The sequence below is a fragment of the Shewanella alkalitolerans genome, assembly GCF_019457575.1.
Taxonomy (GTDB): Bacteria; Pseudomonadota; Gammaproteobacteria; order Enterobacterales; family Shewanellaceae; genus Shewanella; species Shewanella loihica.
Window position 1 is genome coordinate 1,263,943 of sequence record NZ_CP080422.1, and the last position, 115,343, is coordinate 1,379,285.

A 115,343-nucleotide genomic window follows, 5' to 3' on the forward strand; every position below is an offset into this window, starting at 1 on the left:
GACAGCGTTGTCTTTTTTCTGTTTATGTTTTAACATCGATGAAACAAGGGGGCAACTTGCGCCCAAGCTGTAATGTACCAAGCCGATATCACTGAGCTGATATCCAAAGATTAATTACTATAAGAAAACAGGCTTATGGAAATGACATTAAATAGTGAAAGTAAGCGCAGCAGCGTGATCCCCATGGCGATCGTTGCCGGACTCTTCTTTATTCTGGGTTTTGCGACCTGGCTAAATGGGTCCTTGATGCCTTACCTCAAGCAGATCCTGCAACTCACCCCGCTTCAAGCCTCCCTCATTCTCTTCTCCTTCTATATCGCAGTGACCTTTACCGCATTGCCCTCGGCATGGGTGATCCGTAAGGTGGGTTACAAGACGGGCATGGCGATGGGCATGGGGATCATGATGATAGCCGGCCTGCTATTCATACCAGCGGCCAAGACGCAGGTATTTGCGCTATTTCTATTTGCGCAGCTGGTGATGGGCACGGGCCAGACCCTGCTACAGACGGCGGTGAATCCCTATGTGGTCAGAATCGGCCCCGAGGAGTCGGCCGCCGCTCGCGTGAGTGTCATGGGGATCCTCAACAAGGGCGCAGGGGTGATCGCGCCGCTGGTGTTTACTGCCCTGATCCTCGACAGCTTTAAGGACAGAGTCGGCGTTGAGCTGACCCAGGCGCAGATCGACGAGATGGCCAATGGTCTGGTGTTCCCATATCTGGGCATGGCTATCTTTATCGGTGTGCTGGCGCTGCTGGTGAAGAAATCGCCTCTGCCAGAGCTTGAAAATGAAGACGAGCAAGAGCAGGGCACCAAGGGCCATACCCGTGAGGCGCTGTCTCATCCTAATCTGGCATTAGGGGTAGTAGCACTGTTTTTCTATGTGGCGGTAGAAGTGATCGCCGGCGATACCATAGGCACCTTCGCCCTCTCTCTCGGGGTCGAGAACTATGGCGTGATGACCTCCTATACCATGATCTGCATGGTCATCGGCTACTCCCTGGGTATCCTGACCATTCCCCGTTTCATCTCTCAGCCTAAGGCGCTGATGATCTCGGCGATACTAGGCCTAATGCTGACGCTGGGGATCTTATTTGGTGACAACGAGTCCTATGCTATCGCCAACGCGTTACTGGTTCCCTTTGGCGGCGCCATGTTGCCAGATACCCTGTTGATGATCGCCTTCTTAGGCTTGGCCAATGCCATCGTCTGGCCAGCAGTATGGCCCCTGGCGCTATCAGGCATGGGCAAGCTGACCAGCACAGGCTCGGCGCTCTTGGTGATGGGCATTGCAGGCGGCGCCTTCGGTCCGCTGTTCTGGGGATTAACCAGCTCGGCCACATCGCTTGGCCAGCAGGGCGGCTATATGGTGATGCTGCCTTGTTACCTGTTTATCCTCTTCTATGCGGTGAAAGGCTATAAGATGCGTAGCTGGAAATAGCTGAGAGTGTTTATCGAATCAAAAGGAGCCGAGTGCTCCTTTTTTGTTGCCTAGTATCAAGGGGCAACTCGTTAATGACGGCTTTATTAAGAGAGGGGATGTTTGTATCAGGAGTGTAATGAATTCCATCAAGGGCGGTAAATTTCAGATATAAAAAAGCCCCGACATTGTCGAGGCTATTTTATATGGTGCCGGCACCAAGAGTCGAACTCGGGACCTACTGATTACAAGTCAGTTGCTCTACCAACTGAGCTATGCCGGCTAAATTGTGGTGCCCGAACCCGGAATCGAACCAGGGACACGAGGATTTTCAATCCTCTGCTCTACCGACTGAGCTATTCGGGCAACTAAACTAAGTGTCTAGTTAACTACTTCAAACCAGGTCTCTGTGACCCTTGCCGTTTGGAGTGCGCGTATAATATAGCGCTGATATTTATCCTGCAAGCGCTTTTTTGGAGAAATTTAACTGCATGGCTAGTTAATGTGCAAAGTGCTGGCTTTTTGGCATTTATGCCGTTTTTTAGCACGGTGGCTGTGGTTAAAACCCAGGTTTTAGCCACTATTTGTTCTTAAGGGGGCATTTTCAGGCCTCTTATTTTTCAATGCCCCACTTATCTCGTTTGTCTTAGCGCTACCTTTCTAAATATTAGAAATTTATTGGCGAAATTACGCGATATTCGTCGATCTTAATCGAAGTTAATATGCTGTTAAGTGATAAATGAGGATGAATCGTGTTTAAAAATACTCATAGCCGCTACGGCTTGGTGAGCATAGGCCTGCATTGGCTGACGGCGATTGCCGTATTAACGCTGTTCGCCCTGGGCGTGTGGATGGTCGAGCTGACCTATTACAGCGCCTGGTATAAGCGAGCGCCGGATCTGCATAAGAGCATAGGCGTGCTGCTGATGGTGTTAACCCTGTGCCGTCTGCTGTGGCGTTGGTTAAACCCGGCGCCTAAGGCGCTCGGCGGGCATCAAAGGTGGGAGAAGCTTGCTGCGGGCCTGGTGCATCGTCTGCTGTATCTGATGCTGCTTGGCATCTTGATCTCTGGGTATCTTATCTCTACCGCCGACGGCAGGGCCATTGGTGTTTTCTCACTCATCGAGCTACCAAGCCTGGGGCTATTGTTTGAGGGGCAGGCGGATATTGCCGGCAAAGTGCACCAATATCTGGCCTATGGCTTTATTGCACTGGTAACTCTGCATGGCCTTGGGGCACTTAAACACCATTTCATCGACAAAGACGCAAGCTTGAAACGCATGTTAAACATTAAGGAGACACAATGAAGAAGGCTATATTGAGCGCCGCACTTATTAGCACACTTGGCGCGGGTGCATTCATGTTACCGGCTACCGCCAACGCCGCCGATTATGTGATAGATACCCAAGGTGCCCACGCCTCGGTGCAGTTTAAGGTGAGCCACTTAGGTTATAGCTTCGTGGTGGGACGCTTTAACGAGTTTGCTGGCGACTTTAGTTTCGATAGCAAGCATATCGCTGATGCCAAGGTAAATGTAACGATCAACACGGCGAGCCTCGACTCTAACCACGCCGAGCGTGACAAGCACCTGAGAAGCGAAGACTTCCTTAATGTGGCTAAGCATCCAGAGGCTAGCTTTAAATCGACCTCAGTCAAAGAGCTGGGTGACGGCAAGTTTGTGCTCAATGGCATGCTGACCCTTAACGGGGTGACTAAGCCTGTAGCAATCGATGCCAAATTTATTGGTGAAGGGCAAGACCCTTGGGGGGGGTACCGCGCCGGTTTTGTCGGCCAGACAGAATTTGCCCTGAAGGACTATGATATCAAGATGGACCTAGGCCCTGCGTCCAGCCATGTGACCTTAGATCTCGTGGTCGAAGGTATTCGTCAGTAGTGACTGCTTAAACAAACCCCTATTATAGAAAAAGCGCCTATTGGCGCTTTTTATTTTTATAGAGTGAGTAATTTATTACTCGTCATCTTTTTGCGGCACATAGCCTTCGATCTCGACCTCTTTGCCCTCAAACAGGAAGTTAACCATCTGCTCTTCGAGGAACTTGCGATCGTCAACATTCATCATGTTGAGTTTCTTCTCATTGATCAGCATGGTCTGCTTGGCCTGCCAGAGCGACCAGGCTTCCTGGCTGATGTTGTCAAAAATTCGCTTACCGAGTTCACCCGGGTAGAGCTGAAAGGCTAGGCCGTCTGCCTCTTTCTTAAGATACTGGCAGTTCACTGTACGCGCCATGATTACTCCTTATTTGATACTGAACCTAAGCTGGCGAGGATCCGCTCGGTGGCGGCGGCCAGACCAACCTTGGGTGGCTTGGCTATGTTATACCAGAGAGAGCCGCTCTCTTCCATGATCTCATGTGCGCTTGTGGCCTGGTGTGCAACAAAGGCGCTGATATCCAGATGAAAATGGCTGAAGGTGTGACGAAAACTGTCTATGGGCTCCTCACTAATAAGAGTTACCCCGTTTGTTTTGGCAAACTCCTCGAGCGCCTCCTGGCTGTCAAACTGCGGGAAGCACCAAAGGCCGCCCCAGATCCCCGCAGGTGGGCGTTTGCTCATCAGCACTCTATCGTCATCTTTAATCACTAGCATATAGCCGAGCTTTTCCGGAATCGTCTTCTTCGGCTTCTTGCCGGGAAACTCAGTCTGGCGACCCATCAGCTGCGCCTTACAGTCGATGGCGACGGGGCACAGCTCGCACTTGGGCTTAGAGCGGGTGCAGATACTGGCGCCAATGTCCATCATCGCCTGATTATATTGGGTTACGCCTGTCTTAGGGGTCAGGCTGTTGGTGAGCTGCCATAGCTGCTCCTCCACCTCGCGCTTGCCGGGCCAGCCGGCGATGGCGCCGTGCCTGGCAAGCACTCGCTTGACGTTGCCATCTAATATGGGGTGATGCTGCCCAAGAGAGAGTGAGAGTACCGCCCCTGCGGTCGAGCGGCCAATGCCCGGTAGGACGAGTGCCTGCTCGAACTGGGTTGGGAACACACCATCATAGTCGCTGGCGATCAGCTGGGCGCTCTTATGTAGGTTACGCGCCCTGGCGTAATAGCCAAGGCCGGTCCAGTGGTGCAGCACCTCATCCTGATCGGCATTTGCCAAGTCCAAGATAGTGGGGAAACGCGCCATAAAGGCTTCGAAGTAGGGGATAACTGTGGCGACTTGAGTCTGCTGCAACATGATCTCGGACACCCAAACCTTATAGGGGGTCTTATCTTGTTGCCAGGGAAGATGCTTGCGTCCGTGTTTGTCGTACCAGGTGACGATGCGCTGGTGAAATTGCTCTGTTTTCATGGCGCTCAGTCTATAGAGGGGCAAGGTTTTTCTCAACCAAAATGGCATCTCAAGGGCGCCATGGCTCGCGCGCCGTGGGATAATTGGTATACTTTGGCAACATAGGGCTTGCCTTAGCGCAGTAACTTTGGATAATGCCCTTCTTTTTATAATTTTCCAATCATATAAGTGTCAGGATCCTGTGGGATCATATGAGTTTGTGAGTCGAGCCTAGAGTCGCTTGACGCTGACTTTTTCTCGGCGCTATATGGCCAACCAATGGCAGATCTGAGGCTGAAAAATAATGAGCGAAGTGACCACCGCAGAGTTTAACGAAGAGGGTAAATACCTTCGCAAAGTGAGAAGCTTTGTTTTACGTGAAGGACGTTTGACCAAGGGCCAGGCGCAGGCGATGGAGCAGCAATGGCCTGTGATGGGACTGGACTACTCGCCCGAGCCGCTGGATCTGGTCAAGGTGTTTGGCCGCGAGGCCGATACCGTGCTGGAAATTGGGTTCGGCATGGGCGCCTCACTGGTGGAGATGGCTAAGGCGGCTCCCGAGCTTAACTTTATCGGTATCGAAGTTCACAAGCCTGGCGTGGGTGCCTGTCTTGCTGATGCCGCTGAGGCCGGCGTCACTAACCTGCGTGTGTTCCACCACGACGCCATCGAGGTGTTGGAAAACAGCATCCAAAGCGGCAGCCTGGCCAGAGTACAGCTATTCTTCCCAGATCCTTGGCACAAGAAGCGTCATCATAAGCGCCGCATCGTGCAGCCGGAATTTGCCGAGCTTATCCGTCGCTGCCTTAAGATAGGTGGTGTGTTTCACCTGGCGACCGATTGGGAAAACTATAGCGAGCACATGTTAGAGGTGATGAGCGCGGCGCCTGGCTATAAGAACCAGGCGCAGGATGGCGACTTCGTGCCCCGTCCCGATCATCGACCGCTGACCAAGTTTGAGGCCAGGGGCCATCGTCTGGGACATGGCGTCTGGGATCTGATGTTCGAGCGTACCGAGTAAGCTTAATTTCTATAAACAGAGGGAATACACATGGCAACACGTAGTCGTCGTTTACGTAAAAAATTACGCATTGATGAGTTTCAAGAGTTCGGCTTCGATGTGAATTGGACCTTCGATGATTCGGTAAGCGAAGAGCAGATCGATGCTATCGTCGATCAGTTTATCGACCAAGTGATCGAAGAGAGAAAGCTGGGTTTCCACGGTGGCGGCCATAAAGAGTGGGAAGGCATCATCGCCACTCAAACTATCGGCAAGTGCACCGAAGAAGACAGGCAAGCCGTGAGTGACTTCTGGAAGAGTCAGCCGGTTAAAGACGTCGTGGTTAGCGAGCTGTACGACATCTGGTGGAACTAATGCCACAGAAGGACCTGCTCGAGACCATTATCGAGCAGGTGCGTCCTCTGCTGGGAAAGGGCAAGGTCGCCGACTATATTCCCGCCCTGGCCGAGGTGGATCCTACCAAGCTTGGGATCGCCGTGACCACAATCGATGGTCAAACCATAGGGGCTGGAGACTATCTCGAGCCCTTTTCGATCCAGAGTATCTCTAAGGTCTTTAGCCTCACGGTCGCTTTGACCCTGTATGAGGAGGCTGAGATCTGGTCTCGCGTCGGCAAGGAGCCCTCGGGGCAGTCCTTTAACTCCCTGGTGCAGATAGAGCTCGAGCGCGGAGTGCCGAGAAATCCCTTCATCAACGCCGGCGCACTCATCATCGCCGATCTGCTGCAAAGCCGTCTCGGCGCGCCTAAGCATCGTATGCTTGAGGTGGTCAGAAAGCTCAGCGCCAACCCCCATGTGATTTATGATAAGCGTGTCGCGGCCTCTGAATATGAGCACAGCTCCCGTAACGCGGCCATCGCTTACCTGATGAAGTCCTTCGGTAACTTTAATAACGATGTCGATAGGGTGCTGAGAAACTATTTTCACTACTGCGCCCTGAAGATGAGCTGCGCCGATCTATCCAAAGCCATGCTCTATCTGGCCAACCGAGGCCTGAGCCTCTCGGCAGAGCAGGTGGTCTCGCCCATACAGACACGTAAGCTTAACGCCCTGCTGGCGACATCTGGTCTGTACGACGGTGCGGGGGAGTTTGCCTATCGCGTCGGCATGCCGGGTAAGAGCGGCGTGGGCGGCGGTATCATAGCCGTGATCCCGGGCGATATGAGCATCTGTGTCTGGTCGCCCGAGCTGGATAAGAACGGTAACTCACTGGCGGGCACCGCCGCACTCGAGAAGCTCTCCCAAGCCCTGGGCCGTTCTATCTTCTAAAAGAGCGCCTGATTAGGCGTTCTTTTATTTTACTCTTTGCTCTGTCTTAATCTTTCTCTGCATTCTACTTTTCATCTCTTAGCTGTATTCGCCTCGATGGTGAAATTGACTAAAAACTGGTTGAAGGCTTTACTTTTGTTATCTCATAGCCGTCTTGCAGCCTTGGTTTATATCGTTAATTTTTGCTAATTCATTGATTATATTTAATTAGTTAAAATTGGCACGGTACCTGTATCGTTAGTCACCAACGACACATGGTGCACCTTAAGCTTCTCATCATGTGATTTTCGATGACTTAAGGAATAAGAATATGAAGAAATTGACCGCATCTCTTGGACTGACAGCTTTCGTACTTGCCACCACCAGCGCCGCCTGGGCCGGTGAAGATAAAGATAACCACATCTCCTTTGGACGGGATGACAAACAGTGCGAGGTGAGCCTCAACTATGATGTTTCCGTCGAACCTAGCAAGTTAGTGGTCAGTGAGGCGAAGAAAGAAGTGTATCGCATCGAGCTTGGCCGTCTCTATGTTAACGGTGACAAGGTTGAGCTAAACGACAAGCAGCAGGCGCTGGTTAATCAGTATGCCGGCGAGGTATCTAAGCAGCTTCCAGAGGTGATCGACGTGGTGCATGACGCCGTCGATATCGCGTCTACCGCCGTGAGCATGGCGCTCACGCCGCTGCTGGGCGATGCCGCCGGTGCCAAGATTGATGAGATGATGGACGGCCTGTCGAAGCGTATCGACACGGTTGCCTACCAAAATGGCGACAAGTTCTACCTGGGCGCCACCGAATCTTCTATCGAAGACACCTTCGGCAAAGAGTTCGAACAAGAGATGGAGCAGCTGGTGCAGAGTTCTATCGGTAGCATGATGATGACCCTGGGCAGCGAGATGATGAAGGGCGACGGTGAGAGCTTCGAAGAGAAGATGAACGCCTTCTCGGCCAAGATGGACAAGGTGGGCGACGATATCGAAGCCCAGATTGAACAGCAGGCCACAGATCTCGAGGCGCGCGCCGACAAGCTGTGTGACAACTTCCAGCAGCTGGTGGCCCTAGAGTCCCAGATGCGTAGCGAAGTACCGGCTCTACGTGACTACCCACTGGTGAGCGCTAAGCAACAAACCCTGCGGGAATAGCCCGTAAACGATTTCCTCTGGCATAGCAAGATCCACATTTCCCTGCACTTACCTTGGGTGCAGGGCTTTTTTTATTCTGGGCCTGCCATTGTTATGACTTTTCCTCCACTCCTAACTGGGTGTATAGTGGCTAGAAAATAGGTATTAGAATCAAAGAGCAAATCTTTGGTATACTTGTAAAAAATAATAACAATGCTGGCGAAATTTCGATAACGAAATGGCTAACAGTCTGACTCTACTCTTAAAATAATCTGCATAGTCAAGGGGATAACTTCGCACTTAGGAGGTATCTCTATGATTTATAATTGGTATTTATAGGGTCGCAAACACCTTAAGGCTATTTAAATGTTAGAACTTTTAGAACCTATTGCAATTTTTACTCATGTTGCTCGCGCCGGGAGCTTTAGCTCTGCCGCGCGAAAATTGGGGATTTCTAAATCAAAGGTCAGTACTCAGGTTGCCGACCTTGAGCATAAATTAGGTGTTCAGCTGATACAGCGTACCACTCGTAGCTTGAGTCTAACCGAGGCGGGACAGCTGCTTTATGCCCAGGGTGAAGAGTTGCTTCGCGACGCCGATCAGGCGGTCGCCAGCGTACACAATCTCAACGACGCCACGCGTGGTGTACTCAAGGTGGGGATCTCCCAATCCTTCGGTACCATGCACATCATTCCTGCCTTGCCTGATTTTATGGCCAGACACCCTGAGCTGGAGCTACAGGTTAGCCTGTTGGACCATAAGGTTGACGTGGTCAGCGAGGGCTTAGATCTCCTGTTGACCATGTCTGAGCAGCTGCCGCTTGGCATGGTGGCCAGACCCCTGATGAAGTGTCAGTTTCTATTGGCAGCATCTCCCGAGTATGTGGCCAAGCACGGTTACCCTGAGCGTCCAGAGCAGCTGGTGGACCATAACTGCCTCGTGTATCACGGCGAGTGGCATGAGCACAGCGTGTGGCAGTTTAAGAAGGGTGACGATTACTGTGAAATTGGCGTATCGGGTAACTTCAGGGTCGACAATGCACCTGCGCTTAAGTCTGCCGCGGTGAGCGGCCTGGGTGTGGTGTATCTTGCCAGTTACCTGCTTGAGAATGAGATAGAGAAGGGCACCCTGGTTCCCTTATTGCCAGAATGGCAGTTGACTCACCATCTGCCATTGCAGGCTGTTTACCCAAGACGTAAACACCTGGCACCTAAGGTGAGCGCCTTTATCGACTTCATTAAGGATCATATCGGTTCACCACCATATTGGGATGAGCCATACGCCGCCCTGTACGCCCAGCGTAAATAGCAGGATGCGGCTGAAAAAACAGCATTTTATCCATGTTGCTGTTAAGGTCTTTACGATTTTCAGTTATCAATAACTTAAAAACATTGTTCTGATAACAAGACGATAACCCCCGGTATTTTTGATACTGGGGGTTATCTTTTTATAATCATATAGTTGCACTGGTATTACCTCTCTGTTTTGCGATGGCTTATTTAGCTTGAGCTAAAGCTTGAGAGGAATTCACGTTGCAGTCTGTTCTTAATTTAATACAATGGTGGCAGTTGATATCTGGATGACCTGAATCAGTTAGCCGAGCCAGAGAATGACCCCTCTCTCGTTTGGTTACACAGGTCGGCGTTACTGCAATCTTGAATCAATGCTGGCAGCGGTTTAAGAACTAAAACAATGCTAGCCTTAAAACCATCATCCTAGTTTTGGTTTACCCCAGCAAAGATTGCTGGGGTATTTTTCTTTTAGTGCCTTGGATTATTAAGCGCCCAGATCTCCACCCAATCTTTTCCTGTAGCTTCCTCCTTCTGTCATTGCGCTCTGGCTTTGACCAAGCATCTTCATCTTTTAGTTTCTTATGACTGAAAAATAAAGATAGTTTAATGCGCTGTGCATGGTATCTGAGTGTTACTCAGAGTATCGTGCTGATATTGTTTATTTCAGCTCGTTTCGTGTACGACGCATTGCTTAAAGGGCATCGTTTAAAGGCCATTGCATAAAGGGCATGGCGCGATGAGTGCGAAGCGAGATAAAGGGAAGTCTATGGCGCGTAAGATCTTGTTGTTGATTGTGGGCTTGCTGGTTCTAGTGCTGCTGGCGGGTGTCTATCGTTTTAATTTTACAAATGACGATCTCTATGTGGTTAAGGAGGATGGCAGTGTCATTCCCTTAGATGAGGATGTCGATAAGGTGATGCTTACCCTCTTTAGCATCAAGACCCATAAGGCTTGGTCTATCAAGCTGCCCGAGTCTCAGGCTGAGGCGAGACTCACCAGTATCAGCCTGAGCGGCGACAGACGCTTTGCCAGCGGCGACTACCAGAATGGCCCAGAGCGGGGCAGTGTGCACCTGGACTATATGAAGATAGTGACGCTAAACCATGTCGCCGATGGGGAAGAAGAGCGCGTGTCGGATACAAACAAAGACGAGATGCTATTTGTGGCGCCCTTCTTCGTCTCCAATCAGGGTAGCGGCGTGTTCGCCTATCTGGGGCTGTTTAGCATCAATCATAAGCTTGGTGATATCGAGCAGTTAGACAGCTACTTTATCGGAGACAGGGTCGAGATAAGCGCCCTGCAGACCGAGGAGGCGTTTGATCTGACCTCGAGTGTGTCGCTGAGCTATCTCACCCATGGCGATCAGCAGGCGATGGCCGAGGCGCCCACCAACAAGGTGACTAAGCTTATCAAGGTTACCCGTGAGGGCTTTAGCGAGTAAGCCTTAATCCTCAGCTAAGAGGCGTTAGCCTTGATTGAGAACAGAATTAGCCGATAAAACTAAAAAGGCCGCTCTGGTTGAGAGCGGCCTTTCTTATGGCTAACTATGTCTTAAATACTGGCTCTAGTGATGAGTTAGGCCTTATGAGCCCAGTTCATCACCTTAGCTTCCAGTACATCCAGCGGCAGCGGTCCGTTCTTGAGCACCAGGGTGTGGAACTCGCGAATATCGAACTTATCGCCCATGATCGCCTTGGCCTTCTCGCGAATATCGACAATCTTGAGCATGCCTATCTTGTAGGCGGTCGCCTGTGATGGCATCACGATATGACGTTCCACCATCTTGATGGCGTCCGACTCGGCATTTGGCGTGTTATTGACATAGTATTGGATCCCTTGCTCGCGGGTCCAACGCTTGGCATGGATGCCGGTATCAACCACCAGACGGCATGAGCGCCATAGCTCCATGGCCAGGCGGCCAAAATCTGAGTAGGGGTCTTTATACAGGCCCATCTCCTTAGGGAAGAACTCGCTGTACAGGCCCCAGCCCTCTATGTAGGCGGTGTAGCCGCCAAACTTTCTGAACTTAGGGATCCCCTGCAGCTCCTGGGCGATGGCGATCTGCATATGATGGCCAGGAGTACCCTCGTGGTAGGCCAGCGCTTCCATCTGATACTTGGGCATGGCCTCCATGTCATAGAGGTTGGCGTAGTAGGTGCCTGGGCGGCTGCCATCCGGGGTCGGCTGATTATAGAAAGCCTTACCGGCGGATTTTTCTCTGAACGCCTCGACCCGTTTTACTATCATGGGCGCCTTAGGCTTAACAAAAAACACCTCATCCAGACGAGAGGAGATGTTATCTATCAATGCCTTGGCATCGTCTAGATAGGCGGTGCGGCCTTCCTCTGTGTCGGGATAGTAGAACTGCTTATCTTCACGCATAAACTTGAAGAAGGCCTTAAGATCGCCCACGAAGCCGACCTTCTTCATGATGGCGCGCATCTCCTGATGGATGCGATCCACCTCGGCGAGCCCCAGCTGGTGGATCTCATCGGCCGTCATGTGGGTAGTCGTGGTGCGTGCCAGGGCGTTGTTGTAGAACGCCTCGCCGTCTCTAAACTTCCATACACCATCTTTGGTGTCGGCGCGCTTCTCCAGGGTTTCGATATAGGCGATTAGCTTGTCATAGGCGGGCTTGACCTGAGCTGTCAGCGCTTGTTTGGCCTCATCGAGCAGCTTATTGCGCTGGGCATCATCTATCGCCAGCTTAGCCACCTTGCGCTGAAAATCTGCCCAGATGGCGCTGTCATCAGTTTTATCGAAGGGGGCGCCACTGATGATGTTGCGGCTGTCTGACAGCACATAGGCAAACACAAACTTAGGCGCTATGATGCCCGCCTTGGCGCGCTCTTCTAGGGCTTCTTCCAACTGCTGCATGTAGTGGGGCACACCCTTGAGGCGGCTGATATAGGCCTCGGCGTCCGAGACGCTGTCTATCTGATGTTGGTTGATCAGGAATGATGCCACCATGGAGTGGCCGCCATACATCTGGTTAACCGGGTAGGTATACAGGCGCCACTTGTAGTCGCTGATGCTCTGCTCGAGTTTCTGAGTCAGCAGGTCGTAGCTAAGCAGGGTCTGGGTATCTAACTTGCTTTTATCTATCTGCTTAAGCTGGGCCAGATGCTGCTTATCTCTGGCAAGGCTCTTCTTGTCGGCGACTTCGCCGCGCTCATCCCACTTGTCATAGTCTGCCTTGATCCCAAGATGGGTCTGGCTGATGGGGCTAGCCATCACATTTTCCATGAAGATGGCTTCGAACAGTTGGTTGGCCTTCTCCGATTCCTGGGCGCTAATCTTCTGTATCGGTTCGCTGGCGCTAAGTAGGGGGAGTGAAACTGGCGCGGCGTGCACTGCGCCAGAAAGGAGTGTCGCCAGTGAGATGGCGAGCATAGTTGTTTTTGTTTTTATTGGCATGACTTTATTGGCTTAACTCTATTGGCCAAACTTGGCGTTTGTTGATTAGTGCCTGTTATCCTAATAAAGCCCACGATTAAATATGCAAACTAAGTGTTAGAAAATGTTTCTGTTCCCCTCGAACGAGGGGAAAGATTATTCGCAAAATAGCCCAAGTAGCTCGTTGACAAACATCTGTCCCTTGGCCGTGAGCTGCCAATGTTCATCTTGTATGATGACCAGCCCCTTGGCCGCGCCCCGCGCCATGCCTTCATCCAGCACCTCTGCCGAGAGGCCGGTGCGGCTCTCAAACTCGTGCTTAGGAATGGGCGACATCAGTCTCAGGCGGTTCATCAGGTATTCCAGCGCTCTGTCTTCCGCTAGCACCTCGCTCTTATCGAATAGATAGTCACCGGCGCCCAGATAACCCTTGGGATGCTTTATCTTCACCGTGCGGTAGATGCGCTGATCTTCTGCCATGGTGATCTTGCCGTGGGCACCACAGCCGATCCCCAGATAGTCACCAAACTGCCAGTAGTTGAGGTTGTGACGACACTGGTAGCCGGGCTTGGCGTAGGCGGAGATCTCATACTGCTCATAGCCGAGCGCCGTCAGGCGCTGCTGGCCCTGCTCATAGATCTGCCACAGTGCCTCATCATCCGGCAGTTGGGGCGGTTTTGAGTGAAACAGGGTATTGGGCTCTATGGTGAGCTGATACCAGGAAAGATGGGGCGGATTGAGGGCCGCTGCTTTGTCGATATCCCGCATCGCCTCCTCGAAGCTTTGATTGGGCAGGCCGTGCATGAGATCCAGGTTAAAACTCTGGTAACCGGCCTGGGCCGCCTTGGTGGCCGCCACTTCCGCCTCATGCTTGTCGTGAATTCGCCCTAACAGATTCAGCTTGTCGCTGGAAAAACTCTGCACGCCGATGGAGAGGCGAGTCACCCCGGCGGCGCAGTAGGCGCTAAAGTCATCGTGCTCTAGTGTGCCAGGGTTGGCCTCCATGGTGATCTCTATATCCGGCGCAAAAGGGATCTGCGCCCTTACGCCATCGAGCAGACGCTTAATCTGGCTTGCATCGAACAGGGAGGGCGTGCCGCCACCGATAAAGATGGAGTGCAGGCTGCGCCCTTGTACATAGGCAGCATCGTTTTTCAGATCATTGAGCAGGTCGTCTACATATCCCTGCTGCGGCAGTTCACCATGTTGTCCATGGGAGTTGAAGTCGCAGTAGGGGCATTTCTGCACGCACCAAGGAATGTGAATATAGAGACTGAGCGGAGGAAGCTTAAGCATTAGCCGAGTACACCCTTGGCCTTGAGTTCGCTTAGCAGCAGCTGCATCGCCTTGCCCCTGTGGCTGAGGGCATTCTTCTCATCGCTGCTCAGCTCGGCGGCGCTGCACTCATGCTCCATCGGAATAAAGACTGGATCGTAGCCATGGCCGTTGTCGCCCTTAGGCTCGAAGCCTATGCTGCCCTCCCAGGAGGCCTGGCAGATGATGGGAGTCGGGTCTTTGGCGTGGCGCATATAGACCAGGATGCACTGAAAACGCGCGCTGCGCTTGTCGTTGTCAGTCAGGGCGCCGAGCAGCTTAGTGTAATTGTCGCTATCGCTCGCGCCTTCGCCGCCGTAGCGGGCCGAGTAGATGCCCGGGGCACCCTCTAAGGCGTCTACTTCCAGGCCGGAATCGTCGGCGATGGCCGCAAGGCCGGTCACCTGTGCGGCGTGGCGAGCCTTGATGATGGCGTTCTCGACGAAGGTGGTACCGGTCTCCGGGACCTCTTCGACATTAAATTGGCTCTGTGGCAGAACCTCTATGCCAAATTCGGCAAGGATCTCGGCAAACTCTTTCAGTTTTCCCTTGTTGCCGCTGGCTAATACGATTTGATTCATTTTCGCTGACTCATGGTGGCAGGTTTCAATGGCCGCAATCATACCCAAGCTGGCGGGGAAACGATAGGGCATCTGCTTAAATAACAACAAGCCGCGCAGGGCGCGGCTTCAACTGGGTTTGAAGTGGCTTAATGGGGCCGTTTAATCGACGTAAAACTTCTGCTTAAACTTCAGCTGGGTGTTGAGCTTGTTGCCATACTTGATGGCAATCTGAAAGTTGATCTCCTGATCGTCCCGGTAGGGCACCTCGGCGATGTAATAGATGGCCTCGCCTTCGCGGATCTCCTTGAAGGTCAGCTCTACCCTGGCATCGAGCAGGTTGTTGGCGATCCCCGAGATCTCTACCGGAATGGCCGGCGTGCCTTCGGCGCTGGTGTCGAGCACAGAAATATTGATAAGGCCGGTATAGCTGCTGCGCTTGATGCCATAAGTCTTGGCGATAGAGGGGGTGATAAAGGTGCTGCCCAGGGCAACATAGTGGATATCGAAATTGCCGACGCTCTGCTTCTGCTCCGCCGCGGCATTGCCCATGCTAAGCAGGGTAAGCGCCAGGGCACAAAAAAGGGTACGTATCATGGTGAACTCCTGTCACGGGATAATTGATTCTAGTATAGCTATTAAAGTCTTAGGCTGCGGCGCCTTAGTTTATTTGCTTACACATTTCATGGGATTAAGACAGATATAGCCTCGGGGATCTCCTTTGGCATCACCACGCGGATCTGCTTGTGGCGCCCAAGTTCCCCCTTCTCGATAAGGATATTGCCCTTGGCCGTCTTAAACTGCTTCGCCAGAAACTTACACAGGTGGGCATTGGCCTTGCCGTCGATGGGCGGGGCGGTAATGGCCACCTTAAGCTCGTCGCCGTGGGGACCAACAATCTGGTCCCGGCTGGCTTTAGGCTGGATATAGAGCCTGATGACGAGGTCGTCCTCTTCTTTGGTGACAACCGCCATCTAGACGTTGGCCCAGAAGGGAACGTACTGAGACAAAAGCTTGTTGATGAAGATCAGGCCGAACATGAAGATCATCACAGAGAAATCCAGGCCACCCATGGGAGGGATGATCCGGCGGATAGGGGCGACCAGCGGCTCGGTCAGCTGTGCCATCACCATCTCGATCGGGTTGTGGCCCTGGCTGACCCAGCTGAGGATGGCGCGCAGGATAAGCATCCAGAATAGCAACACGCCCGCCTGTTTCACCACAGAGACCAGCGCCACCAAGAGTATGATAGGCAGGTTAATGGCGGCGCCCGCCATCAGGCTGAGGATCACAAACTTGATCACCACCACCGCCAGGGCGAGTACCACTGAGGCGGTATCAAGCCCGCCCAGTGGCGGCAAGAAGCGGCGCATGGGGCCGACCACGGGATGGGTCGCCTTCACTACAAACTGGCTGAAGGGGTTGTAAAAATCGGCGCGGGCCAGTTGCAACCAGATACGAATGATGACCACCATGAGGTACAGGTCAAACAGGGTGTTCACTAAAAAACTTAATGCATCCATTGTATTTCTCTACTGTGCTGTATCGAATAAAACTAGGGTTAAACCTATTTAAGGCCAGCCCTAAAACTGCTTCGCCATCTCCTGAGCCCTGTCCATGCAGTCGTGCATGGCGGTGCGCACTATCTCCCTCAGGCCGGCGCGCTCGAACGCCGCTAGGGCCTGAGCCGTGGTGCCGCCCTTAGAGGTGACATTTTCCCTTAATTGCGCTGGCGAAAGCTGTGGATTCTGCTTCACCATAGCGGCCGCGCCTAATGCTGCCTGCTGCACCATCTCTCGGGCGGTCTGCTCGTCGACGCCATCTTGTTTGGCACTGTCAATCATAGCCTCCATCATAAGGAAAAAATAGGCCGGAGAGCTGCCCGCCAGGGCGATCACTTGGTTGAGATCCTCTTCCTTTTCGACCCATACGGTTTCGCCGCCGGTCTTCATCAGCTGCTCACACAGCTCGCGGTCTTGCGCGCTCACGCCCTGCTCGGCGTAGAGCCCTGTCATGCCAAGGCCTATCTGTGTCGGGGTATTGGGCATGGTGCGGATAAGCTGAATCGGCTGCTTGAAGTAGGCGTGGTAGCGCTCGGCGGTGACCCCGGCGGCGATTGTAACAATAAGCTTGTCTTTCAGGTTGAGTCCGCTCATCGCTTCGCACACCTGCTGCATCAGCTGAGGTTTCACCGCCAGCACGATAACGTCTGCCTCATCGGCGGCCTGTAGGTTGTCGTGGGAGACTTGGATGCCTAAATCCTGTTTCAGGGCGATGAGTTTGCCTTCGCTGGGGTTAGTGGCGTGAATAAGCTCAGGTGCATAGCCACCCTTGACCAGGCCGCTGGTGATGCTGCGGGTCATGTTGCCCGCGCCGATAAAGCAAATCTTCTTCTGTGTCATAAGGGTCTCTATTTATTCGTCTAACTATCTATATTTGGGCATTCAGGGCAATTACAAGGCCTTAGCCTCTTAGCACTTAAGCCTTTAAGCTTTAGCGTAATCCCGGGCGCCGAAAATGGCGCTGCCGATACGTACCATGGTCGAGCCCGCGGCGATCGCCTGCTCAAGATCTTGGCTCATCCCCATGGAGAGAGTATCCAGGCTCGGGTGTTGCTGTTTCAGCGCCTCGAACAGGGCCTGCATCTGGCTAAACTCGGCCTGCTGCAGCGCAACATCGTCTGTGGCGGTGGGAATGGCCATAAGCCCTCTCAGGGTCAGCTTGGGCAGGGAGGCGATGATTTCGGCCAGGTGAGCAACTTCGTCTGGATTGACGCCCGACTTGCTCTCCTCCTGGCTGACATTCACCTGGATGCAGACCTGCAGCGGCGCAAGATGGCTGGGGCGCTGCTCGCTCAGGCGTTTGGCGATCTTCTCTCGGCTGAGTGTGTGCATCCAGTCGAAGTGCTCGGCGATGCTTTTGGTTTTGTTCGACTGTAGCGGGCCGATGAAGTGCCATTCGATGTCGCCATGGCTTTCGCGCAGGGCATTTATCTTCTCTTCACTTTCCTGAACATAGTTTTCACCAAAAAGCCGCTGCCCGGCATCATATGCCGCTACTATCTGATCTATCGGCTTGGTTTTACTGACCGCCAGCAGCTGTATCTCCCTGCTATCACGTGATGAATTTTGCGCCGCTTGAGCGATTCTTTGGTGGGCGTCGGCCAGTCTGTCTGCTATTGTTGTCATGTTGTAAGTTTTTGGTTGAATGGATATCCCATACTATGGAAATCACAGAGTTACTTGCCTTTAGTGTAAAACACAACGCGTCGGATCTACACCTTTCTGCGGGAGTCTCTCCCATGATACGTGTTGATGGTGAGGTCAGAAAGATTAATCTGCCGGCCCTGGATCATCAAGGCGTACACAGCCTCGTTTATGACATCATGAACGACAAACAGCGTAAAGATTATGAAGAGCATTTAGAGATAGATTTCTCGTTCGAAGTGCCCAACTTAGCCCGTTTCCGTGTGAACGCCTTTAATCAGTCCCGCGGCGCCGCGGCGGTGTTCCGTACCATTCCCAGCGAGATCTTAAGCCTGGAGAAACTGGGCGCCCCTGAGATTTTCAAGAAGATTGCCAGCTTTCCCCGTGGTCTGGTGTTGGTAACCGGCCCGACAGGTTCGGGTAAGAGTACCACCCTGGCGGGCATGATAGATTATGTAAACGAGAACCGTCACGACCATATCCTGACCATCGAAGACCCTATCGAATTCGTGCACCAGAACAAGCAGTGTCTGATCAACCAACGTGAGGTGCACAGACACACCCACAGCTTCAACGCCGCGCTGCGTAGCGCACTGCGTGAAGACCCGGACGTGATCCTGGTCGGCGAGATGCGTGACCTCGAAACCATACGTCTGGCGATGACGGCGGCGGAAACCGGTCACTTGGTATTTGGTACCCTGCACACCACCTCGGCGGCGAAAACCATCGACCGTGTGGTCGACGTATTCCCCGAGGGCGAGAAGAGTATGGTGCGTACCATGTTGTCTGAGTCCCTGCAGGCGGTGATCTCCCAGACCCTGATCAAGAAGGTTGGCGGCGGTCGTGTGGCGGCTCACGAGATCATGATGGGCACCCCGGCGATTCGTAACCTTATTCGTGAAGATAAGGTGGCACAGATGTACTCGGCCATTCAAACGGGTATGGCCCACGGCATGCAGACCCTAGATCAGTGTCTGCAAAATCTGGTCAACCGTGGCCTGATCACCCGTGAAGATGCGATGGCCAAGAGTTCTAATAAAAACGCTAGTTTCTAGTAAGGTTTGAGTATGGAAGTTCGTCCATTTTTAAAGGTGATGGTAGAGCGCAAGGCGTCGGATCTCTTCATCACCGCCGGCTTTCCCCCCAGCGCTAAGGTTGATGGCGAGGTGCGCCCCTTAGCCGAGAACCCTTTTACCCCGGCTCAGTCGCTGGAGTTTGTCGAGGCCCTGATGACAGAGGCCCAGCGCAAAGAGTTTCATGAGACCCGCGAATGTAACTTCGCCTATGGCGAGAAGGGCCTGGGACGTTTTCGTGTCAGCGCCTTCTGGCAGCGCGAGTCGCCGGGCTGCGTGATGCGTCGCATCGAGACCAAGATCCCGCTGGTGGAAGATCTAAAGCTGCCCCCAATTCTGAAAGACCTGGTGATGAGCAAGCGTGGCCTTATCATCATGGTGGGTGGTACAGGTACAGGTAAGTCGACCTCGTTAGCGGCACTGGTGGGTTACCGCAACTCCCACGCCCGCGGCCATATCCTCACCATCGAAGATCCGGTGGAATTTGTCCACGACCATCGCAAGAGCATCATCACCCAGCGTGAGGTGGGCATAGATACCGACTCTTTCGATGCCGCGCTCAAGAGTTCGCTGCGTCAGGCGCCGGACGTGATCCTGATCGGTGAGATCCGTACTCAGGAGACCATGGAGTTTGCCCTGTCGTTCGCCGAGACAGGTCACCTCTGTATGGCTACCCTGCACGCCAACAACGCCAACCAGGCGCTGGACCGCATCATGCACCTGGTGCCCGAGAGTAAGCACCAGCAGCTGCTGTTCGACTTGTCGCTGAACCTTCGCGGCATCGTGGCGCAGCAACTTGTGCCCAAGGCCGATGGCTCGGGTCGCCGTGCGGCCATCGAGGTGTTGATCAACACCCCAAGGGTTGCCAGCATTATCCAGAAGAACGAGCTGCATCTGCTTAAGGAAACCATGGCCAAATCCAACGAGCAGGGGATGCAGACCTTCGACCAGGCGCTGCTCAAGCTCTATGTGGAAGGTGAGATCAGCTACTCGGATGCGCTGCACCACGCCGACTCGCCAAACGATCTGCGCTTGATGATTAAGCTGCAAAGCTCAGAGTCTGCTAGCTCAGGCTTCATGGAAGGTGTGACGCTGGATCTCGACTAGCCTCTGAAAGCATTTAGAAAAAACCGATAATCCTTTTATCGGTTTTTTTATGTGTGGCGATTGATCTCTAAGGGGCCGAACCGCGTACTGATGCCCATGCATCATTAGCCTCGGCCAGGCGCCCTGGTGCAAAGAAAAAAAAGCGCGTTGGGCAACACAGATAAAAACAAGGAACCACTTTGGCAAAATACTTTGGATTGAATAAACAGCAGGGCCATGGCGGCCGTGGCAAGACCACAGTGCTGCTGATGAATCTGGGCACCCCGGATGCGCCAACAACGGGCGCCGTGCGTCGTTATCTGGCGGAGTTTCTCTCAGACCCCCGCGTGGTGGAGATCCCTAAGCTGGTGTGGATGCTGATACTGCACGGCATCATTTTACGCGTCCGCCCGGCAAAATCTGCCGCCCTGTATCAGTCTATTTGGACGGAGCAGGGCTCACCCCTGATGGCGATCACTCAGGCGCAGCGGGACAAGCTAGCACAAAGGCTGAGTGAAAACGGCAGTGACGTTAATGTGGATTTCTGTATGCGTTACGGCAAGCCGAGCGTCAAGGAGACGCTGAGACGTCTTCATAGCCAGGGAACCAATAAGCTCGTCGTCTTGCCCCTCTATCCTCAGTACGCCGCGCCCACCACTGCCTCGGCCTTCGACGCCCTGACTAAGGAGCTGACTTCGTGGCGCTACCTGCCGTCGCTGCACTTTATCAACAGCTATCATGACCATCCCGATTATATCGCGGCCTTGGCCGACTCTATCGCCAAGGACTTCGAGCAACATGGCAAGCCTAAGAAGTTAGTGCTCTCTTACCATGGCATGCCCGAGCGCAACCTGAATCTCGGCGATCCCTATTACTGCCTGTGTCAGAAGACCACCCGCCTGGTGGTCGAGCGTCTGGGACTTCATGAGAATGATTATATCACCACCTTCCAGTCGCGCTTTGGTAAGGCCAAGTGGCTCGGCCCCTACACGGATGCCAGCCTGGAGGCCTTAGCGAAAGAGGGCATGGATGATGTGGCCATCGTCTGCCCGGCCTTCAGCGCCGACTGTCTGGAGACACTCGAGGAGATAGAGCATGAGAACCGGGATGTGTTCACCCAGGCCGGTGGCAGCAAGTATCGTTATATTGCCTGTCTCAATGACCAGGAACTGCATATTCAGATGATGGTGAATTTGGTGAGGACTTATCTTTAACTGAGTTAGGTTAAAGGGGGGATTATTGGTTGTCTCAAGGTGGCCATTGGTGAAAATACCGAGTCTTTAGAAGGGCTCGGCATTTTTGTTTTTGAAGATTGAGTCTTCACTTTTCTCTCGTTTCGAGAGTCATTGTTATAGGAAGTTTCGCTGCCTTTCTTCGAGGGAGTGGCTGCAATTTTTTGAAGCTTTCGGCTTCATTTCAATTTATGGCAGTGATTGCAACACTGAGCGTTAATGTCATCAATAGCCTGCGGCTCGCTCTTGTGCAAATACATCTGCTACACGCCGTGAATCCATCCGTGGAGGCTCGACGATGGCATCCCTGCCATCGACGTCCGCAGATGCATCTACACCGGGTTATATGTCTCTTCGATTTGACGTATTTGGATATGAGTAGTGAATTAAAAGCAGGATTGGCTTTGGTCCGAAACAAGTTAGTGGGTATTAGTTTTCGGGCGAAGTTGACCTGCTGTAGATGAAAAAATAAGTGAACATTAAAGTTTAGCTATGGGTGTAGAAAGCAGTCAACGCGATGGTCGAAACTGTTTTTATATGATAGCTTGAAGGTACTGGTTAAGGCTCGTAAAGCTGAGCTTTGAAGATACAAACATTAGACTTCAAGTAATGAAGCAATGACCCCCTCACTGCGTAGGGGCTTCAAAGTAGCCCCATAGGCAAGGAATATGAACTCACGGATTGAGTAGCGAAAAACTCCTCTCTCCAAATTAAAGAACAATCTGTTTTGCGAGACCTACGGTTCGTGAACATCGGTTGTTAGACAATATTCACGGATGTGTATGAAAAACTTAATCTTAGGTAGTTTTATTTTATTTTCTATTATTGGTTGTACAACAAACCCGAATCAAATGCGGAGTGGTACTCCAGAGTCTGTTAATTCGAGCTATAAATCTCCAAAAGACGTAGCAATATGTATTTCTAATAATTGGGAAAGTCATGGTGTTGTTAATCAACGTGAGTTAGCTAATGGCTATTCTGTTTCATTAAGTTTTGGAGGGAATTTGCACTATTTAGCCGATATAGCCAAAAATTCAACGGGTAGCATTACTAAGTCTTACAAGTTTATGTCTATTGCAATAGGTGGAGATCCTTATTTAAGTGCAGTTACTGAATGCCAGACATAGTGCTAATAAGAGCTTCAAAAGGACAAGCACTCGTTGGTTTTTGTCGTTGTGTCCTAAACTTTAGCCAACAAATATTAGCTTGTTAAGTCGGGCATTAAGCATAAGGAGAGCATATTGTGGTAAGAACTTTAACTGAACAAGAAAAGAAACAATATGCAAAAGACGTTGGAAAGATTCTCGTTAAAAAATATGGCAAGCAGAAATATTACAGCCCTCATCGTGTAAAGCAGGCATCGAAAGCAACCAATTGGGATGTTGATTGGTACTGTTGGGCTATGTGCCTGTACACATCTCCAGGAGATTTCAATAGATATCACGAGTCAATTGGTGAGGTGTGTGATTACGCATCCATGAAAGGCCAAATGGCCCACGCCATAACAGATGGCGCCTCAGACTCTTGGTTCGATTTTGATCTATCATGGTTGGATTGGCCTGATTTCGATTTACCATCCATTTTTGATATTTTCGACTAATGCCGAACAAGTCAGTCAACTAGGCGCCTGAGGTGCTGGACAATCAAACCTGCGTTTTTGCCAGCTAGTTATTGAGGTGTTGAATCATAAAAATTTAATCTGAATCTAGTGAATTAAAGCTAAGAATTCTACCCGCTGTTGTCCTGAGTTTTCCCATGTCCTCCAATCGAAGAGATGAAAAACTGGGTGTAGGTACGGCTGAGGCCTTCGATTTCAGGGATGAAATCGTAGAGCGCCCAGGGAAGGGTTTACAGCGTGCCGCAGCTGTACCTGCACATAAAGCCTGCTGCCAAGCAATTCAAAACAGTAACGGTCGGCCATCAAATGACATCGAAACTGTTAGAAAGGTACGGGCTACAATTAGAGAAAAACTCAGAGAGCGAGTTTACGCACAATAAAAAGCGGCCTTGTTTGGTCGCCATCGAATGTTCAAATTTTAGTAGAGATTCTCGAAATAACTCTCGATGATGAGTACCGCCGACATGGAGTCGACCTGGCCCTTGGAGAGGGCCTTGTAGCCGCCCATCTCGAACAGTCTAGCCTTGGCGTCGGCCGTGGTGAGGCGTTCGTCCTGGGTGGCGGTCTTGACGCCGAAGCGGCCGCTGATGCGGTTGGCGAACTTGCGGGCTCTCTGGGTCATCTCCTGCTCTGTGCCATCCATGTTGAGGGGCAGGCCGACGACGATGAGGTCGGGCTTCCACTCCTTGATAAGCGCCTCTATCTCTTCCCATCTGGGGATGCCGTCGTTGGCCTTGATGGAGGCGAGGGGAGTGGCGCTGCCGGTGATCTGTTGGCCGATGGCGACGCCTATGCTCTTGGTGCCGAAGTCGAAGCCCAAGACCAAGACGCTTGCTGAACTCATAGTGAATTTTATCCTTAACTGTTAGGCGTGACCGGCCTGGGAGGAGAGCTGCCAGATGTCGAAGCCCAGTGATTCTGTGGCCTTCTGCCAGCGGCTCTCATGGTCTGTGTTGAACATGAGGTCGATATTGGCCGGGATGGAGAGCCAGGTGTTGTCGGCCAGTTCCTGTTCCAGCTGATGACGACCCCAGCCTGCGTAGCCGAGGGCGACGATAAACTGCTCGGGCGCCTCTTTGCTGCCCAGGGAGGTGAGCACGTCTCTTGAGGTGGTAAGCATGAGCTCTTCACTGATCTGCTGGCTGTTGCTCCACTGTGGCTGCGGCGTATGTAATACGAAGCCCTTCTCTTGCCCCACGGGGCCGCCCACCAAGACTTTGCTGTTGATGCTCTCTATGGTGTGAAAATCATCCAGCTCCATCTGTCTGAGCAGCTCATTGACATCGACCCCTATGGGGCGATTGATCATCAGCCCCATGGCGCCTTGTTCGTTATGCTCACACAGGTAGATCACGCTGCGCTCGAAGAAGGTGTCCTTAAGCGAGGGCATGGCAATGAGTAAATGATTTTGCAAACTATCCATCTAGCGCTCCAATGGGTTAACCACCCGCCAGTTTCACCTGATAATTCAGTTTTTCTAGCAGTGTCTTCAGCTGCTCTCTGTTGTCTGTTTGGATCTCTATGTTGAACTCTTTCACCGTGCCGCCGCAGCCGCACTGTTTCTTCAACTTCTGCGCCAGTGCCTTGAGCTCTTTCTCGTCCAGGCCAAGGCCCTTGATCACTGAGACGCCTTTGCCTTTACGGCCCTTGCTGTCTTTATGAATGCGCACTATGCCGTCACCTTCTGGGATGGCCTTGGTTTCCTTGGGCTGGTCGATTTTGCCGCCATCAGTGCTGTACACCAGGGCAATATTGGGATCGATTCTCATCATCTGTCACATGCTTAACTAAGATACCCTGAGTTTATCAAATTGAAACTCCCTTGTGGGAGGAGTAATTCTTAGATACGAAAAAAAGACCACCCTAGGGTGGTCATGGATAAGCATAGATACCAAATGCAGGGAGGTATCGATGTTTTAATATCCCAAGGCGCTAGGCGAGCTGGCGCAATCAGTGAGCAAAACTCTTTAAGCAAAAGCCCTTTGAGCGAAACCTAGAGGCTAGAGGTACTGCAGCGCCAGCATCAGCAGTGACAGGCCTGTGTAGGCGGCGCAGGGGAGAATGAATCGGTGAAAACGGCTGATGGCCACGCTGCAGGCGGTGAGGGCGAAGCCGATGGCGATGCTGGCATGACTCGAGCTATAGCCCTTCGCCATGGCGATCATCATGATGACCAAGGCCAGTAGGGGCAGGGTAAAGAGCACCCACTGGGAGGTCTTTACCTTGGGGCCGTCCGCCATGGGCGTGGCCAAAGATTTAGGGGCGAACATGAAGATGGCGCTGGCGATAACAAATGCTGTGATAAACCAAGTCATGGGACAGATCTCATATAACACTAATTGATAATCATTATCATTTGTGCTTTTGCTGAAGTCAAGCTGAACGAAACGCTATTTACAATAAAGAAGAGTTGTAGAACAGAGGTTTGCTATGTAAGCTTTAGAATAAATTCCTGTTTAAGTCATGCCTGAAACATGCTGGAGAGTCTATGAAAAAGGTGATTATCTTAGCCGCTGCACTTGCCCTGTCGGCCTGTAGCACACTGAAAACCAGCTCTGATTATGATCCCAAGGTCAACTTCGATGATGTGAAGAGCTATGCATGGGTGGTGAAGAAGACTGAAGATACCACCTACAACTTAGATGGGCTGATGGATCAGCGCGTTCGCGAGGCGGTAGACCGTGAACTGCAGATGAAGGGGATCAGCAAGGTGGAGGCGGACAACGCCGACGTGCTGGTGAACTACTTCACTAAGGTCGACAAGAAGATCAATGTCGATACCTTTAATACCAACTTTGGTTACGACCCTTACTACTATGGCCCGGGTTGGGGCTGGGGCGGTAGCGTTCACACCCAGACCACGGTACGTGAGTATGAGGTGGGCACCCTGGTGCTGGACATGATCAACAAAGAGACGGGTAAGCTTATCTGGCGTGGCTCTGTGGCCGATACCATTCGTGACAAGAGCACCCCAGAGGAGCGCGTCGAGGTGGTCAACAAGGCGGTAGCGGCCATGATGCTCAACTACCCACCACAGAAAGAGGCGAAATAGCCTCTCTCTATGAGCTGAAATTTAAGATGAAAGCGGCTAACAGGCCGCTTTTTTAATGTCCCGCTCTCTTTATCATTTCTCTCTAATGGTTCTAGCCTGGCATCTGTCCCATCACTAAGAAGTGTGATCCGGGTGACGCGGCCAGGGGCGCATTTGCACCTTCCTTCGACCAAAGTCCTAGTTATTCCACCGCTGGCCTGGTGTTATGCTGCCTCGACCAGGATTTTTTAAACTCATGATTTAATCGTATCTAGGGGGCAGCGTGGAACAGTTTTTACAGCAGTGGTTTCACCACTACGAGAAGGGCGAAGGCGTCGAGGCTAAGGAGCTTAGCCAGGAGACCTTGAGTCATTGGCAGCAGCTGCTGGGCGGCGCCAAATCGGGTGACCTGGAGCATTGGCAGAAGAATCCGCCGGGGCGTCTGGCACTAATTCTTCTCATGGGGCCGGTGGCGCATCTGCTGGAAGACGAGGCGGCGCTGGCGCTGCAGCTTAAGGCGCGGGATCTCTGTGTCTCCGGCGTGGACCGCGGCTTCGATACCCAACTCGAGCCCCTGCAGCGTCGCTGCTTCTACGATCCTCTGTTCTATTCCAGCAAGAGTGAAGACAGGGCGCTGCTGATCCGCCTGTTAGAGGGGATGCAGTCTCAGCTGGCAATCCATGCCAGACCTGCCTGGAGCCACTGGTATCAGCAGGCCTCGCTCGCTAATTAGATTGCGACTCGAGCGCAGCTGCAAATAGCTAGCCCATCGCTGGCGAGTCATCCGGCTCGCCACGACTATCTTTTAACTCGGCTCTCTTATCTCAGCTCTCCTATCTACTTTCTTCAATCTCGCTCTCCTACCTTAGCTGCACCGCTAATCGCTTGTCTGAATCCGATTATGCGATGGCGGCGCTTAAGATTCGCCGGAATACCTGACTCACCTCCTGGTTGACGCTGCTGTGCTGGATCAGATCCACGTTGGCAATCCAGCCCATCTGCTCCATATTCAACGGAATAGGGCACAGCTGCCCCTGGGCCAAGGCGTCCTGTACCAGGTGCTCCGGCAGTAGTGTCCAGCCGAAGCCTGACTTAGCCAGATCCAGCAGGGCGTAGTAGCTGTCGGCCAGCCAGAGCTGAGGCGAGTGCTCTGCCTGAAAGCTCGATTGCTGCGTCTGCTTGCTGCCTATGGTGAGCTGACGGTGAAGCTTCAATTGGTCGAGGTTGTTGGTCTCCGCCTTGGCCAGTGGGTGATTAGGGCTGACCACAGGCTCAAACTTCACCGACCCCAAGGATTCGAAGTCTATCTGCTGGGGATAGAGCTCCTCGCTGAAGATCACCCCCATGTCGACGTTCTGCTGCCTCACCTGTTCGATGATCTCCTTGCTGGGCAGCATGCGCAGCTCGAGCTGCATCAGGGGGTATTTGTCGGCAAATAGGTTGAGGTGCTGGCTGAGCTCGGAGAAGGGGACCCCTTCATCGATCGCCAGACGAAATTGTTGCGGCAGGCCGGCGTCCAGCGAGCTTATGAGGGATTGCAGCCTTAGGTGCTGGGCGATCACCGCCTTGGCCTGGGGCAGCAGGGTCTGACCGGCATGGGTGAGCACAGGATAGCGGCCGCTGCGGTCGAACAGCTGCTTGTCGCAATCTATCTCCATGTTGATGATCTGCTGGCTCACCGCAGATTGCACCTTGTTGAGGCGCCTAGCGGCTGCCGAGAAGGAACCGGTTTCCACCGTCGCCAGAAAGAGTTGTAGCTGCTCGAGTGTTGGCATATCGCAAAATGAGATGGTATCTAACTTTTATGTATCATAAATATGGATAAAAATGGTCGCAAGTTAATTTTGCGGAGCGACGACCATGTCTACTACAGAGAGAATCCTACATTCGGTGCTTTTTGAGATCTTTGCCCTGGCCTTAGTGGTGCCCATCGCCATCTGGTTCACCGGCCACGGTGTGGGTGAGATGGCCGCCGTCGGTATTGGTCTTAGCCTCTATACTGTCACCTGGAACTACTTCTACAACCTGGGGTTCGACAACTATTTCGGTGAAGATCGCACCAAGCGCTCGCTTAAACTGCGGGTGGTGCATGCCCTGGGCTTCGAAGGTGGATTAGTCTTTGTGACCGTGCCTGTGGTGGCCTGGTTTCTGGGGATCACCATCTGGCAATCTTTGATGCTGGAGGCGGTTTTCTTAGTGGTGTTTTTCTTCTATGCCATTATCTTTAACTGGCTTTTTGACTGGGCAAGATCTAAGTTTTATGGGCAGCGTGCGAAGGCTTAACGAGGTGAGTGCACGCGGCGGCTAGGTGACGGCCAAAATGAGAATTAATTTCACTAGATAGATATTCTTATATTGGAGATGCAGGCAGAAGGATATAAAATGTATCCCTGTCTGCATCTTTATATTTGATTGTTTTTCATGCGTTTTGAGATAGCTCTGTTTGAGATAGCTCTGTTTGAGATAGCTCTGTTTGAGATAGCTCTGTTTGAGATAGCTCTGTTTGAGATAGCTCTGCTTGAGTTAGTTGTTTGAGAGAGTTGCATGAGTGCTTTATATGACAGATATGAGTGATCCAAGGGCCTATGCCCGCAAAATGCCGATTAGAAGCAGTTCGTTTGCCGCTAAGCTGAGCCTAGGCTTAATCTGTGTTGTCTGCGGCCTCTGCATTAGTGGCGCCGCGCTGGCTCTTGGCTGGGTCGATAGCGATTTAGATGGCGTGCCAGACAGTAAAGATGCCTGCCCGCACTCTCGCCCCAATGCCGTGGTCGATGCCAAGGGCTGCGAGATATGGCGAGGTGAAATAGCTTGCATCGCGCCCGAGGGAGAGCTGCTGAGCTTTTGTGAATCTGCCGCACAGGCAGCTCAAAAAGAGCACGCTAAGCCGGATAAGCAGAATAAGCCGACTAAGCAAGGCGAGCAGGTTAAGACATTGGCAAGTGAGTCTAATATCGTTCGCGTCTACTTTGCCTTCGCCAGTGCCGAGGTGAGTATCGACCAGTGGCCGCAACTGGCCAAGGTGCGCGACTTTCTTAGCGCGAGTGATGCAAGGCTCACCCTGGTCGGGCACACGGATAATATAGGCAGCGAGGCGGTGAATCTTAGTTTGTCACGCCAGCGCGCCGAGCGGGTGAAACAGATTTTTGTACAAGATTATGGTGTTAAGGCGGAGCGACTGTCGATAGTCGCTAAAGGTGCCAGCCAGCCCGTGACCGATAACATGGGTCCTGGCGAGCGGGCCTTGAATCGTAGAGTCGAGTTTATAGTTGAGGCCAGGTAATACTGGTCCATTTTATTAGGGAGCGTTACATGGAAAATTTGGATAAATATATCGAGCAAGCGCCTGAGCTGATCGTGACCTATGGTCTGCAGGTGGTCTTCGCCATTATCATCTTTATTATTGGTAAGTACCTGGCCAATGTGGCTAAGAAGCTTACCACTAAGTTGATGAATAAGCGTAAGATCGACAAGACAGTGGTCTCTTTCGTGGCTAACATGGCCTGGGCCTTGGTGTTTGTCTTCACTGTGATCGCCACGCTTGGGCAGATCGGTGTTCAGACGGCTTCTCTGGTTGCCGTTATCGGTGCCGCCGGTTTGGCGGTTGGTCTGGCGCTGCAGGGCTCGCTGTCTAATTTCGCCTCTGGCGTGCTTATGGTGCTCTTCCGTCCTTGTCGCGTTGGTGACTACATCGAGGCGGCAGGTATCGCGGGTACGGTCGATGAGATCACCATCTTCTCCACTAAGCTGCGCACCCCTGATAACAAGGTGATCGTGGCGCCTAACTCATCAATCATGAATGGCACCATCACTAACTATTCGGCCATGGAAACCCGTCGTATCGACTTGGTTATCGGCGTGTCTTACGATGCCGACCTTAAGCAGACCAAGGAAGTACTTAAGCAGGTATTGGACAACAACGCCTACATTCTGAAAGATCCTGCCTACACAGTGGCACTGACCGAGCTGGCGGACTCTTCGGTTAACTTCGTGGTACGTCCTTGGGTTAAGGGTAGCGACTACTGGCCGGCCCGTTTCGAGATCCTAGAGCAGATCAAGCTGGCGCTGGACGAGAACAATATCGGTATCCCATATCCACAGATGGATATCTATGTCAAAGAGACGCCAGCGGCTTAAGCCTTGGCTCGATTGACAGTAAAAAGGTCGGCATTTGCCGACCTTTTTTGTGTCTGAATTCAGGGCTGAGCGCCAACTTTCTTAGTGGGCCTGGCTGTCCTGGTTACCGTGATCGCCATGCTGATAGTCGAACTTGGGCATGCCCCAGTGATAGCGAATGGCCAGCATGCGGAAGCTAAAGCCAACACTCAGGCTGATGGCCAGGTTGACCCACTCGGTCACCTTGAATTCAGGGCTGAGCGCCAACTTTCTTAGTGGGCCTGACTGTCCTGGTTGCCGTGATCGCCATGCTGATAGTCGAACTTGGGCATGCCCCAGTGATAGCGAATGGCCAGCATGCGGAAGCTAAAGCCGACACTCAGGCTGATGGCCAGGTTGACCCACTCGGTCACCTCAAAGCTGCGCAGCAGCATGTAGAGGCTGGCGGTAGTCAGCGAGACCAGGGCGTAGAGTTCCTTCTTGAAGATTAACGGCACCTGATTACAGAGGATGTCGCGGATCACTCCGCCGAAGACGCCGGTTACTACGCCCATGACGATGGCCAGAGCCGGGCTAAAACCCAAGAGCAGGGTCTTCTGGGCGCCGACAATGGAAAATACCGCCAGGCCCAATGCGTCTATGGCCAGAAACAGCTTGGAGAGATAGCGCATCACGGGCGAGATGATAACCGTCAGCAGCGAGGCGAAGGCGATGGCCAGCAGGTAGTGGATATTCTCTACCCAGATGAGGGGATAGTTGCCCAGGAGGATGTCGCGTAGGGTACCGCCGCCTATGGCGGTGGCACAGCCTATGATGACCACGCCAAACAGATCCATCTGTTTTCTGCCGGCGCACAGCGCACCTGTCATGGCCTCGGCCAGTATGCCGATGAGCCAGAGTAGGGTGATAAATTCAGCTTCTTGCATTGTCGATTCAGTCGGGAAAAAAGAGAGCGCATATTGCCAGTCTCTCACGGGAAATGACAGCGAGATTTTTTGAAAAATTCGGATTAGATTTTTTAATTCTATCTGTTGGTGAATTTTGGCTTGTTAGCAGTTTGTTGCCTTAAATATAGCTCATTGGAGTTTTCATACTATTAGTTTATTCAGGTTAAAGCTAAGAGTGAGTGGCGCCTGGTAATAATTTTCTCGGCTGGCGTTAGGGCAGGCTCTAGCGAGGGCGGGCGACGAGGAGTACTATTTGCGCTCGGTGTATCATTTTAAGATGAGTAGGATGGGGAAGATGATTGATTTTCGCAGTGACACAGTAACTCAGCCCACGGCGGCGATGCGCCGCGCCATGGCAGATGCCCAGGTTGGCGACGATGTGTATGGAGACGATCCCAGTGTTAACCGACTGGAGGCGATGGCGGCAGAGCGTTTTGGATTCGACAGTGCCCTGTTTACCTCCTCGGGCACCCAGGCCAACCTGCTGGCGCTGATGTCCCATTGTGAGCGTGGCGACGAGTATCTCTGTGGTCAGCAGGCCCATAACTATAAGTTCGAAGGGGGCGGAGCCGCTGTGCTGGGCAGCATTCAACCTCAGCCGCTTACCAACCAGGCGGATGGCAGCATCTTGCTGTCTGATATCGAGGCGGCCATCAAGCCGGACGATTTCCATTTTGCCCGCACTCGTCTATTGAGTCTGGAAAACACCATAGGCGGCAAGGTGTTGCCTCAGTCCTATCTGGCCGAGGCGCAGGCGCTGGCCTTCAATAAGCGGCTCAAGATCCACTTAGATGGCGCCCGCATCGCCAATGCGGCGGTGGCCCAGAACCTGGACATCGCCGATATCACCCAGTATTTCGACTCTGTCTCTATCTGTCTCTCTAAGGGACTGTGCGCCCCCGTGGGCTCGCTGCTACTCGGTGATGAGCGGCTGATCAACAAGGCCCGCCGCTGGCGTAAGATGCTTGGTGGCGGCATGCGTCAGGCGGGGATTTTGGCGGTGGCTGGTGAAATCGCCCTGAACGATCAAGTTGCCCGCCTGGCAATCGACCATGAAAACGCCCGTTATCTGGCGGAGCAGTTGAGCAGCCTGGATGAGTTTGAGGTAGATCTTGGCGAAGTGCAGACCAACATGTTGTTTGCCCGTGTGGCCGAGGGTGTGGCGATAGACAAGCTGGCCGCGTCACTGAAGGCATCTGGTATCCTCATCAGCCCGGGCAAGACGCTGCGGCTGGTCACTCACGCCGATATCCGCCGCGAAGATATCGATCTCTTTATCGATAAGCTCAAGGCGTTGCTCTGAGCGATTAGCCTAGCGAGACAGCCATAGTGAAAGCAAAAAGCCATCCTCAGGATGGCTTTTTTACTTTTACACTATTTCAAGAAAACGCTTTTGAAGAAAAAGTTAGCTCTCTAAGTGCTTGGCACCACTAGTGATGATGGTCGTGGCCGCCTTCAAGTAGCTTGCCGTCTGCCGAGTAGAAGCCTGAACTGCCGTGCTGAATGAAGCCCTGGGTGATCATCTTGGCGATGAAAGGGTCAGACTCGCTGTCGCCCACATCGGCAAAATCAAGATCTTGGTAACCCGAGGTCAAGAGGTCGAAACCTTGCTGATTGATAGGGGTCAGCTTGGTGAGTTGATAGTGAAGCTGCTGCTCGCCCTGGGTAATGGTCAGGCTGGCTGGAAGCTGGAGTTCGTTTATCCAGTCAAGTTCCAGAGACTGCTGCTTGCCTTGGGCGTGTGCTTTGCCCTTATGGGAGCCGCTGTTGTGAGTGTAGCTTTGCTGAGTAAAACAGGCATCTTGATGCTGCTCGCCCTTATCGAATTGGCTCAAGGCGGCGGGGGCGATAAGATGAAACTGCTTGTCGATATCCGTATGAATATTAAGGGCCAGCAGATCGCTTCGGCGATAGCTGATAGAGCGTTTCTGCTCGGGGAAGTAGCGTACATACTCGCCATTCTTCTGCCAGGCCTCATAGCTTACCGGGCCGCGCTGATAGATGATGGTGTCGTCGAAGCGGGTCAGGATCAGCTGGTGGGCTTGCGCCTTATCATCATTTCCAGCGGTTATCTGATAGCTGGCTTGAAAGCGCGTCGGCTGAGCGGCGCTGTCGCAGATCAGCGTACTGACGGCATGCTGATGTCCTTGGCTGTCTGACTGAGCGTGAGCCATGGCTAGTTTTCCAACGAGCAGGTTGCCCATTAGCAGGCTGCCGGTGACGCCTAAAAAGAGAGAGACTGACTTGAATGTTGAGCGAGACATAATAGACCTACTGATATTTCTCTTTAACCAAATAAGCAGCCTGACACCCTAGTTTAATAGGTATCAGGCTGCGGGTCGCTGCGCCTTATTGCGCCGCGGCGGCTTCTGCCTTCTTGACCAGATCACCGGCATAGTTCATCACATGGAAGATGTGATTCTGCTCTACGGTACCCTCAACCAGGCTTGCACCTGGGCCACGGGCGAAGATGGCCACATCTTCACCGGCATGGGTTTCGCTTTCCAGCGGTACCAGGGCTTCCTGGTGGAAACCGGCACTCTGGGTGTCGATGTAGTTCAGATCCACACGACCAGGCTCTGCAGCGTAGTTGTAACGCTCGTCACCACCGGTTTCCAGCGAGCCAAAGCCCAGACCGTTGGCATAGCCGACAGTGGTGTATGGCATGCCGTTAGCATCGGTAGAGTTAGTCACAGACGGCTGACCGTTTGCATCGTTGCTCTTAACCAGACCCAGGATTGGGTTACCACGGGTTGGATAACCTGCGATGGTGAACACATGGCTGTGGTCGGCGGTGACCATCAACAGGGTGTCGTTAGCCGAAGTTTTTTCCATGGCCACACGTACTGCCTCAGACAGGGCGATGGTATCGTGCAAGGCACGGGCCGCGTTACCGGCATGGTGAGCGTGGTCGATACGACCGGCTTCGACGATCAGCACGAAGCCTTTGTCGTTCTTGCTCAGAATGTCGATACTCTTAGCCGTCATCTCTGCCAGTGAAGGCTCGCCGTTTACGCCATCTTCGACTCTGTCATAGTCATATTCCATGTGAGACGAGTTGAACAGACCCAGGGCGTGCTCTGTGGTGCTTGTGTCCATGGCCAGGAAGCTGTCACGGTCGGTCACATAGGCGGCGTTAGGGTACTGCGCCATCCACTCGGCGGTCAGGTCGCGACCATCTTTACGCTTACCCGCCTTGCCTTCTGGATCGACAGTGGTGTTAGGGATGAAGGCGCGACGACCGCCACCCATGACCACGTTGATCCCTTTGCCGTCGTTGAAGTCCAGCATCTGGGCGGCAATGTCTTTACAGCCATTGGTAACGGCTTCGGCCGGCAGGTTGCTGTCTGCTTCCCAATCACGCTCTGGCACATGGGCATAGGTCGCCGCAGGGGTAGCGTGAGTGATACGGGCGGTAGAGACCACACCGGTAGACATGCCCGCCATGGCGGCCAGTTCCAGTGAGGTGACCAGGTCTTGGCCTGTAGTTGATGAACAGACACCGCGCTCGACGCCTTCACCCTGAGAGATCACACCTACGTCTGTCTTCACACCTGTGACCATGGCGGTCATGGTGCCGGCAGAGTCCGGCGTTTGGCCATCGACGTTATAGGTCTTGGCCAGGCCTAGGTGAGGCAGGGTCTCGAAAGAGAGTGAGTTCTCTTCACCTGTCTGACCTTTTAGCTGACCGTCGAGGATGCGCGCCGCGGTCACGGTTGACACGCCCATGCCGTCGCCCACAAACAGAATGATGTTCTTGGCGGCGCCTGCCTCGTTGTTGTTGGTCATGCCCGACGCCTTAGTGACGCGGTTTTGGCCATCGATATACCATTGGTTAACGCCGGTCCAGTCTTTGCCGTTAGTGCCGTTGCTACCGTCGGTACCTGGCGTACCTGCGGTGCCATCTTTACCGTTATCACCGTCGCTACCACAAGCCGCTAGGCCGAGAATGGCTGCTAGAGACAGTACTAGTAGTTTCTTATTCATTTTGTTGCTCCCAATTAATACTTAGTACCGCCAAGCGCTTGGGCTTGGTTGATGATGTGGAAAATGACGTTCTGTTCCATCACGCCCTGTACCAGATTTGAGCCTGGGCCTGTGGCGTGCAGGCTGATATCTTCACCGGCGTGCGTCTCGCTACCCATAGGGATAAGTGACTGCTGCATAAAGTCTTTGTCTTGCGTATCGACTGAAGATAGGTCGTCACGATTACCCACAACGGCGCCAGGACCATTGGTGTAACCTAGGGTGGTGTATGGCTTGCCATCCAGAGCGGTTGAAACAGTGCCGTCTACGCCATGTACCAGACCAAGGATAGGGTTACCACGCTTTGGATAACCTGCGATGGTGAACACGTGGCTGTGGTCGGCGGTAACCAGGATCAGTGTCTCATCTGGGTTGGTGTTTTCTACCGCGGCCTTAACGGCGTTAGAGAGTTCGACGGCGTCAGCCAGGGCGCGCTTGGCGTTGCCCGCGTGGTGACCGTGGTCGATACGGCCCGATTCGACGATCAGCAGGTAGCCGTTGTCGTTCTTCTTCAGCATCTCGATAGACTTCTCAGTCATCTCGGTCAGTGAAGGCTCGCCACCAACGTCGTCGGCGCGATCGGCTTCATATTCCATGTGAGACGAGTTGAACAGACCCAGCAGGTGGTCTGTGGTGGCAACATCGATGGCGTCGAACTCTTCGCTGTTCCACACATAGGCGGCGTTGTCGAAGTTTTCGACCCAAGCTTTGGTCAGATCCATGCCATCCTTACGCTGACCCTTCTTGTTTTCACCATCGGTAACTGTGTTAGGGATGAAGGCGCGTCGACCGCCACCCAGGGCGACCGTCAGGGCATTGTCTTTATCGCGCATGACCATCTGGTAGGCGATATCTTTACACTCGTTAGCCACAGCCTCGGCAGGCAGGTTGGCGTCTGATTCCCAGTCGCGCTCAGGGCTGTTGGCATAGGTAGCTGCTGGCGTGGCGTGGGTGATACGGGCGGTAGAAACTACGCCGGTAGACAGGCCCTTGGCGTTGGCCAGGTCAACCAGGGTGACCAGCTCGTTGCCTTTAGATGACAAACAGTTGCCACGCAGTGACTGGTCAGAAACAGAGATAACACCCGCCTTAGACTTAACACCCGTGGCGATAGCTGTCATGGTGCCAGCGCTGTCTGGAGTCTGTTGGTTGGTGTTGTAGGTCTTGATCAGGGCGGTATGGTCGAACTTCTCGAAGCTTAGGAAGTTCTCTTCACCACCTTGGTTACCGGCCATCTGTTGGCCTTGGTAGATACGCGCGGCGGTCAGGGTAGAGATCCCCATACCATCGCCCACAAATAGAATGACGTTTTTGGCCTTTGCTTTGGTTTCTAGTGTGGCCTTGTCTGACACCCGTTGGGCACTTTCCTTATACCAATGGCTGTCTGTCTGAACACTGGGTAACACGGCGCTGTTGGCGGCCATGGTTACTAGGCTGCAAGAGATCAACGCAGCTAATCTTTTTATCATCATCACTTTCATCATCCGTATTGGGTTGAAGTAAATTGTTCGCTATTTGAGATAAAGCGGCCTGATTGTCAGGTATCCAGATGACAGAATTGATGAATTAAGATTGCAGTTATGTGAAGCTAAGATGTCGAAACCCTTTTTATGCCTGAGTTAACTTGGTGCAAAGGGCACTAAAACGGTGAGATAAGTGTCGAAGGTGTGATTTTAAGTTATTGTTTTTATGTGTTTTTAATTCTTGGTCTGTTTCTTGTAACGCTTTCGTCTGAGTCTATCAGGGAGAGCCCAAATGAAATATTACAGTCGACGCTTTATTAAACCCGAACATTTAAATCCGGCTAATGCATTGTTCGGCGGACAGTTATTAAGCTGGATAGATGAGGAGGCGGCCATCTTCGCGGCCTGTCAGATGAATAGCCAGAGCATAGTCACCAAGATCATCTCAGAGATCAACTTCATGACCCCGGCGCGTCAGGGCGATGTGATCGAGTTCGGCTTAGCGCTCATCAGTGCCGGGGTCAGTTCCATCACCGTCTGCTGCGAGGTGCGTAACAAGGCGACCCGTCTGCCTGTGGTGACCATAGATAAGATGATCTTCGTTAACGTGGATGAAAATGGCTTGCCCAAGCCCCATGGGATGCGGGCTAATGCTGCCTAATGGCTGCTTAGTCGATGCGTAATAGCTGCTTAGCCGCTGCTTAAGAGCTGCTAAATAGAGTCTAAAGCTGTGCCAGAGATAGCCAATAAAAAAAGAGGGCGGATATGCCCTCTTTATCTTTATCTTCAGATCAAGGCCACTAGGCCGGTCCGATTTAATTTTCTTTGCTCAGGTCTTCTTTGACCGATTTGACCGCATCGCGGGACGCATGACCAATCGCCTTGGTGGTGTCACGGGTGGCGTGGCCGATATCTGTGGTCACCTCTTTGGTGGTGTTACCTATTGAGCGACCTGCATGCTTAAGGTCGGCGCAGGCGCTAAGGGCGCCAAGGATCATAACCGCGCTAATAATTTTTTTCATAATGATCTCTTGTTGACAAAAGTTGTCACATTTTAACCCGTTAGCCCATCGAGCGAAAGCCTCCCCAAAAGGGAGGCTCATAATGGCTAGGGCTGTGCACTCGATTAGCGCCTCGACTGTTACTTGGTGAACGTCTTAGTGCAGCTTGAGGTGAGGGTGGATGATGCGGCTGATCCCCTTGGCAAACATCAACAGGGTACCTTTAAAGATCCCATGTAGTTCAATTAGATGGCGCCGATAGAGCGAGGTATAGACGAACCTGGCTATCTTGCCCTCCACCAATACGCCACCGCCGATGAAGGACATCAGGTTGCCCACGGTATGGAACTTGGACAGGTTTACCAGGGAGCCGAGATCTTTATAGAGGTACTCCTTGCTGGGGGGGTGCCCGACTAGCATCAGGCTGATGTTGTCCGCCGTCATCAGTGCCATCTGCCGCGCCGACTGGCCCCTCGGCGGCACCCAGGAGCCGTCTGGCTGTGGGCAGGCGGCGCAGTCGCCGATGGCGAAAATGTGGGGATCCCGGGTGGTCTGCATGTTGGGCTTAACCATCACCTGATTGATCTGATTGCTCTCCAGGCCGCCAATCTCACGCATAAAGTCGGGCGCCTTCACCCCGGTGGACCAGATGGTCATGTCGCTGGCGATGGTCTGGCCGTCACAGGTATGCAGCGCATTTTCATCCACCCGGTCGATACGAGTATTGGTCATGACCCGAACGCCAATCTGATTAAGCTGGTTCGTTACCGCCTGGGAGATCTCCTGCTTCTCCACCTTGGGCAGGATGCGTGAGTCAGCCTCGATCAACGTGACCTCTAACAGGCTGGTGTCTATCTTGTAGCCGAAGCCGCTGAGTTGCTCGACCGCATGGTGCATCTCGGCAGACATCTCGACGCCGGTCGCCCCGGCGCCGACCACGGCGATCTTGATCTTGTCGTCTAGCTGATGATGGCTGGCATAACGCATAAATTTATTGAGCAGCATGGTGCGGATCTGCATCGCCTGTTGGGTGTTGTCGAGGAAGACGCAGTGCTCCCTGACCCCAGGGATCTTAAAATCGTTGGCGATACTGCCGATGGCCAGCACCAGATAGTCGTAGTCTATGCGCCTGGCGGGCAGGAGCTCATTACCTTTATCATCTAAGATGGGGGCCAGGATCACTTGCTTGTGCTCGCGGTCGATATCTGTCATCGCCCCCTGCTGAAAATGGTAGCCGTGGGCGGCTGCATGACCTCGGTAGCTGATGGCATCTATGCCGATATCCAGCGCCCCGGTGGCGACCTCGTGCAGCAGGGGTTTCCAGATATGGCTGTCGGCGCAGTCGATAAGGGTGATCTTGGCCTTGCCCTTACGTCCCAGTTTACGACCTAGCTTGGTCGCTATCTCCATTCCACCCGCACCACCGCCAACGATGACGATATTGGCCACTGCACCCATGAGGCTATTGCTCCTATATTCAGCTTAAGTTGATGATTGCCCGGCATTGTTCTGCCAGCAAAACTGTCTTGAATCGAGAAAAGTGTAAGCTTGAGGTGATATTTTGGCAATTAGCCTAAATTGGCGTGATTAAGCGGGTAAAAATAGCGGTTTTATACATAACCAATTGTTTTGTAAGTGGTGTCGTTTGTGGTTTCTGCGGTTTTATTCTGTATTTGTCACATTTTGGTGCAACGTAAATGTGATCTAGATTGTTTTGTGAGCAGAAAAGTGTGAGCCAGATCGAGTGTGTGATCTGGCTCCTGGAGAGGTGGTTTAGCGACGATTAGGAGAGTTTGGCGAGGCGCTGACGGTAGTCCTCAATAAGGTGAGCCATGATCTCCTGTACCGAGCTGTCTTTGGTGGCATCGTCCATGAAGATCTTAAAGGTCACTAATACATGGCCATCATTTTTCAGGCGGTCGCTTTGCATCGAGAAATAGGCGCTCTCGCCATCGGCTTCTCTGATGGTAAAGCCGTCATGTTCGAAGATGCGGTGACCGGATCTGTCGTGCCACTTGGTGATGCGACTCAGGCCTATTTCGCATGACTGATTGAATTCGATATGGTTTTGCCAGGTGGTTGGGTGAGCGGGATCCTTAATATGCGGGCATCTGACTGTATAGTTATAGACATGAGAAATGGCTGTCATAAATTACCTTCCTGATTATGGATACAAGGGCCATCATAGGCACTGCATTTCTTTAGGGTCAACAACTATTCGTCCAGTATTTGCCGATTTACCCGGCCATGGGAGAAGACCCTTAACCTGTTGTAGCACGATAGGATTGGCCATAACCTTGTGCTGTGTCTCATTTTTAAGCCCATTTTGCCATCTGCTTAATAAAGCATCAGCTAATAGACGTTTTTTTCCCGAATCGGCCTATTTTGTCAAAACTTGCGCTCAGAAAAATCCACTGACCCGCGCCGTTAATCCAAGATGAAAAATTTAAAAAATGCCAAATGAGTCAGTTAATTGCCCTTGCTATTCCTGGTGAAAGTATTAGCTTGTTACTAATATGATAAGCAGTTGTAAATGACACTGCCCGTCATTCACATCTGTCTGCCGTCTGATGAAAGTTATCCATGAATTGTCGCTTGGCGCTCTGGAGGCCCTAATGCTTGGTAGAAACGCTTCACCTCTCTCTCGACTCACCCTGTTTAGCGCGGCGCTGCTGCTCGCGGCTTGCGGCAAGGCGCCAGCCCCCGGGCCCGCCGTTATGCCCAGCGTGATAGTTAACACCGCCCAGGTTAAGGAGATCCGCGCCAAGACGGAGATCGTTGGTCGCACCCGGGCATCGGAAGATGTGGTGATCAAGTCGCAGATCCAGGGACAGCTGCTGAAGCGCACCTTTGTCGAGGGGGAAGACATAGATGCCGGCGAGCTGCTGTTTGAGATAGACCCCTCCACCTTTGAGGCCGAGCTGGCGCAGCAACAGGCGGTGCTCAAGCAGGCCATCGCCTCTCGCGATGTGGCGGTGATGAACTGGGAGCGTGGCCGTCGCCTGCTACCCGATGGCATGATCAGCGCCCAGGACATGGATGAGCTTACCAGTCGTAAGCTGACCACGGCGGCGGGTGTGGTGCAGGCCGAAGCGGCGGTGAAGGCCGCCGAGTTGCAGCTCAGCTATACCAAGGTTTACGCCCCCATCTCGGGCCGCATCAGCGGCGCCAAGGTGAGTCAGGGGGATATCATCACGCCTCAGTCTGAGCTGGCCAGCCTGGTGCAGTTGCAGCCCATGTGGGTCAACTTCCAGGTTGCCGAGAAGACCATCATCTCCGCCAAACAGAACTTTTCCAAGGCCGCCAAACATGAGGTGAAGATCTCGGATATCGTGATCCGCCTGCGCCTGCCCAACGGCACCATGTTCGACGAGACTGGGTATATCGACTTTATCAGCAATAGGGTCGATGCCGCCACCGGCACCCTGGAGCTCAGGGCCACCTTCAATAATGAGAGTAAGCTGATGCTGCCCGGGCTGTTTGTGACTCTGGTTATCGAGTCCCCCATTAGTGAGCAGGCCATTTTAATTCCACAGGCGGCGGTGCAGGAAGATCAGCAGGGACGTTTCGTCATGGTGCTGGATGGTGACAACAAGGTGCAGAAGCGGGTGGTCGAACTGGGTGACAGATTCGGCGTCGACTGGCGCGTGCTCAGTGGCCTTAACGAGGGCGAACGTATCGTGGTGGATGGTCTGCAGAAGATCCGTCCGGGTATCGAGGTGAAGGCCGTCGAGCAGCAAGCGGTGCCTTTCCAAGAAGCTAACGATGCCTAATCGGGGGTCATTATGATCAGTGAGTTTTTTATTCATAGGCCGAAATTTGCCTTCGTGATCTCAACCGTGCTGACCCTGGTGGGCTTGATCTCCATCCCCATCTTGTCGGTGGCCGAGTTTCCCGAAATTGCGCCGCCTCAGGTGAGCGTCAGCACCAGCTATTCCGGGGCCAGCGCCGACATAGTCAAAGACACCATAGCCCAGCCCATAGAGGCGGAGGTCAACGGCGTCGAGGGGATGCTCTACATGCAGTCCAAGAGCGCCAACGACGGCAGCTACTCCCTCAACGTCACCTTCGATGTGGGCACAGACGCCGACATGGCCCAGGTGAAGGTGCAAAACCGGGTGCAGCAGGCGATGCCCAGACTGCCCGAGGAGGTGAAACGCCAAGGGGTGAAGGTTGAGAAGCAGAGCCCCAACATCCTCATGGTGGTAAACCTGGTTAGCCCCAACGAGACCTTCGATTCGCTGTTTATTACCAACTATGCCGGCCTAAACGTCAAAGACGCCCTGGCGCGGCAGAATGGGGTATCTAAGGTGCAGGTGATCGGCGCCCTGGATTACGCCATTCGTATCTGGCTAGATCCCAATCAGATGGCCAGCTTTGGCGTGACCGCCAGCGATGTGATCGCCGCCCTGAGAGAGCAGAATATTCAGGTGGCCGCCGGTCGTATCGGCGCCGCGCCCGTGGATCCCCAGCAGCAATTTCAATATACCCTGCAGACCAAGGGACGTCTGAAAGACCCCGAGGAATTTGGCCGGGTGATGATCCGTGCCAATCCCGATGGCTCTAAGGTGATCGTCTCAGATGTCGCCCGGGTCGAGCTGGGCTCTCAGACCTATGACGCCCAGGGTAAGCTGAACAACAAACCCTCAGCCATCATCGCCATCTATCAGGCGCCGGACGCCAACGCCCTGGAGGTCGCCAAGGCGATCAAGGCCGAGATGGATACCCTCGCCAGCCGCTTCCCGGACGACCTCGAGTACAAGGTGCTCTATGACACCACAGAATTTGTCGAGACCTCGATAACCGAGGTGGTGCAGACCCTGTTTATTTCGGTCGCCCTAGTGGTGTTTGTGGTCTACATCTTCCTGCAGGATGCGCGCTCGACCTTAGTGCCGGGGATCGCCATTCCCGTCTCGCTAATAGGTACCTTCGCTTTCCTGTTGGCCTTCGGCATGAGCATCAACACAGTCTCTCTGTTCGCGCTTATTTTGGCGATCGGTATCGTGGTGGATGATGCCATTGTGGTGGTGGAGAACGTCACCCGCCTGATGGAAGATGAGGGGCTGTCGCCCACCGAGGCGACCTCCAAGGCGATGAAGGAGGTGACGGGCCCCGTTATCGCCACCACCCTGGTGCTGCTGGCGGTGTTTGCCCCCACGGCGGTGATGCCGGGGATCACAGGGCAGATGTATGCCCAGTTCTCTGTGACTATCTGTATCTCAGTGCTTATCTCCTCGGTCAACGCCCTGACCCTGAGTCCGGCCCTGTGCGCCTCCCTGTTAAAGCCGCCCAAGAAACATACCCATGGCTTCCACTACCTGTTTAACACCTACTTCGAGCGCTTTACCGGCGGCTATATGAAGCTGGTCTCCTCACTGGTGCGTAAGCTGGTGCTGGTGGGCGTGGCCTATGCCTGTCTGATCGGCGTCACTGGCGGCATCGCCAAGGTGTTGCCATCGGGCTTCGTGCCCATGGAGGATAAGAAGGCCTTCATGGTGGATATTCAGCTGCCAGATGGTGCCTCGCTTAACCGCACCGAAGAGGTGATGCGTAACCTGGTCAAGCTGACGCTGGAAGAGCCTGGGGTGGAGAATGTGATCCATGCCAGTGGCTTCAGTATCCTGACCGGCTCGGTCTCCTCTAACGGCGGCCTGATGATCGTGACCCTGTCGACCTGGGAGGAGCGCGACTCGCCCGACATGGTGGAGGCGGCGATCGTCGCCAAGTTGCAGGCCAAGTATGCCGCCAATCCGTCGGTGAAGGCGATGGCCTTCTCGCTGCCACCTATCCCGGGGGTGGGGAGCGTCGGCGGTTTCGAGTTTGTGCTGCAGGACACCCAAGGGCGTTCGCCCCAGGAGCTGGCCTCTGTGATGCGGGCGCTTATCATGAAGGCCAACGGACAGCCTGAGATCGCCATGGCCTTTAGTAACTTCCGCGCCGACGTGCCGCAGATGTATGTGGATGTGGACAGAGACAAGGCTAAGGCGTTGGGGATCTCCTTAAATGAGATCTTCTCTACCATGCAGACCATGCTCGGCTCTATGTATGTCAACGATTTCAACCGCTTCGGTAAGGTGTTCCGGGTGATACTCCAGGCCGAAGGCGAGTTTCGAAATTCCGACAAGGATATCGCCAGCTTCTATGTGCGCTCGGCTAGTGGCGAGATGGTGCCCCTGAGCACACTGGTGAAGGTGACGCCTATCCTGGGGCCGGACGTGATGAACGCTTATAACATGTTTAGCTCGACCACCATCAACGGCTTCCCGGCCCCTGGCTTTAGCTCGGGCGACGCCATCGCCGCCATGGAAAGGGCGGCTCAGGAGACGTTGCCGGCGGGCTACAAGTTTGAGTGGACGGGGCAGACCTATCAAGAGATCAAGGCGGGTAACTTAGCGCCGCTGATCTTCGCCCTGGCCCTGGTGTTTACCTATCTGTTCCTGGTGGCCCAGTATGAGAGTTGGAGCATTCCCTTCGCCGTCATGCTTGCGGTGCCTATCGCCATCCTGGGGGCCTTCCTCAACATCTTGCTGGTGGGAAGCGAGCTCAACCTCTATGCCCAGATAGGCCTAGTACTCTTGATCGGTTTGGCCTGTAAGAATGCCATCCTGATCGTCGAGTTTGCCAAACAGCTCAGGGAAGAGGGTAAGAGTGTTCTGGATGCGGCAGAAACCGCGGCGCGCCTGCGTTTTCGCGCCGTACTCATGACCGCCTTCTCTTTCCTGCTGGGGGTATTACCCTTGGTGATTGCCACCGGCGCCGGCGCAGGAAGTCGTCGCGCCCTGGGGTATTCTGTATTCGGCGGCATGATGGCGGCGACTCTGGTGGGTACCCTGTTGGTGCCTGTGTTTTACGTCATCATGCAGAAGCTGCGTGAGCGCATGAAGGGTGAAGGCGCGACGAGCCAATAGTTAAAACTTGAGCTAAAGCTTAAAATCTGGGCACAAAAAAGGCGACTTCAAGTCGCCTTTTTTTATCGAACCGTTCGATTAAGCCGGAACTACGTTCGCTGCTTGCAAGCCTTTTTGACCTTGCTCGATATCGAAGGTGACCTTTTGGCCTTCGGCTAGCGTCTTGTATCCATCGGATACTATAGCGCGGAAATGCACGAACACATCAGCGCCGCCATTTGCCTGCTCGATGAAACCAAAACCTTTATCTTCGTTAAACCACTTAACGGTACCAGTTGTATTAGACATATTTGTCCCTTATTTAATTCATATAAAAATCCGCGACATTGCGGTATGCCGAGCCGTTGAATTATTGAGTATTACGATGAAGCTAAGGGAAAACTGAGGACAAAAATGGTGAAGATTTGACTAAGGTTTTGACTTTTACTTGATACTTTAAACTAATAACCCTGAACAACAGAGCCCGGCTAAGATAACACACTTTAGCTGTTTACCTAGGGGTTATTTTCGCCATCATGGAGGATATCTGTTGGGCAAAATTTATATGGCAGTGCTTTCATGGGCTTATGGGAATAAAAAAGTTACTGCCTCTTGAACACTTTTGTTTTTTCATTGGTCATTGTCACGGCTGAGTGGTCGAAGTCAAGTGATAGTGCGGAACATCAGGGAGAAGAAAAAGGCTCGTCGGCAATAGTTGCCGACGAGCCTTTTAGCTAGCTGAATCTTTGCAGGGAAAAAGCGAGCTGACACCATTTTATAACACATGTATCCGAAGGGACTAGTCCAAAAGTGTGGCGTGAAAAGAGTATTTAGCTATTAGTGCTGGATTTTTATGATAAAAACTTCGAAAAGCCGGGTGTTTCTCCATTAGATGAGTGATTTTGTTTGTATCACGGCCGTTTGCCGAGGCTTTGACTCGGGAAGCTCGATAAAAGTGGCCTTGCTCGAGTGGGTGTTAGTCTCGACCAGCCCGCATGTCGAATGGCTAATCGCTAGCCAATAACAAGCGAACTAATAGCAAGCCAACTAGTAACAAGCGACGAATAAAAAGCGTATGAATCCAGAGCTGGCTGATAAAAACTGTGTGGGCTTAAGGAGCTGCTCGAGCCGAGCGGTGACAATGCACGCTCAACACCTCGACAGGAGAGGGTTAAGATTGCCATTAAAAAGGCCCACCAGAGGTGGGCCTTGGAATTTCTACTTGCAGGGAGAAATTCGAAACTTGCTAGGCTAGCCTATAGCGCGTTGGTGAAGATCTGGCAGATCTCTTCGTGGGTCGCCTGTTTAGGGTTGGTCAGGCCGCAGGCATCTTTCAATGCGTTGTCGGCAAGCGTTGGAATATCTTCCGCCTTCACGCCCAGCTTGGTGAGGTTCTCTGGGATCTTCACCGCGACAGATAGCGCCTTGATCGCTTCGATTGCGGCCGTTGCGCCTTGCTCGTCAGTCATGGCGCTGACATCGACACCCATCGCCTTGGCAACATCTTTAAGACGCGGCGCGGCAACCTGCGCGTTGTAGGCCTGAACGTGTGGCAGTAGCAGGGCGTTACAGACGCCGTGTGGCAGGTCATAGAAACCGCCTAACTGGTGCGCCATGGCGTGTACATAACCCAGGCTGGCGTTGTTAAAGGCCATACCCGCCAGGAACTGAGCGTAAGCCATCTGATCGCGGGCCTCCAGGCTCTGACCGTTCTCAACCGCTTCCACCAGGTTACCCTTGATAAGCTCGATCGCCTTGATGGCGCAGGCATCTGTGATAGGGTTGGCGGCGATAGAGACATAGGCTTCGATGGCGTGTGTCAGGGCGTCCATACCGGTCGCGGCAGTCAGACCGGCAGGCTTGAGCAGCATCAGCTCGGGATCGTTCACCGACAGGATAGGCGTGGTGTGCTTGTCGACGATCGCCATCTTGATGTGACGGGCTTCGTCTGTGATGATGCAGAAACGTGTCATCTCACTGGCAGTACCGGCTGTGGTGTTGATGGCGACCAGCGGCAGTTGTGGCTTAGCCGACATATCCAGGCCTTCATAGTCCTTGATGTTGCCGCCGTTGGTGGCAACCAGGGCGATACCCTTGGCGCAGTCGTGTGGTGAGCCGCCGCCCAGAGATACCACGAAGTCACAATCATTCGCCTTGAGCAGCGCCAGACCCGCCTCGACATTGCCTACAGTTGGGTTAGGTTGCACGCCATCGAAGATAGTCGATGTGATGCCCGCCGCGCCAAACTTCTCGACGATCTGACCAACCAGGCCGATCTCGACCAGTGGCTTGTCGGTGACGATCAGTGCGCGCTGAAAGCCTAAGGTTTTAATATCACCAATTGCGTCGTCAACAGCATTTTGTCCCAATACGTTGACTGATGGGATAAAAAATTTAGCAGCCATAAAATCACCTTTTTTATGCTTAAAGTTAAAAGTTGTTATCTTTTCTGGTAACTAAAGTACCAACGCGGTTATCGCAAAGGTGTGATCTTCCTCATAATTAGCGGTTATCCAGTCGAAAGCATGGCAAAAACTTAGATCAATACGACTAAATTTGTAAATTTATGACAAATACGAAATTTGACTGATTTTCAATTTCGAAAATCTATCACGGCAACTTTCATAAGTTGAAATTGACTCGTTGAGGCCAAATCACCCGATAATCAGCTGTTTATTTTCTGTGCATCGAATTAGGTCGTCTGCACAATATTTGTGCAGGCTGATTTTCGTCAAACGCCTGAGCGTCCAGTCACCTAGTCTGTCTTATTCGAAAAGATGATTTCATAAGCTGTTGATTATTAGGCTTAAAAAGAGTTCATCTGATTGACATAAATCTGTCGTCAAGCTGTTACCTGTGCTTGGCATGTTTACTGCTCAAGGAAATAGGGCAGTTTGACTGACTAGCAGGGAAATGGGCGATGGGCTTAGAAAAGTTACTCTATTTGCAGGGCGTCGGCGCCAGCTATAGCGATTACTCGGGCCGCCTGGTGCACCATAGCCAGGCCGAGCGCTTAGGGCTTCTCGCCTGTCTGCTGGCTAACTGCACTCAGCCTAAGTTTCATCTGGATGATCTCAGCCCAGATGGTTTCGTCGCCGCCAATGGTGAGGCGATTGAAAAGCGTAATTTCGACCTAGATGTCGCGCCCTGGCAACGCCCGTTGGCAACCTTTCAATTTGCTTGTCTGACTGAGCCAAGTTTTATCTTATCGCTGCCAGCCGAGATGCAGCCCGACCTTAGGGTGCGCATCCTCACCGAAGGTGGTACGCAACTCGAGATGAGTATACCTTTTACGGCGCTGGAGCGGGTGGGCGACTATTATTGTGAGCCCCACCTCTATTACCGCTATAAGGTATCCATCGCGCCTTACCTGACGCAGGGCCAATCCCTCCCCATGGGCTATCACAAGCTGTCGGTGGGTTTCTGTAAAGGGACCCTTGATGGCAAGACTAAGCTCAATACCGTGGCCATCGACTGGCAAACCGAGGGTCATCACGGCACCTGGTTGCTGGCGCCGCCCAAGGCCAAACAACTACGGGAGACGGATAAACCCTGGGGGGTGAGTATCGCCCTCTATAGCCTGCGCAGCGACAGTCAGTGGGGCATAGGGGACTTTGGCGATCTGGGGGCTTTGATCGCCTGGCTCGGAGGTTATGGCTGCGACTTTATTCAGCTCAATCCGCTCCATGCCCTGGGGGATTCCTTCAATCTGGAAGAGGCCTATATCAGCCCCTACAGTCCGAGCGACAGACGCAGGCTCAATCCCCTCTATATTCATATCGAGCAAGTCCCCGAGGCCAATGAGATAGCGCCGCTGCTGCAAACTCTTGCTCTGGATCGTGAGCGTCTTAACCGCGATAACTGGCTCGATTATCCCAAGCTCACCCAGCTCAAGTATCGCCTCTTTATCGCCCTCTATCAGGTGTTTAGCCGTGACGTGCTGGGTAGCGGTGGTGCGCGCGATCAGGCCTTCATGCAGTTTGTGGCCCAGGAAGGGGAGGCGCTGAGCAGTTTCTGCCAGCTGGAGGCAGACAAGGCCCAAGCTCAGGGAGAGCAAATGGCCGCAGATCCCCAGTTACATAGTTACTTGCAGTTTGTTGCCCACGAGCAGCTGATCGCCTGTCAGCATCAGGCGCTCGTGGCAGGCATGAGCATTGGCCTTATCGGCGACATGGCGGTTGGCGTGCGCGGCGATGGTGCCGAGGTGCATCACAATCGAGACGCCTATTGCCAGCAGGCGAGCATAGGCGCACCGCCGGACGATTTTGCCCCCAAGGGGCAGAACTGGGGGCTGACGCCGCCGGATCCTATCGCCATGGCCCAGTCGGGCTTTAGCCATTTTATTGCCCTTATCCGCAGCAACATGCGTTACTACGGCGCCCTCAGGTTAGATCATGTGATGGCGCTGCTGCGTCTCTGGTGGTGGCCGAGTGAGTCCCAGGAGGCTCCCGGGGCCTATGTGTACTACCCCATAGATACTCTGCTAGCGATCGTGCGCCTTGAGAGCATGCGCAGCAACTGTGTGGTGATAGGCGAAGATCTCGGCATAGTGCCGGATGAGGTGCGCGCCAAGCTGAGCGATGGCGGTATCTATGCCAACGAACTCTTCTATTTTTGCAAGCAGGGCGAATCCTTTAAGTCGCCACAAGAGCACAGGGCCGACAGCCTGATGATGCTGGCCAATCATGACGTGCCCACACTACTGGCCTGGTGGTCTCAGAGTGACCTGCATCTTAAGCGTCAGCTGGAACTTCTCGAAAGTGACCAGGCGCTAGAGCAAGCCCTGGAGCGACGCGACAGCGAGCGCCAGCAGTTGCTGGCCTGGCTCGAAGCCAACGGCGAAACCGCCTCGCTGGAGGAAGATTATCTGCTCCTGCTCAGCGCCTGGGTGACGGTGGCGGCACGTTCCCACTCGCGCCTGTTTAGCGTGCAACTGGCGGATCTCTGCTGCGAGCGACACGGGGTCAACATTCCCGGCACCTGGCAGGAATATGCCAACTGGCAGCGACGACTGCCCTATAGCCTGACCAGTCTGAGACAGTCGCCCTCGATAAAGCGCCTGCTACGAAGCATCGTCGAGGGACGCAGCTCGGCCGAGGCCAGCGAGCAATTTTGCCGGGCAGGCGAGCATCTTCGTCAGCCTGTTTTCAGCCGATGACATAGCTATGACACTCCTATGAAACAGACAAGCAAAGGGATAACCAGATGACTAAGCAGATACCAGTGCAGACTCCTGTGCAGACACCAGTGATTGCGCCGACACCACTGATAGCGCCAAGTGAAATTGAAGCCCTGCTGGCTGCCGACTACGTGGATATCTTCGCCTTGTTGGGGATGCACGCCATAGAGATGGCTCCGGCCACTAAGTCTAGTAAGGGCATCAAGGAGGCTAAGGCGGTAAGCCTGGTCAAACGCCTGGTGGTGCGCTGTTTTCTGCCGGGGGCCGAGCGTGTCGAGCTGATCGCCAAGCAAGATGGCCGCAAGGTGGCCGAGCTGGAGAAGTACCATGATGAGGGGATCTTCGCCGGGCTCGCCGGGCGGCGCATCAACCCCTTCGAGTATCGCCTGCGGGTGCATTATCCCTTTAGCGTCGAGGAGCTGAACGATCCTTACCAATATGCCAGCCTGCTGAGTGATGAGGCGTTGTACCTCTTCAGCGAGGGGCGTCAGGAGCAGGCCTATCGTTTCATGGGGGCCAACTGGCGTGAGGTCGATGGGGTGAGCGGCGTGCAGTTTTGTGTCTGGGCGCCCAATGCCAAGCGGGTCTCTCTGGTGCACGATGCCATCGACTGGGACGGTCGCCGTCAGGTGATGCGCCACCATCCGGCCAACGGCGTGTGGGAGATCTTCATTCCCTCGATGAAGGCGTTGACCCACTATAAATATGAGATTGTCACCCAGGAGGGAGAACGAGTCCTTAAGGCCGACCCCTTCGGCCGCGCCATGCAGGGCGCTCCGGGTAACGCCTCAATCGTACCGCCTCAACTTGACTATGCCTGGCAGGATAAGCGCTGGCTGGCGAAACGGGCCAAGCAGAGCTGGCACGATCAGCCCATCTCCATCTATGAGGTGCATCTTGGATCCTGGCGTCGCCAAGGGGAAAACGGCGAGCAGTATCTCAGCTATAGCCAGCTCATCGATCAGCTGATCCCCTATGTGGTCGAGATGGGCTACACCCATCTGCAACTGATGCCCCTGTGCGAATTTCCCTTCGACGGCTCCTGGGGCTATCAACCTGTGGGCCTGTTTGCGCCGACCCACAGATTCGGCCAGCCTCACGAGCTCAAGGCCTTCGTCGATGCCTGTCATCAGGCGGGCATAGGGGTGATCCTCGACTGGGTCGCGGCGCACTTCCCCAAGGATCCCCATGGGCTGACCCGCTTCGACGGTTCCTGCCTCTATGAGCATGAGGATCCCCGACAGGGAGAGCATCCAGATTGGGATACCCTTATCTACAACTATGGCCGCGGCGAGGTGCAGAGCTATCTGCTCAGTAACGCCCACTACTGGTTGCAGGAGTTTCATTTAGATGGCCTGCGCCTGGACGCCGTCTCTTCCATGCTCTATCTCGACTACAGCCGCGAGCCCCATCAGTGGTTGCCTAACGCCCATGGCGGGCGCGAGAATCTGGATGCCATCGCCTTCTTGCAGGACCTTAACACGCGTCTCTACCAAGGCTTTCCCGGCATCATGATGATCGCCGAAGAGTCCACCGCCTGGCCCGGTGTCACCAAGCGGGTCGATGAGGGCGGCCTGGGCTTCGGCTTCAAATGGAACATGGGCTGGATGAACGACAGCCTGAGCTATATCGGCCGGGACCCCATCCATCGCAGCCATCATCATAACGAGCTGACCTTCAGCCTGATGTATTGCTTCACCGAGCAGTTCATCCTGTCGCTGAGCCATGATGAGGTGGTGCACGGCAAGGGCTCCTTGCTGCATAAGATCCCCGGCGACGACTGGCAGAAGTTTGCCACCCTGCGGGCCTATCTGGGCTTCATGTGGGGCCATCCGGGCAAGAAACTGCTCTTCATGGGCGCGGATTTTGCCCAGCGCGACGAGTGGGACCATCAGCATAGCCTCGACTGGCACCTGCTGGCGTTCGAGCCCCACCAGGGGATGCAGCGCTGGGTGAAAGATCTCAACAGCCTCTATCGTCAGAGCGTTGCCCTCTATGGCGACGATCACCACGGCGAGGGCTTTAGTTGGCTCGACTGCGACAACGCCAGCGCCGGTGTGTTGAGTTTTATCCGCCAGAGCGGCGACAAGCAGCTGATCTTTATCGTCAATATGACCCCAGAGGTCTACCGTGAGTTTCGCATCGGCCTGCCGCAGTCCGGCCGCTACCATGAGCGCCTCAACAGCGACAGCCACTACTATGGCGGCAGCGACGTGGGCAATCAGGGGGTTATCCACACCGAGCCAGAGGCCTATCAGGGCCAGGCTCAGAGTGCCTGCATTAGCGTGCCGCCGCTGGCCTGTCTGGTGTTGGAACTGGACGAGAGTGTGTCATGCGACTGACCCACGGTAAGCCTTATCCCTTGGGGGCCTGCTTAGATAGCGAGGGGGTGAACTTCGCGCTGTTTTCCGCCCACGCCACTGCCGTCTACCTCTGTCTGTTTGACGAGGAGGATAGGGAGGTGGCCAGGCTGCGTCTCGAGCGTCAGTCTCAGCAGATCTGGCATGGCCATGTGTCTGGGATCAGGGCGGGGTGTCGCTACGGCTATCGGGTCGATGGCCCCTATCAGCCCTTGATTGGCCACAGATTTAATGTCAACAAGCTGCTGCTCGACCCCTATGCCAAGCGCCTGAGTGGCGCGATTAAAGATCATAAATCCCACTACGGCTATCAGTTTGGTCATGAGCAGGAAGACTTAAGCTTCTGCGAGCTGGATAACGCCGAACTGATGCCCAAGTGTGTGGTGGTGGATCTCAAAAACCTTAGGCCCATAACGCCCCTGGTGAACCCTTTCGATCAGAGTGACAGCCCGCTGTCGCTGCGCCGCAGTGTGATCTACGAGCTGCATGTGAAGGGTTTTAGCCAGCAAAATCCCGAGGTGGTCAGTGAGCGTCGCGGACGTTTCGCCGGCCTCGGTGACCCTGCTAGCCTGCAGCACCTGAAAAGCCTTGGGGTCACAGCTGTCGAGCTACTGCCCGTGCAGCAGTTTGTCACCGAGGCCTTCCTGCAGCAGAAGGGGCTGACTAACTACTGGGGTTACAACACCATAGGCTATTTCGCGCCCCATCAGGCCTACCTAAGCGAGTCAATAAGCGAGTCTGAGGGCGATGGAGCAATAGAGGAGTTTCGCGACATGGTCAGCGCCCTGCACGGCGCCGGCATAGAGGTGATCCTGGATGTGGTCTATAACCATAGCGCCGAGGGCAATCGTCTCGGGCCTACCTACTGCTTTAAGGGGATAGATAACCTCAGCTACTACCGTCTCCACCCCAGCGAGCCGCGCTACTACATCAATGACACAGGCTGTGGCAATACCCTCAACCTGTCACACCCCAGGGTGTTGCAGCTGGTGATGGATTCGCTGCGTTACTGGGTCGAGGTAATGGGGGTCGACGGCTTCAGGTTCGATCTGGCCAGCACCTTGGGGCGTGAGGATCACGGCTTCGATGTGGGCTCCGGCTTCTTCGATGCCATCAGCCAAGATCCTGTGCTTAGCCAGGTGCGTCTCATCGCCGAGCCTTGGGACATAGGTCCAGGCGGCTATCAGCTGGGGCAGTTCCCCATCGGCTGGAGCGAGTGGAACGACAGGTATCGCGATACGGTGCGCCGTTTCTGGCGCGGCGATGCCGGCATGTTGCCCGAGTTCGCCACCCGCTTTCATGGCTCCAGCGATCTGTTCGAACACGCCGGGCGTAAACCCGCTGCCAGCATCAATTTCATCACCAGCCACGACGGCTTTACTTTGATGGATCTGGTGAGCTATCGCCACAAGCATAATCAGGCCAACGGTGAGCAGAATCGCGACGGCCACAATGAGAACTACAGCGACAACTATGGCCACGAGGGCCAGAGCGACGAGCTGGCGCTCACCGCACTGCGTGCCCGCCAGTGCCGCAACATGCTCACCACACTGTTTATGTCTCAGGGGGTGCCCATGTTGCTGGCCGGCGATGAGGTGGGTCATAGCCAGCTGGGCAACAACAACGCCTATTGCCAGGACAACCCCGCCAGCTGGCTCGATTGGCGCAAGGATATCGACAGCGACGAACTACTGAGTTTCACCGCTAACCTCATCAAGCTGCGCCGCCGTTTCCCCATGCTGTGCCACAGAGACTATATCCACGAGAGTGCCAACCAGGCCTCCCCAGGCCTCGACTGGTTCTGTCGACAGGGTGAGCCCATGACCAAGGCCCACTGGGGCGAGGCGCAGACCCGCACCCTGAGCCTAGTGATCAGCGGCGAGTTGGAGGCCCAGGCCGGGTGCCGTCAGGCGCTGCTGCTGATGTTTAATGCCGACAACAGGTCTCAGCAGTTCACCCTGCCGAGCCTCGAGGGGATAGTGCAGTGGCAGTGTCTGCTCAGTACCCAGGACAGTCCCCAGTATGGCGAGTCCGCCAGCTATCAGGCCCTGCTGCAGGGTGCCAGTCTGGTGCTGCAGGACCGTAGCCTGATGATCTATTACGCCCAATTTACCTCGTTCGCAGTAGAGCCCTCAGCGGTAAAAGAGCCTTCAGCGAAAGAAGAGCCCTCAGCGAGAGAAATGCCCTCGGCCAAAGGAGAGTCTAGATGAGTTCGACAGCTAAGCCGGTGAAGTCCACTAAAACGAGTAAGACTAGCAGCAAGCCTGTGGTAAAGGTCGAAGCCAAGGCCGACAGCCTTATCTGCGATCCCTGTGAGACCCTGGGGGCCTGTTTCGAGCGTCATATCGACAAGAGCCTGACCCCCAAGGAGCGTGACGAGCAGGCGCTATTCTACGCCTTCGCCATGAGTGTGAAAGATCAGATGCTGCCAAAGTGGCGCGCCACCCGCCAACTGGATCGGGAGACGGGCAACAAGAAGGTCGCCTATCTGTCGCTGGAGTTCCTCATGGGGCGGGCCCTTGGCAATGCGCTGCTGAATCTGGATATGAACGACGAGAGCGCCCAAGTATTGAAAGACTATGCCGTGGCGCTGGAGACTCTGGAGGCCCAGGAGCATGACGCCGGACTGGGCAACGGCGGCCTGGGACGCTTGGCGGCCTGTTTCCTCGACAGCTGCGCCAGCCTGGATCTCAATGTCACTGGCTACGGCATAAGGTATGAGTACGGCATGTTCGCCCAGAAGCTGTGCGACGGCTATCAGGTGGAACGCCCCGACCGCTGGCTCAGGGACGGTAATCCCTGGGAGGTGAGGGTGCCAAGCCACAACGTGACTGTGCCTTTCTTCGGCCATACCGAGTCCTATATCGACCGCGACGGTAAGCGTCAATACACCTGGGTTGAGACTCAGGATGTGCTGGCGGTGGCCTATGACATCCCTGTGCCCGGCTATCGGAACGAGCGGATAAACACCCTCAGACTGTGGAAGTCTGAGGCCACCGACGATTTCGATCTCGAGGAGTTTAACCAGGGGGATTACACGGAGGCAGTGGCCCGCAAGAACCTGGCGGAGCAGATCACCATGGTGCTCTATCCCAATGACGCCAGCGAGAACGGCAAGGAGTTGAGGCTGCGCCAGCAATATTTTCTTTCCTCTGCCAGCCTGCAGGATCTGCTCAATACCTGGGTGAGCCAGCGCGGCCCCGACTTTAGGGATTTTGCCCGCCAGCATGTGATGCAGCTTAACGACACTCACCCCAGCGTGGCGATCCCCGAGTTGATGCGCCTCTTGATGGACAAGTATGGTCTGTCCTGGGATCAGGCCTGGGATATCACCAGCCAGACCATGGCCTACACCAACCACACCCTGCTGCCCGAGGCGCTGGAGCGTTGGCCGGTGCGAATGTTCGCCCACATGCTGCCCAGGCTGCTGGATATCATCTATGAGATCAACGCCCGCTACCTAGACATGGTGGCTCACCATTGGCCGGGGGATGGCGACAAGTTGCGAGCCATGTCGATCATCGAAGAGGGCGATGAGCCCCATATCCGCATGGCTTACCTGGCGATCGTCGCCAGCTTCTCGGTGAACGGCGTCGCCGGGCTGCATACTCAGCTGTTAACCTCTGGCCTGTTTAAGGACTTCTATGCCTTGTGGCCCGAGAAGTTCAACAACAAGACCAACGGCGTGACCCCGAGACGCTGGCTGGCTCAGAGTAACCCGGCGCTGGCCGAGCTGCTGGGCAAGCGGTTAGGCGAAGGCTGGGTGAAAGATCTTAGCCGTCTCAGCGCGCTCAATGCCTTCACCGATGACGAGGGGCTGCTCAAGGCCTGGCAGGAGGTCAAGCATGGCAACAAGCAACAGCTGGCCAAGCTGGTGGAGCAGGAGTGCGACGTTCGCTTCGACCCTAAGATGATGTTCGATGTGCAGGTGAAACGCATTCACGAATATAAGCGTCAGCTGCTCAATATCCTGCATGTGATCCACCTTTATCACCAGATCCAGCAGGGTAAGTTGACGGATATCACCCCTAGGTGCGTGCTGATCGGCGGCAAGGCGGCCCCTGGCTATGCCATGGCCAAACTATTGATAAAACTGGCCAATAATGTCGCCCACATGGTCAACTCGGATCCCCTGGTGACGCCTTATCTGCGTTTCGCCTTCTACCCCAACTATAACGTCAGCGCCATGGAACGGATCTGCCCGGCGACGGATCTCTCCGAGCAGATCTCTACCGCCGGCAAGGAGGCCTCGGGCACGGGCAACATGAAGTTTATGATGAACGGCGCCCTCACCATAGGCACCCTGGATGGCGCCAATATCGAGATGCTCGAAGAGGTGGGCGAAGATAACTTCTTCCTTTTCGGCCTGAGGGCCGACGAGGTGGAGGCTTTGAGGCCCCACTACGATCCCCAGCACTTTATCGCCAAGTCACAGGCGCTGACCGAGGTGATGAACCTGCTGGAGAGTGGCCACTTTAACCTGCTGGAGCCGGGGATCTTCGATCCCATCATCAACAGCATACGTTGTCCTCGGGACCCTTGGATGACCGCCGCCGATTTCGAGTCTTACCGACTCGCTCAGGTGCAGGCGGCCAAGGCCTACCGGGATCCCCACCATTGGACACAGATGAGCATACGCAATACCGCCGCCAGTGGTCGCTTCTCCAGCGATGTCACCATTGGTCAATATCGAGACGAGATCTGGGGGATAGCCTAATGACGTTTATCGAGCTAAGTCGGGTCGCCGCGGCGCCCAAGCAACTGGTGTGTTTTTTATCTCAAGGAGTGAGTACCTATGCCTAACATGAATCCTAGCCCACGTTATATCAGTAATTTAACCCGAGAAACCTATGCATTAATCTTGGCCGGGGGGCGAGGTTCACGTCTGCATGAATTGACCGATTGGCGCGCCAAGCCGTCGCTCTATTTCGGTGGCAAGTTCCGCATCATCGACTTCCCGCTGTCGAACTGCATCAACTCGGGCATTCGCCGCATCGGCGTGGTGACCCAGTACAAGTCGCACTCGTTGATCCGCCACGTGATGCGCGGCTGGGGCCACTTCAAGAAAGAGCTGGGTGAGTCGGTAGAGATCCTGCCCGCCTCTCAGCGTTATTCCGAGAGCTGGTATAAGGGCACCGCCGATGCGGTATTTCAGAATATCGACATCATACGCCATGAGCTGCCCAAGTATGTGATGATCCTCTCTGGCGATCACGTCTATCGCATGGACTATGCGGGCCTGCTGGCCGCCCATGCCGAGTCGGGCGCCGACATGACGGTCTCCTGCCTCGAGGTGCCGGTGGCCGAGGCGGCGGGTGCCTTTGGGGTGGTCGAGGTGGATGAGCGCAACAAGATCCTCGGTTTCGAAGAGAAACCTGAGCTGCCCAAGCACCTGCCGGAAAATCCCGAGATGTGTCTGGCGTCTATGGGCAACTATGTGTTTAACACAGAGTTTTTGTTCGAGCAGCTCAAGAAAGATGCCATGAACGAGAACTCGGATCGCGATTTTGGCAAGGATATCATCCCGTCGATCATCGAGGGGCACGAGGTCTACGCCCACCCCTTCAGAAGCGGCTTCACCGATGAAGAGGCCTACTGGCGTGATGTGGGCACTTTGGATTCCTTCTGGCAGGCCAACATGGAGCTGCTATCGCCCACCCCAGCGCTCAACCTCTATGATGCCAAGTGGCCCATCTGGACCTTCCAGGAGCAGCTGCCGCCGGCCAAGTTTGTCTTCGATGACGACGAGCGTCGCGGCATGGCGGTGGACTCCATCGTCTCCGGTGGCTGTATCATCTCTGGCTCGACCGTGAGACGCAGCGTGCTGTTTAACGAGGTGCAGGTCTGCTCCTACTCCACGGTGGAAAATTCTGTGGTACTGCCCGATGTGGTGGTGCTGCGTCACTGCCAGATCAAGAATGCCATCTTAGACAGAGGCTGCATCATCCCAGAAGGCACGGTGATAGGCCACGACCATGATCACGACAGGGCGCGGGGCTTTAGGGTCTCGGAAGGCGGGATCACCCTGGTGACCCGTGACATGTTGGGGCTACCGGTGGGTTATGAGTAAGACGCAGGGGGAGAGCGCCATGAAGCGCGTGTTGATGGTCGCCGCCGAGAACGGCGCGCTCAAGGGCGCCAAGGTGGGCGGCATGGCCGATGTGATCCGTGACCTGCCGGGTGCCCTTTATCCGCTGGGCGTATGCAGCGATGTGATCATGCCAAGCTATGGTTTTCTGCATCGTCAGCAGGGGGCCGAGCCCCTGGGCGAGCTGGTGGTCGACTTCTATGGCCAGCCCCACTGGTTGACCCTCTACCGCGCGGCGCATCCCAGTCTGCCGGAGGTGAACCTTTTCTTGTTGGATCACCCGCTGTTCGATCAGGGGGGGAAGATCTACACCCCGGGGGCGAGCGATCGCCCTTTCGCCGAGGATGCCAACAAGTTCGCCCTGTTTTGCCTCGGGGTCGCCAAGGCGGTGTTGTCCGGCTTGATGCCAAGGCCGGATCATCTACATCTGCATGACTGGCACTGCGGCGTGCTGGCGCTGCTGCGGGCCTTTGCCCCCGAGTATGCCGCGCTGCAGGCGATCCCCTGTGTGCTGTCTATCCACAACCTGGCGATTCAGGGGGCGCGGCCCTTAACTCAGGAGCACTCCTCCTTGCAGGCCTGGTTGCCGAGTCTGTTTGCCTCGCTTGAGCGTGACGCGCTCAATCAGGTGATCGACCCCAGATACCCACAGTGTTTCAATCCGCTGCGCGCAGCCATAGTGCTGAGCGATCGCGTGCATCTGGTGTCCCCCAGCTATGCCCAGGAGGTGCTGCGTCCCTCATCGCCCGACAAGGGGTTTATTGGCGGCGAAGGCTTAGAGGCGGACCTTCAGCAGAAACAGCAAGCGGGCGCTCTGCATGGCATCTTAAACGGCTGCGAGTATCCGAGTAAGTTGAAACGCTCGGGTCAGCTCACTAAGCGTCAGGCGCTGCTCAGGGGCAACACAGACAAGCTGTTGCCGCTCATCGATAGCGCCGAGCGGGCGATACAAGGTTGGTTATGTCAGACGCCTTGGGTGCGCAGCGTCGATCAGCTGGCGCTGATGTCTCTTGCTCGGCTGAGGCGACAGTCGGAGTTTCAGGATGCCCCCCGGCTGCTGCTGACCTCGGTGGGGCGCCTGACGGATCAGAAGATGGCGATCCTCTGCTATCGCGACCAGCAAGGTATCAGCACACTAGAACATCTGCTAAAGCTCTTGGCTGAGCATGCGCCTAACGGCCTGATGGCTATCCTGGGTAGCGGCGATCAGGTGATAGAGGCGCAGCTTGCAGAGCTCGCCGGGCGCTATCAGAACCTGCTCTTTATCAACGGCTTCGACTTGCCTCTGTCTGACACCCTGTACGAGTGCGGTAACCTGTTTATCATGCCCAGCTCCTTCGAGCCCTGCGGCATCAGTCAGATGCTGGCGATGCGGGCCGCTCAGCCCTGCCTGGTTCATGGCGTTGGGGGGCTGAAAGATACGGTGAGTCATGGCGAAGACGGGTTTGTCTTCTATGGCGACAGTCTGGCGGAGCAGTCGGCGGCCTTGCTAGAGACCTTGGCGCAGACGCTGCCGCTCATCGGTAAGGAGGCCTGGCACGTTATCTGCGACAATGCCAGTCAGAAGCGTTTCAGCTGGGGCGCCTCGGCAAAGCGTTACTGTCAGCACCTCTACTGCCTTTAAGCCTCTGGCGAAAGAGACTAACCTGAGTGGCGAACTTGTAGGGCTAGCGCAGCAGTTCACCTTCTATGGGATGAAACTGGGTGGCTGCGTCCATCAGCGTCTTGGCACTGAGCTCAGGCACGCCGTAAACTTCAGTTTCTAGGGAATACTTGCGGCCAATATGTTCGAGCAGCAACGCGAAGTCGCCATCGCCCGAGAGTAAGACAACAGTATCCACCTCTGGGGCATGCTCCATGATATCTATGGTGATCCCCACGTCCCAGTCGCCCTTGGCGCTGCCGTCGCTGCGCTGGATATAAGGCTTCAACTTGACCTCGAAGCCGATATGTTTCAGCGCATCCTGAAACTTTATCTGGCCATCATCACCCCGGTCGATGGCATAGGCTAGCGCCGTAACTATCTCCCCCTGCTCATTAAGTCTCTGCCACAGCGCGTGGTAGTTAAACTGACGTCCATAGGCCTGGCGGCAGGTGTAATAAATGTTTTGTACATCGACAAAGAGGGCGATCCGTTTCACGCGAGCTCATCTTTTGGTTGGCTGTTAGCTAGACCATACCCGACTGCATGCGCGGAGGAAAGTGTGCTTAGAGTGCTTTGCGACATTGGCTCATCCTGAAGGCATGGTAGAAGCTAAATACCAGGCCTTGCTTGTTTGTATCGAGCCGGTGAAGTGTCAGGCTTGCTCCTATTTCTATTACTCCTGATTAGCCTTCAATCATTGGTCAGCAGCGAGTGTGGCTATCGTTTAGGCGGGCCGACACATCTGCTTGCACTCTTACGCTTCAATGAATGTGACGCTTTGCGCAGCTTTACATTGCTTTACCCTCCAAAGGGCGGCGCCATTTTACAATAGGGGCAGTTGAAAAGCCCATGGATAAGATACCGCCCCAATGGATAAAAAATACCTGTACATTCCCCTTGGCGTGCTGGCGATAGCCGCCTTGCTCACCTTTGCCGTTGCTGCCAATCAGGCCAAGAATCAGTCGTCAACATCTCAGCCCCAAGTTGTAAATGGCAAAGCTGCTAACGCCAACACAGCTAATGTCAAAGCAGCTAATGCCAACACAGCTAATGTCAAAGCTGGGGCCAGAGCCGTGCCGATTGCCAGTGCCCGGGTCGAGGCCCATGAAGTGGCTCAGCATCTCTCTTTGGTGGGCAAGCTTGCCGCCAATCGCTCGGTGCAGATAGCTGCCGAGGTATCGGGTAAGGTGCAGGCGATCAACTTAAGCGACAATCAGGCGGTGTCTCAGGGGCAGGTATTGGTGCATCTCGAAGATGCCAAGGCCAAGGCAAATCTTGCAGAGGCCAAGGCCTATCTGAACGATGAGCGGCGCAAGTTAGGCGAGTACAAGCGGCTCATAGAACAACACGCCATTACCCAGACCGAGATAGATGCTCAGCTGGCCAGCGTCGATATCGCCGAGGCCAGGCTCCAGGCCGCTCAGGCGGATCTGGATTATCACACCCTCAAGGCCCCCTTCGACGGGGTGATCGGGCTGGTGGACTTTAGTCTGGGCAAGCTGGTGAGTGTGGGCAGCGAGCTGGTCAGCCTGGACGATCTCTCCAGCATGCGTCTGGATCTGCAGATCCCCGAGCGTTATCTGTCGCAGATCTATCTAGGCATGCCAGTGGTGGCCAGCAGCAGCGCCTGGCCCGGCGCCCAGTTTCATGGTCAGGTGGTGGCCATGGCGCCGCGGATCAATCCCGAGACCCTTAATCTTAAGGTGAGGGTGAATTTTGACAATCCCAGCCTTCAGCTCAGGCCCGGCATGTTGATCTCGGCGCGGCTTAATTTTGCCCCTGTGACTCAGGCGGTGGTGCCGGTGCAGGCGCTGGAATATTCAGGCACCAAACGTTTCGTCTATGTGATCGATGGCGACAATATTGCTCGCCGCACTCAGGTGACCCTGGGGGCGCGTATCGACGATCAGGTGTTGATCGATGATGGCTTATCCTTGGGCGACAGAATCGTGGTCAAGGGGCTGGTCAACATGCGTGATGGCATCAAGGTGGAAGACGTTGAAACTGGCCAGTTCGCCGAGGGGCTGGGAGGCAGGCGTTTGACTCAGACCCAGACACAGGCCCAGACTCAGAAACAGGCTCAGACGGGCGAGACTGACACCGCACGGGGGCAGAGCTAATGTTGCTATCGGATGTGTCGGTAAAACGCCCCGTGGTGGCGATCGTCTTAAGCTTGCTGCTGTGTGTATTTGGTCTGGTGAGTTTCTCCAAGCTGGCGGTGCGAGAGATGCCGGACGTTGAGAGCCCCGTGGTGACTGTGATGACCAGTTACAGCGGCGCCTCCGCCAGCATCATGGAGAGTCAGATCACCACAGTGCTCGAGGATGAGCTGACGGGGATCAGCGGCATCGACGAGATCACCTCTGTGACCCGCAACGGCATGTCACGCATCACCATCAGCTTCGATCTGGACTGGAACCTAACCGAAGGGGTGAGCGATGTGCGCGACGCCGTGGCCCGCGCCCAGCGTCGTCTGCCCGACGAGGCCGATGAGCCCATCGTCTCCAAGGATAATGGATCGGGCGAGCCTTCCGTTTACATCAACCTCAGCTCCAGCACCATGGATAGGACTCAGCTGACCGATTATGCCCAGCGAGTGCTTGAGGACAGATTTAGCCAGATCACCGGGGTGAGCTCGGTAAACATCTCCGGCGGTCTCTATAAGGTAATGTATGTGCAGCTGGATCCTAAGTTGATGGCCGGGCGTGGGGTGACCACCACAGATATTACCGATGCGCTGCGCAGCGAAAACGTGGAGAGCCCGGGCGGTGAGGTACGCAACGACACGACTGTGATGACGGTGCGCACCGCCAGGCTCTACCTGCATCCCGAAGATTTCGATTACCTGGCGGTGCGAACTGCCAGCGACGGCAGCCCCATTTATCTTAAGGACGTGGCGCGGGTGTTTATCGGCGCCGAGAATGAAAACTCCACCTTCAAGAGTGACGGCGTGCCTAACCTCAGCCTGGGGATCGTGGCCCAGTCGGATGCCAATCCTCTGCTGGTGGCGCAGCGGGTGCGCGAGGAGGTGGATAAGCTCCAGAAATTCCTGCCCGAGGGCACTCAGCTGTCGGTGGATTATGACTCGACCGTCTTTATCGACCAGTCTATCGGCGAGGTGTACAACACCCTCTATATCACCGGGGCCCTGGTGGTCTTGGTGCTTTATCTGTTTATCGGTCAGGCGAGAGCGACGCTGATCCCCGCGGTGACTGTGCCTGTGTCGCTGATCTCGGCCTTCATCGCCGCCAACTACCTGGGTTACTCCATTAATCTCCTGACCCTGATGGCGCTTATCTTAGCCATAGGCCTGGTGGTGGATGATGCCATCGTGGTGGTCGAAAACATCTTCCATCATATCGAGCGGGGTGAACCTGCGATTCTGGCGGCCTATAAGGGGGCCAGAGAGGTAGGATTTGCCGTGGTGGCGACTACCGCCGTGTTGGTGATGGTGTTTTTGCCTATCTCCTTCATGGATGGCATGGTGGGGCGCCTCTTTACCGAATTTGCCGTGATGCTGGCCATGGCGGTGATCTTCTCATCGGTTATCGCCCTAACACTGACCCCAGTCCTTGGCAGCAAGCTCCTCAAGCGTAAACACAGGCCCAATGCCCTTAACCGCCTGATGGACAGCGGCTTTGCTCGACTCGAAGCTTGGTATCGCCGAGCTGTGGCCTGGGCGGTGCGTTACCGCCTGGCGGCGCCTGTGGTGATTGTCGCCTGTGTCATAGGTAGCGGTCTGCTGATGAACCAGGTGCCGGCGCAGCTGGCGCCCCAGGAAGACAGAGGCGTGATCTTCGCCTTCGTCAAGGGCGCGGAGGGCACCAGCTACAACCGTATGACGGCCAATATGGATATCGTCGAGCAGCGCCTGATGCCGCTGCTCAGCCAGGGGGTGATCAAATCCTTTAGCGTACAGGCGCCGGCGTTCGGGGGGCGGGCCGGGGATCAAACCGGCTTTGTGATCATGCAGCTAGAGGATTGGCAGGCCCGTGATATCAACGCGCAGCAGGCACTGGCCGTGGTGGCTAAGGCGCTCAAGGGGATCCCCGATGTAATGGTGCGGCCCATGTTGCCTGGCTTTAGGGGCAAGTCCAGCGAGCCGGTGCAATTTGTGCTGGGTGGCAGTGACTATGATGAGCTGTTCAAGTGGGCGAGCGAGCTTAAGGCGATCGCCGATGCCTCGCCAATCGTCACGGGGGCCGATCTTGACTATGCCGAGACCACCCCAGAGCTGGTGGTGAGCGTGGACAGGCAGCGCGCTGCGGAACTGGGGATCAGCGTGGCTCAGGTGTCTCAGACTCTGGAGGTGATGCTAGGTGGACGCAGCGAGACTAGCTTTATCGAGCGCGGCGAAGAGTATGACGTATATCTGCGGGGCAAGGAGGAGAGCTTTAACAGCATGGCGGACCTGAGTCAGATCTATATGCGCGCCGCCAACGGTGAGCTGATCACCCTAGATGCCATCACCCACATCGAAGAGGTCGCCTCGGCCCATAAGCTAAGCCATACCAATAAGCAGAAGTCGATAACTCTCAAGGCCAACCTCGGTGAGGGCTTTACCTTAGGCGAGGCGTTGGACTTCCTCGATGCCAAGGCTATCGAGATCTTACCCGGCGATATCAGCATCAGCTACACGGGGGAGTCGAAAGAGTTTAAGGAAAATCAAAGCAGCGTCATGCTGGTCTTCGGCTTAGCGCTGCTGGTGGCCTACCTGGTGCTGGCGGCCCAGTTCGAGAGTTTTATCAATCCGCTGGTGGTAATGCTGACGGTTCCCATGGGGATCTTCGGTGGATTCATCGGTCTTTATCTGATGGGGCTTGGGCTCAACATCTATAGCCAGATCGGGATGATCATGCTGATCGGCATGGTAACCAAAAATGGCATACTGATTGTCGAGTTTGCCAATCAGCTCAGGGATAGGGGCGCCTCGCTGGACCAGGCGATACTGGACGCCTCCGCGCGTCGCCTGCGCCCCATCCTGATGACAGCCTTCACCACCTTGGTCGGTGCCGTGCCCTTGATTCTATCGAGTGGCGCCGGTTCTGAGAGCCGGATCGCCGTGGGCACTGTGGTGTTCTTCGGCATGGCGTTCGCCACCCTGGTGACCCTGTTGGTGATCCCTGCCATGTATCGGCTGATCTCGGGTCGCACCCGCTCACCTGGCTTCGTCGCCGCCCAGCTTGAGACCGCCATCGCCAAACAGCAGGCAAGCGGAGCCTGAGTGGCTGGATGTTCGACTAGATGACTCGATGCAAGAGTGACGCTCCTGTCTTGCCTCTGTGTGAGATAGGGGCAAGACAGAGAAAAGACAGAGACAAGACCTTCACAGTGCTTCATCTGATCCTTAGCGCGTAATCGTAAAATGCCTTTCACCGAGAACTTGTCTCAGTGCCAATGCTGTCGAGGTCGATGTTGAGCCGGTTGACCCTGTAAGTTGCCAACTCTTGGCTGGTTAACTTGTTTCCCTCAAGTGCTATGAGTTTTCTTAAAACGTATTAGTTAGGAAGAGCAAATTTAAAAATGGGGCTGAATAATTGCCGACAAAATTGGGGGGCGCTCGATTATCTTTTACTTATGATTTCACATTGATAATTGTCTCTAGATTTGTTGTCTTAAAGATGATTGTCATAAAAGGTGATTGTCATAAAAGAAGATTACCTCAAATAATTTATTAGATTAATTTCATATTTCTATGTTTGGCCTAAATAGCCATTAAGTTGAAAAATTTACATCTTAAAGAAAAAGTGAATATTTCACAGGCTTTGGTGATTAAATATTCATCAAGATGGCTGAGATGACGCAAGTGTCATTAATACGACGGCTGACTCAATCTTGTTTTCATCTGACTAGTTGTTTAATTAACGCCTCTTCATTTCAAATAAATCCTTTTTATTCAGGATTTTAATTTATGCTTGAGTTTTTGCTTTAGTCTAAGTTTGTTTGTTTATTAAACTGGTCATTCCAGTGTCAATAAAATAGCACTCTTGCTGGCTAAGTTCGCTATTCATTCAAAATTCGATGTTCCTCCTGTTTGCATGATTCAATTTGGTTAAAAATGTTGCATTTTGTATCAATGGCGTGTTAAATCCGCTTTCTATCGCACTTTTGTCTCATCTTGTATTGCCAAATTCATGCTTCCGGCTAGTTTTCTCTTGTCTGAAAGTCTGTCTTTGGATGATAACCTTTGTCATCTAGGATTGAGAGTTGAGCCGTGGGAGTGGGGTAGGGGGTCATTTAAAAAATTAAAAAAATTTGAAGTAATAGGTTTAGTGAAATGGATATTTTGCGCGCTGGTCAGTCTGCTCTGGCAAATATCATAATGCAGCGAAAGGGAGCGCTTGTGAAAAGCTTTGTTGCTCTGTTGACTGCCATCATGAGTCTTCTATCGGCTTCTTCGTGGGCCGATGATACCGAGTTATATGTCTATGAGGCGAGCGCCCGTACTGGGGCCAGGCCACAAATCCTGATCATCTTCGATAACTCAGGCAGTATGGGCACCACAGTCTATGATGTGGATGTGCCTTATAAGCCAGGGGCTGGTGGTAGTTCCAGTGTTAATAATGGCCAGCAAGGGATGCTCTATTATGTTAAGGGTGATCAGGGTAAGAATAAGTTGCCCAATCCAGATGATCCTAACGAGCGGCGTAAATTTTCAGCGTCGATTAACGGCTGTGAGAGCTCATGGGAGTTGCTCAACGACTATGGCATCTTTACCGGTTTCTTCCGTAAGTATACCTACAGCGGCGCCAATGGTGCCTGGCGTGAGTTTGGCGACAACAACGGTCTGAATGCCAAGGCGGTGGATTGCTATGAAGACATTCAAGATGGCAAGTATCTCAACGCCAGTGGGCTAACTAAGGGGCTGCCGATCGACAGTCAAGGCTCTCTCACCACGCCAATCATGTATAACAATGTCAGCAGTAGTTCGAGTGATAGCATCAAGAAGACCGCCAAGGAGCAGGCGCAGCTTACCGGCTTTGGCACCGGGCGGGTGCTCACAGTGTATACCGAGGATTACCTTCGTTGGTATCACAGTAAGAAGGCAACGGAAAATATAACTCGAATGGATTTGGCCAAAAATGCAATAAAAAACGTTATCTTAACCACGCCTGGAGTGGATTTTGGTCTGGCGATTTTTAACATGAATGGCCCGGACGATACCGAGAAGAATGGCCGTAACGGTGGCCGTATCATCAAGGCGATTAAGACCCTCTCGTCAGATGAAAAAGTGAAGCTTCTCGAAGGGGTGCAGAAAATCGAGGGGGCGTGGAATACTCCTCTTTGCGAGACCCTCTACGAGGCATATCTCTACTTCGCCGGAAAGCCTATGCGCTTTGGTGATGATGATAAAAACTATCGAGGTAGAGGATGGTCGTATAACGCCAAACTGAACCCTGGCTTTGACGCCAATGCGCTCAAAGAGAACACGAATACCTATCAAAGTCCTTTCAAGAAGTGTCAGAACAATGCTTATATCGTCTATATTACAGATGGTGAACCGACCCTAGATAGCGCAGCAGACAAGTATGTAAAGCCGTTGACCCAAGGTGTCGATAAGCACAGCACCAGTTACATGAGTTCGCTCTCAAGCTGGATGTATCGCAACGATGTGAATGATAAAGTGGATGGTGATCAACATGTGATCACCCACACCATTGGCTTCAGTGAGGGCGCGAAAAAGGCCGAAGATCTGCTCAAGAAGGTGGCGAGCAAAGGGGGCGGAAGCTATTTCGATGCCACCGACGCGACTAAGCTGCAGGGCTCGATTCAACAGGCGGTGAATGAGGTGTTGGCCAATAGCGCCAGCTTCACCTCTCCCTCTGTGGCCAGTAACAACTTTAACCGTACTCAGACCTTTAACTATGCCTATTACTCCATGTTCCTGCCGGACAGGGGCCCGCGTTGGACGGGGAATATTAAGAAGTTCAGAGTCGACTCCGAAGGCAAGGTACTAGACGCCGAGGGTAACCTGGCGATCGGCGAAGACGGCAATATTAAAGACAGCGCTTGCTCCTATTGGACGCCCAAGAAGCTCTGCGGTGATGGCAACGATGTGCGCAAGGGCGGCGTGCTGTCGGCCATGCAGAGTGCAGATAGTCGAACCCTCTACAGTAATCTGGGGGGCGGCATGGACAAGCTCAGTCTGTCGGCGGCGGCCAGTAAGGCAGGTGGTAAGGATGACCTGGCCAATTTCATGGGGGTGGATAAGAGTCAGCTCAAGGAACTTTTCGACTGGGCCAAGGGGCTGGATGTGGACAACGAGAAGAACCTGTCTAGCATTGCCAATCCCGCCAAGAACTGGCGCAGCGACATCATGGGCGATGCACTGCACTCAAAGCCTCTGGCATTGAACTTTGGCAGTAAGTCCAGCCCAGATATCCGTATTTTGGTTGGCACCAACCATGGTTTCATGCATATGTTCAAGGATGACACCACTGCCAATGAAGTTAGCGAGAGTTGGGCCTTCATGCCTTACGAACTGCTGCCTAATATTCAGGCCCTGAGAAACAATGTGCCGACGGGCGTGCACTCAGTCTATGGTGTCGATGGTTCTCCGGCTGCATATGTGAAAAATGGCGCCTCAGGCATAGAAAAAGCCTGGCTCTTTTTCGGCATGCGCCGCGGTGGTGGTAGTTACTATGCCCTGGATATCAGTAACCCTGATTCGCCAAGTTTCAAGTGGCGTATCGATGCCAGCTCGCCGGGCTTGAGTGAGCTTGGACAATCCTGGTCGACGCCAGTGGTCACCACGATTCGTAGCGCCAGCGGCACGGATAAGCCTGTGCTCATCTTCGGTGCCGGTTACTCGCCGGCAGGTAAGGATAGCACGAGTGTCGGAACCACGGACAGTAAGGGGCGCGGTGTGTTTATCGTCGATGCCGATACCGGCAAACTTATCCATCAGTTTGGCGCCGGTGGTGACACGGCATTGCCAGGGATACAGGACAGCATTCCCAGCGGTGTTGCGGTACTCGATGCCGACGGAGATGGCAATACCGACCGCATTTATGCGGTCGATACCGCCGGTAGCGTCTGGCGCATGGATATGCCAAGGGCGGATAAGGCCAGCTGGTCAGCCTTTAAGTTTGCCGATCTAGGTGGCAAGTCGCTGCTGCAGAATCGTCGTTTCTACTCGGCGCCTGCTGTGGCACAGACCTTGATTAATAACGTCTCTGTGGTTGATCATACGGTCAATGGCAAGACCACAAAGGTGACCACCAGTCAGAATGTGCCTTACGATGCCGTGGTGGTGGGGAGTGGTCACAGGGCGGCGCCGTCGGATACTTCCCGAGAGGATATCCTCTTCGTTCTGCAAGACAGAAACGTGGTGTCTCAGACCTTTGGTGGTACAGGCAGGCCTAAGGCGCCAGCGGCTTTGACTATCGGCGATCTCTATGAAAATACCAAGTCAGCTGCGGAGATCACGCCCGATAAGCTGGCTATCGGTAAGAAACTGGGTTGGTATTTCAAATTTCCCGAGGATGGTGAGAAGAACCTGTCACCGGCGACCATTATCAAGGGTAAGGTGTTGTTTACCACTTTCGTTCCTGGAAATTCCAAGAATACTAATCAGTGTTTGAGCTCAGGTAAAGGATATTTAAGAAGCTTTAATCTTCAATATGGTACCAGTACCTACACCTCAACTAAGCTCGAAGCGGGTAACTTGGTATTAGACACTCCTCAGTTGGTGATCCCTGCCGACAACAAGGGGGGGCAAGGAAAGGATGGTGATGCCTACATGTATCTGATCGGCATAGGTAACGCCGCCGAGAAGATGGAGAAGGTTGCACCCGATGACGATTGTCCAGCCGGGGATAACCGCTGCATAGGTGGTCGTCTGCGAGCCAAAAAGCTCTACTACTATAGCGAGTAGTTGATGCAGTTGGTGAGTAAGGGATGCAGTTCGAGTAGGTGATGCTGTTCGAGCAAGAGATGCCGAGGCGTGAGATGATAAAGAGAATGATTGAGAGAATTAGCGTGAATAAATTAACTTTGCTGGCGTTAGTTGCTGGTTTTGCAATGGCCGGGCCGCTCAAGGCCGAGACTAGAGAAGACTACAAGTGTTTCATTGAGACCAATGAGGGGCAGGTGCTGGTGCGTTTCTCCTGGCAGCCCAGCAAGGCGCCACAATACAAAAAGCAGCTCGTCGGTAGTCAGCTGCCTGCGTTGCCGCACACGGACGGCAAGCCCATGACGGTGAAGCGCGTCTATGAGTGTGCTAAGAAAGAAGAGGCGTTTAGTACCAGTCAGGGCCGTATGTTAGAGCACAATTGGCCCATGGAAGGTTAGTTGCCACTAAGAGTGTAATCGAGAGTGCCGTCAAGAGTGTCATTGAGAGCGCTATCGAGGCGTCATAAAAAAAGCCGGGTTATTACCCGGCTTTTTACTTCTATCAAGTGCGAATTATCAAATATCAGGCCTTGGCCAAACCTTCTTTAGCGTCTCGTTTGCTAGGACTCTCGATCGTTTGTTTTACGCGGCGCCGTGTTTGCGGTTTACGCCGCGCTCGCCACATCAGGTAACCGGAAAGGGCCATCAGGCTAGGTAAGAAGCCTACTACACACCAGATGATTTTGCTGACCAGTCCGCCGAAGTTGCCGTAATGCAGCGGACGGAAACTATCGACAAACTGATAAAGCCCGCCGGCCTTGGTGGCATCGACACTGGCACTGAGCTGACCAGATTTATCATCGAAACTGACGATAGAGCCATAGTCGCTGCGAAGCGCGCCGCGATCTTGGGCGGCGCCAAACAGGTGGATGCCGGCATAGCTCTTGTCGGGGAAGCGCACATAGTGGGTCTGAAAGCCTGGGATCACCTGAGTCGCCTGTGTCAGCAGTGCTTCCACATCCAGCTGCTTGTTGTAATAACTCTGGGTGATGACTAGGGTCTTGGGGTCGGGTTCGTGCCACTCCTCGATGATGTGCTCTATGTTCCACCAGGCACCGGTGAAACCCAGGATCAGGAAGAGTGGTGCACCTATGATCCCCAGCATCTTGTGGCTATCGCTGAGAAACAGGCGCAGGCTCTTGCCCCATCTAAGGGTGAAGAAGGTTCGCCAAAACTGACGGTGTAGTATAAATCCAGATAAGGAGAGCAAGATCAGCAAGATAGATACTAATGCGGTAACCGCTAGCCCCAGATGATCCGCAAGCAGGGTGTAGTGCAGCTCCAGCAGCCAGTCCAGCAGGTAGTGACTCAGGCCGACCGGTTGGCTCAGTAGGCTGCCTTGGCTTGGGTCGACAAACAGGAGTTGCCAGTCATAGGTCCCCTGTTTGGCGACATAGAGCTTATCTGCCTCGCCGGCGTTAGTCGCAAACTGCCAGCCAAGAATTTCATGTTGCGGCAACGCCTCGTCAGCCGACCTCAGTAGCTGGGTGAAACTCAGGCGAGTCTCGCTGGCGGCGAGCACCTTTTCGGGCATCAATAGGTGTTCGAGCTCGCTCTTAAACACCAGCACACTACCGGTTAGGGCGATGATAAAAAGCGGTAGGGCGGCGAAGAGTCCGAGCCAGCCATGCCATTTCCATAGGAGACGACGCATTAGATTGTTACCTTTCGTTATGGCGCCATTGCCATGCTCACACGCTGTGTGAGCGGCAGGGCAGAAGAATAAAAATCGCAGCTTAACACTAATGAGAATTAATTTCATTCTCAACTTGTCACATGTGGAAATGGGTCACACTTTGGCTAAAAACAGTTGGCTAAAAACAGTTGGCTAAAAACAGTGGGTGAAAGCATCTGGTGAAAGGCGAAAGAGGTGACAGTAGAACAGGTGGAAAAGGAAGTATGCCACGGCGCTAGCCTTTGATTTAAACCTCAGCTTTTGGACTCTGTTTTTAGGCGCTGTCTTTAGGGGGAGTGTAAGGTTTGGTGAAAGGCGAGAGCCTAGCCAAGTCTCTGCAAAGCTAAGTTAAGAAGTCGCCTAGCTAGTCAAAGCTGTAGACTGGCTAGGCAGCGGATATCATAGCGGTGTTTGACTGCCGTCATACTGACCGCGGATCAGCTGGTCTTTCTCTATGAGGAGCAGTTCACCAGACAGGCCTTTTTTGATGCTGCTGTCGATGGCGATAACCCGGTTGTCGAACAGGCCTAGTACCCGAGTCTGTGAGGTATGGCCCACGACGATGCGCTTGACCTTGAAGTAGTCCAGGATGTTGGCCAGCTCCTGGGTATCGAAGTCTGGCTTAAAGTAGCCGCGATACCAGGTGGGGCCGTTGCCGAAGAAGAGAAAGTTGAGCAGCTCATCTTGCTTTAGCTCGGCCTTACTCTTGTCGATATTTTCCCGGTAGAGGCTGTTGGCCCTGGCCAGTGTCAGGCCGCGGTCGACCCACTCCTGACTGATGCCGCCATGGAGGAAGAGGGTGTCGTTGATCTTAACGATAGTGTGCTTACTTCTCAGCCATTGGCCTAATTCGCTGTCCTGACCGTACAACTCATCATAGCTGCGATCAAGCAGCTTGCTGGCGGTCTGGTACTTGTCGTTGACGTAGCGCAGGTCACCGCGCATTACCATCTGCTCGTGGTTGCCCATCAAGAGGTGCAGCTGGCCGCCGGCGGCCTTGGCCTGCTTGTCGAGCTTGTACATGAACCAGAGCACCTCGTTAACCTGAGGGCCGCGGTCGAACATATCGCCCGTTATCACCATATGGCCCTTGCCGAAGGCCCAGTTGTCATTCTGGTCGATGATCTTATGGCGGCGCAGCAGCTGCAGCAGCACCTCATATTGACCATGAACGTCGCTGAGCGCCACTATCTTATCCACCCCTTGATAGCTGTCGGCCAGCACCTCTTTAGCCTGCGGATTCAGGCTGGGCTCAGGGAGCTGACCGCAATGTTCGGGGCGGCTCAGCTGTCCCTGGTTGACGCGGGTCTGTTTATGCTCGCCTTCGCAGATCCAATCGGCCATATCGGCCTTGGGGTTGAGAAATAGATAGGGGCCGTCACTAATGCCTGAATTCGTGCTGGCTTGAGTCACTGCCTTAGTATCTTGCTGAGTTTGCGCCTGAACGGCTAAAGCCTGTAGGGCCAGTAGACCGGCCAGGCATAAGCTGGCTGCCTTTAGCGCTGAGTCTAGGGGCATTAGCCAGAGTGATCTATTCAAGACAAATCCTTTTATTATTCTGATGTTGTTGGCGGATAGGCGTTCAATCCTAGCACGCTTTTGTTTCCATGTTAGCCCCTTTTAAAAAGGGGAGGCTTTGGGAAGAGAAGATAAAAAAACGGAGACTACTGCCTCCGTTTGTATGTGTTTTGCGCTACTGAAATTACTCGAGAGTGCGAGATGCGCGCGTTAGCTCATGCGCTTGTACTTGAGACGATGCGGCTCAATCACATCCGTACCCAGAGTCTCTTTCAGCCAGGTCGAGTATTCTGTGTAGTTACCCTCGTAGAAGTTCACCTGACCCTCGTCGCGGTAATCCAGGATGTGGGTGGCGATTCTGTCGAGGAACCAACGGTCATGCGAGATCACCATGGCACAGCCAGGGAATTCAAGCAGGGCTTCTTCCAGGGCGCGCAGGGTTTCGACGTCGAGATCGTTGGTGGGCTCATCGAGAAGCAGCACGTTGCCGCCCGCTTGGAGCAGCTTGGCAAGGTGCACACGGTTGCGCTCACCACCGGACAGGGTGCCGATGATCTTCTGCTGATCGCCACCACGGAAGTTGAAGCGGCCCACGTAGGCGCGGCTCGGGATCTCTGTGTTATTGATACGCATGATATCCTGACCGCCGGAGATCTCCTCCCATACGGTCGCCTTGTCGTTCATGGCATCACGGAACTGTTCCACCGAGGCGATCTGAACCGTGTCACCCACTTCGATGCTGCCGCTGTCTGGCCGCTCGGCGCCGCTGATCATCTTAAACAGGGTCGACTTACCGGCACCGTTTGCACCGATAATACCGACGATGGCGCCTTTAGGTACGCTGAAGCTCAGGTTGTCGATCAGCACGCGGTCACCATAGGACTTGGTCAGGTTGTTGACCTCGATAACCTTGTCGCCCAGACGTGGTCCTGGCGGAATAAACAGCTCGTTGGTCTCGTTACGTTTCTGGTAATCGTTGGTGTTCAGCTCTTCGAAGCGTGCCATACGTGCCTTGCCCTTAGACTGGCGACCCTTAGCGCCCTGGCGAACCCACTCGAGTTCCTTGGCGATGGTCTTCTGACGGGCACTTTCGGCAGCCGATTCCTGCTTCAGACGGGCCTCTTTCTGTTCTAGCCAGGAAGAGTAGTTGCCTTCCCATGGGATACCCTCGCCACGGTCGAGTTCTAGGATCCAGCCGGCGGCGTTGTCGAGGAAGTATCTATCGTGGGTAATGGCCACAACGGTACCTGTGTATTCCTGCAGGAAGCGCTCTAACCAGGCCACAGACTCGGCGTCCAAGTGGTTGGTCGGTTCGTCCAGCAGCAACATATCTGGCTTTTCAAGCAGCAGACGACAGATAGCCACACGGCGACGCTCACCACCAGACAGCACCTCAATCTTCTCGTCCCAGTCCGGCAGACGCAGGGCGTTGGCGGCGCGCTCGAGAATGTTGTCCAGGTTGTGGGCATCCTGAGCCTGGATGATGGCTTCCAGCTCACCCTGCTCCTTGGCAAGGGCGTCGAAATCGGCATCTGGCTCGGCGTACAGGGCGTAAACCTCATCGAGACGGGTCAGGGCGTTCTTGGCCTCACTTACCGCTTCTTCGATCGCTTCGCGCACTGTCTGCTGAGGATCTAGTTTAGGCTCCTGGGGCAGGTAACCTATTTTTAGGTCCTGCATTGGACGTGCTTCACCCTCGATCTCGGTATCGATACCGGCCATGATGCGCAGCAGGGTAGACTTACCCGAACCGTTAAGACCTAATACACCAATCTTGGCGCCGGGGAAAAAGCTTAGGGAAATATCTTTAAGGATCTGCTTCTTCGGCGGGACTATCTTGCCCACGCGTAGCATGCTGTATACAAACTGAGCCATAAAAAAGTTTACTCACTGACGAAACAATGGGGGCAATTCTACTGTAATCGCCTTAGAACTTAAATCGGATTTTCGGTGGCTTTACTACTGTAATGGCTAACGGGAAGCTTTGGCTTAGGGACTCTATGTTGCATTTGTTCATTAGGATGCAATTTAAGGGGGATTAATGATTTTAGTTCCTTATTTAATGACGTTGAATTCTCATCATGACAGGGCGTGACTCTGCTGTGTGATTGCAACGAGCCTAGCTGCTCAATCCACTTCATAGCAACGCCAATGATTGAAGGGAGCTTGATATCAGCCAGCGCAGCTGGCTGCAACTCGAATACTACTACTGAGTACCATGACTGATCACGGTTGCTGATTACCATTACTGATTACGATTGCTAATGCAAAATGACGGCCCAGTGCCGTCATTTTTGTTGGGTAATTAAAACAGTGTTTTCGTTCAACAGGCTGTAAACCAGCCATTTTGTCCCTTGCAAAAAAGGAGTCTTGGCAAATCAGGCCACCTTAGCCCCACTTTTGTCCTAAGGTGCATTTTGATGAACATTTCTCAGGCTGAATCGCAACTAATTTCATGTCGCAAATGCTGGGATTGTGATCGAATGCACTGTAGAATACCGCGCAACCCTACCTTATAAGACTTTCACAGCTGGAGTGACCAATGCTGAAAAAAGAGATGAACATCGCTGACTTTGATCCGCAACTGTTTCAAGCGATCCAGGAAGAGACTCGTCGTCAAGAAGAGCACATCGAGCTAATCGCCTCGGAGAACTACACCTCTCCTCGCGTGATGGAGGCTCAAGGTTCTCAGCTGACTAACAAGTACGCCGAAGGCTATCCTGGCAAGCGTTACTACGGTGGTTGTGAACATGTCGACATCGTTGAGAACCTGGCCATCGAACGCGCCAAGGAACTTTTCGGTGCGACCTATGCTAACGTTCAGCCTCACTCCGGCTCACAGGCTAACAGCGCAGTCTACATGGCGCTACTGCAACCAGGCGATACCGTTCTGGGTATGAACCTGGCTCACGGCGGTCACCTGACGCACGGCTCTCCAGTAAACTTCTCTGGTAAGCTGTACAACATAGTTCCTTACGGCATCGACGAGTCTGGCAAGATCGACTATGACGAGATGGAGCGTCTGGCTGTAGAGCACAAGCCTAAGATGATGATCGGTGGTTTCTCTGCCTATTCTGGTATCGTTGACTGGGCGCGTATGCGTGAAATCGCCGACAAGATTGGCGCTTACCTGTTTGTCGACATGGCGCACGTTGCAGGCCTTATCGCCGCCGGTGTCTATCCAAACCCAGTGCCACACGCACACGTGGTAACTTCTACTACTCACAAGACCCTAGCCGGTCCTCGCGGCGGTATTATCCTGTCTGCGGCGAACGATGAAGACCTGTACAAGAAGCTGAACTCTGCGGTATTCCCAGGTGGTCAGGGTGGTCCTTTGATGCACGTTATCGCCGGTAAGGCGGTGGCCTTCAAGGAAGCACTGTCTCCTGAGTTCAAGGAATACCAACAGCAGGTAGTAGTTAACGCTAAGGCGATGGCTAACACCTTCATCGAGCGTGGTTTCGATGTGGTTTCTGGCGGCACCGAAAACCACCTGTTCCTGCTGGATCTGATCGCTAAAGATATCACAGGTAAAGATGCCGATGCGGCGCTGGGCCGTGCCAACATCACGGTAAACAAGAACTCAGTACCTAACGACCCACGTTCACCTTTCGTGACCTCAGGCCTGCGTATCGGTTCGCCAGCCATCACACGTCGTGGCTTCAAAGAAGCTGAAGCGGTTGAGCTGACCAACTGGATCTGTGATGTGTTAGATGACATCAACAACGAAGCCACTATCGAGCGCGTGAAGAACCAGGTGCTTGAATTGTGCGCTAAGTTCCCTGTTTACGGTTAACCTTAAGGGGTAAATCGGGTAAACTCCGATGGCCGCTACTGATTTAATATTGGTAGCGGCCATTTTTGTATCTATTTCAAGGGAAAGCTCCCCAAGATACCGATTAGCATTTGCTGGAGGCTCAATGCATTGTCCGTTTTGCAGCGCAACTGACACTAAGGTGATCGATTCTCGTTTGGTGGCCGATGGTCATCAGGTACGTCGTCGCCGCGAGTGTCTGCTTTGCCACGAGAGATTTACCACCTTCGAAGGCGCCGAGCTGGTGATGCCGCGAGTGGTTAAACAAGATGGCAGTCGCCAACCCTTCGACGAAGACAAGCTGCGCGGCGGCATGCTGAGGGCGGTCGAGAAACGCCCGGTGTCGATGGACGAAATAGAGCAGGCGCTAAGCAAGATCAAGTCGACCCTTAGAGCCACGGGCGAGCGCGAAGTGACCTCTAAGATGATAGGTAACCTGATGATGGAACACCTGGTCAATCTCGACAAGGTGGCCTATATCCGTTTCGCCTCGGTTTACCGCGCCTTCGAAGATGTCTCCGAGTTCGGCGAGGCGATTGCCAAATTGCAAAACGATAAGAGCAAGTCGGGTAAGTCGTAATCGATGCGTATCGGGCTTCCCCAATTATTCTCAAGAGATGGCGATGAGCATGGCCTGGTCCAAATTTGATTCCCAGATGATGGCGCGCGCCATTAAGTTGGCCCGCAAGGGGCAATACACCACAAGTCCCAACCCTAATGTCGGCTGTGTAATAGTCCAAGGGGAGACCTTGGTGGGCGAAGGATTTCATATCGCCGCCGGCGGCCCTCACGCCGAGGTGCATGCCCTGCGCATGGCTGGCGATAAGGCCAAAGGCGCCACCGCCTATGTAACCTTAGAGCCCTGTAGCCACTATGGCCGCACGCCGCCCTGCGCCGAGGCGCTGATCAAGGCAGAGGTGGCCCGCGTCGTGGTGGCGGTGACCGACCCTAATCCTCAGGTGTCTGGCCGTGGCATCAAGATGCTCCAAGATGCAGGCATTGAGGTCGAGGTGGGTCTGCACCAGGAAGAGGCCGCAGCACTTAACCCAGGTTTTATGAAGCGGATGCGCAGCGGCCTGCCTTGGGTCGGCATCAAGCTTGCCGCCAGCTTGGATGGTAAGACGGCGCTCTCTAACGGCGTCTCAAAGTGGATCACAGGTCCAGAGGCGCGCCGTGACGTGCAGCGCATGCGCGCCCGTTTCGATGCCGTCGTGACCGGCATAGAGACGGTACTGGCCGACGACCCTAGCCTGAATGTACGTCATCAGGAGCTGGGCAGCCTGGGCGAGCAGTTAACCGAGGCCGATATTCGTCAGCCACTTCGCGTGGTGCTCGACTCCCGTGCGCGCCTAAGTGCCAAGGCTAAACTGTTTGAGACACAATCTCCCGTGCTGCTGGTGAGCTGTCAGCCCTATCCCGAGGCCGTGGCGAGCGCCTGGCCTGAGCATGTGAGTCAGTTGCAACTGCCGAGTGACAATGGGCAGGTGCCACTAAAGGCGCTGCTGGAACATCTGGGATCTCAGCTTAACAGCGTGATGGTCGAGGCTGGGGCGACCCTGGCTGGCGCCTTCATGTCGCAGGGGCTGGCAGACGAGCTGGTGCTGTATCAGGCGCCGAAAATCTTAGGCGGCCATGGCCGTAACCTGCTGGCACTGCCGGACTATACTGAGATGACGCAGCTGCCCGCCCTCAAGCTTTGCGACGAGCGTGCGATCGGGGCCGACAGACGCCTCACCTTTCAATTGAGTCACAATCATTTACCGAGCGATAAAGAGTAGTTAGTCATGTTTACTGGGATCATCGAGGCTGTTGGCAGCCTGAGAAAAATTGAGCGTCGCGGCGATGATATTCGCCTGACGGTGGCTAGCGGCAAGCTGGATTTAAGTGACGTTAAACTCGGTGACAGTATCGCCACCAATGGCGTGTGTCTGACCGTGGTCGAGCAGATGGCTGACGGCTATGTGGCGGACATCTCAGCCGAAACCGTGGCCCTAACCGGCTTTGCCCATTATCAGGTGGGGCAGAAGGTCAATCTGGAAAAGGCGGTGACGCCGACGACCCGCCTCGGCGGTCATATGGTGAGCGGTCATGTCGATGGCGTGGCCAGCGTGGATGACAGACAGTATCGCGGCAAGGCGATCGAATTTTGGCTGACGCCGCCCAAGGGGCTGGCGCGCTATATCGCCCACAAAGGCTCTATCACCATAGATGGTGTCAGCCTGACGGTGAACGAGGTGGACGGTGAGCGTTTTCGTCTGACCATAGTGCCCCATACCGCCAGCGAAACCACGCTTATCGATTTGAAGGCGGGTGACAGGGTCAATATCGAGGTGGATCTGATCGCCCGGCACCTGGAGCGCCTACTGAGTTTCCAGGCGGCAGAGGAAAATTCAGCCAAAGGCTCAGAGGTCACCATGGATCTGTTAGCTCGCTCCGGCTTTTTAAGATAGACGCTGGCAATCCCAGCCAATAGCAGATTAAATAACTCTTACTATAAGAATATTTCAAGCTCTAATAAATCAAGGTCTAACAATGGCACTACACAGCATAGAAGCGATTATCGAAGATATCCGTCTGGGTAAGATGGTTATCTTGATGGATGACGAAGACAGAGAGAATGAAGGCGACCTGATCATGGCCGCTAACCTGGTGACGCCTGAGGCGATCAACTTCATGGCCACCTATGGCCGTGGGCTCATCTGTCAGACCATGACCAAGGCGCGCTGCGAGCAGCTCAACCTGCCGCTGATGGTGAGCAACAACAATGCCCAGTTCTCTACCAACTTCACCGTGTCTATCGAGGCGGCCGAAGGGGTGACCACTGGCATCTCGGCCTATGACAGAGCCGTTACTGTGCAGGCCGCCGTGGCCCGTGACGCCAAGCCGTCGGATATTGTGCAGCCAGGCCATATCTTCCCATTGATGGCCCAAGAGGGCGGGGTGCTGATCCGCGCCGGTCATACCGAGGCGGGTTGTGACCTGGCCCGTCTGGCGGGCCATGAGCCGTCGGCGGTAATTGTCGAGATCCTCAACGAAGATGGCACCATGGCGCGTCGTCCAGATCTTGAGGTGTTTGCCGAGAAGCATGGCCTCAAGATAGGCACCATCGCCGATCTCATCGAATACCGTAACACCAAGGAAACGACCGTGGTGCGCGAGGCCAAGTGTAAGCTGCCGACCCGTTTCGGCGAGTTCGACATGATCACCTACCGCGATACCATAGATAACCAACTCCATTATGTGCTGGTGAAGGGTGAAGTTCAGCCTAACGCTCTGGTGCGCGTGCATCTGCAAAACACCTTCAATGATCTGTTGCACTCAGAGCGCGATGAGAAGCGCAGCTGGCCGCTGGAAAAAGCCATGGCGCGTATCGCCGATGAAGGCGGCGTTTTGGTAGTGCTGGGTCATCAGCAGAGCAACGAAGAGTTGGTGGCCAAGGTGAAGGCCTTCGAGGCAGAAGACAAGGGCGAAGTCGGCGCACCGGCGCAGTGGCAGGGCACCTCACGTCAAGTGGGTGTGGGCTCGCAGATCCTGGCCGATGTGGGCGTGACCAGCATGCGTCTGCTCAGCTCGCCTAAGCGTTACCACTCGCTGTCGGGTTTCGGTTTAGAAGTGACTGAATACATTGCAGAATAAGCTAGTCTGCTTGTAATTCATCGAATTGAGTTAAATTGCATGGGGATCAACGCGGTGGGCTGTGGTATCATACCGCCTCTTTTTTCCCGTGCCGGGTTTGTTAAGCTAATTTAGGTAAGATAAATGAACGTAGTTCAAGGTAATATCGAGTCGAAAAACGCCAAAGTGGCCATAGTGGTTTCACGTTTTAACAGCTTCGTGGTTGAAAGTCTGCTAGAAGGCGCGGTGGATACATTGAAGCGCTTCGGTCAGGTCGCAGACGACAACATTACCGTTGTCCGCGTACCGGGTGCCGTAGAGCTGCCGCTGGCAGCCCGTCGTGTGGCGGCAAGTGGTAAATTTGACGGCATCATAGCGCTGGGCGCCGTGATCCGTGGTGGTACGCCACACTTTGATTTTGTTGCAGGCGAGTGTAACAAGGGGCTGGCTCAAATAGCGCTTGAGTTCGACCTTCCTGTGTCATTCGGTGTATTGACCACAGATACCATTGAACAAGCTATCGAGCGTTCTGGTACTAAGGCGGGTAACAAGGGCGGCGAAGCGGCACTTGGTCTGCTAGAGATGGTCAATGTTCTGCAAGAACTAGAACAGCAGTTGTAAGATTAGGAACCAAGATGAAACCTTCAGAGCGCCGTAAAGCCCGTCGTCTAGCGGTACAAGCTATTTATTCATGGCAGCTAAGCGGCAATAATGTTGCCGACGTGGAGCATGAATTTCTCACCGAGCAGAAGATCGATGGCGTCGACGTTAGCTATTTCCGTGAATTGCTATCAGGCACCACGACCAAGTCGGCTCAGTTGGATGAGTTGATTATGCCTCACCTCGAGCGCCCGTTCGATGAGGTTTCGCCTATCGAGAAGGCGGTGCTGCGCATCGCGACCTACGAGTTGACCTTCCGTAAGGATGTGCCTTACAAGGTAGCCATCAACGAGGCTATCGAGCTGGCCAAGGCCTTCGGGGCCGAAGATGGTCACAAGTTCGTCAACGGCATTCTCGACAAGATAGTCGCTAAAAAGTGATACAATTAACGGCGTCCCAGGATGCCGTTTTTTATATTCAGGTTTAGCCTCGATGTCGCCTTCGTTCGCTCGATGTTGCCTTCGCTAAAAAGTGTGCTAGCTGATTAACCCTTACTATGGTTCTTAAGACTGTGAAAGAGTTTAAATTAATCGATCATTTCTTTGCTAACCTTGGCCAGACCCGCCGCGATGTGCACCTGGGGATCGGCGACGACTGCGCCCTGGTCCAGCCTGCCGAAAACAAGGTGATTGCCATCTCCTGCGACACCCTGGTTGAAAATGTACACTTCTACGCCGATATGCCCGCCAAGGCCCTGGGTTACAAGGCGCTGGCGGTTAACCTGTCGGATCTCGCCGCCATGGGCGCAGAGCCTGCCTGGATGACACTTGCACTCACCCTGCCTGAGGTGGATGAGACCTGGCTGGAGGAGTTTAGTCAGGGACTGAATGAGGCGGCGCAGTATTACGGAGTCGCCCTGGTGGGCGGCGATACTACCCGCGGCCCCAAGTCGATCACCATCACCATCAATGGCCAAGTGCCAGAGGGCAAGGCCCATACAAGGGGCGGCGCCAAGAATGGCGACTGGATCTATGTGACCGGCTCCCTCGGCGATTCGGCCGTGGGCTTGGCGATTCTGGGCGATAAGCTCAATATCGACGGGGAGGCGAGGGAATATTTTATTCAGCGCCACTACTTCCCCACCCCAAGAGTGCTTGCGGGTCAGTCGCTTAGAGGATTGGCCTCGAGCGCCATCGATCTCTCCGATGGCTTTGTCTCGGATATCGGTCATATCCTCAAGCGCTCGGCGGTGGGCGCCGTGGTGGATGTGGATCGTCTGCCCCTGTCGGCCCAGATGCGTGAATCTTTGGCTGAGACCGAGGCGCTGGGTTATGCCCTAACCGGTGGTGAGGATTACGAGCTGCTGTTTACCGTCCCCGAGGCCCAGCGCGGCGCTTTGGAGACGGCTCTGGCCCATGCCGGCGTCAGTTTCACACAGGTTGGTCAGATCGCCACTGGCGATAAGCTACGTCTTATCAAGGATGGCGAGCCCTACACACCGTCTCACTTTGGTTTCGAGCACTTTTAAACATGCAGTTATGGTCGACCGATCCGGTTCTTAAAAAGCTTTCTCTGGCAAACCCTGTTCATTTCCTGGCCCTGGGCTTCGGCTCAGGCCTCGCCGCTAAGGCGCCTGGCACCTTCGGTACCCTGGCGGCAATTCCGCTTTATCTACTCATGGCCGGGTTGCCCCTGGGCTGGTATCTGGGGCTGACACTCCTTAGCGTGCTTGCCGGTTTCTATATCTGCGACAAGGCCTCTAAGGATATGGGGGTGCACGACCATGGCGCCATCGTCTGGGATGAGGTGGCGGGTCTGCTTATTACCCTGATCGCCGCCCCCGCAGGTTGGCTCTGGGTGGCGGTTGGCTTCGGGCTCTTTCGCTTCTTCGATATCCTCAAACCCTGGCCCATCAAGGTACTGGATGCCAAGGTGCATGGTGGTATCGGCATCATGATAGATGACGTGCTCGCCGGCGTATTTGCGTTTTTGTGCCTGCAGGGAATTGTCTATCTGGCGGGATAGTAATTGGCTTGTCCAATTGTCACTAAGTTCAAATTGAGTTCAAGTTAAGTTCAAATTTAGTTCAAATTAGGTCCCGAGTGTCGAAGGCCACAGCGTCAAGACAGTCGGGATTTTTGTTTTTAGCACACCAGCGAAAATTTGATTTGTTGCTGCGCTGACTGCATGCTCAGTTTTGACTTTTAATTGCTTTCAGGCAAGAGGAGACAGGTTATGGATGATGCGAGCCCTAATCAAAACAGCTCGGACGTTGAGTTCAGTGGCAGCTGTCTCTGTGGCGGCGTGGCTTTTAGCTTAGTGGGTCGTTTCGATGCTTTCTATTTGTGTCACTGTAACCGCTGTCAGAAAGGCACCGGCTCGCTGCATGGGGCCAACCTGTTTTCCAATCATTTGGCCCTTGTCTGGCGGCGTGGCGAGGCTTTGTTGCAAACCTTTCAAGTGGCGAATACTCGGCACAAGCGATGTTTTTGCAAGGTGTGCGGCTCGCCTATGCCTTATCGGCTGGCGGCGTTAAATCTGGTCGTGGTGCCAGCAGGCTGTCTGGATGTCGAGGTGTCCATCGCGCCGACGGCAAAGCTATTTATGGCAGAGCGGGCGAATTGGGGGGAGGAGCTCTCATCTGTGCCCGGTTTCGATCGTCTTCCGGAATAGCATTTTAAAGCAAAAAGTTTTTGGCATTTATATCCCCTGAAGCCGGTCAGGGGATGAGCTGTGATGACGGAAAAAGAAACTGTAGGCTCGTTATTCTGGTGAGCTCTCCCTAGGTTTTTCTTCATTAACTTCAGTCACCATCCCTGCCGAGATGGCAGGCGTCGTTAAGCGGGTAACAAGCTCGGCGCGCAGCGATTCCACCTTGTTAGCCGTTGCCTGGTAACTCTCGAAAGAGGAGATGCCAGAGCAGAGGATAAATTTCCCCATGGGATTGTAGGCGTACTCTTGCAGGGTCGATAGCGAGAGATCGTTAGGGCACTGCTTGATGTTTGCCTTGCCGGTTAAGATATCTGCATAACGGTTAGCGGTATCCTGTTGCTTTAACAGGGGCATGAGCAGGGTTTCGATAACCTTAGTGGTTAAATCGGCCTTTTCACCCGCCTCAAAAGATTGTGTCATCTTAGTCAGGAAGTGCCACTCGCCACGTTTGGCTCGATCAAGGGCTAGCACGTCTCCTGGAATAGGGGCCAGCCAGAGGCTAGGTAAGCTAGTATCCTCACCCTCTGTGCGCATTTGACTGATAAGCAGCTCACCCAGTTTCATGTGTTGTTTGAGCGCCGAGATGGCGAGGAATTTATTGCCCAGCATGTTGATCTGCATCGCGGCCTGCTGCCAGAACTGCATATCTTTGTTTATGGCGGTGATGAGGGAGGCTGAATTCGTGCCATTGATGTAGGCATCGACAAGAAACAGTTGCTGTGCAGCGATCAGATGTTGCATGGGTAGCAGATCGCTATACATGTTGAAGCGGGTATCATCCTGCCATTGACCGAGGGAGAGTAGGGTGCGGTAGCGCTCAATTAGCCAGGCATAGTCATCGAGTGTGGCCTTAAGTGTTTCTGGCTCGGCGAATAGGGGAGCACACTCATCGAGATAGTCTTCTTGTTTGAGGCAGTTGGGAATAGCCCATTCGGGGCGCTCGAATTTTACATGTGCCGTCTGTGTTGGCCTTTGCATGGCCTCTAGTTGTCTGAGCGCCTGATAGCGTTCAAGTCCGACCGCCATGGGGTCATTATCCTTCGGCGCATCAAAGCCAAAGGCGTAAAGATAAGGGTTGTTTTCCAGGTGCTGACTCAAGGCGGTCTCTTCGGCGTTCACCTGCTCAAGAAAGGCGCTGGCCTGCGCTGATGGCGCGCTATCTTGCAGATTGATCAGCAGCAAGATGAGATAGCCGCCGACGGGAATGAATAGCAGGGTAAATAAAATCCATTTCAGGGCACGAAAAAAGTGTCGCATTTCAAATCCTTGTGGCTTTTAACTTAGTGTCGACGGCAAAGGCCTCAGTTTATCAGAGTCTCTTAGCTGTGCAACAGCGCTATATTCACGGCGCAATAGGCTCGCCTCAGAGGTGCTTATGAAATGAAAAGCACGGCTAAAATATTGCCGCGCTTTGCTTGTAACCCGCCTAATGATCGCCAATTTTTGATCTATCTGGCTTAGCTCTGTAGTAACTCCTTGGCGTTGGCCAGGGTATTGTTGGTGATGACATCGCCACCAAGCAGGCGCGCCAACTCTTCGATACGCTGTCCCTTGTCCAGCGGCACCATAGAGGTCTCGGTTTGCCCCGCCTTGCTCTGCTTGTTGACGAACATATGCTGATGACCGTTGCCGGCGACCTGGGGCAGGTGGGTCACACACAGCACCTGGGTGGATTCGCCCAGGGCGCGCAGCATCTTGCCCACCACGGCGGCGGTCGGGCCTGAGATCCCAACGTCGACCTCGTCGAAGATGAGGGTCGGGGTGGCGACCTTCTTGGCGGTGATCACCTGGATGCCCAGACCGATACGCGACAGCTCGCCGCCCGAAGCTACCTTGGCGATGGGTTGCAGCGGCTGACCCGGGTTGGTGGTGACCTGAAACTCCACAGTATCGCAGCCGTTGGGGGACATCATCTCGGGGTTGAACTGCACATCGATGATAAACTTGCCCTTGGGCATGCTGAGTTCATGGATAGAGCGGGTAACCTGCTTGTCCAGCTCCTTGGCGTAACGCTGACGGCTCTGGCTGAGCTTCTGGGCGTGGGCGATGAAGCTATCGCGGCAGCTCTCGAGTTGCTGGGCGATCTCATCGAGCTTCTCCTCATCCGAGTCCAGCTCACTCAGCTCCTGGCTTAGTGCCTGATGATGCTGATAGAGATCTTTGGCGTTCACATGGTGCTTACGTGCCAGCATCATTATCTTCGACAGGCGTTGCTCCAGGGCGGCAAAATGATCTGGGTCCAGCTCCAACTTATCTAGGTAGCGTTGCAGCTCACTGCTACTCTCCTGTACCTGGATCAGGGCATCGTTAAGCATATTGCCCACCCCTTTCAGCTCAGGGTCGTAGCCTTCGAGCTCCTGGGCCTGATCCAGACACATGTTGAGCAGCGATTCTATGGCGCCCTCTTCGTTATCCTGCAGCAGGTAGAGGGTTCGCTGACAGGCTTGGATCAGGGCCGTGCCATTGGCCAGTTTCTTATGCTCGGCCTCTATCTCGTCGAACTCTTCTTCGCCCAGGGCGAATTCGTCGAGCTCTTCGACCTGATATTGCAGCAGCTGCTTGCGGGCGATGCGCTCATGTTGCGACTGTTGCAGCTGGCTCAGCTCCTTTTGGATCAGCTTGAAGCGCTGGTAGCTGGCGCTACAGGCCTCGAGCAACAACTTGTGGTTGGCATAGCTGTCGAGCAGAGTAAGTTGATGCTCACTCTTTAACATGGCGTGGTGGGCATGTTGGCCGTGAATGCCGATAAGCAGCTGGCCCAGGGAGCGCATCTGGTTGAGGGGCACAGGGTTACCGTTGATGTAGGCGCGTGAGCGACCGTCACTGCCTATGGTGCGGCGCAGGATACATTCGTCGTCTAGCTCAAGGTCATTGTCTTCTAGCCAACGTTTGGCCAGCGGGATATCGTTGAGGGCGAAGCGGGCACTGACTTCTGCCTTGCTCGCGCCCGGTCTGACGGTATTGGCATCGGCGCGATTGCCCAGGCACAAGCCTAAGGCATCGATGGCAATCGATTTTCCCGCGCCAGTTTCGCCTGTGATGCTGGTCATCCCAGACTTAAAGTCGAGTTCTAAAAAGCGGACAATGGCAAAGTTATTGATGCTGAGCTGACAAAGCATGATGACATCCTTTTACAAAGTACTGTATTCATGCACAGTATATACTGAATTTTTATACAGTAAATACCTGTGTGCTTTTTATCCATGAAAATAAGTTTTAGGCTCTGCAGTCCGACAAAACAAGCCTATCCGTTATAAAAAGCTTGCGGTGCCCGAGTCCAGCCAATGGCGCAGTAGCGGAATGGTGGCAAAGCTGAGCACTATCCCCAGGCTGATGGTTTGGGCGCTACTGGTGGCACCGACGTTGAATCTGTGGGCCAGCAGGTAGACGCTGGCGGCGGTAGGCAGGGCGGCCAGAATCACCCCCATCTGTAGCAGTTGTCCGCTAACTCCTAAGGTGCCCAGTAGCAGATAGGCCAGCAGGGGTTGTAGCAGCAGCTTACTCAGGTTAAGCATGGCCAGCTCGGCAAGGCGTGACTGAATGCCTGCGGCGTTTCTGCCCCCCTGATTGGCCTTGCACAGCACCATGCCGATGGCAAACAGGGCGCAGGGGCTGGAGGTCATGCCAAATTGCCGGATGATTTCGGCGATGGGGCGGTACAGCTCTATATGGGCGGCAGATATCGCTACGCCGGCCAGGCTTCCCAGTATGATGGGGTTTTGAATGAGGGCGAAAAACACCGTCTTGAGTGCGCTGTCTGTCTGTCCCTGAAACAGCGCCAGCTGGGCCAGCACTATGGCAAATACGGTTACCGATAAAAGGCTGGCCAAGGCGGCTGCGGCCAACGCCAGCTGATCGCCTGGAAACAGCATCATCATCAGCGGAATGCCGATGAAGGAGGTGTTACCAAAGGTGGTGTTGAGGGCGCGAATGGCCGCCAGGGGTTTATCCTTGGGCTGTAACCAGAGTGACAGCAGGCCGGTCAGCAGGTAGATAAGGGTCATGGCTAGGCTGTAGCCGCCAATAAATCCCCAGTTGGTGATCTCTTCGATCGGGGTCTCGGCCAGCACTATCATCATAATCGCCGGAAAGGCGATGTAATAGACATACTGATTGAGGACGTTGTCGCTGCCCTCGGGCAGTAGTCGCGCCTTTTGCACGATAAAGCCGGTGACCATGATGCCAAACACGACAAAGAGTGGCGAGAGAGTGGTTAACATAGGGAGACTACTTCCTTGGCTTGGATCCGAGCGGTGATAAACCGAATACGCCGTTAGGGTATCACTTTGCCCGCCGCGTCCCTATAACGCTAAAGTCTAATGCTTGGGGCCGGAACGCCGATGGAGTGGCTTAGGTGGCGGCAATATCCCCAGCTCCTGATAGAAATGGATCTGGCGCCTGAGCTCAAACAGGGAGCCGACGCGTCGCTGCTCCCCTATGGTGAGGCACCAGGTATTTGTTAACCCATCTGGGTTGGTGAGCACAAATCCCTGGTAGATAAGTTTGCGCATTGGTTAGGCGCCTACTGAGATCCCTATGTTGGAAACGCCTGTCTGCACTAACTCCTTGCGCAGCGCCTTGACGAAGTCGGCGGTGATCTTAGGGTTCTCTTCGATGATCTCCAGCAAGGATGCCTGAAGTGCCTTCTCTTCCTGCATCACCTCGTGATTGAAGATATGATCATCCAGTGCTTCTTCATCCATCTCTTCTTCGAGTGTGGCCTCGATATAGTTAGCCACTGTGGCGGAGGAGAGCTTGCTGATGTTGGTGATGTCGTCTTCCACCTTGCTCTGAATGGCGCTAAGCAGTGAGGTGAGGGCGACGGCGGCGTCCATGGCCGGATAGACGCCGTAGACGTCGAAATCGCTCGGCTCTGGCGTGTTGAGATCCAGTCGCTCGAGGTAGAGATCGATATTCAGTTTCAGCTTCTGATCGTACATGGATTGCCATAGCAGGTTGAGCACGGTATCGAGCACCTGTGGGTCGCCAAATTCGCAGACCTCGCTGAACAGCTGGTAGTTAGGGTACATGCGTTGGCAAAGGGCGATGGCGAACAGCTTCTTCTGTTCTGGTTCGAGGGCCTTGAGGCGCTTGAAAAACCCGGGTTTATTACTCATCGATCACATCCATAGATAACTGGGCTATTACTTGATTTGTGGCCGATTCTACCTTAGAAAGCTCGTCAAGTAACTCAAGTATTTCCGGCTCGACCAGATCGACACTGGCATTTTGCTTGAGTGACTGTTCAATCTCTCGACAGAGTCGCTGAGTGGTCGGTACGCCGCAGTAGCAGCTGGCGCCGTGGAGCTTGTGCACATGACTGACCATGGCCTGGCTGTCCTGACGCTCGAGGGCGCCCGAGATGTGCTCACGGGTCTCGGGCAGGGAGTCGACCAGCATCTGCAGCATCTCCAGCGCCAGACTGGTTTTCTGGTTGGCTTGGGTCAGGCAGAGATCCCAATTGAGGGTGTGCTGGTCGAAGTGGGTAAACTGCGGCCGGGTCTTCCAGCGGCTGATCACACTCTTCAGCGCCGCCTCATCGATTGGCTTGGGCAGGTAACCATCCATGCCGCTCTGATCGATGCGCTCGCGCTCCTCAGCGATGGCGTGGGCGGTCACGGCGACAATCGGCGTATTGCGATTGAGTGAATGCTCACGTATCTGCTTGGTGGCGCTAAAGCCGTCGGTGCCCGGCATCTGAATATCCATGAAGATGAGATCGAAGCTCTTGGCCTTGGCGATCTCCACCGCCTCCTGGCCGTTGTCTGTGACCGTCACCTGAGTAACCAGCTCCTTGAGCAGCGTCTTAATCAGCTTGAGGTTGGCGGGGTTATCGTCCACCGCCAGCACGCTCATGGGTTCGCGCTCCTGGGTTTCTTTGACCGCTTCCTGGAAAGGCATGGCCTCATATTGGGCGCGGTGAGGATTGATCAGGGTGACGGCCAGGGCGCGCTCGCCCACCGGCGCCTGCATCACCTTGTCCACATTGGGCTGGATCAGGCTCATCTTGGCGGCGCTGTCTGTGCTGCTACACAGGTAAAGGGTGTAGTCGCTGATCTTGGCTATCTTATTGAGCACGTTTAACAGGTTAGGACTGCTGGCCAAATCGTTGCAGCTGATGATGGCGTAGTCGAAGTGGCGGCCTTCTTCGCCGGCCACCCGGGCCAGATCTTCGGCAGTGGTTATACTGATATTTTGCATGCCCCAGTGGCTAAGCAGGCTTTCATGGACCTTGCGTGATAGCTCCCGCGGCTCGAACAAGAGCACCGTCTTGTCGATGAGGTTGTCGGTTTCCAGCGGCTGGCTGATGGGGTAGGGACTCAGCTTGAGGGGCAGGGTGAACCAGAAGGTCGAGCCTTTACCCGGCGCCGAGATACAGCCGATCTGGCCGCCCATGCGGTTGATCAGACGCTTGGTGATGATAAGCCCGAGGCCAGTGCCGCCGAAGCGACGCGAGATAGAGGAGTCTGCCTGGCCGAAGGCCTGGAACAGCTGAGCCTGGTGGGGCTTGTCTATGCCTATGCCTGTGTCGGTGATCTCGCAGCGCACGTTGACCTTCTCGGCCTCTTCGCTGGTCAGGCGCATCTTGAGGTGCACGCTGCCGCTGTCGGTAAACTTGATGGCGTTGCCCACCAGGTTTGTGATCACCTGGCTGACCCGCAGGGCATCGCCTGAGACGTTGTCGTTGATGCTAGGCTCGATATCTACCACCAGCTCGAGATCTTTCTCCTTGGCGCTGTTGGCCAGCAGAGAGATAGTGTCGTCAATCACCTCACGCAGGGCAAAGGGCATGTTCTCCAGCTCCATCTTGCCCGCCTCCAGCTTAGAGAAGTCGAGGATGTCGTTGATGATCCCCAATAGGTTGGTGGCGCTCTTCTCGATAGTCTTGATGTAGTCCTGCTGACTGGCGTGTAGCGGCGTCTTCAATAGCTGTTTGGCGAAGCCGATCACCCCGTTAAGGGGCGTGCGCAGCTCGTGGGACATGTTGGCCAAGAACTCTGACTTGATGCGGCTGGCCTCCAGGGCGCGCTTCTTGGCGAGATCCAACTCGACGTTTTGGATCTCTATCTGCTCCAGGGTCTCGCGCAAGTCTGAGGTGGCCTGATCGATATTTTGCTGCATCTCCTCATGGTACTCCGACAAGGAGCCCGCCATGGCATTGATGCCCCGCTTGAGCAGGTCCAGCTCACCAATCAGGTTACCGTCTACCCTAGTGTCCAGCTTGCCTTCGCGGATCTTGGCCACCACCCGCACCATCTCTGTGATGGGGTGGGTGACGTTTTTGACCAGGCGGAAGGTAAACAGTAGGTTCAGCTGCACCCCGATCAGGACTATGATGAAGGCGGCCACCGCGGCCCTGTGCTGCTCCAGCAGGGCGTTCTCCTTGTTGAGCAGCACGGCGATATAGCCGAGCTTGGCGGAGTTGACCTGCTGGGCCATGGAGTTGCTGTCGTAGGGGCTGACCACAAGCTCGCGCTGACTGGAGAAGATGGGGCTGCGCATGATGATGCTGTCGCCAAACTGCTCCACCTCTGTGGTCTGCAGCGAGTCGATGGGCTCGTTGTAGCGCATAAACTCGTGGCTCTTATAGTGATGCGAGGTCACTATCACCCGGTTGTTGGTGTCGAAGATAGCAATAAATTGCACTAGGTTGGACTTATTGAGCTGCACCGAGGTGATCAGGCGTTTGGTGGTCTCGAAGTTTTTGGTTTCCAGGCCTATCTCGGCGGAGATGGCCAGCGGCTCGATGATATTGCCGCCACGTTCGATTAAGCTTTCTTCCAGCTCATAGAAACGATTTATGGTAAAATAGCTGCCAAGCAAAATACCAACCAAAATAGTGGGCGCTAAGGCCAGCACGAGAACCCAGGCTCTCAGGCTGTATTTAGTCATATTGTCTGCACTATTCATTGAGTTGGTATTATTTATCTACGATGGATATAGGTTACATTAGACTGCCAGACTTTGTGCAGTCTTTACTAGTATTTTTATTGTTTTAGAGGCCTAAATGGCACAATTTTATAAAGCTAAACCCCGCAAGACACAACAAACCCAGGCCAAGCAAAGTTTCCATGTTAGCCAGTTGGATCATCTGGGGGCGGGGATAGCAGAACATCAGGGAAAAATCGTCTTTATTCCCGGCGCCCTGCCGGATGAAACGGTCACCGCGCAGATAGTCGAGCAGAAGAAGCGTCATGCCAAGGCCAAGCTGATTAAGGTAGAGAGCGCCAGCGCCGCGCGTATAGAACCTAGCTGCCCTTACTATGGTCGCTGCGGCGGCTGTGACCTGCAGCATCTTGAGCTCTCTGCCCAGCGTGATGCCAAGCAGGCGGCGCTCGAAAACCTGATCAACAAGATGGGCCGCACCCAGCCTCAGATCATGAGCGAGCCGCTAAGCGGCGAAGGCTGGCATTATCGTCGCCGCGCCCGTCTGGCGACGCAGTACCTGCGTGATACAAAGCAGCTCAACCTCGGTTTTCGCGCCCTGGCCAGCAGCGAGGTGGTTAATATTGACGCCTGCCCTGTGCTGGCAAAATCATTGTCTGAGCTTATCGCGCCGTTGAATCAATGCCTCAATCGACTCAGTGCCAAGCGTAGCCTGGGCCATGTGGAGCTGTTGTCTGTGGATTCTGGCCCATGCGTGGTGCTACGTATCACCAGCCCCCTGAACGATAAAGATAAGGCGCTGCTAGCTAGCTTTGGCGAGCAGTATAAGGTGAGGCTTGTCTTACTCGATGATGACGGCAAGCTTGAGACCCTCTGGGGTGACGAGGGCCTGCCCTTCTATACCCTGGAGGATGGCAGTTCGCTTGGCTTCTCGCCGGGCAACTTCATTCAGGTCAATGGCGAGATCAATCAACAGATGGTGACCCAGGCGATCGACTGGCTGCAGATTCAGCCGGGCGAGCGGGTGCTGGATCTCTTCTGCGGGGTGGGCAACTTTACCCTGCCATTGGCCAAGGCGGGCGCCCAGGTAGTGGGCGTCGAGGGGGTCGAGGCCATGGTGGCGCAGGCAAGACGCAATGCGACCATGAGCGGTGTCGAGGGAGCCGAGTTCTATCACGGAGATCTCAGCGCAGACCTATCCGCAGCCCCTTGGCTTGGCCGCATCGACAAGTTACTGCTGGATCCTGCCAGAGCCGGCGCCTATGAGAGTCTACAATGGTTAAAGAAGATGAAGCCCAAGGCGATCGTCTATATCTCCTGTAATCCTGTGAGTCTGGCCAGAGATTGTGAGCCGCTGCTGGCACAGGGGTATCAGCTTAGTCGCCTGGGACTCATCGATATGTTCCCTCAGACCCATCACATTGAGGCCATGGCCTTGTTTGAGTTGGAGAAATAGTTAGGCCGAGCGGCCAAATAGTCGCCGACTATCAATTGACATTGGCGGGGGAATCCCCAAGATAGTGAGTTTGGTATTGGCGATGTCAGCCAGCGTGGTTTGGATGACGTAACAGGTCGAGCAATATTTAGGGGCAAGCACTTAAGTTTAAGGACATGCAGTAGATGGTATCTGTTAGAGAAGCACATTTTAAAGACACAGATTTTCAATTGACTGAATGGGTTAATCGTTATCTGAGTGACGCCGATGACGCCAGCACCTTACTTGCGCTAATAAAGCAGGTAGAGGCCCTGGTGGCGAAACATGATGCTAACGATACCTTGCTGATCGGCCGCGCCCGCGAGCTGATTGAGATCTTAGCGCCGCTCAACATGGATATCGAGACCCTGCAGGCGGCGGTGATCTTCGTGGTGTTCGACGCTGGCCTCATGACTGAGGAGCAGATGCTGGAGCTGTTTGGCGATAAGCTCACCACGCTAGTGAATAGCGTGGTGACCATGAATGCCATCGGCGCCCTCAAGGTCAACGAGCAGAGCCGTAACGCCGAGCCCCAGATAGATAACATCCGCAAGATGCTGCTGGCCATGGTGGAAGATGTGCGCGCCGTGGTGATCAAGTTGGCCGAGCGTATTTGCCTGCTGCGGGAAGTGAAAAATGCCGACGAGGAGACCCGTGTGCTGCTGGCGCGGGAGATTGCCGACATCTACGCGCCGTTGGCCAACCGCCTGGGCATAGGCCAGCTCAAGTGGGAGCTGGAAGATATCTCCTTCCGTTATCTGCATCCTGACACCTATAAAGACATTGCCAAGCAGCTCGATGGCAAGCGGATGGATCGTGAGATCTACATAGAGAACTTCGTCAATCAGCTGCAGCAGCGCCTGGACGAGGAGCAGATCCGCGCCAAGGTCTACGGCAGGCCCAAACATATCTACAGCATCTGGAAGAAGATGCGTGGCAAAGATCTCACCTTCGATGAGCTGTTTGACGTGCGTGCCGTGCGTATCGTCACCGAGCGCCTGCAGGATTGTTACGGCGCACTGGGTGTGGTGCATACCCTTTGGCATCATATTCCCAAAGAGTTCGACGACTATGTCGCCAACCCTAAGCCCAATGGCTATCAGTCTATTCATACCATAGTAGTGGGCCCAGAGGGCAAGACGGTGGAGATCCAGATCCGCACCGAGCAGATGCATGAAGATGCCGAGCTAGGGGTGGCCGCCCACTGGAAATATAAAGAGGGCACCACAGGCAAGCAGAGCGGCTACGAAGAGAAGATCAACTGGCTGCGTAAGATCCTGCAGTGGCAGGAAGATGTGGCCGAGAGTGGCAACTTGGTGGATGAGGTTCGCAGTCAGGTGTTTGAAGACAGAGCCTATGTCTTCACCCCGAATGGCGACGTGGTGGACTTGCCCATGGGCTCCACCGTACTGGATTTCGCCTACTATATTCACTCACAGGTAGGCCATAAGTGTATCGGCGCCAAGGTCGATGGCCGCATCGTGCCCTTTACCTATCAGGTGGAGACGGGGGAGCGGGTCGAGATCATCACCTCCAAGCATCCTAACCCTAAGCGGGATTGGCTTAATCCTAACCTGGGTTATATCAAGGCGTCGCGTACCCGCTCTAAGATCCAGCACTGGTTCAAGCAGCAAGACAGAGACAAGAATATCGTCGCCGGACGCGAGATGCTCGAGGCCGAGCTGGCACGTTCCGGCCTGACCCTGAAAGATGCCCACAGCGCGGTGGAGCGTTTCAACATGGTGGGGATGGATGACCTGCTAGCCGGTATCGGCGGCGGCGACGTTCGCCTCAACCAGGTGGTTAACCATGTGCAGAGCCGGATGCGGGTCAACGAGGTCTCCGAAGAGGAGGCGCTGGAAGATCTGCTGAAGAAGAACCAGGCGCGTGCCACAGGCAAGGGCAAGGGCCAGGTCGAGGTTAATGGTGTCGGTAACCTGCTCAGCCATATCGCCAAGTGCTGCCAGCCGGTGCCTGGGGATGAGATCTTCGGTTTCATCACCAAGGGTAGGGGGATCTCTGTGCACAGGGCCGACTGCGAGCAGGTTAAAGAACTGATGCGGGTGCACCCTGAACGCAGCGTCGATGTGGTCTGGGGTGAAAACTACTCAGGTGGCTATAAACTTAAGCTCAAGGTGCTGGCCAATGACCGTAGCGGTCTGCTGAGAGACCTCACCTCTGTGTTGGCGGCGGAGAAATCTAACGTGTTGGCCATGAGCTCATCGTCGGATGTGAAGACCCAGACGGCGGCTATCGAGCTGGAGCTCGAGCTGTATAACCTGGAAGGTCTATCCAGGGTGATCGCCAAGCTGTCTCAGGTGGCTGGCGTCATCGAAGCGCGACGTCTCTAACCGCGCGGTAAGCCTGTCTATCGCAGCGCAGATAAAAAGCAGAAAGTTCACAGATGATAAGAGTAAGAGGCGGCCCTGGCCGCCTTTTTGATGAGGTAAGCGATGCAGAGCAAATCAGACATCCAAAGGCTCCTGACCATCATGGAGCGGCTAAGAGACCCAGAAACGGGTTGCCCTTGGGACAAGGCCCAGAGTTATCAGACCATAGTGCCCTTTACCCTGGAAGAAGCCTTTGAGGTGGCCGATACTATAGAGCGCGGCGCCCTGGATGAGTTGCCCGGTGAGCTTGGGGATCTATTGTTTCAGGTGATCTTCTATTGCCAGCTGGGCAAGGAGCAGGGCAGGTTCGACTTCGACCAGGTGGTGGAGAAGATCTGTACTAAGCTCACCGAGCGTCATCCCCATGTGTTTGGCGAGATGACTCAGGCATCCAGTGAATCGGTGCGTGAAACCTGGGAGAGCATCAAGGCCAAGGAGCGCAAAGGGCGCTCGCTACATTCGGTGCTCGATGATATTCCGCGCTCACTGCCGGCCCTGACCCGCGCCGCCAAGGTGCAGCGCAGGGTGGCGACCGTGGGTTTCGACTGGAATGACTTAGGGCCTGTGGTGGCCAAGATCCACGAAGAGATCGACGAGGTAATGGTGGAGGTTGCCGCCCAGGACAGAGACAAGATGGAAGATGAGCTGGGAGACCTGCTGTTTGCCGTGGTGAATCTGGCCAGACATCTCAAGCTGGACCCAGAGCAGGCGCTGCGCCGGGCGACCAATAAGTTCGAACATCGCTTTCGTGGCGTCGAGGCCTTAGCAGCCCAGTCGGGTAAAGCGATGCAGGAGCATAGCCTCACTGAACTGGACGCCTATTGGGAGCAAGTCAAGCGAAATGATCCCCTAAAAGGCTAAAATAGTTGCCGTTACCTATTTGTCGAATCCAAAGGGCTTTGATATAATAACGCCCCGTCCTAGTGCTTTCTTACAAGCACATATTTCCAACTCATTTTCTCAGGTTCAGCATGACTACAAGGTATATCTTCGTTACTGGTGGCGTGGTTTCATCACTAGGTAAAGGCATTGCAGCAGCATCATTGGCGGCAATTTTAGAGGCTCGGGGCCTTAACGTAACCATTATGAAGCTGGATCCTTATATTAACTTGGATCCGGGTACCATGAGCCCAACCCAGCACGGTGAAGTATTCGTCACCGAAGATGGCGCTGAAACTGACCTCGACCTGGGTCACTACGAACGTTTCATCCGTACCAAGATGAACCGTCGTAACAATTTCACCACGGGTCGTATCTATGAGGAAGTGTTGCGCAAAGAGCGTCGTGGCGACTACCTAGGGGCCACCATTCAGGTGATCCCACACATCACCAACGCGATTAAAGAGAAAGTGCTTGAGGGCGGAGAAGGGCACGACGTGGCGATCGTTGAGATCGGCGGCACCGTAGGTGATATCGAGTCATTGCCTTTCCTTGAGTCTATTCGTCAGTTGGGCGTAGAACTTGGCCGTGATCGTACTCTGTTTATGCATTTGACCCTGGTGCCTTTCCTGGGCGCGGCGGGCGAAGTGAAGACCAAGCCGACACAACACTCGGTGAAAGAGCTGCGTTCAATCGGTATCGCGCCAGACGTACTGGTTTGCCGTGGTGACCGTGCGATTCCGTCTAACGAGAAGGCGAAGATCTCGCTATTCTGTAACGTTGAAGAACGCGCCGTGATCTCGCTGAAAGATGTCGATAGCATCTACAAGATCCCGGCACTGCTGAAGGCGCAAGGCTTGGACGATCTGGTCACCAAGCGTTTCGGCCTTGAGTGCAGAGAAGCCGACCTGTCTGAGTGGGAAAATGTTATCTATCAAGAAGCCAACCCAACCGGTGAAGTCACTATCGGTATGGTGGGCAAGTACACCGAACTGCCAGATGCTTACAAGTCGGTGAACGAAGCGCTGAAACATGCCGGCCTGTTTAACCGCGTGTCGGTCAACATCAAGTATATCGATTCACAAAACATCGAAGCCAAGGGCACAGAAGTGCTGGAAGGCCTTGACGGTATCCTGGTACCGGGCGGCTTCGGTGAGCGCGGCGTCGAAGGCAAGATCATGGCGGCCCAGTATGCCCGTGAGAACAACCTGCCTTATTTCGGTATCTGTCTGGGTATGCAGGTTGCACTGATCGAGTTTGCGCGCCACGTGGCTGGTTTAGAAAATGCGCATTCAACCGAGTTCAACAAAGACACGCCGCATCCAGTTGTGGGCTTGATCACAGAATGGATTGACGAAAAAGGTAATATCGAGCAACGTCATGAAGAATCAGATCTCGGTGGCACCATGCGCCTAGGCGCGCAGCTGTGTCATCTGATCGAAGGTACTAAGGCGGCAGAAGCCTACAAGGGACTGACCTGTGTAGAGCGTCACCGTCACCGTTACGAAGTGAACAACACATACAGAGAACGTTTAGAGAAAGCCGGCTTGGTATTCAGCGGTCTGTCGACAGATCGTCAGCTGGTTGAAATGATTGAACTCCCTAACCACCCATGGTTCGTGGCGGGTCAGTTCCACCCTGAATTTACATCAACGCCTCGCGATGGTCAGCCATTGTTCCAAGGTTTCGTTGCTGCAGCCGTTGCGTACCAAAAACGCGATTTAGGCTAATCTTTATACAAGGGCCGCTTCCGACTCTCGGAGGCGGCTTTTTTGTTTCAGATGATGTAAATTTAGCGATAAGAATTTTAGTTTTGCATTAACTTTTAAACTTAAATCTTAAACTTAAAGTCGAGGAAATTATGGCTAAAATTATCAATGTCATTGGTCGCGAGATCATGGATTCACGCGGTAACCCAACGGTTGAAGCGGAAGTGCATCTAGATGGCGGTTTCGTAGGCATGGCAGCTGCTCCATCTGGCGCATCTACCGGTAGCCGCGAAGCACTAGAGCTGCGTGATGGTGACAAGAGCCGTTACATGGGTAAAGGCGTTTTGACCGCTGTGGCTAACATCAATGGTCAGATCCGTGATGCCCTAATGGGTAAAGATGCGACGGCACAAGCCGAGCTGGATCAAATCATGATCGACCTAGATGGCACTGAAAACAAAGACAAGCTGGGCGCGAACGCTATCCTGGCCGTGTCTCTGGCTGCCGCTAAAGCCGCTGCTGCTTTCAAAGGCATGCCGCTGTACGCGCACATCGCCGAGCTAAACGGCACTCCTGGCCAGTACTCTATGCCTGTGCCTATGATGAACATCCTTAACGGTGGTGAGCACGCCGACAACAACGTTGATATCCAAGAGTTCATGGTTCAGCCTGTTGGTGCTAAGAGCTTCCGTGAAGCGCTACGCATGGGCGCCGAGATCTTCCACAACCTGAAGAAGGTTCTGCAAGAGAAGGGTCTTAACACTGCAGTGGGTGATGAAGGTGGTTTCGCGCCAAACCTGGCCTCTAACGCCGATGCACTAGCTGTTATCAAGGTTGCGGTAGAAAAAGCCGGTTACAAGCTGGGTGAAGACGTGACACTGGCCCTTGACTGTGCAGCCTCTGAATTCTACAAAGACGGTCAATATGACTTGTCTGGCGAGGGCAAGGTATTTGACTCAAACGGTTTCTCTGACTTCCTGAAGTCACTGACCGAAGAGTACCCAATCGTGTCTATCGAAGATGGCTTGGACGAGTCAGATTGGGATGGCTGGGCTTACCAGACTCAAATCCTCGGCGACAAGATTCAACTAGTGGGTGACGATCTGTTCGTAACCAACACTAAGATCCTGAGCCGCGGTATCGAGAACAAGATCGCTAACTCTATCCTGATCAAGTTCAACCAGATTGGTTCTCTGACCGAGACGCTGGCGGCAATCCGCATGGCGAAAGACGCTGGTTACACTGTCGTTATCTCTCACCGTAGCGGCGAGACCGAAGATGCGACCATCGCTGATCTGGCGGTAGCGACTGCGGCTGGCCAAATCAAGACAGGTTCGCTGTGTCGTAGTGACCGTGTTGCTAAGTACAACCAACTGCTACGTATCGAAGAGCAGTTAGGTGAAAAAGCACCTTACAAGGGTCGTAGCGAGATCAAAGGCCAAGCATAACCGAGTTTTTACGGTTAATTTGGTAAAAGGCCACCACTTGGTGGCCTTTTTTGTTGTAATATCAGTTCAGCCTTTTAACAGAGATAAAGCCCATTAAGGATGAAGCGACTTCTTATCGCCATGTTTGTGCTGCTTGGTCTGCTCCAGTATCGACTCTGGTGGGGACAAAATAGCCTTCCCGAATCTTTTCAGCTGCAGGAACAGATCAAGTTGCAGCGCGAGAGTAACGCCAAACTCATCGAACGAAATCAGGTACTCAAAGAAGAGATTCTCGACCTTAGACGCGGTACCGAGGCGCTGGAAGAACGTGCCCGTAACGAGCTGGGGATGGTGAAACAGGGAGAGACCTTCTTTCGCGTAGTGGGTGAGCCTCAGCGTAAAGCCGAGATCGGCGAGCAATAGACTCAGCCGGTTTCGCCTTAAAGTGACACGAGTTAACATCTATGATTAGTCGCATACAAGAGCTGGTTGCTATTGTGCCCGCCGCCGGGATCGGCGCGCGAATGGGCGCCGAGATCCCCAAGCAATATCTGATGTTAAATCATCAACCTATCCTGGCGCACACCCTAGATCGCCTGCTGGAACATCCACGCATCGACAAGGTGATTATTGCCCTAAGCCCTGAAGATACCCATTTCGCCAAGCTGAGCCAGGCGAGCCACCCCAAGCTGATGACAGTTATCGGCGGCAAAGAGCGCGCCGATTCTGTGCTGAGCGCCCTCAAGGTTGCATCTCAATCTGCCTGGGCGCTTGTGCATGACGCGGCCCGTCCCTGCTTAAGTGCGGCCGATATCGATAAGCTGATCGCTGCCTGTGAGACAGAAACAGGCCATCAGCAGGGCGCCATCCTCGCCATGCCGGTACGCGACACCATGAAGCGTTCAGGTAAAGGCGGCGCGATACAAGAGACGGTATGCCGGGAGAATCTCTGGCACGCGCTCACTCCCCAGCTGTTTCCCGTGACCAGTCTCAAGCAGAATCTGGCTGATGCCCTGGTGGCGCAGGTTGCCATTACCGATGAGGCCTCGGCGATGGAGTGGGCCGGTGGCCAGCCGCAGTTGGTAAGCGGTCGTTTCGATAACATCAAGGTGACCCATCCAGAGGATCTGCAACTGGCGGCGCTCTATCTACAGGCGGCCGCTAGTGACCCCAATTCCAGTACAGGTGAATGACAGATGAATATACGTATCGGCCATGGTTTCGATGTGCATAAATTTGGCGGCGAGTTGCCGCTGATCTTAGGCGGCGTTGAAGTCCCCTATGACACTGGCCTGGTGGCCCATTCGGATGGCGATGTGGTGCTGCATGCCATCTCAGATGCGATTCTCGGCGCCATGGCGCTCGGGGATATCGGCAAACATTTTCCCGATACCGACCCAGACTTTAAGGGGGCCGACAGCCGGGTGCTGCTACGTCACTGCTACCAATTGGCGCTGGATAAGGACTTTAGGCTGGGTAACCTGGATGTCACTATTATTGCCCAGGCGCCTAAGATGCTGCCGCACATTCAGGCGATACGCGAGTGTCTGAGCGCGGATCTTGAGAGCGACATAGAGGCGATCAACGTCAAGGCCACCACCACAGAGAAGCTTGGCTTTACCGGACGCAAAGAGGGGATAGCGGTGGAAGCCGTGGTGCTGATGTGCGCCGTCCCGAGATAAGAGAGAGTTATGACCCCACTACATTATTTGCATGGCCAGCCCAAGGCGAGCGCCGACTTAAGAACCTTCAACAGCGATTTTATCGTGCAGGAGATCTTGCCATTTCTTCCTACGGGCGAGGGCGAGCACCACATGCTGCACATCCGCAAGGAGGGGTTAAACACCGCGGATGTGGCGCGCATGCTCTCAAGCTTTGCCGGCGTGCATCCAAAAGAGGTGACCTTCGCCGGCCAGAAAGACAGACACGCCATCACAGAGCAGTGGTTTGGGGTGCGTATTCCCGGCAAGAGCATGCCAGACTGGCAGTCGCTCAATAGCGAGCAGCTTACTGTGCTATCAAGCGCCCGTCACGGCAAGAAGCTGCGCACCGGCGCCCTGGCGGGTAACCGCTTCACCCTGACACTAAGGGCCGTGTCTGACATGGACGCACTGGTGCGGCGCATCGAGCTGATTAAAGCCACTGGCGTGCCTAACTATTTTGGCGAGCAGCGCTTCGGTCATGACGGAAAGAACCTGATTTTCGGTCGTCAGATGCTCTCGGGCAAAAAGAAGGTGAAAGACAGAAACAAGCGCAGCATCTATCTCTCGGCGGTGCGCTCGTATCTCTTCAATCAGGTAGTGAGTGAGCGACTTCGTCTACATGAGCTCAATACACTCGATGGTGACTGTGTGATGCTGGCCGGCAGCAAGAGCTACTTCGTGGCCAATCCCTGGGATGAAGCGCTTCATGGTCGTCTGGCGGAAAGCGATATTCAACTCTCGGCGCCCATGTGGGGCCGGGGCCAGGCATTGAGTGAGGCAGAGGCGTTAGCCTTCGAGCAGGGCGTTTGCGGTCAGTATCCTGAGGATCTTGCCGGCCTCGAGCAGGCGGGGCTCAATCAGGAGCGCCGCCCGCTGCTTCTCGCGCCGCAGCAGCTAAGCTATGAGATCCAGGATGACACCATAGTGATTAAGTTCGCCCTGCCGGCCGGCAGCTTTGCCACCTCTGTGCTGCGGGAACTGGTGAATTATCAAGATGTCAAAGAGCGGGAATATCAGGCCAGAAAGGCCGCAGCGAGCGAGCAAGCCCATGATTAAGATATTGGTAAGCAATGACGATGGCATCACGGCGCCGGGGATCGCGGCGCTGTCCAATGCCCTGGCGAAGCACTATGAGGTGATGACGGTCGGTCCGGATCGCAACTGTTCGGGTGCCAGCAACTCGTTAACCTTGACTAACCCTTTGCGAATTAATAAGTTAGATAATGGTTATATTTCCGTCAGTGGCACGCCGACCGATTGCGTGCATCTGGCGATTCGCGAGTTTTATGCCCATGAACCGGATATCGTGGTTTCTGGCATCAATGCCGGGGCCAACATGGGGGATGATACCCTCTATTCCGGCACGGTTGCGGCGGCGATGGAGGGGCGTTTTCTGGGCTTGCCGGCGATTGCCATCTCTCTGGTGGGCCGAGAGCTGAAGCACTATGACACGGCGGCCTACTATGCCTGTAAGATAGTGGCGGGTCTGATCGATAGCCCTATCGCATCGGATCAGATCTTAAATGTGAATGTGCCGGATCTACCGCTCGATGAGATCAAGGGCATTAGAGTTACCCGTCTGGGCGCCAGACACAGGGCCGAAGGCATGGTGCGTATGCAAGACCCTGCCGGACGGGAGATATTCTGGCTCGGCCCGCCGGGTGAAGAGCAAGATGCCAGCGAAGGCACAGATTTTCATGCCGTGGCCAACGGCTATGTGTCAGTGACCCCCTTGACGGTGGACCTGACCGCGTTTGAACAAGTACCAAAGATAAAGCAATGGATAGAGCAATTATGAATGGGGTAGCCACTACAGCGGCATTGAATCTGGCACGTCACCTTCAGGGGGCGGGGATAACTAATGCCGAAGTCTTAGCTGTGGTGGCGAAAACGCCAAGAGAATTGTTTCTCGATGCGGCCCTAGGGCATAAGGCTTATGAAAATACTGCTCTGCCCATAGGACAGGGGCAAACCATCTCTCAGCCCTATATCGTGGCGCGTATGACTGAACTTTTGTTAGAGTCGCGTCCCAAAAGGGTGCTGGAGATAGGCACAGGCTCAGGCTATCAGGCGGCCATCCTGGCGCAGTTGGTGGGTGAGCTCTGCACGGTTGAGCGGATCAAGAGTCTGCAGATCCAGGCGCGCCAGCGTCTCAAGCGGCTCGATCTGCATAATGTCTCCTTTAAGTATGGCGACGGCTGGCAGGGCTGGGCCAACAAGGGCCCCTTCGACGCCATCATGGTGACGGCGGCGGCCAGCAGTGTGCCGCAGGCGTTGCTGCAGCAACTGGCGGACGGTGGCGTGCTGGTGATCCCTGTCGGCGAGGAGACACAGCAACTGATGCGTGTGGTTCGCATGGGCGATCAATTTCATTCCCAGACCATAGAGATGGTGAAGTTTGTGCCTTTGGTCAACGGTGAACTCGCCTAGTGGTGGCTGTCATCTGGTGCGCCGACGCTAAGGGAATAGGGGAGCCGCTATGCTAAGCGCCCCGAGTCGGTTGAGGTTTTGTCAAAAGCCAATAGGCATACTGTGCGCCATACTGCTCAGCTGTCTGCTGAGCGCCTGTAGTTTTCAGGCCCATACACCCGCTCCCGTGGTGAACGTCAACTCGCCGGTGAAGAAAGCCTATAAAAAGGGGGGCCTCACCTCCGACCACTACAAGGTCAAGCGCGGCGATACCCTCTATTCGATCGCCTGGGCGGCCAACAAAGATTTTGCCGAAATTGCCCGATATAACGGGCTTCGCAAGCCCTATACCATCTATCCTGGGCAGGTTTTAAAGCTTAAATCGACAAACGCTGTTACAAATAGCAAAACCCAGCGTAGCACTCAGGTATCGAGTAAGAAAACGCAACAAAATACAGCTAAAAACCAACCTAAACAAACAGTTAAGTCTAGCCAGCAGGCTGCTGGCAGTAAAACGGCACCGGCGAAAAAATCGCTTGATCGGGGCGATAAATCTGCGTACACTGTAACAACTGGTCAACAAAATGTTAACGGCGTTATCCACAAGCCCAGTAGCACCCTACCCAAGAAGGTCCAGCGCTGGCATTGGCCCGTTAAAGGCAAGTTGATCGGCACATTCTCTACCAAGGAACAAGGTAATAAAGGGATTAAGATCGCAGGATCCCGAGGCGATCGCATTCAGGCCGCCGCCGATGGGCGAGTGGTGTATGCAGGAAATGCGCTAAGGGGATACGGCAATCTGGTGATCATTAAGCATAGCGATGACTATCTCAGTGCTTATGCTCATGCCGATAAGATCTTAGTAAAAGAGAAGCAGTTCGTTACCGCGGGACAGACGGTGGCGAAAATGGGACAAACGGGTACCAATAGGGTGATGCTGCATTTCGAGATACGGTATCACGGCAAATCCGTCGACCCACTTAAATTTTTGCCTAAATCATAATTTTATAGGCGCCATTTTGGCAATTGGAGGACAGTAAAGTGCAGTAAATTAGCATGTAAAATTTGGGAGAGTATATTATGGGTCGTAAACAATCTACCGCCGTGGCGGAGCCCTTAGTGGACTTGTCTAAGAATGAGTCTGATCTATCAGTGACCAACAGCAAGGAGGTTTTGAAAGACGCAGAACTAGAACAGCAAGTACAAGATGACTTACAAAAGAACTTAGATGCCACTCAGCTGTATTTAAGTGAAATTGGATTTTCCCCCCTATTGAGTGCGGAAGAGGAGGTTTATTTCTCACGTAAGGCCTTAAAAGGCTGTGAAAAATCTCGCAACCGTATGATTGAGAGTAATCTCAGACTCGTCGTAAAAATTGCACGTCGTTATAACAATCGTGGTTTAGCCTTACTGGATCTTATTGAAGAAGGTAACTTAGGTTTGATCCGCGCCGTCGAAAAGTTCGATCCCGAACGCGGCTTCCGTTTCTCAACCTATGCCACCTGGTGGATCCGCCAGACCATAGAACGTGCCATCATGAACCAAACCCGTACCATTCGCCTGCCTATTCATGTGGTGAAGGAGCTCAATGTTTACCTTCGTACCGCCAGGGAACTCGCGCACAAGCTAGATCATGAGCCAACCGCAGAAGAGATCGCCGAGCAGTTAGACCTGCCAAGTAGCGATGTCAGTAAGATGCTCAAGCTTAACGAGCGTATCACCTCGGTCGATACCCCACTGGGTGGCGACAACGACAAGGCGCTGCTGGATGTATTAGCCGACGACGATTGTGTAGGCCCGGATTACAAGGTGCAAGACGACGATATGTCTAAGTCTGTTGTGCGCTGGCTCGACGAGCTGAACAGTAAGCAGAGAGAAGTACTTGCCCGTCGTTTCGGTCTGCTTGGCTATGAGCCATCGACCCTGGAAAATGTCGGTAAAGAGATAGGCTTGACCCGAGAGAGAGTACGCCAAATTCAGGTGGAAGCCCTGAAGCGGCTTCGAGATCTGCTCAGTGCTCAAGGATTATCGGTAGAAGCTATCTTCAGAGTGTAAAAGTGTATCGGGGTGTAGGCTAAAGGTTTGCCGTGGCTTTCTTGTTATCGCCTTTGTGAGCGGTCGGTAGAGACTGAAAGGTGGATAAGCAATGCTAGCGTCTTATGGAGAAACAAGCGGTAGTTACCTTAAGGTGTAAACCTGTGTCTTGAAGGGCCGACCCCAGAATTAAAAAAAGCGCATCCAAAATGGTGCGCTTTTTTGCTGTCTAGATTTTGTAACTCGCTTTAGCTCTAGCTACTTTTAAGTGCTCAAATAGCTTAGCGTATAAGTGCTTGAAAGCTTAGCGTAGCTGCTTGAGTTCGTAGAGGAGATCCAGCGCCTGTCTGGGCGTCAGGCTGTCGGGATCTATGGTATCTAGCCTGTCCAGTGCCTTTGAGGTCTCCGGCATGGCCAGACTCAGCTGGGCCTGCCTCAGTTCAGGGAGTCCCTCCTCTCTATCCCTGCTCTCAAGATGATGCAGCTTGTGTTTGGCGGCCTGCACCACCTTGGCCGGAACACCAGCCAGCGCCGCGACCTGAAGGCCATAACTCTTACTCGCCGCACCTTCCTGCACCGCGTGCATGAAGGCGATGGTGTCGTCGTGTTCTATGGCATCAAGGTGCACGTTAGCCACATTCTCCATCTGATCCGGCAGTTGGGTAAGCTCGAAATAATGGGTGGCAAATAGAGTCATAGACTTTAAGTTCTGCGCCAGATGTTCGGCGGCGGACCAGGCCAGCGACAAGCCATCATAGGTCGAGGTGCCTCGGCCAATCTCATCCATCAGCACCAGGCTCTCTGGCGTGGCGTTATGCAGTATGTTGGCGGTTTCCGTCATCTCCACCATGAAGGTCGAGCGGCCTGAGGCCAGATCGTCCGCGGCGCCGATGCGGGTAAAGATACGATCCACAGGGCCGATGGCGGCCTTCTGGGCTGGCACGAAGCTACCTATATGGGCCATAAGGGTGATTAGTGCCACTTGACGCATATAGGTCGACTTACCGCCCATGTTAGGACCTGTGACGATTAGCATGCGTCTTGCCGGGTTGAGGCTGACAGGGTTGGCGATAAATGGCGTCTGACTGACGCGCTCAACTACCGGATGTCTTCCCGCCTCGATATGTATGCCACTCTGGGCCGTGAGTTCTGGTCTGTGATAGTCAAGCTGCTCGGCGCGCTCGGCAAAGTTGGTGATCACGTCAAGCTCGGCGGCCGCGCGGGCAAAAGCCTGTAGCTCGTGCAGGCGCGGCATTAATAGATCGAACAGTTCTTCCCACAGCTGTTTCTCTAACGCCAGCGCCTTGCCTTGACTTGAGAGTACCTTCTCCTCATGCTCTTTAAGCTCGGCGACTATGTAACGTTCGGTGTTCTTAAGGGTTTGTCTGCGCTGGTAGCTCATAGGCACCAGATCCGACTCGCGGCGGCTCACTTCTATGTAGTAACCATGCACCCGGTTGTAGCCCACCTTGAGGGTCGAGGCGCCGGTGGCAGCCTTCTCCCGGGCTTCTAGCTCGGCGAGGTAGTCGGTCGCGCCCTGACTGAGTCTTCGCCATTCATCCAGCTCGCTGTGATAGCCCTCTTTGATCACGCCGCCGTCGCGGATCAGCATAGGTGGATTATCGACGATAGCGCGGCTGAGCAGGGCATGCTCCTCGGGGAAGTCGCCCAGGTGACTCGAGAGCGCCTTGAGGTGCGGGCTGTTGCAGTCAGCCAGCTGCTGCTGTATCTCGGGCAGCAGGGTCAGGGCCTGACGCAGCCGGGCAAAGTCACGCGGGCGGGCACTACGAATAGCCAGACGCGCCGTGATACGTTCTATGTCGCCCAGGGCTTTTAGCTGCTCATGCAGGTTCTCGTGATAGCCGTTGTCCAGCAGCTCGTCTATGGCGTCATGACGGGCGCGGATGATGTTGTGGTTGCGCAGCGGCTCATGGATCCAGCGCTGCAACATACGGCTACCCATAGGGGTCGCCGTGTTATCCAGTACCGAGGCCAGGGTGTTGTCGCTGCCGCCTTGCAGGTTGCGGGTTAGCTCCAGATTCTTACGGGTGGCCGCGTCCAGCACTATGCTGTCGCACTGATTGAAGCGGGTGATGGCGTTGATATGGGGCAGGGCGGTACGCTGGGTATCTTTCACATACTGGATAAGACAGCCGGCCGCCTGTAGCGATAGCCTGACTTCCCCCAGGCCAAAGCCATAGAGATCTTTGGTGCCGAACTGTTCCAGCAGCAGCTTGTAGCTGGTGTCGTAGTCGAACTCCCATTCGGGACGGCGACGCTTACCCGACAGCGAGGCGATCAAAGCCGGCTCGCTGAAATCTTCGCTGTAGAGTAGCTCCGCTGGATTGGTGCGTTGCAGCTCGGCTTCCAGCGCCTCTTTGCTGGCAAGTTCGGTGACCACGAAGCGTCCGGACGAGACATCCAGGGTCGCGTAACCAAAACCCACCTTGCCGTGATAGACGGCGGCCAGCAGGTTGTCTTGCCGCTCCTGCAGCAGGGCCTCATCAGTGAGTGTACCCGGGGTGACGATGCGAACAATCTTACGTTCTACCGGCCCCTTGGTGGTGGCCGGATCGCCTATCTGCTCGCAGATGGCTACAGATACCCTGAGCTGCACCAGTTTAGCAAGATAGCCTTCTACTGCATGGTAGGGGATGCCTGCCATGGGGATAGGATCGCCTCCACTCTTGCCGCGAGCGGTCAAGGAGATCCCCAGCAACTCTGAGGCCCGCTTAGCATCGTCGTAGAAGAGCTCGTAAAAATCTCCCATACGATAAAAAAGCAACATATCGGGTGTTTCGGCTTTCAGCGTCAGATATTGACGCATCATGGGGGTGTGCTTTTCAAGATGTTGAGTATCGACGGCGTTCATGAATTAACCAAGGTATCCTGCTACAAAAATGTCTGTCATAGCCCTGCGGCCAGCACAGAATGAATGGCCACAATACTAACAATAAATTGATGGCGGTTGCGCATTTATCCTGTCTGTTTGGATAAATTTAGTGCTAATGCGACTGGGGCTGGTAAGCCGACTTTGGTTAAGGCCGGATAAAAATAATCGCATACAGTACTTGATACTGTATGATTGTACAGTATACTAGGTTGCATATTGAGACAGCCTAAAGCGATGCAGAAACCGTCTGCGGGCTTTAACTTAACGGATACCCCACAGCGCAGCGTCTGTGATTGAGAGGAAAGCAGAATGAAGATTGATGCGAATAAAGAGAAAGCCCTGAGTGCGGTCCTTGGCCAGATTGAGAAGCAGTTTGGTAAAGGCTCTATCATGAAGCTAGGTGAAAACCGCTCTATGGATGTTGAGACTATCTCAACGGGTTCTCTGTCGCTTGACGTTGCATTGGGCGCAGGCGGCCTGCCACTGGGTCGTATCGTTGAGATCTATGGTCCTGAATCTTCGGGTAAGACCACCCTGACTCTGGAAGTGATTGCCGCTGCCCAGCGTGAAGGTAAGGTTTGTGCCTTCATCGACGCCGAGCACGCACTGGATCCTATCTATGCACAAAAACTCGGTGTGGATATCGATAACCTGCTGTGTTCTCAGCCAGATACCGGTGAGCAGGCGCTTGAGATCTGTGACGCCCTGACTCGCTCTGGTGCCGTCGACGTGATCATCGTCGACTCGGTTGCCGCTCTGACGCCTAAGGCGGAAATTGAGGGTGAGATCGGTGATTCTCACATGGGTCTTGCGGCGCGTATGATGAGTCAGGCGATGCGTAAGCTAGCGGGTAACCTCAAGCAATCTAACACCTTGCTGATCTTCATCAACCAGATCCGTATGAAGATAGGCGTGATGTTCGGTAACCCTGAGACTACTACCGGTGGTAACGCGCTTAAGTTTTACGCCTCTGTTCGTCTGGATATTCGCCGCACCGGCGCCATCAAGGACCGTGAAGAGGTCATTGGTAACGAGACTCGCGTTAAGGTGGTGAAGAACAAGATTGCCGCGCCATTCAAACAGGCAGAGTTCCAGATCCTTTATGGTGAAGGCATTAACCGTACCGGTGAGTTGGTAGACCTTGGCGTGATGCACAAGCTGATTGAAAAGTCAGGCGCTTGGTACAGCTACAAGGGTGACAAGATTGGCCAGGGCCGTGCCAATGCCGGTAAATACCTGGTAGAGAACCCAGAGATTGGCGCCGAAATCGACCAGGCGCTACGCGCCATGTTGCTAGGCGGTGGTCAAGCGGTGGCTCAGTCGGCCACAGGCGATGAGAACGTCGACCTGGAAACCGGTGAAGTATTTTAAGCTCGCCGAGTCAACTAAACCTTGCCTTAAGACTCTGGCTTTGTAATGACTATGGTTTCTCAATGACGATGTCGGCGATGCAAGTAGCGGTGGGCCTCCTGGCTCGCCGCGATTATTCCCGCTATCAGATAAAGAGTAAGCTGACTCAGAAAGGCTTTCTAGATGGTGAGATAGAGGCTGTTCTTGGTCAATGTGAAAGCCAGGGATATCTCGATGATGCCAGGTTTGCCGGGCTCTTGCTGCGCTCGCATATCGCTAAAGGCCATGGTCAGAACAAGATACGCCAATCTATGTCCCAGAAGGGACTGACCAAAGAGATTATCGAGTCTAGCCTTAATCAGAGCGACTGCGACTGGTTCGAACTGGCGAGACAGAAGGCTGCTAAGAAATATGCCACTAGCGGCCCCATTCAAGATCAGAAAGAGCGCGCCAAACGAGTGCGTTATCTCCTCTCCCAAGGCTTTGGCTTCGATCAGGTTACCTATGCTTTAGAGGTCGACCCAGACTTCGACTAATATCCTCATCCTTACCAGGACCAATACTGGGCTCTAGTCCACTATCGTGATTTCCCTTTATCTGCTCTTGCGCGCTACCGCTAAAAGACCCAATGGAAACTTAGGCTTTTTACGCTTTCTTTGGGGATCCTCGGCTAAACCTCTGGTTGTTCATCTATAGACTGCTTATAATGCTGGGCTAACTGAGCATCGTCGGTGAGCCTTTTGCTTTCATCGCTAAAATAATCAAATTCAGGATGATTTCATGTATCAAACCACTGCAGCGCTGAGAAGTGCTTTCTTGGAGTTTTTCCGCAGAAACGGTCACCAGGTTGTGGACAGCAGTTCACTGGTACCTGGCAATGATCCCACCTTGCTATTTACCAACGCAGGGATGAACCAATTTAAAGATGTTTTCCTCGGTGAAGACAAGCGCGACTACAGCCGCGCCACCACGGCACAGCGCTGCGTACGCGCCGGTGGTAAGCACAACGACCTAGATAATGTCGGCTACACCGCACGTCATCACACTTTTTTCGAAATGCTGGGTAACTTCAGCTTCGGTGATTATTTCAAGCAAGATGCGATTCGCTTCGCCTGGACCTTCCTGACCGAAGAACTCAAGCTGCCAAAAGAGCGCCTGTGTGTCACCGTCTATGAGACAGACGATGAAGCCTTCGAGATCTGGAACAAAGAGATTGGCGTCGCGGCCGAGAACATCATCCGCATCGGCGATAACAAGGGGGCGGCATACGCCTCTGATAACTTCTGGCAGATGGGCGATACCGGCCCTTGTGGCCCTTGTACCGAGATCTTCTACGATCACGGCGAGCACATCTGGGGCGGCCGTCCCGGCACGCCGGAAGAAGATGGTGACCGCTTCATCGAGATCTGGAACATAGTCTTCATGCAGTATAACCGTCAAGCCGACGGCACCATGGATCCACTGCCTAAGCCTTCTGTCGATACCGGTATGGGCATCGAGCGTATCGCCGCTATCATGCAGGGTGTGCACTCAAACTATGAGATCGATATCTTCCAGTCACTGATCAAGAAGACCGCCGAGATCCTGGGCGTGACCGATCTGGAGAACAAGTCGCTGCGTGTAGTCGCCGACCATATCCGTTCTTGCGCCTTCTTGGTGGCCGATGGTGTGATGCCATCAAACGAGGGCCGTGGTTACGTATTGCGCCGCATCATCCGCCGCGCCGTGCGCCATGGTAACAAGCTAGGTGCTACCGAGGCCTTCTTTTACAAGCTTGTTCCTACACTGATCGAAGTGATGGGCGATGCGGCTAAAGAGCTGGTGGCGACCCAGGCGATCGTCGAAAAGGCGCTTAAGGCGGAAGAGGAGCAGTTTGCTCGTACGCTCGAACGTGGTCTTGGTATTCTCGATAATGCCCTGAGCCAGCTAGAGGGTAAGGAGCTTGACGGTGAGACCGCTTTTAAGCTGTACGACACCTATGGTTTCCCGGTTGATTTAACGGCTGACGTCTGCCGCGAGCGTGACATCACGGTCGATGAAGCTGGCTTCGAAGCGGCCATGGCCGAGCAGCGCAGTCGCGCCCAGGCAGCGGGTCAGTTCGATACCGATTACAACGAAAGCCTGAAGATCGATGCCGAAACCGAGTTTTGCGGTTATAGCGACCTTAATGGCGAAGCCAAGGTCATCGGCCTCTATGTCGATGGTCAGGCGGTCGACGCGCTAGCCGAAGGCGACCAAGGTGTTGTGGTGCTCGATAGCACGCCTTTCTATGGAGAGTCTGGTGGCCAGTGTGGCGATAAGGGCCAGCTGAGCGCCGAAGGTGTCGCGTTCGAGGTGAAGGATACGCAAAAATATGGTCAGGCAATGGGCCATATCGGTCAGGTCAAGGCCGGCAGTATTGCTATGGGTCAAACCCTTAACGCTGCAGTAGACAAGAAGCTTAGACATCGCACCGAGCTGAACCACTCTGTGACTCACTTGCTGCACGCCGCGCTGCGTCAGGTGCTGGGCACTCACGTGAGCCAGAAGGGCTCTCTGGTTGAGCCTGAGCGTCTGCGTTTCGACTTCTCTCACTTCGAAGCGGTTAAGCGTGAAGAGCTTAAGCAGGTCGAAGATCTGGTCAACACTCAGATCCGTCGTAACCACGAGCTGAAGGCCGAGGTGATGGATATCGACCAAGCGAAAGAGAAAGGGGCCATGGCCTTGTTTGGTGAGAAATATGACTCTCAGGTTCGCGTGGTGACCATGGGTGACTTCTCTATCGAGCTGTGTGGTGGTACTCACGTGGGCCGCACTGGCGATATTGGTCTGTTTAAGATCACCTCTGAAGGCGGTATCGCGGCCGGTATCCGTCGTATCGAGGCGGTTACAGGAGCCGCAGCAATTGCCTATGTGGGTGAGCAGCAGGCGCAGCTTGAACAAGCCGCTGCGCTACTTAAGGGCGACAGCGCCTCGGTAGTGGCTAAGCTCAAAGCCCAGCTGGATAAGACTAAGCAGCTTGAGAAAGAGCTGTCTCAGCTTAAAGACAAGCTCGCGGCCGCGACCAGCGCCGATTTGGCCGGGGAGGCTCAGGAGCTTGCTGGCGTTAAGGTACTGGTTAAGCTGCTGGAAGGTGTCGAGGCAGGTGCACTGCGCGGCCTGCAGGATGAGCTTAAGCAGAAGCTGCAATCTGGCATTGTGGTGCTTGGCATCGCTGGCGACGCCAAGGTGAACCTGATTGCCGGTGTCACCAAAGACTTGACCGGTAAGGTCAAGGCCGGTGAGCTGGTGGCTATGGTGGCCGCTCAGGTGGGCGGTAAGGGCGGTGGACGTCCAGACATGGCCCAGGCCGGTGGCAGCGAGCCCGAGAAGTTAGCGGGCGCACTGGATTCTGTTATCCCTTGGTTGTCAGAACGTTTGGCCTAAGTTGCCTCAATAGAAAAAAGCGCTCCATGAGCGCTTTTTTTGTGCCATATTGATTGAAGCTTAAGCTGAGGTACAGTTTAAAGTGTTAAATTTAATGCTGGTTTAACTGACTGCCATTACTATCTTGGTTATCTGTCATGCCTGATCCCGATAAATCAGCGATGTGCGGCACATTTAAACGAATTAACATGCAATAAAAGGGTGTTTTTTATCAGAACACTATTAATTTGTACTAAGCTGACCGTATAATAAGGTCATAACGGAATAATGCCGTATAAGCAGAATTAGGAACTAAAGGAGCAAAAAATGCTGATATTGACTCGTCGTGTTGGTGAAACACTGATGATTGGTGATGAAGTTACTGTCACCGTTTTAGGCGTAAAGGGTAATCAAGTTCGTATTGGTGTTAATGCACCAAAAGAAGTTTCAGTTCATCGTGAAGAGATTTATCAGCGTATTCAGTCTGAAAAGTCAGGTAGCTCTTCTGAAGGCGGCAATTTTTAAGCGATAGATTTAACCGGCGTTACACTATAAGAGTCAGCAAGTTTGCTGGCTTTTTTGTTTTTGGCTGACAGCTTTTTAACCATAACGGCGACATAGCATACAGGCGCTTAGGGGAAATAGGGATAACTGCTTAAAAACAGCTCAAACAGAATTTGTTTAGGAGAAATGGTTTGACTTATTTTCTTCAAACAGTAATATGTGCGCCAAGAAAACGGAGAGGTGGCCGAGTGGCCGAAGGCGCTCCCCTGCTAAGGGAGTATGGGCTTTATCTCCCATCGAGGGTTCGAATCCCTCCTTCTCCGCCATTTCTTAACTGACAAAACAGGGCGCGTGTAGCTCAGCTGGATAGAGTACCTGGCTACGAACCAGGCGGTCAGAGGTTCGAATCCTCTCACGCGTACCATTTGTTTTTCAGTAAAAGTAGGTTATAGATATAAGATGCGCGTGTAGCTCAGCTGGATAGAGTACCTGGCTACGAACCAGGCGGTCAGAGGTTCGAATCCTCTCACGCGTACCATCTCCTAACTTACCAAAATTTCTGTGCGCGTGTAGCTCAGCTGGATAGAGTACCTGGCTACGAACCAGGCGGTCAGAGGTTCGAATCCTCTCACGCGTACCACATTTATAAATCGACGGTTTTTGGCCGTCGTTTTGTTTGAAAGCCTAGAATTTTGCGCGTGTAGCTCAGCTGGATAGAGTACCTGGCTACGAACCAGGCGGTCAGAGGTTCGAATCCTCTCACGCGTACCATTTTAGACGGAGAGGTGGCCGAGTGGCCGAAGGCGCTCCCCTGCTAAGGGAGTATGGGCTTTATCTCCCATCGAGGGTTCGAATCCCTCCTTCTCCGCCATTATTAAAACCCGCAACCTAAGTTGCGGGTTTTTTTATGCCTGTTTCCCCGTGTCGTTTGAAGTTCAACGCTCAAAAACTCAAAGTCTATCGTCATCTGGCTCATACTGAGGCCATTCCCGCTCATCTCTCAATATCGTCTCGCTTATAGCCGAGGCAGTTTGCATAATCTTGCATCTCACTCTCGATCTCGTTCGTTTTCGTGAATTCAATTTTCAAGCAGGTTAGGGCTTTTTAATCTAATCCTAGATTTGATGGCTAATTTTTTATGTGATCGTCAAAAATAGTCGCCATTTATTGTGAAATAACCGAAAGCCCCTTATCAATTAGTCGTAATTTGGTAAGACCAATTTACAAGGTGCTCGCCTTTTTGTTATAGATTGGTTAAGGTTTCCTGGCTAAAGGCGATCTTTTTGCGCCTCAATCGACGACACCTGTCATGTCATCTGTCGATTTTAATGCGTATTACCTGAATAAATAGCATGTCCTGCGGCTAGGCCGTAAGTCTGATGTGCTCGATTAACCTGAGAGGATAGTATGGATTCAATGGCTCAACAGATAATGGAAGCACTGATGATCATGGTGCTGGGTATGGGGTTGGTGTTTATCTTCCTAACTATACTCATTGGGGTCGTTAATCTGGTGGCCTGGAAATGTGCGCCTAAACCTAATCTTGCACCACTAGCCGAAGCGAGCGAAGCGCAAGTTTCACGCTTTCCAGGCGTCGACCCTAAGATGGTCGCCGTGATCACCGCCGCCGTCCATCAATATCGCGCCAAAGCATAAATAGAAGTAGGGAGTTTTTATGAGCAAGCCACTTGCATTAACCGACGTCGTCCTGCGCGACGCGCATCAATCGATTCTTGCCACGCGTCTTCGTATCGACGACATGCTTCCTATCGCCCCCTTACTCGACAAGGTGGGCTTCTGGTCGCTGGAATCCTGGGGCGGTGCCACCTTCGACGCCTG

99 protein-coding genes and 8 tRNA genes (1 of these 107 running past the window's edge) are annotated in these 115,343 nt (G+C 54.0%); 68 read left to right on the plus strand and 39 right to left on the minus strand.

Annotated elements, in window-relative coordinates; translation table 11 throughout:
- Positions 1 to 135: 135 nt before the first annotated feature.
- Entirely contained in the window at positions 136 to 1,440 is a 1,305-nt protein-coding gene (nagP, locus tag K0J45_RS05595) for an N-acetylglucosamine MFS transporter NagP (protein WP_434086910.1), read from the plus strand.
- Positions 1,441 to 1,626: 186 nt separating this feature from the next.
- Here the strand turns inward: nagP and K0J45_RS05600 are convergent.
- Positions 1,627 to 1,702 (minus strand) — tRNA-Thr (locus K0J45_RS05600).
- A gap of 7 nt (positions 1,703 to 1,709) precedes the next feature.
- Positions 1,710 to 1,785: transfer RNA gene (locus K0J45_RS05605), tRNA-Phe, on the minus strand.
- A 386-nt stretch (positions 1,786 to 2,171) separates the two neighbouring features.
- Here K0J45_RS05605 and K0J45_RS05610 point away from each other — a divergent pair.
- Positions 2,172 to 2,726: a cytochrome b gene (locus K0J45_RS05610; protein ID WP_220044592.1), complete on the plus strand. Its 555-nt coding sequence runs from the start codon at positions 2,172 to 2,174 to the stop codon at positions 2,724 to 2,726.
- Positions 2,723 to 3,313 carry a YceI family protein gene (locus K0J45_RS05615; RefSeq protein WP_144201210.1) on the plus strand — a complete coding sequence of 197 codons (591 nt, stop codon included), beginning with the start codon at positions 2,723 to 2,725 and terminating at the stop codon, positions 3,311 to 3,313. Before K0J45_RS05610 ends, K0J45_RS05615 begins: the two co-directional genes overlap by 4 nt.
- Before the next feature lie 75 nt (positions 3,314 to 3,388).
- Here K0J45_RS05615 and K0J45_RS05620 read toward each other — a convergent pair whose 3' ends face one another.
- Both K0J45_RS05620 and mutY read right to left on the minus strand, forming a co-directional pair.
- A complete protein-coding gene (locus tag K0J45_RS05620; protein ID WP_011864926.1) occupies positions 3,389 to 3,667 on the minus strand; it encodes an oxidative damage protection protein in 279 nt (92 codons plus the stop codon).
- Positions 3,668 to 3,669: 2 nt separating this feature from the next.
- On the minus strand, positions 3,670 to 4,728 hold the full coding sequence (mutY, locus tag K0J45_RS05625; protein ID WP_220044593.1) for an A/G-specific adenine glycosylase: 1,059 nt from the start codon (positions 4,726 to 4,728) through the stop codon (positions 3,670 to 3,672).
- 283 nt (positions 4,729 to 5,011) lie between these two features.
- On the opposite strand from mutY, the gene trmB reads away from it, so the two are divergent.
- The 6 genes from trmB to K0J45_RS05655 all read left to right on the plus strand — a co-directional run bounded on the left by trmB (position 5,012) and on the right by K0J45_RS05655 (position 10,849).
- Entirely contained in the window at positions 5,012 to 5,728 is a 717-nt protein-coding gene (trmB, locus tag K0J45_RS05630) for a tRNA (guanosine(46)-N7)-methyltransferase TrmB (protein ID WP_144201214.1), read from the plus strand.
- A 30-nt stretch (positions 5,729 to 5,758) separates the two neighbouring features.
- Positions 5,759 to 6,082, plus strand: coding sequence for a YggL family protein (locus K0J45_RS05635; protein WP_220044594.1), 324 nt, complete (start codon positions 5,759 to 5,761; stop codon positions 6,080 to 6,082).
- Positions 6,082 to 6,996, plus strand: a complete 915-nt coding sequence (gene glsB / locus K0J45_RS05640) for a glutaminase B (RefSeq protein ID WP_220044595.1) — start codon at positions 6,082 to 6,084, stop codon at positions 6,994 to 6,996. The genes K0J45_RS05635 and glsB overlap by 1 nt, the downstream gene beginning before the upstream one ends.
- Before the next feature lie 310 nt (positions 6,997 to 7,306).
- Positions 7,307 to 8,137, plus strand: coding sequence for a YggN family protein (locus K0J45_RS05645; RefSeq protein ID WP_011864931.1), 831 nt, complete (start codon positions 7,307 to 7,309; stop codon positions 8,135 to 8,137).
- Positions 8,138 to 8,482: 345 nt separating this feature from the next.
- Positions 8,483 to 9,424 carry a LysR family transcriptional regulator gene (locus K0J45_RS05650; protein ID WP_011864932.1) on the plus strand — a complete coding sequence of 314 codons (942 nt, stop codon included), beginning with the start codon at positions 8,483 to 8,485 and terminating at the stop codon, positions 9,422 to 9,424.
- Between the two features lie 720 nt (positions 9,425 to 10,144).
- Positions 10,145 to 10,849, plus strand: a complete 705-nt coding sequence (locus K0J45_RS05655) for a hypothetical protein (RefSeq protein ID WP_220044596.1) — start codon at positions 10,145 to 10,147, stop codon at positions 10,847 to 10,849.
- A 134-nt stretch (positions 10,850 to 10,983) separates the two neighbouring features.
- Here K0J45_RS05655 and K0J45_RS05660 read toward each other — a convergent pair whose 3' ends face one another.
- From K0J45_RS05660 to K0J45_RS05695, 8 genes are all read right to left on the minus strand, one after another.
- A complete protein-coding gene (locus tag K0J45_RS05660) occupies positions 10,984 to 12,825 on the minus strand; it encodes a DUF885 domain-containing protein (protein WP_220044597.1) in 1,842 nt (613 codons plus the stop codon).
- A gap of 135 nt (positions 12,826 to 12,960) precedes the next feature.
- Positions 12,961 to 14,100 (minus strand): radical SAM family heme chaperone HemW, encoded by a 1,140-nt coding sequence (hemW, locus tag K0J45_RS05665; RefSeq protein WP_220044598.1) that lies wholly within the window; start codon positions 14,098 to 14,100, stop codon positions 12,961 to 12,963.
- Positions 14,100 to 14,699, minus strand: a complete 600-nt coding sequence (gene rdgB / locus K0J45_RS05670) for an RdgB/HAM1 family non-canonical purine NTP pyrophosphatase (protein ID WP_220044599.1) — start codon at positions 14,697 to 14,699, stop codon at positions 14,100 to 14,102. The genes hemW and rdgB overlap by 1 nt, the downstream gene beginning before the upstream one ends.
- Before the next feature lie 141 nt (positions 14,700 to 14,840).
- Entirely contained in the window at positions 14,841 to 15,275 is a 435-nt protein-coding gene (locus tag K0J45_RS05675) for a DUF4426 domain-containing protein (protein WP_011864937.1), read from the minus strand.
- Positions 15,276 to 15,361: 86 nt separating this feature from the next.
- A complete protein-coding gene (yggU, locus tag K0J45_RS05680) occupies positions 15,362 to 15,652 on the minus strand; it encodes a DUF167 family protein YggU (RefSeq protein WP_220044600.1) in 291 nt (96 codons plus the stop codon).
- Positions 15,653 to 16,201 carry a YggT family protein gene (locus K0J45_RS05685; RefSeq protein WP_144201230.1) on the minus strand — a complete coding sequence of 183 codons (549 nt, stop codon included), beginning with the start codon at positions 16,199 to 16,201 and terminating at the stop codon, positions 15,653 to 15,655. It abuts the gene before it with no gap.
- A gap of 60 nt (positions 16,202 to 16,261) precedes the next feature.
- Positions 16,262 to 17,080, minus strand: coding sequence for a pyrroline-5-carboxylate reductase (gene proC / locus K0J45_RS05690; RefSeq protein WP_220044601.1), 819 nt, complete (start codon positions 17,078 to 17,080; stop codon positions 16,262 to 16,264).
- A gap of 84 nt (positions 17,081 to 17,164) precedes the next feature.
- Positions 17,165 to 17,866, minus strand: coding sequence for a YggS family pyridoxal phosphate-dependent enzyme (locus K0J45_RS05695; protein ID WP_220044602.1), 702 nt, complete (start codon positions 17,864 to 17,866; stop codon positions 17,165 to 17,167).
- A 35-nt stretch (positions 17,867 to 17,901) separates the two neighbouring features.
- Here K0J45_RS05695 and K0J45_RS05700 point away from each other — a divergent pair, with 35 nt between their 5' ends.
- The 5 genes from K0J45_RS05700 to K0J45_RS05720 all read left to right on the plus strand — a co-directional run bounded on the left by K0J45_RS05700 (position 17,902) and on the right by K0J45_RS05720 (position 22,875).
- The gene (locus K0J45_RS05700; RefSeq protein ID WP_011864942.1) at positions 17,902 to 18,939 is read left to right on the plus strand and encodes a type IV pilus twitching motility protein PilT; all 1,038 of its coding nucleotides are present in this window, start codon (positions 17,902 to 17,904) and stop codon (positions 18,937 to 18,939) included.
- A gap of 12 nt (positions 18,940 to 18,951) precedes the next feature.
- A complete protein-coding gene (locus K0J45_RS05705; RefSeq protein WP_220044603.1) occupies positions 18,952 to 20,064 on the plus strand; it encodes a PilT/PilU family type 4a pilus ATPase in 1,113 nt (370 codons plus the stop codon).
- Positions 20,065 to 20,243: 179 nt separating this feature from the next.
- On the plus strand, positions 20,244 to 21,257 hold the full coding sequence (hemH, locus tag K0J45_RS05710; protein ID WP_220044604.1) for a ferrochelatase: 1,014 nt from the start codon (positions 20,244 to 20,246) through the stop codon (positions 21,255 to 21,257).
- Positions 21,258 to 22,057: 800 nt separating this feature from the next.
- Positions 22,058 to 22,402 (plus strand): hypothetical protein, encoded by a 345-nt coding sequence (locus K0J45_RS05715; RefSeq protein ID WP_220044605.1) that lies wholly within the window; start codon positions 22,058 to 22,060, stop codon positions 22,400 to 22,402.
- Positions 22,403 to 22,518: 116 nt separating this feature from the next.
- Positions 22,519 to 22,875, plus strand: coding sequence for a DUF6559 family protein (locus tag K0J45_RS05720; RefSeq protein WP_220044606.1), 357 nt, complete (start codon positions 22,519 to 22,521; stop codon positions 22,873 to 22,875).
- A 436-nt stretch (positions 22,876 to 23,311) separates the two neighbouring features.
- Here the strand turns inward: K0J45_RS05720 and ruvX are convergent, their stop codons facing one another.
- The 4 genes from ruvX to K0J45_RS05740 all read right to left on the minus strand — a co-directional run bounded on the left by ruvX (position 23,312) and on the right by K0J45_RS05740 (position 25,208).
- Complete coding sequence (ruvX, locus tag K0J45_RS05725; RefSeq protein WP_220044607.1) at positions 23,312 to 23,737, minus strand: Holliday junction resolvase RuvX; 426 nt, start codon at positions 23,735 to 23,737, stop codon at positions 23,312 to 23,314.
- A gap of 21 nt (positions 23,738 to 23,758) precedes the next feature.
- A complete protein-coding gene (locus tag K0J45_RS05730) occupies positions 23,759 to 24,316 on the minus strand; it encodes a YqgE/AlgH family protein (protein ID WP_220044608.1) in 558 nt (185 codons plus the stop codon).
- A gap of 16 nt (positions 24,317 to 24,332) precedes the next feature.
- Entirely contained in the window at positions 24,333 to 24,662 is a 330-nt protein-coding gene (gene yciH, locus K0J45_RS05735) for a stress response translation initiation inhibitor YciH (protein WP_011864948.1), read from the minus strand.
- Between the two features lie 231 nt (positions 24,663 to 24,893).
- A complete protein-coding gene (locus K0J45_RS05740; RefSeq protein WP_220044609.1) occupies positions 24,894 to 25,208 on the minus strand; it encodes a hypothetical protein in 315 nt (104 codons plus the stop codon).
- Positions 25,209 to 25,381: 173 nt separating this feature from the next.
- Here K0J45_RS05740 and K0J45_RS05745 point away from each other — a divergent pair, with 173 nt between their 5' ends.
- Both K0J45_RS05745 and K0J45_RS05750 read left to right on the plus strand, forming a co-directional pair.
- Positions 25,382 to 25,945 (plus strand): DUF4136 domain-containing protein, encoded by a 564-nt coding sequence (locus K0J45_RS05745; protein WP_011864950.1) that lies wholly within the window; start codon positions 25,382 to 25,384, stop codon positions 25,943 to 25,945.
- Positions 25,946 to 26,207: 262 nt separating this feature from the next.
- On the plus strand, positions 26,208 to 26,657 hold the full coding sequence (locus K0J45_RS05750) for a DUF924 family protein (protein WP_220044610.1): 450 nt from the start codon (positions 26,208 to 26,210) through the stop codon (positions 26,655 to 26,657).
- Positions 26,658 to 26,823: 166 nt separating this feature from the next.
- Here the strand turns inward: K0J45_RS05750 and K0J45_RS05755 are convergent, their stop codons facing one another.
- Positions 26,824 to 27,699, minus strand: a complete 876-nt coding sequence (locus K0J45_RS05755; protein ID WP_220044611.1) for a LysR family transcriptional regulator — start codon at positions 27,697 to 27,699, stop codon at positions 26,824 to 26,826.
- An 85-nt stretch (positions 27,700 to 27,784) separates the two neighbouring features.
- Here K0J45_RS05755 and K0J45_RS05760 point away from each other — a divergent pair, with 85 nt between their 5' ends.
- Positions 27,785 to 28,207 carry a PACE efflux transporter gene (locus K0J45_RS05760; RefSeq protein ID WP_011864953.1) on the plus strand — a complete coding sequence of 141 codons (423 nt, stop codon included), beginning with the start codon at positions 27,785 to 27,787 and terminating at the stop codon, positions 28,205 to 28,207.
- A gap of 136 nt (positions 28,208 to 28,343) precedes the next feature.
- Here K0J45_RS05760 and K0J45_RS19795 read toward each other — a convergent pair whose 3' ends face one another.
- Positions 28,344 to 28,511, minus strand: coding sequence for a pentapeptide repeat-containing protein (locus K0J45_RS19795; RefSeq protein WP_220045225.1), 168 nt, complete (start codon positions 28,509 to 28,511; stop codon positions 28,344 to 28,346).
- On the opposite strand from K0J45_RS19795, the gene K0J45_RS05770 reads away from it, so the two are divergent.
- Positions 28,482 to 29,204, plus strand: coding sequence for an OmpA family protein (locus K0J45_RS05770; protein ID WP_220044612.1), 723 nt, complete (start codon positions 28,482 to 28,484; stop codon positions 29,202 to 29,204). The genes K0J45_RS19795 and K0J45_RS05770 overlap by 30 nt on opposite strands.
- A 29-nt stretch (positions 29,205 to 29,233) precedes the next feature.
- Positions 29,234 to 30,058, plus strand: coding sequence for a mechanosensitive ion channel family protein (locus K0J45_RS05775; RefSeq protein ID WP_144203246.1), 825 nt, complete (start codon positions 29,234 to 29,236; stop codon positions 30,056 to 30,058).
- A gap of 81 nt (positions 30,059 to 30,139) precedes the next feature.
- On the opposite strand, the gene K0J45_RS05780 is transcribed toward K0J45_RS05775, so the two are convergent.
- A complete protein-coding gene (locus K0J45_RS05780) occupies positions 30,140 to 30,304 on the minus strand; it encodes a hypothetical protein (protein WP_434086951.1) in 165 nt (54 codons plus the stop codon).
- 5 nt (positions 30,305 to 30,309) lie between these two features.
- Positions 30,310 to 30,963 (minus strand): trimeric intracellular cation channel family protein, encoded by a 654-nt coding sequence (locus K0J45_RS05785; protein WP_220044613.1) that lies wholly within the window; start codon positions 30,961 to 30,963, stop codon positions 30,310 to 30,312.
- Positions 30,964 to 31,279: 316 nt separating this feature from the next.
- On the opposite strand from K0J45_RS05785, the gene ltaE reads away from it, so the two are divergent.
- The gene (gene ltaE, locus K0J45_RS05790) at positions 31,280 to 32,287 is read left to right on the plus strand and encodes a low-specificity L-threonine aldolase (RefSeq protein WP_220044614.1); all 1,008 of its coding nucleotides are present in this window, start codon (positions 31,280 to 31,282) and stop codon (positions 32,285 to 32,287) included.
- A gap of 127 nt (positions 32,288 to 32,414) precedes the next feature.
- Here ltaE and K0J45_RS05795 read toward each other — a convergent pair whose 3' ends face one another.
- The 3 genes from K0J45_RS05795 to K0J45_RS05805 form a co-directional block, all read right to left on the minus strand.
- Positions 32,415 to 33,248 (minus strand): hypothetical protein, encoded by an 834-nt coding sequence (locus K0J45_RS05795; protein ID WP_220044615.1) that lies wholly within the window; start codon positions 33,246 to 33,248, stop codon positions 32,415 to 32,417.
- 85 nt (positions 33,249 to 33,333) lie between these two features.
- Positions 33,334 to 34,971 (minus strand): alkaline phosphatase family protein, encoded by a 1,638-nt coding sequence (locus K0J45_RS05800; RefSeq protein WP_220044616.1) that lies wholly within the window; start codon positions 34,969 to 34,971, stop codon positions 33,334 to 33,336.
- 14 nt (positions 34,972 to 34,985) lie between these two features.
- On the minus strand, positions 34,986 to 36,482 hold the full coding sequence (locus K0J45_RS05805) for an alkaline phosphatase family protein (protein WP_220044617.1): 1,497 nt from the start codon (positions 36,480 to 36,482) through the stop codon (positions 34,986 to 34,988).
- Between the two features lie 283 nt (positions 36,483 to 36,765).
- Between K0J45_RS05805 and K0J45_RS05810 the strand changes: the two genes are divergently transcribed.
- Positions 36,766 to 37,134 (plus strand): acyl-CoA thioesterase, encoded by a 369-nt coding sequence (locus K0J45_RS05810; protein WP_011864961.1) that lies wholly within the window; start codon positions 36,766 to 36,768, stop codon positions 37,132 to 37,134.
- 154 nt (positions 37,135 to 37,288) lie between these two features.
- On the opposite strand, the gene K0J45_RS05815 is transcribed toward K0J45_RS05810, so the two are convergent.
- The 3 genes from K0J45_RS05815 to K0J45_RS05825 all read right to left on the minus strand — a co-directional run bounded on the left by K0J45_RS05815 (position 37,289) and on the right by K0J45_RS05825 (position 39,623).
- Complete coding sequence (locus tag K0J45_RS05815) at positions 37,289 to 37,495, minus strand: hypothetical protein (RefSeq protein ID WP_011864962.1); 207 nt, start codon at positions 37,493 to 37,495, stop codon at positions 37,289 to 37,291.
- A gap of 135 nt (positions 37,496 to 37,630) precedes the next feature.
- Positions 37,631 to 38,932 (minus strand): NAD(P)/FAD-dependent oxidoreductase, encoded by a 1,302-nt coding sequence (locus tag K0J45_RS05820; protein ID WP_220044618.1) that lies wholly within the window; start codon positions 38,930 to 38,932, stop codon positions 37,631 to 37,633.
- A gap of 325 nt (positions 38,933 to 39,257) precedes the next feature.
- Positions 39,258 to 39,623: a cytoplasmic protein gene (locus tag K0J45_RS05825; RefSeq protein ID WP_220044619.1), complete on the minus strand. Its 366-nt coding sequence runs from the start codon at positions 39,621 to 39,623 to the stop codon at positions 39,258 to 39,260.
- A gap of 466 nt (positions 39,624 to 40,089) precedes the next feature.
- On the opposite strand from K0J45_RS05825, the gene K0J45_RS05830 reads away from it, so the two are divergent.
- Together K0J45_RS05830 and K0J45_RS05835 are read left to right on the plus strand one after the other, a co-directional pair.
- Positions 40,090 to 41,247, plus strand: coding sequence for an efflux RND transporter periplasmic adaptor subunit (locus K0J45_RS05830; RefSeq protein WP_220044620.1), 1,158 nt, complete (start codon positions 40,090 to 40,092; stop codon positions 41,245 to 41,247).
- Between the two features lie 12 nt (positions 41,248 to 41,259).
- Entirely contained in the window at positions 41,260 to 44,382 is a 3,123-nt protein-coding gene (locus tag K0J45_RS05835; protein ID WP_220044621.1) for an efflux RND transporter permease subunit, read from the plus strand.
- A 78-nt stretch (positions 44,383 to 44,460) separates the two neighbouring features.
- Here the strand turns inward: K0J45_RS05835 and cspE are convergent, their stop codons facing one another.
- Positions 44,461 to 44,670 carry a transcription antiterminator/RNA stability regulator CspE gene (gene cspE, locus K0J45_RS05840; RefSeq protein ID WP_011864967.1) on the minus strand — a complete coding sequence of 70 codons (210 nt, stop codon included), beginning with the start codon at positions 44,668 to 44,670 and terminating at the stop codon, positions 44,461 to 44,463.
- 947 nt (positions 44,671 to 45,617) lie between these two features.
- Complete coding sequence (yiaY, locus tag K0J45_RS05845) at positions 45,618 to 46,766, minus strand: L-threonine dehydrogenase (protein ID WP_220044622.1); 1,149 nt, start codon at positions 46,764 to 46,766, stop codon at positions 45,618 to 45,620.
- A gap of 515 nt (positions 46,767 to 47,281) precedes the next feature.
- Between yiaY and malQ the strand changes: the two genes are divergently transcribed.
- The 6 genes from malQ to K0J45_RS05875 all read left to right on the plus strand — a co-directional run bounded on the left by malQ (position 47,282) and on the right by K0J45_RS05875 (position 59,612).
- Entirely contained in the window at positions 47,282 to 49,519 is a 2,238-nt protein-coding gene (malQ, locus tag K0J45_RS05850; protein WP_220044623.1) for a 4-alpha-glucanotransferase, read from the plus strand.
- A gap of 47 nt (positions 49,520 to 49,566) precedes the next feature.
- Positions 49,567 to 51,882 carry a 1,4-alpha-glucan branching protein GlgB gene (gene glgB / locus K0J45_RS05855; RefSeq protein ID WP_434086952.1) on the plus strand — a complete coding sequence of 772 codons (2,316 nt, stop codon included), beginning with the start codon at positions 49,567 to 49,569 and terminating at the stop codon, positions 51,880 to 51,882.
- Positions 51,873 to 54,110, plus strand: coding sequence for a glycogen debranching protein GlgX (gene glgX / locus K0J45_RS05860; protein ID WP_220044624.1), 2,238 nt, complete (start codon positions 51,873 to 51,875; stop codon positions 54,108 to 54,110). The genes glgB and glgX overlap by 10 nt, the downstream gene beginning before the upstream one ends.
- Positions 54,107 to 56,617, plus strand: a complete 2,511-nt coding sequence (locus tag K0J45_RS05865) for a glycogen/starch/alpha-glucan phosphorylase (RefSeq protein WP_220044625.1) — start codon at positions 54,107 to 54,109, stop codon at positions 56,615 to 56,617. Before glgX ends, K0J45_RS05865 begins: the two co-directional genes overlap by 4 nt.
- 78 nt (positions 56,618 to 56,695) lie before the next feature.
- Complete coding sequence (gene glgC / locus K0J45_RS05870) at positions 56,696 to 57,970, plus strand: glucose-1-phosphate adenylyltransferase (RefSeq protein WP_220044626.1); 1,275 nt, start codon at positions 56,696 to 56,698, stop codon at positions 57,968 to 57,970.
- Positions 57,963 to 59,612 carry a glycogen synthase gene (locus K0J45_RS05875; RefSeq protein WP_220044627.1) on the plus strand — a complete coding sequence of 550 codons (1,650 nt, stop codon included), beginning with the start codon at positions 57,963 to 57,965 and terminating at the stop codon, positions 59,610 to 59,612. The genes glgC and K0J45_RS05875 overlap by 8 nt, the downstream gene beginning before the upstream one ends.
- Before the next feature lie 43 nt (positions 59,613 to 59,655).
- On the opposite strand, the gene K0J45_RS05880 is transcribed toward K0J45_RS05875, so the two are convergent.
- Positions 59,656 to 60,129, minus strand: a complete 474-nt coding sequence (locus tag K0J45_RS05880) for a LabA-like NYN domain-containing protein (RefSeq protein WP_220044628.1) — start codon at positions 60,127 to 60,129, stop codon at positions 59,656 to 59,658.
- Between the two features lie 373 nt (positions 60,130 to 60,502).
- Between K0J45_RS05880 and K0J45_RS05885 the strand changes: the two genes are divergently transcribed.
- From K0J45_RS05885 to K0J45_RS05900, 4 genes are all read left to right on the plus strand, one after another.
- Entirely contained in the window at positions 60,503 to 61,753 is a 1,251-nt protein-coding gene (locus K0J45_RS05885; RefSeq protein WP_220044629.1) for an efflux RND transporter periplasmic adaptor subunit, read from the plus strand.
- Positions 61,753 to 64,857, plus strand: coding sequence for a multidrug efflux RND transporter permease subunit (locus tag K0J45_RS05890; protein ID WP_220044630.1), 3,105 nt, complete (start codon positions 61,753 to 61,755; stop codon positions 64,855 to 64,857). Before K0J45_RS05885 ends, K0J45_RS05890 begins: the two co-directional genes overlap by 1 nt.
- A 1,098-nt stretch (positions 64,858 to 65,955) precedes the next feature.
- Positions 65,956 to 69,510 (plus strand): pilus assembly protein, encoded by a 3,555-nt coding sequence (locus K0J45_RS05895; protein WP_258406824.1) that lies wholly within the window; start codon positions 65,956 to 65,958, stop codon positions 69,508 to 69,510.
- Between the two features lie 104 nt (positions 69,511 to 69,614).
- A complete protein-coding gene (locus tag K0J45_RS05900) occupies positions 69,615 to 69,926 on the plus strand; it encodes a TapY2 family type IVa secretion system protein (RefSeq protein ID WP_220044632.1) in 312 nt (103 codons plus the stop codon).
- 124 nt (positions 69,927 to 70,050) lie between these two features.
- Here the strand turns inward: K0J45_RS05900 and K0J45_RS05905 are convergent, their stop codons facing one another.
- The 3 genes from K0J45_RS05905 to ettA all read right to left on the minus strand — a co-directional run bounded on the left by K0J45_RS05905 (position 70,051) and on the right by ettA (position 74,595).
- A complete protein-coding gene (locus tag K0J45_RS05905) occupies positions 70,051 to 71,181 on the minus strand; it encodes a PepSY-associated TM helix domain-containing protein (RefSeq protein ID WP_220044633.1) in 1,131 nt (376 codons plus the stop codon).
- A gap of 420 nt (positions 71,182 to 71,601) precedes the next feature.
- Positions 71,602 to 72,720 (minus strand): metallophosphoesterase, encoded by a 1,119-nt coding sequence (locus K0J45_RS05910; protein WP_220045227.1) that lies wholly within the window; start codon positions 72,718 to 72,720, stop codon positions 71,602 to 71,604.
- A gap of 210 nt (positions 72,721 to 72,930) precedes the next feature.
- Complete coding sequence (gene ettA / locus K0J45_RS05915) at positions 72,931 to 74,595, minus strand: energy-dependent translational throttle protein EttA (RefSeq protein ID WP_220044634.1); 1,665 nt, start codon at positions 74,593 to 74,595, stop codon at positions 72,931 to 72,933.
- Positions 74,596 to 75,262: 667 nt separating this feature from the next.
- Here ettA and glyA point away from each other — a divergent pair.
- From glyA to K0J45_RS05965, 10 genes are all read left to right on the plus strand, one after another.
- Entirely contained in the window at positions 75,263 to 76,516 is a 1,254-nt protein-coding gene (gene glyA, locus K0J45_RS05920) for a serine hydroxymethyltransferase (RefSeq protein ID WP_011864987.1), read from the plus strand.
- Between the two features lie 124 nt (positions 76,517 to 76,640).
- Positions 76,641 to 77,114, plus strand: a complete 474-nt coding sequence (gene nrdR / locus K0J45_RS05925) for a transcriptional regulator NrdR (protein WP_220044635.1) — start codon at positions 76,641 to 76,643, stop codon at positions 77,112 to 77,114.
- Positions 77,115 to 77,151: 37 nt separating this feature from the next.
- Entirely contained in the window at positions 77,152 to 78,312 is a 1,161-nt protein-coding gene (gene ribD / locus K0J45_RS05930) for a bifunctional diaminohydroxyphosphoribosylaminopyrimidine deaminase/5-amino-6-(5-phosphoribosylamino)uracil reductase RibD (RefSeq protein ID WP_220044636.1), read from the plus strand.
- 6 nt (positions 78,313 to 78,318) lie between these two features.
- Positions 78,319 to 78,984 (plus strand): riboflavin synthase, encoded by a 666-nt coding sequence (locus K0J45_RS05935; protein WP_220044637.1) that lies wholly within the window; start codon positions 78,319 to 78,321, stop codon positions 78,982 to 78,984.
- Between the two features lie 82 nt (positions 78,985 to 79,066).
- Complete coding sequence (gene ribBA, locus K0J45_RS05940; protein WP_144203305.1) at positions 79,067 to 80,170, plus strand: bifunctional 3,4-dihydroxy-2-butanone-4-phosphate synthase/GTP cyclohydrolase II; 1,104 nt, start codon at positions 79,067 to 79,069, stop codon at positions 80,168 to 80,170.
- 123 nt (positions 80,171 to 80,293) lie between these two features.
- Entirely contained in the window at positions 80,294 to 80,770 is a 477-nt protein-coding gene (gene ribH / locus K0J45_RS05945; RefSeq protein ID WP_011864992.1) for a 6,7-dimethyl-8-ribityllumazine synthase, read from the plus strand.
- 14 nt (positions 80,771 to 80,784) lie between these two features.
- Positions 80,785 to 81,189 (plus strand): transcription antitermination factor NusB, encoded by a 405-nt coding sequence (gene nusB, locus K0J45_RS05950; RefSeq protein ID WP_011864993.1) that lies wholly within the window; start codon positions 80,785 to 80,787, stop codon positions 81,187 to 81,189.
- A 131-nt stretch (positions 81,190 to 81,320) separates the two neighbouring features.
- Positions 81,321 to 82,277, plus strand: a complete 957-nt coding sequence (gene thiL / locus K0J45_RS05955) for a thiamine-phosphate kinase (RefSeq protein ID WP_220044638.1) — start codon at positions 81,321 to 81,323, stop codon at positions 82,275 to 82,277.
- A gap of 2 nt (positions 82,278 to 82,279) precedes the next feature.
- Entirely contained in the window at positions 82,280 to 82,774 is a 495-nt protein-coding gene (locus K0J45_RS05960; protein WP_220044639.1) for a phosphatidylglycerophosphatase A family protein, read from the plus strand.
- 210 nt (positions 82,775 to 82,984) lie between these two features.
- Positions 82,985 to 83,422: a GFA family protein gene (locus K0J45_RS05965; protein ID WP_220044640.1), complete on the plus strand. Its 438-nt coding sequence runs from the start codon at positions 82,985 to 82,987 to the stop codon at positions 83,420 to 83,422.
- Between the two features lie 90 nt (positions 83,423 to 83,512).
- On the opposite strand, the gene K0J45_RS05970 is transcribed toward K0J45_RS05965, so the two are convergent.
- The 6 genes from K0J45_RS05970 to barA form a co-directional block, all read right to left on the minus strand.
- Positions 83,513 to 84,718: a hypothetical protein gene (locus K0J45_RS05970; RefSeq protein ID WP_220044641.1), complete on the minus strand. Its 1,206-nt coding sequence runs from the start codon at positions 84,716 to 84,718 to the stop codon at positions 83,513 to 83,515.
- 200 nt (positions 84,719 to 84,918) lie between these two features.
- A complete protein-coding gene (recN, locus tag K0J45_RS05975) occupies positions 84,919 to 86,580 on the minus strand; it encodes a DNA repair protein RecN (RefSeq protein WP_220044642.1) in 1,662 nt (553 codons plus the stop codon).
- A 132-nt stretch (positions 86,581 to 86,712) separates the two neighbouring features.
- Entirely contained in the window at positions 86,713 to 87,681 is a 969-nt protein-coding gene (locus tag K0J45_RS05980) for an AEC family transporter (protein WP_220044643.1), read from the minus strand.
- A 96-nt stretch (positions 87,682 to 87,777) separates the two neighbouring features.
- Positions 87,778 to 87,972 (minus strand): DUF3319 domain-containing protein, encoded by a 195-nt coding sequence (locus K0J45_RS05985; protein ID WP_011865000.1) that lies wholly within the window; start codon positions 87,970 to 87,972, stop codon positions 87,778 to 87,780.
- A 3-nt stretch (positions 87,973 to 87,975) separates the two neighbouring features.
- Complete coding sequence (locus K0J45_RS05990; protein ID WP_220044644.1) at positions 87,976 to 88,578, minus strand: YjaG family protein; 603 nt, start codon at positions 88,576 to 88,578, stop codon at positions 87,976 to 87,978.
- On the minus strand, positions 88,571 to 91,354 hold the full coding sequence (gene barA, locus K0J45_RS05995) for a two-component sensor histidine kinase BarA (RefSeq protein ID WP_434086953.1): 2,784 nt from the start codon (positions 91,352 to 91,354) through the stop codon (positions 88,571 to 88,573). Before barA ends, K0J45_RS05990 begins: the two co-directional genes overlap by 8 nt.
- A 115-nt stretch (positions 91,355 to 91,469) precedes the next feature.
- On the opposite strand from barA, the gene rlmD reads away from it, so the two are divergent.
- The 13 genes from rlmD (at position 91,470) to rpoS (ending at position 105,394) form a co-directional block, all read left to right on the plus strand.
- Complete coding sequence (gene rlmD / locus K0J45_RS06000; protein ID WP_220044646.1) at positions 91,470 to 92,804, plus strand: 23S rRNA (uracil(1939)-C(5))-methyltransferase RlmD; 1,335 nt, start codon at positions 91,470 to 91,472, stop codon at positions 92,802 to 92,804.
- Positions 92,805 to 92,968: 164 nt separating this feature from the next.
- Positions 92,969 to 95,173: a GTP diphosphokinase gene (gene relA / locus K0J45_RS06005; RefSeq protein WP_220044647.1), complete on the plus strand. Its 2,205-nt coding sequence runs from the start codon at positions 92,969 to 92,971 to the stop codon at positions 95,171 to 95,173.
- A gap of 102 nt (positions 95,174 to 95,275) precedes the next feature.
- Positions 95,276 to 96,073, plus strand: coding sequence for a nucleoside triphosphate pyrophosphohydrolase (gene mazG, locus K0J45_RS06010; RefSeq protein WP_220044648.1), 798 nt, complete (start codon positions 95,276 to 95,278; stop codon positions 96,071 to 96,073).
- A 110-nt stretch (positions 96,074 to 96,183) separates the two neighbouring features.
- A complete protein-coding gene (gene pyrG, locus K0J45_RS06015; RefSeq protein ID WP_011865006.1) occupies positions 96,184 to 97,821 on the plus strand; it encodes a CTP synthase in 1,638 nt (545 codons plus the stop codon).
- 131 nt (positions 97,822 to 97,952) lie between these two features.
- Positions 97,953 to 99,248, plus strand: coding sequence for a phosphopyruvate hydratase (eno, locus tag K0J45_RS06020; protein ID WP_011865007.1), 1,296 nt, complete (start codon positions 97,953 to 97,955; stop codon positions 99,246 to 99,248).
- A 99-nt stretch (positions 99,249 to 99,347) separates the two neighbouring features.
- Positions 99,348 to 99,650: a cell division protein FtsB gene (gene ftsB, locus K0J45_RS06025; protein WP_144203330.1), complete on the plus strand. Its 303-nt coding sequence runs from the start codon at positions 99,348 to 99,350 to the stop codon at positions 99,648 to 99,650.
- 41 nt (positions 99,651 to 99,691) lie between these two features.
- A complete protein-coding gene (ispD, locus tag K0J45_RS06030) occupies positions 99,692 to 100,420 on the plus strand; it encodes a 2-C-methyl-D-erythritol 4-phosphate cytidylyltransferase (RefSeq protein ID WP_220044649.1) in 729 nt (242 codons plus the stop codon).
- Positions 100,421 to 100,423: 3 nt separating this feature from the next.
- Positions 100,424 to 100,909 carry a 2-C-methyl-D-erythritol 2,4-cyclodiphosphate synthase gene (gene ispF / locus K0J45_RS06035; protein ID WP_220044650.1) on the plus strand — a complete coding sequence of 162 codons (486 nt, stop codon included), beginning with the start codon at positions 100,424 to 100,426 and terminating at the stop codon, positions 100,907 to 100,909.
- 9 nt (positions 100,910 to 100,918) lie between these two features.
- Positions 100,919 to 101,986, plus strand: coding sequence for a tRNA pseudouridine(13) synthase TruD (gene truD, locus K0J45_RS06040; protein WP_220044651.1), 1,068 nt, complete (start codon positions 100,919 to 100,921; stop codon positions 101,984 to 101,986).
- Positions 101,979 to 102,728 carry a 5'/3'-nucleotidase SurE gene (gene surE, locus K0J45_RS06045; RefSeq protein WP_220044652.1) on the plus strand — a complete coding sequence of 250 codons (750 nt, stop codon included), beginning with the start codon at positions 101,979 to 101,981 and terminating at the stop codon, positions 102,726 to 102,728. The genes truD and surE overlap by 8 nt, the downstream gene beginning before the upstream one ends.
- Complete coding sequence (locus K0J45_RS06050; protein WP_220045228.1) at positions 102,725 to 103,360, plus strand: protein-L-isoaspartate(D-aspartate) O-methyltransferase; 636 nt, start codon at positions 102,725 to 102,727, stop codon at positions 103,358 to 103,360. The genes surE and K0J45_RS06050 overlap by 4 nt, the downstream gene beginning before the upstream one ends.
- Positions 103,361 to 103,409: 49 nt before the next feature.
- The gene (locus K0J45_RS06055; RefSeq protein ID WP_258406773.1) at positions 103,410 to 104,342 is read left to right on the plus strand and encodes a peptidoglycan DD-metalloendopeptidase family protein; all 933 of its coding nucleotides are present in this window, start codon (positions 103,410 to 103,412) and stop codon (positions 104,340 to 104,342) included.
- Between the two features lie 77 nt (positions 104,343 to 104,419).
- Positions 104,420 to 105,394 carry an RNA polymerase sigma factor RpoS gene (rpoS, locus tag K0J45_RS06060; RefSeq protein WP_011865015.1) on the plus strand — a complete coding sequence of 325 codons (975 nt, stop codon included), beginning with the start codon at positions 104,420 to 104,422 and terminating at the stop codon, positions 105,392 to 105,394.
- 283 nt (positions 105,395 to 105,677) lie between these two features.
- Here rpoS and mutS read toward each other — a convergent pair whose 3' ends face one another.
- Positions 105,678 to 108,245 (minus strand): DNA mismatch repair protein MutS, encoded by a 2,568-nt coding sequence (mutS, locus tag K0J45_RS06065; RefSeq protein WP_220044653.1) that lies wholly within the window; start codon positions 108,243 to 108,245, stop codon positions 105,678 to 105,680.
- Positions 108,246 to 108,575: 330 nt separating this feature from the next.
- On the opposite strand from mutS, the gene recA reads away from it, so the two are divergent.
- The 12 genes from recA to oadA form a co-directional block, all read left to right on the plus strand.
- Positions 108,576 to 109,637 carry a recombinase RecA gene (gene recA, locus K0J45_RS06070; RefSeq protein WP_011865017.1) on the plus strand — a complete coding sequence of 354 codons (1,062 nt, stop codon included), beginning with the start codon at positions 108,576 to 108,578 and terminating at the stop codon, positions 109,635 to 109,637.
- Between the two features lie 62 nt (positions 109,638 to 109,699).
- The gene (recX, locus tag K0J45_RS06075; protein WP_220044654.1) at positions 109,700 to 110,152 is read left to right on the plus strand and encodes a recombination regulator RecX; all 453 of its coding nucleotides are present in this window, start codon (positions 109,700 to 109,702) and stop codon (positions 110,150 to 110,152) included.
- 244 nt (positions 110,153 to 110,396) lie between these two features.
- Entirely contained in the window at positions 110,397 to 113,021 is a 2,625-nt protein-coding gene (alaS, locus tag K0J45_RS06080) for an alanine--tRNA ligase (protein WP_220044655.1), read from the plus strand.
- A 306-nt stretch (positions 113,022 to 113,327) separates the two neighbouring features.
- Positions 113,328 to 113,525, plus strand: coding sequence for a carbon storage regulator CsrA (csrA, locus tag K0J45_RS06085; protein WP_011865020.1), 198 nt, complete (start codon positions 113,328 to 113,330; stop codon positions 113,523 to 113,525).
- 213 nt (positions 113,526 to 113,738) lie between these two features.
- Positions 113,739 to 113,830, plus strand: a tRNA-Ser gene (locus K0J45_RS06090).
- A gap of 21 nt (positions 113,831 to 113,851) precedes the next feature.
- A tRNA-Arg gene (locus K0J45_RS06095) sits at positions 113,852 to 113,928 on the plus strand.
- 37 nt (positions 113,929 to 113,965) lie between these two features.
- Positions 113,966 to 114,042: transfer RNA gene (locus K0J45_RS06100), tRNA-Arg, on the plus strand.
- Positions 114,043 to 114,067: 25 nt separating this feature from the next.
- Positions 114,068 to 114,144, plus strand: a tRNA-Arg gene (locus tag K0J45_RS06105).
- A gap of 54 nt (positions 114,145 to 114,198) precedes the next feature.
- A tRNA-Arg gene (locus K0J45_RS06110) sits at positions 114,199 to 114,275 on the plus strand.
- An 8-nt stretch (positions 114,276 to 114,283) separates the two neighbouring features.
- Positions 114,284 to 114,375: transfer RNA gene (locus K0J45_RS06115), tRNA-Ser, on the plus strand.
- Between the two features lie 545 nt (positions 114,376 to 114,920).
- Complete coding sequence (locus K0J45_RS06120; RefSeq protein WP_258406185.1) at positions 114,921 to 115,160, plus strand: OadG family protein; 240 nt, start codon at positions 114,921 to 114,923, stop codon at positions 115,158 to 115,160.
- A 19-nt stretch (positions 115,161 to 115,179) separates the two neighbouring features.
- On the plus strand, positions 115,180 to 115,343 hold the beginning of the coding sequence (oadA, locus tag K0J45_RS06125; RefSeq protein WP_220044657.1) for a sodium-extruding oxaloacetate decarboxylase subunit alpha. It continues 1,642 nt past the right edge of the window; 164 of the gene's 1,806 nt are visible here — the first part of the coding sequence; it begins with the start codon at positions 115,180 to 115,182; its stop codon lies beyond the right edge, outside the window.

What these genes read in the sequence shown, in the direction of transcription:
- nagP (WP_434086910.1), top strand. Translation starts at nt 136, where the DNA reads ATGGAAATGACATTAAATAGTGAAAGTAAGCGCAGCAGCGTGATCCCC.
- K0J45_RS05615 (WP_144201210.1), top strand. Translation starts at nt 2,723, where the DNA reads ATGAAGAAGGCTATATTGAGCGCCGCACTTATTAGCACACTTGGCGCG.
- K0J45_RS05620 (WP_011864926.1), bottom strand. Translation starts at nt 3,667, where the DNA reads ATGGCGCGTACAGTGAACTGCCAGTATCTTAAGAAAGAGGCAGACGGC.
- mutY (WP_220044593.1), bottom strand. Translation starts at nt 4,728, where the DNA reads ATGAAAACAGAGCAATTTCACCAGCGCATCGTCACCTGGTACGACAAA.
- trmB (WP_144201214.1), top strand. Translation starts at nt 5,012, where the DNA reads ATGAGCGAAGTGACCACCGCAGAGTTTAACGAAGAGGGTAAATACCTT.
- K0J45_RS05635 (WP_220044594.1), top strand. Translation starts at nt 5,759, where the DNA reads ATGGCAACACGTAGTCGTCGTTTACGTAAAAAATTACGCATTGATGAG.
- glsB (WP_220044595.1), top strand. Translation starts at nt 6,082, where the DNA reads ATGCCACAGAAGGACCTGCTCGAGACCATTATCGAGCAGGTGCGTCCT.
- K0J45_RS05645 (WP_011864931.1), top strand. Translation starts at nt 7,307, where the DNA reads ATGAAGAAATTGACCGCATCTCTTGGACTGACAGCTTTCGTACTTGCC.
- K0J45_RS05650 (WP_011864932.1), top strand. Translation starts at nt 8,483, where the DNA reads ATGTTAGAACTTTTAGAACCTATTGCAATTTTTACTCATGTTGCTCGC.
- K0J45_RS05655 (WP_220044596.1), top strand. Translation starts at nt 10,145, where the DNA reads ATGAGTGCGAAGCGAGATAAAGGGAAGTCTATGGCGCGTAAGATCTTG.
- K0J45_RS05660 (WP_220044597.1), bottom strand. Translation starts at nt 12,825, where the DNA reads ATGCCAATAAAAACAAAAACAACTATGCTCGCCATCTCACTGGCGACA.
- hemW (WP_220044598.1), bottom strand. Translation starts at nt 14,100, where the DNA reads ATGCTTAAGCTTCCTCCGCTCAGTCTCTATATTCACATTCCTTGGTGC.
- rdgB (WP_220044599.1), bottom strand. Translation starts at nt 14,699, where the DNA reads ATGAATCAAATCGTATTAGCCAGCGGCAACAAGGGAAAACTGAAAGAG.
- K0J45_RS05675 (WP_011864937.1), bottom strand. Translation starts at nt 15,275, where the DNA reads ATGATACGTACCCTTTTTTGTGCCCTGGCGCTTACCCTGCTTAGCATG.
- yggU (WP_220044600.1), bottom strand. Translation starts at nt 15,652, where the DNA reads ATGGCGGTTGTCACCAAAGAAGAGGACGACCTCGTCATCAGGCTCTAT.
- K0J45_RS05685 (WP_144201230.1), bottom strand. Translation starts at nt 16,201, where the DNA reads ATGGATGCATTAAGTTTTTTAGTGAACACCCTGTTTGACCTGTACCTC.
- proC (WP_220044601.1), bottom strand. Translation starts at nt 17,080, where the DNA reads ATGACACAGAAGAAGATTTGCTTTATCGGCGCGGGCAACATGACCCGC.
- K0J45_RS05695 (WP_220044602.1), bottom strand. Translation starts at nt 17,866, where the DNA reads ATGACAACAATAGCAGACAGACTGGCCGACGCCCACCAAAGAATCGCT.
- K0J45_RS05700 (WP_011864942.1), top strand. Translation starts at nt 17,902, where the DNA reads ATGGAAATCACAGAGTTACTTGCCTTTAGTGTAAAACACAACGCGTCG.
- K0J45_RS05705 (WP_220044603.1), top strand. Translation starts at nt 18,952, where the DNA reads ATGGAAGTTCGTCCATTTTTAAAGGTGATGGTAGAGCGCAAGGCGTCG.
- K0J45_RS05715 (WP_220044605.1), top strand. Translation starts at nt 22,058, where the DNA reads ATGAAAAACTTAATCTTAGGTAGTTTTATTTTATTTTCTATTATTGGT.
- ruvX (WP_220044607.1), bottom strand. Translation starts at nt 23,737, where the DNA reads ATGAGTTCAGCAAGCGTCTTGGTCTTGGGCTTCGACTTCGGCACCAAG.
- K0J45_RS05730 (WP_220044608.1), bottom strand. Translation starts at nt 24,316, where the DNA reads ATGGATAGTTTGCAAAATCATTTACTCATTGCCATGCCCTCGCTTAAG.
- yciH (WP_011864948.1), bottom strand. Translation starts at nt 24,662, where the DNA reads ATGAGAATCGATCCCAATATTGCCCTGGTGTACAGCACTGATGGCGGC.
- K0J45_RS05740 (WP_220044609.1), bottom strand. Translation starts at nt 25,208, where the DNA reads ATGACTTGGTTTATCACAGCATTTGTTATCGCCAGCGCCATCTTCATG.
- K0J45_RS05745 (WP_011864950.1), top strand. Translation starts at nt 25,382, where the DNA reads ATGAAAAAGGTGATTATCTTAGCCGCTGCACTTGCCCTGTCGGCCTGT.
- K0J45_RS05755 (WP_220044611.1), bottom strand. Translation starts at nt 27,699, where the DNA reads ATGCCAACACTCGAGCAGCTACAACTCTTTCTGGCGACGGTGGAAACC.
- K0J45_RS05760 (WP_011864953.1), top strand. Translation starts at nt 27,785, where the DNA reads ATGTCTACTACAGAGAGAATCCTACATTCGGTGCTTTTTGAGATCTTT.
- K0J45_RS05770 (WP_220044612.1), top strand. Translation starts at nt 28,482, where the DNA reads ATGACAGATATGAGTGATCCAAGGGCCTATGCCCGCAAAATGCCGATT.
- K0J45_RS05775 (WP_144203246.1), top strand. Translation starts at nt 29,234, where the DNA reads ATGGAAAATTTGGATAAATATATCGAGCAAGCGCCTGAGCTGATCGTG.
- K0J45_RS05785 (WP_220044613.1), bottom strand. Translation starts at nt 30,963, where the DNA reads ATGCAAGAAGCTGAATTTATCACCCTACTCTGGCTCATCGGCATACTG.
- ltaE (WP_220044614.1), top strand. Translation starts at nt 31,280, where the DNA reads ATGATTGATTTTCGCAGTGACACAGTAACTCAGCCCACGGCGGCGATG.
- K0J45_RS05795 (WP_220044615.1), bottom strand. Translation starts at nt 33,248, where the DNA reads ATGTCTCGCTCAACATTCAAGTCAGTCTCTCTCTTTTTAGGCGTCACC.
- K0J45_RS05800 (WP_220044616.1), bottom strand. Translation starts at nt 34,971, where the DNA reads ATGAATAAGAAACTACTAGTACTGTCTCTAGCAGCCATTCTCGGCCTA.
- K0J45_RS05805 (WP_220044617.1), bottom strand. Translation starts at nt 36,482, where the DNA reads ATGATGATAAAAAGATTAGCTGCGTTGATCTCTTGCAGCCTAGTAACC.
- K0J45_RS05810 (WP_011864961.1), top strand. Translation starts at nt 36,766, where the DNA reads ATGAAATATTACAGTCGACGCTTTATTAAACCCGAACATTTAAATCCG.
- K0J45_RS05815 (WP_011864962.1), bottom strand. Translation starts at nt 37,495, where the DNA reads ATGAAAAAAATTATTAGCGCGGTTATGATCCTTGGCGCCCTTAGCGCC.
- K0J45_RS05820 (WP_220044618.1), bottom strand. Translation starts at nt 38,932, where the DNA reads ATGGGTGCAGTGGCCAATATCGTCATCGTTGGCGGTGGTGCGGGTGGA.
- K0J45_RS05825 (WP_220044619.1), bottom strand. Translation starts at nt 39,623, where the DNA reads ATGACAGCCATTTCTCATGTCTATAACTATACAGTCAGATGCCCGCAT.
- K0J45_RS05830 (WP_220044620.1), top strand. Translation starts at nt 40,090, where the DNA reads ATGCTTGGTAGAAACGCTTCACCTCTCTCTCGACTCACCCTGTTTAGC.
- K0J45_RS05835 (WP_220044621.1), top strand. Translation starts at nt 41,260, where the DNA reads ATGATCAGTGAGTTTTTTATTCATAGGCCGAAATTTGCCTTCGTGATC.
- cspE (WP_011864967.1), bottom strand. Translation starts at nt 44,670, where the DNA reads ATGTCTAATACAACTGGTACCGTTAAGTGGTTTAACGAAGATAAAGGT.
- yiaY (WP_220044622.1), bottom strand. Translation starts at nt 46,766, where the DNA reads ATGGCTGCTAAATTTTTTATCCCATCAGTCAACGTATTGGGACAAAAT.
- malQ (WP_220044623.1), top strand. Translation starts at nt 47,282, where the DNA reads ATGGGCTTAGAAAAGTTACTCTATTTGCAGGGCGTCGGCGCCAGCTAT.
- glgB (WP_434086952.1), top strand. Translation starts at nt 49,567, where the DNA reads ATGACTAAGCAGATACCAGTGCAGACTCCTGTGCAGACACCAGTGATT.
- glgX (WP_220044624.1), top strand. Translation starts at nt 51,873, where the DNA reads ATGCGACTGACCCACGGTAAGCCTTATCCCTTGGGGGCCTGCTTAGAT.
- K0J45_RS05865 (WP_220044625.1), top strand. Translation starts at nt 54,107, where the DNA reads ATGAGTTCGACAGCTAAGCCGGTGAAGTCCACTAAAACGAGTAAGACT.
- glgC (WP_220044626.1), top strand. Translation starts at nt 56,696, where the DNA reads ATGCCTAACATGAATCCTAGCCCACGTTATATCAGTAATTTAACCCGA.
- K0J45_RS05875 (WP_220044627.1), top strand. Translation starts at nt 57,963, where the DNA reads ATGAGTAAGACGCAGGGGGAGAGCGCCATGAAGCGCGTGTTGATGGTC.
- K0J45_RS05885 (WP_220044629.1), top strand. Translation starts at nt 60,503, where the DNA reads ATGGATAAAAAATACCTGTACATTCCCCTTGGCGTGCTGGCGATAGCC.
- K0J45_RS05890 (WP_220044630.1), top strand. Translation starts at nt 61,753, where the DNA reads ATGTTGCTATCGGATGTGTCGGTAAAACGCCCCGTGGTGGCGATCGTC.
- K0J45_RS05895 (WP_258406824.1), top strand. Translation starts at nt 65,956, where the DNA reads ATGCAGCGAAAGGGAGCGCTTGTGAAAAGCTTTGTTGCTCTGTTGACT.
- K0J45_RS05905 (WP_220044633.1), bottom strand. Translation starts at nt 71,181, where the DNA reads ATGCGTCGTCTCCTATGGAAATGGCATGGCTGGCTCGGACTCTTCGCC.
- K0J45_RS05910 (WP_220045227.1), bottom strand. Translation starts at nt 72,720, where the DNA reads ATGCCCCTAGACTCAGCGCTAAAGGCAGCCAGCTTATGCCTGGCCGGT.
- ettA (WP_220044634.1), bottom strand. Translation starts at nt 74,595, where the DNA reads ATGGCTCAGTTTGTATACAGCATGCTACGCGTGGGCAAGATAGTCCCG.
- glyA (WP_011864987.1), top strand. Translation starts at nt 75,263, where the DNA reads ATGCTGAAAAAAGAGATGAACATCGCTGACTTTGATCCGCAACTGTTT.
- nrdR (WP_220044635.1), top strand. Translation starts at nt 76,641, where the DNA reads ATGCATTGTCCGTTTTGCAGCGCAACTGACACTAAGGTGATCGATTCT.
- ribD (WP_220044636.1), top strand. Translation starts at nt 77,152, where the DNA reads ATGGCGATGAGCATGGCCTGGTCCAAATTTGATTCCCAGATGATGGCG.
- K0J45_RS05935 (WP_220044637.1), top strand. Translation starts at nt 78,319, where the DNA reads ATGTTTACTGGGATCATCGAGGCTGTTGGCAGCCTGAGAAAAATTGAG.
- ribBA (WP_144203305.1), top strand. Translation starts at nt 79,067, where the DNA reads ATGGCACTACACAGCATAGAAGCGATTATCGAAGATATCCGTCTGGGT.
- ribH (WP_011864992.1), top strand. Translation starts at nt 80,294, where the DNA reads ATGAACGTAGTTCAAGGTAATATCGAGTCGAAAAACGCCAAAGTGGCC.
- nusB (WP_011864993.1), top strand. Translation starts at nt 80,785, where the DNA reads ATGAAACCTTCAGAGCGCCGTAAAGCCCGTCGTCTAGCGGTACAAGCT.
- K0J45_RS05960 (WP_220044639.1), top strand. Translation starts at nt 82,280, where the DNA reads ATGCAGTTATGGTCGACCGATCCGGTTCTTAAAAAGCTTTCTCTGGCA.
- K0J45_RS05965 (WP_220044640.1), top strand. Translation starts at nt 82,985, where the DNA reads ATGGATGATGCGAGCCCTAATCAAAACAGCTCGGACGTTGAGTTCAGT.
- K0J45_RS05970 (WP_220044641.1), bottom strand. Translation starts at nt 84,718, where the DNA reads ATGCGACACTTTTTTCGTGCCCTGAAATGGATTTTATTTACCCTGCTA.
- recN (WP_220044642.1), bottom strand. Translation starts at nt 86,580, where the DNA reads ATGCTTTGTCAGCTCAGCATCAATAACTTTGCCATTGTCCGCTTTTTA.
- K0J45_RS05980 (WP_220044643.1), bottom strand. Translation starts at nt 87,681, where the DNA reads ATGTTAACCACTCTCTCGCCACTCTTTGTCGTGTTTGGCATCATGGTC.
- K0J45_RS05985 (WP_011865000.1), bottom strand. Translation starts at nt 87,972, where the DNA reads ATGCGCAAACTTATCTACCAGGGATTTGTGCTCACCAACCCAGATGGG.
- K0J45_RS05990 (WP_220044644.1), bottom strand. Translation starts at nt 88,578, where the DNA reads ATGAGTAATAAACCCGGGTTTTTCAAGCGCCTCAAGGCCCTCGAACCA.
- barA (WP_434086953.1), bottom strand. Translation starts at nt 91,354, where the DNA reads ATGACTAAATACAGCCTGAGAGCCTGGGTTCTCGTGCTGGCCTTAGCG.
- rlmD (WP_220044646.1), top strand. Translation starts at nt 91,470, where the DNA reads ATGGCACAATTTTATAAAGCTAAACCCCGCAAGACACAACAAACCCAG.
- relA (WP_220044647.1), top strand. Translation starts at nt 92,969, where the DNA reads ATGGTATCTGTTAGAGAAGCACATTTTAAAGACACAGATTTTCAATTG.
- mazG (WP_220044648.1), top strand. Translation starts at nt 95,276, where the DNA reads ATGCAGAGCAAATCAGACATCCAAAGGCTCCTGACCATCATGGAGCGG.
- pyrG (WP_011865006.1), top strand. Translation starts at nt 96,184, where the DNA reads ATGACTACAAGGTATATCTTCGTTACTGGTGGCGTGGTTTCATCACTA.
- eno (WP_011865007.1), top strand. Translation starts at nt 97,953, where the DNA reads ATGGCTAAAATTATCAATGTCATTGGTCGCGAGATCATGGATTCACGC.
- ftsB (WP_144203330.1), top strand. Translation starts at nt 99,348, where the DNA reads ATGAAGCGACTTCTTATCGCCATGTTTGTGCTGCTTGGTCTGCTCCAG.
- ispD (WP_220044649.1), top strand. Translation starts at nt 99,692, where the DNA reads ATGATTAGTCGCATACAAGAGCTGGTTGCTATTGTGCCCGCCGCCGGG.
- ispF (WP_220044650.1), top strand. Translation starts at nt 100,424, where the DNA reads ATGAATATACGTATCGGCCATGGTTTCGATGTGCATAAATTTGGCGGC.
- truD (WP_220044651.1), top strand. Translation starts at nt 100,919, where the DNA reads ATGACCCCACTACATTATTTGCATGGCCAGCCCAAGGCGAGCGCCGAC.
- surE (WP_220044652.1), top strand. Translation starts at nt 101,979, where the DNA reads ATGATTAAGATATTGGTAAGCAATGACGATGGCATCACGGCGCCGGGG.
- K0J45_RS06050 (WP_220045228.1), top strand. Translation starts at nt 102,725, where the DNA reads ATGAATGGGGTAGCCACTACAGCGGCATTGAATCTGGCACGTCACCTT.
- K0J45_RS06055 (WP_258406773.1), top strand. Translation starts at nt 103,410, where the DNA reads ATGCTAAGCGCCCCGAGTCGGTTGAGGTTTTGTCAAAAGCCAATAGGC.
- rpoS (WP_011865015.1), top strand. Translation starts at nt 104,420, where the DNA reads ATGGGTCGTAAACAATCTACCGCCGTGGCGGAGCCCTTAGTGGACTTG.
- mutS (WP_220044653.1), bottom strand. Translation starts at nt 108,245, where the DNA reads ATGAACGCCGTCGATACTCAACATCTTGAAAAGCACACCCCCATGATG.
- recA (WP_011865017.1), top strand. Translation starts at nt 108,576, where the DNA reads ATGAAGATTGATGCGAATAAAGAGAAAGCCCTGAGTGCGGTCCTTGGC.
- recX (WP_220044654.1), top strand. Translation starts at nt 109,700, where the DNA reads ATGACGATGTCGGCGATGCAAGTAGCGGTGGGCCTCCTGGCTCGCCGC.
- alaS (WP_220044655.1), top strand. Translation starts at nt 110,397, where the DNA reads ATGTATCAAACCACTGCAGCGCTGAGAAGTGCTTTCTTGGAGTTTTTC.
- csrA (WP_011865020.1), top strand. Translation starts at nt 113,328, where the DNA reads ATGCTGATATTGACTCGTCGTGTTGGTGAAACACTGATGATTGGTGAT.
- K0J45_RS06120 (WP_258406185.1), top strand. Translation starts at nt 114,921, where the DNA reads ATGGCTCAACAGATAATGGAAGCACTGATGATCATGGTGCTGGGTATG.